A 112513-nucleotide genomic window follows, 5' to 3' on the forward strand; every position below is an offset into this window, starting at 1 on the left:
ATAGCTCGCCACCTGGCCGACATACATCTGGCGCCGCTGCCGGATCCGGCGTGCCAGGACCTCGGGTGCCGCTGCCTCGGTCGTCAAGGCGAGATCCGCGGCCTCAGCGGCATTCCTCTCGGGAAAGGACGTCGCAGCCGTGCTCATGGTCCCGCCAGTGGTGGATGTCAGCTCAAAAATCTACGTCGCAAGCCTTTAGGTTTGGTATCCTTCGAAACCGAATCCACGCTGTGCAGCGGGCAGCAGGGGACGTCGATCGCTCCAGGAATTTGCCGGCGATTAGGCATCGTGTGCGACGGGGTCGAGCCAAAGCAGGGCTTCGGAAGACATATGTCGTGCTAGGCTGCTAAGGTTCCATGCACGTCGGGCCGTCTCTACTGGGACGGCATTGCTCAGGAAAGTGCTTCATTACTATGTTACCGTTCTTGAGCGAGGCGCCCAGCTGCGGGTGGCAACAGGAAATTTCGCGTATGTGGGGTAGATCACACAGCCTCCCGTATGACTGCGGTAGGCTGAACAATTTTACCCCTCCCGTCGAACCGTCTGCCGCATCGACCCGACCAACCTTGCGAGACGGTCTTTGAGCGTGACACAAGCGGCTTCGGACGAGATCCTGATCGCCAGGATCGCTCAAGGTGACCGGCTCGCCATGCAGGTGCTGTACGGGCGGCACCATGTCAGGGTGTATCGGTTCGGCCTCCGGCTCGTGCGGGACGAGCAGGCGGCGGAAGACCTCATCAGCGAGGTGTTTCTCGACGTCTGGCGTCAAGCCGGCAAATTCGAGGGCCGATCCGCCGTTTCCACCTGGCTGCTGGCCATTACCCGATTCAAGGCCCTGTCTGCGCTTCGGCGCAGGAAGGATTTTGAGTTGGACGACGACGCCGCGAACGCGATCGAGGATACGTCCGACAATCCGGAAACGGCGGTGCAGAAGAAGGATACCAGTGAAGCGTTGCGGGAGTGTCTGACGGGCCTCTCGCCGGACCATCGGGAGATCGTCGATCTCGTCTACTACCACGAGAAATCCGTGGAAGAAGTGGCCGAAATCGTTGGCATCCCGGAGAACACTGTGAAGACGCGCTTGTTCTATGCGCGCAAGAAATTGGCCGAACTGCTGAAAGCAGCCGGCATTGAGCGAGGCTGGCCATGATGGCTTTGAGCAAGAAGATGCTGGAGCAAGAGCCCGGTGAAATTGAACTGCTGCTGCCGTGGCACGCCGCCGGCACGCTGAACCCGCGCGATGCGCGCCGCGTCGACGAGGCGCTGGCGCGCGATCCCGAGCTCGCGAAGCAATATGCCGCGATCCGCGGCGAGTATGAAGAGACCATCCATCTGAACGAGAGCCTGGGGGCTCCGTCGGCGCGTGCGATGCAGAAGCTGTTCGCCGCGATCGACGCTGAGCCTGCGCGGGCGGCCGGTTCGCTGCCGCTGTCGGCGCGCATCGCCACCTTCTTTGCGAGCCTGTCGCCGCGCACTCTGGCCTGGTCGGCGAGCCTTGGCGCCATCGCGCTCGTGCTGCAGGCCGGAATCATCGGCGCCGTGTTGACGAAGACCCAGACTGCGACCTTCCAGACTGCTTCGCTCTCGACCAGCGCTCCGATCACCCGCGACCTCGGCACGACCGTCCCGCCAGCGCGCGCGCTGGTACGCTTCACGCCCGAGGCGCGCGTCGCCGATATCACGGCATTGCTCGACGGCTACCAGGCTTCGATCATCGGTGATGCCAAGGGCGGTATGTTCCGCCTCCAGTTCGACAAGGCGATGAGCCGTGACGAACTCACCTCGCTGCTTGGCAAGATGCAGCGCGAGAAGTTCGTCAACCTCGCCGTCGCAGCGCCGTAAGGCGCTTCCAAACCAATGACGCGCAAGTTTGAAAGTAGAGTAAGAGCGGGGGCCTGCGCTTCGTCGGTCGCAGCCGCGCTTCTGCTCGCCGCCTGTCTCGGCGTCGAGGTTGCGCAGGCGCAGGCGATCATGCGCACGCCGACGATCAGCGTCCCCTCCCGAATGCCGACGATTTCTCCTGGCATCGCCGCACGCGTCAGTCCCGGTGTTGCCGCCAGAGCGGTGGCCGTCGGCCGCGGTCCCGGTCCGATTGTGACGACGAGGATTTCGGCGCGGACGGGGCCGACGCCGGTGCTGCCTTATGCGCGCTACTCCCCGAACCTCTATCCCGCCTGTACCGCGCCCGATCGCGACGCCGCCGGCGAATGCCTGGCGCAGCAGAACGCAGGCGGCGATGGCTCGGGCAAATCGGGCAAGAAGACCGCCGGAAAGGGCCGCGGCAACAACACGCCCGTCGCCGCGGATTTGCGCACCTTTGCCGGCGAATTTGTCGCCGAGATCGACGGCGGGCTGTCGTTGAGCCAAGCCGACGAGCTTGCGCGTCGCCATGGCCTGACGCGCGTGTCCTCCGAGAATTTTCCGCTGATCGGGGCGACGTTCGGACTGTTCCGCATCACCGACGGCCGGCCCTCCGCGACGGTGCGGCGTGAATTCGCGGCCGACGGCAGCGTGCGTTCGGTCCAGCCGAACTTCCGCTACCTGCTTCAGGACCAGAAATCGTCGGTGCCGACCGAGGGAGATCCCGCGCAATATGCGCTGGCGAAGCTCCGCCTGCCGCAGGCACATACTCTCGCGCATGGCGCCAATGTGACGGTCGCCGTGATCGACTCCGGCATCGACGTCCAACATCCGGAACTTGCCAATTCCATTGCCGACAATTTCGATGCGCTTGGCAGCGCCGAGGGCCCGCACATTCACGGCACCGGCATTGCCGGCGCCATCGTGGCCCATGCCAAGCTGATGGGCAGCGCGCCCGAGGCGCGCCTCATCGCGATCCGCGCCTTCGGCGGCACCACCGGCGGGGCCGAGAGCTCGTCCTACATCATCCTGCGCTCGCTGAACTATGCCGCCGAGCACGGGGCCCAGATCGTCAACATGAGCTTTGCCGGTCCGAAGGATGCGGTGATCGAGCGGGCCATCGCGGCGACCGCCGCGCGTGGCCTGGTGCTGATCGCGGCCGCCGGCAACGCAGGCGCGAAGTCTCCGCCGCTCTATCCGGCCGCCAATCCCAACGTGATAGCGGTCAGTGCGACCGACCAGCAGGACAGGCTGTTCACCGCCTCCAACCGCGGCAACTACATCGCGGTCGCGGCCCCCGGCGTCGATATCTTCCTGCCGGCGCCTGACGGCAAATACCAGATGACGTCGGGCACCTCGTTCTCGGCCGCCTATGTCTCCGGCGTCGCGGCGCTGCTGCTCGAGCGCAACTACGCGTTGAAGCCGGAAGCGCTGCGCACGACCCTGGCAAAGACGGCGCGTGACCTCGGTTCACCCGGGCGTGACGATCTGTTCGGCGATGGCGAGGCCGACGCGTTTGCCGCGGTCATGGCCGTTCCCGCCGCCGGCGCGACGCCGGTCGCGGCCGCGTCCGGTACAACAAAACGTGAAGATATCGAGAAGCGTCGCGACGGGCCTGGCATTCGCGCATTAGAGCAACCTTCGTTGTCGAGCACCGAGGATAAAGCCACGGTTTCTCAAGCGGATAAGCCGACGACGCGATAGCGGCTGCGACAACTTTGCGCGCGGCGCGAAGGTCGAAAAATCAAACGCCGCGTTGAACGTTCGGCCCGCTGCCACGACCAAATTATGTGGGAGCGGTTATCCCTCCCCATAAGTCATATTAGGCGCGAGCGCCCATCCACCCCAAGCGCCCATATGGCTCGACCCGTCCGGTTGTCCCCCCGGACGGGTCTTTTCTTTTTGGACGTCCAATTCCTCGAAGCCCTACGCGAGATCAGCTTCCGGTTGAGAGGTCGTAGCTCACTCAGCGCTACCGCTCCGCCGGCACGCCGCAAGCGCGCTATGCTTGTGCGAAGCTTGACTCCAAAACCCCTTGAATCTCCGCACGACTACGGAGTTTGGCGATGAAAACATCGTCGTTGCTGGACAAGTCAAAACTTTTCCACAAAATATTCACGTCGCGTCTAAATTGATTCGTGTGCGTTGCGTCGCGTCCGTATTTTCTCCTGACGGGCTGATTTATGACACATCGCCAAGAGGCTATTCGCGACGTTGCTATTGGCCGCGACGTTGCGGCACGCTGGTGCGCTCTCGCCGAGCAGCGGCTGGTGCATCTCTCCGAGATGTTCGAGACCGGGCGCTGGCGCCGCTATCATTCCGAGATCGCATTTCTCGAAAACATTCAGGAAGCGAAGCTCGCCGTCCAGACCTGGCGCGCGCTTGCCACCGGCGCTGATGTTGCCACGGCGGCCGCGAGCGTGTCGCCCGCATTCGGCTGGTCGCCGGCGACAATGCCCCGCATGTTTCCGCGCGAGCCCCAGGCGCAGACCGTGCAACCGAAGGCCGTGCACATCGCCCCGGAGACCGCCGTCCCGGTCAGGCTCGATCCGAAGCCGGGCGTTCTCGCCGAAATCACCGAAGCCCCGACCGCGTCGGTCGCCGCGCCTGCCCCGATGGCACCGCTCAGAGTGCCGGCTGCCATGGCGCCGCCCACCGCGCCCGTCACGATGACGGGGCCCAAGGTGCCGGCAGCGCCCAAGGCGCTGGCTGCGATGGCGGCGCTTCTGCCGCAGTTCTCTCCGCCGGCAGCCGAAATTGTCGCAGCCCCCGAACGTCTGGTTGAGTTCACCTTCAGCCTCGACGGCCTCGAAGCGAAGTACCCGCTGCTGCGGAACGCGTTCTAGCGTTCGAGCGCCAGAGGCGAGGAGCCGCAGCTACCGCCGCACCGCATTCCCACCGACCACCAATTGCGCAAAGCGCTGGGCGCCATCCGCCGACAGGTCGGACGTTACGGCTCGCGCGTGATCGAGCCCGACGACGGCGCCGCGCGGGGTTTCCGAGATCATGTTGTTATTGATGAGCGCGGTGCCGGCGCCGGGCACGACGGACACGCCGACGCCTGCCAGTGCCTTGCGGATCACGTTGCCCGTGATGGCGACGTCGCGGAGATATTTGCCCCAGCCGGCGACGATGCCGTAGGACGGCGCGTTCTCGATCACGTTGCCGGTGACCGATGAATCCGCCTCGATGTAGATGCCGATGCCGGCATCGTCATCCGGCGCGGTGCCGATCGGCCGCTTCGGGATCAAATTGCGGATGATGTTGCCCTGGACCACGCCGATGCGGCCGCCTTCGTTGAAATTGCAGACGGAGACGCCGACGGCGGCGCCGTCCACAATGTTGTTGGCGATCACCGCGGCCTCGAAAGCGAATTCCGAATAGAGCGCGACCTCGCGCACGTCGCTGACGCTGTTGCCGGTAATGTGGATGTTCGAGGCCGAGTTGCCGCGCACGGCGGAGTAATCGCAGTTCTTGATGCGATTGCCACGCACGATGACGTTGCCGGCGCGGAACGCGTTGATGGCGTTGCCGTACTGGCCGGAGCCGCCGGGGCCGGCCTTGATGTCCTCGATGCGGTTATCAGTGACCAGCGTGCCGTCATCGCCGATGGTCGAGCGCAGGATCTCGATGCCGTTGTCGTTGGTGCCGGTGATGGTGTTGTGGGAGACGCTGAGACCCCTGGCGTCGAACGACACCACTGCCGTCACCGCGATGTTGGTAAAGATGTTGCCCGAGATGTCGCCAGAGACCTGCTCGAGCCAGATGCCGCTGCCGCCGGAACCGGTGATCTCGCAATCGCTGATGCGGACGTCGCGCCCGCCGAGGACATGGATCAGCCCGCGCCGTGCCGGCAGCGGAATGCCGCCGCCGTCGAAGGTGATGCCGGTGAGGCCAATCGAATCGGAGCGGTCGCTCTGGATCGCCGAGGCCCCGCCGGTGAAGACGAATTTTGTCGCGCCGCGCACGCCGATCAGCTGCGCGCCATTTGGCAGGCGCAACAGTCCGGTGCGGTAGATGCCGGGGGGCAGCGCCAGCGGCATCTGCGCCCGGGCAGCCTCGTCGATCGCACGCTGCAGCGCGCGGGTCTGGTCCTCGCTGCTGCCGGGTCGCACACCATACTGCGTTGCATCGCGGCCGAGCAGCGACGTCAGCGGCGCCGCACGCGCGGCGTCGGCAGGCATCGCGAGCGCACCGGCGATGCCTGCGGTCGAAGCTCCGATGAGATGGCGACGATTGAGGTCCATGACGCGTCCTCCGGCGGACGCGGGGATCCGCGGCGGTTAGGTAGCGCAGGGCGGCCGGTCGCGTGAGGATAGTTCGCGGTAGGGTTAAATGTTTACCCAATGGGGCTCAACGGCAACGCTGTATTCTGGTATCAAGAATAGTCGCGATATGGATCCAGATATGCCGAAGGCCGATCCGCGGCTGGCGCCGCTCAGCCCGTTTCCTCTTGAAGATAATGAAGCTCTCTTCATCAAAGACACGGTACGACGCTTCTATGGCGCGGATGCGGTGGTGCGTAATTTTGGCCCCGAAAGAGATCGTTTGATGCTGCATGTGGAGGCCAGTCAGCTTCCTGAGGGGCATGGCTACTGGGACTGCTGCGGAATCATCAACGCGAAGATCGATCGAAGCCAAATCTCTCTCTGCGTCACCAAGAGAGGGCAACGCCTCCGAGGTGAAGCGAAGATCGCCTATAGACAAGGGACCGTGCTCTAGGACGAAGTGCGCCCCTTCCGTGCCAACTGCACCATTTCCATCAGCATCGCTTCCCCCGCGTCCACCAGTTCGTCCAGCGTGATCCGCGGCGCGCCCTTGCGGCGCACGGCGCCACTGCGCGCGAGCAGGGGAATATGAATGAACGCGGCGAGCTTTGGCCCGCCGGCCCTGACGTTTTCGATCGCGCGCCAGCTCAGGTAATTGCAGAGATAGGCGCCGGCATCGCGCGAGGGGCGCGCGTCGATGCCGGTGAGGCGGGCGGCGCGCAGCAGCCTTGCGGTGTGCGGGCCGAACGTTATCGCGTCCGCATTGGCGGCGATGCCGCGCTTGCTCGAGCGGGTGTTGGCGGCATCGGGCCAGAGCATGGTGACGGCGTTGCGCGCGCGGCTCTCGATGCGCAGATAGGGCGTGCGTGCGGCGAGGCCGAACATCAGCAGCGCGTCGGGCTTCTCTTTCGCGAGCACCTCCGGCAATTGCCGATCCACCGCGGCATAGGTGACCGGGAAGATGTGGCTGGAGATCGCGGCATCGTCGAGTGCGGGACGGCGCAATTGCGCCAGCCGGGCGACCAGCGGCTGGGTCGGATTGTAGGGCGCGCCGGGGAACGGGCCGAAGCCGGTGAGGAGAATGCGGAGCTTGTCGCTCATTGCAGCAGCTCCAAAATCTTCTCGGCGGCGATCGCCGGCGTGAGATGGCCGTCGGCGACCTCGGCCTCGATCTTCCTGACCTTGGTCCGCACTGACGCCTCGCTGCGCAACCGCGCCAGCATGCGTTGCTCCAGCATCGACCACATCCATTTCACCTGCTGCTCACGCCGCCGTGCGGCGAAGTCGCCGGATGCATTCATCGCCTTGCGGTGATCGAGGACTTTCTGCCAGATCTTCGCGATGCCATCCCCGGTCAGCGCCGAATAGGTCTCGACCGGCGGATGCCAGTGCTCGGAGCGTGGCGTCAGGATATGCAGCGCGCCGCGATAATCGGCGGCGGTGATGTTGGCGCGCTTGAGATTGTCGCCATCGGCCTTGTTGATCGCGATCATGTCGGCGAGCTCCACCAGGCCCTTCTTGATGCCCTGCAATTCGTCGCCGCCGCCCGGCAGCATCAGGGCGAGGAAGAAATCGGTCATGTCGCAGACCGCCGTTTCGGACTGGCCGATGCCGACCGTTTCCACCAGCACGACGTCGAAGCCGGCTGCTTCGCACAGCAGCATCGCCTCGCGCGTTTTCGCCGCGACGCCCCCAAGAGTGCCCGAAGACGGCGAGGGCCGGATGAAGGCGTGGTCGGAGGCCGAAAGCCGCGCCATCCGGGTCTTGTCGCCGAGGATCGAGCCGCCGCTGCGCGCCGAGGACGGATCGACCGCGAGCACGGCGACCTTGTGGCCCTGCTCGATCAGATGAGTGCCGAGCGCGTCGATGGTGGTGGATTTGCCGACGCCGGGCGAGCCGGTGATGCCGACGCGGACCGCCTTGCCGGTATTGGGCAAGAGCATCTGCACCAGTTCGCGCGCCAGCGCCTGATGGTCGCTGCGCCGGCTCTCGACCAGCGTGATCGCCCGCGCCAGCGCCGCGCGGCTGCCGGCGCGGAGGTCACGGGCGAGGGATTTGATGTCCAGTGAAGGCTTTTTCTCAACCATGCCCTGCTTTACAACGCCCCCGCGGGGCAGGCGAGGGCCGCCCGCCCGATATCACCGGGATGTCGCCGCCACCCCCGTCCGCACCGGTTTCACCTTCCGCCACGCCCAGACCATCACCGGCCACAGCAGCGCCCCGATCGCCATGGCGGCGAGGATCGCAGCGACCGGGCGTTCGAAAAACGGCAAAATGCTGCCGTCCGACTTGATCAGCGAGGTGACGAAAGCCTGCTCGACCATGGTGCCCATGACGATGCCGAGCACCATCGCCGCGACGGGATAGCCGTTCGCCTCCATCACATAGCCGATCACGCCGAAGGCGGCGACGGTGACGACGCCGAACATGTTGTTGCCGATCGCGAACGAGCCGACCGCGCAGCACAGCATGATGATCGGCATGATAGCGGAGCGCGGTGCCAGCAGGATGTAGGCGGCAACCCGGATCATGGCGATGCCGAGCGGGATCATCAAAATGTTTGCGATGATGAACATCAGATAGATCGCGTACATGCTCGACGCTTTCTCGGTGAACAGCGTCGGTCCGGGGTTCAGCCCCTTCATGTAGAGCACGCCGATCGCGATCGCGGCGATGGTGTCGCCGGGGATGCCGAACAGCAATGACGGCACCCAGCCCGAGGCGATGCTGGCATTGTTGCTGGCGCCGGCCTCGACCAGGCCCTCGACATGGCCGGTGCCGAACTTTTCCGGTTCCTTGGAGAAGCGCTTTGACATCGCGTAGGACACCCAAGCGGCCATGTCGGCGCCGGCGCCGGGCAGCACGCCGATGATGATGCCGACGATGTTTCCGCGCGTCATCTGCCAATGGTATTTCTTGGTCAGCTTCCACTGGCCGGCCATGATGCTTCCGAATTTGCGCCGCGGCAGCGGCGGAGGCTCGGGCGTCAGCATCGCGCGCATCACCTGGGCCACCGCGAACACGCCCACCAGCGCGGGGATCGGCTCGATGCCGCCGAACAGATCGGTGAGGCCGAAGGTGAAGCGCGGCACGCCGCCGGGATTCTCGATGCCGACGCAGGAGACCAGCAGGCCGAGGAACATGCCGGCGATTGCCTTTACCGGCGAGGAGCGCGCCACCAGCGTCGCGCACATCAGGCCGAGCAGCGCCAGCCAGAAATACTCGAAGGTCGAAAACGACAGCGCGATCTCGGCCAGCGGCGGCGCCAGGATCATCAGCGACAGCACGCCGGCGATGCCGCCGACGGCCGAGAACCACACGCCGGCCCCGAGCGCCAGCTCGGCCTGTCCCTTGCGGGTCATGGCGTAGGCCTCGTCTGCATAGGCGGCGGAGGCGGGCGTTCCCGGGATGCGCAGCAGCGCGCCGGGAATGTCGCCGGAGAAGATCGCCATCGAGGACGCGGCGACGATGGTCGCGATCGCCGCGATCGGCGAGAGGTAGAAGGTGACGGGGACGAGCAGGGCGGTTGCCATCGTCGCCGACAGGCCTGGCAGCGAGCCGATCACGAGTCCGTACACCGAGGCTGCGAACATCGCGATGATGACCTCCCAGGTGGAGATCAGTGCGAACGCTTCAATCAGGGTTTTCAGCATGGGATCACCAGGGCGTCGGCAACAGGCCGGCGGGAAGCGGCACGCGCAGCAGCTTGCCGAAGATCAGGTGGATGGCGAACGGCGCCAGCGCTGCGAGCGGCAGCGCTAGCTTCCACTTCGCCCCCAACGCGGTCGAGGTGACGTAGACCATGATCGCCGCGGTGACGATGAAGCCGAGGCGGTCGGCCGCGACCACGTAGAACAGAAGCAGCGCCGGGGGCAGCAGCGCGCGCAGGCCGTACAACTTTCCCTGCGGCGGCGGGGCAGCCGCTGCCTGGCCATCCTCGAGCGGGATCAGCTCTTCCGCCTCCTCGAAGGTGTGGCCGATCCCGAACACGATCGCGAGCCCGCACAGCGCAAGCCCAATGCCGATCACGAGCGGAAATACGTTGGGACCGACCGGCTGCCCGGGCACCGGCGGCAGCAGCCAGCCGCCATAGGCGGCTGCTGTGCCGAGCACGACGAGAAACGATCCCGTGACCGAGTCCGGAAGACGCATGGGAGAATCCTATGTGAGGTATTCTCTCTCTCCCCGCGCGGGAGGAGAGAGAGGCGATCAGCGCGTGTAGTCGGGAAATGATCCCAGGGTCACGCCTTGCTCAGACCCGCCGCCTTCATCGCTTCGCCCATCTGGGCGTCCCCCTTGTCCATGAAGCTTGCGAACTGGCCGGCATCGCCCCACACGGTGCCGAAGCCGCGATTGCTCATGAAGTCCTTGAATTCGGCGGAGTCGTAGACCTTCTGCAGCGCCGCGGTGAGCTTCGTTGCGATCTCCGGCGGCAGGTTCTTCGGCCCGGCGATGCCGCGCCAGGCGCCGGTCGCGTAGTCGATGCCCATCGCCTCCTTCAGCGTCGGCACGTCCTTGAAGATCGGATTGCGCGCCGGGGCCATGATGGCAAGGCTCCGGGCCTTGCCGGCCTCGATGATGGCGCGGGCTTCCGGCACCGAGCAGGTGGTCAGGTCGAGGCCGCCAGCGGCGAGGTCCTGCATCGCGGGGGCGGCGCCGTTCGACGGCACCCAGGCGACCTGGTTGGCGGGCAGGCCCATCGCCTGCATCCAGCCGACCAGCGCGAGATGCCAGATCCCGCCCTGGCCGGTGCCGGAGGCCTTGAACTTGCCGGGCGGGGCCGCCTTGATGGCTTCCGCGAGTTCCTTCACCGTCTTGTAAGGCGAGGAGGAGGAGACCTGGATGCCCGGGGGATCTTCGTTCATCAGTGCCAGCGGGGTGTAGCTCTTCGGCGCCAGCTCGGTCAGCCCTTGCCAGTGCATCATCGAGATTTCGACCGTGAGCATGCCGATGGTGTAGCCATCAGGCTGCGCGGTCGCGATCGCGGTATGGCCGACGACGCCGGAGCCGCCGGTGCGATTGACTACGTTGAACGGCTGGCCGAGATCCTTCTCCAGAAGCGCCGCGACAATGCGCGCAGTCGCGTCGGTACCGCCGCCCGCGCCCCAGGGCACGATCACGGTGACGGGCCGCGCCGGGTAGGCTTGCGCAAGTGCGGGTGTGAGGCCGAATGCGGCGGATGCCGCGACTGCGGCAGATGAAGCCGCAAAGGTGCGGCGCGTAATCTTGGACATCAATGCCTCCCAACGGCGCCCATGAGTCAGGCGCTCTTGTCAATGGCGACATTCTAGTCGGCTTTGCAGCGCGGCTGCAAGGCAGCGCTACCAGCGCTCTGCGAGCAAGCTGTCGCTGCTCAACATGATCACTGCGGCTCGTCCGCGTCGCTCTTCGGCCGCGCGCCGCCGAAGATGCGGGTGCCTTCCGCGGTGAGATAGGGCTTCAGCGCTTCCCACGGCACGAACGCGACATATTCGCCCTCGGCGTAAGGGCCGACTGCGTAGGGCGGATAGTGGAAGGTGAGCCCGGAACTCTTGCCCGCGTCGGTTGAGGGCGCGAGCGTCACCGCGCCGATCTTGAGCAGGCTCGGTGCGAGCTCCTTAAACCACTCGTCGGTCGCGGTCTCGCCGGCGCCGCGCTTCTTCTTCTCGATTTTCAGTGAGGCGATCACCGCCTGCACCATCGCCTTCATGGCCGGGCCGTTGTCGGCGGTCTCGGTGAAGAACGGGCGGATGGAGATGCGCTTGCCTTCGGCCTTGTCCCACACGACCGTGTTCACGTCGGAATTGGGATGGGCGCCGTGAGTGTCCATGTAGTCGTTGCGCAGGATGCTGACATAGCGGTCGGCGACGACGGAGCGGACCGCATATTTGCGCTCAAAGTCCCAGCCGCCTTCCTTGAAGAACTGCGGATCCTCTTTGCGCGAGGCGGCGGCTTCTGCTGCGTTCTTGTCGATCCACTTCCTGCCTTCGGCTAGGCAATTCGCCGCCAGCGTCGGGGCAGCCTTGATCTTGTCGTCGAGGAGGACACGCGCCTCGATGCTCTTGGTCTTGATGACCGCGTCGGGCTTGGGATCGGCGGCATGGGCGGTAGCCAACAACGCGCTGCAAGCTGCGACCACAGCTAGCGCGCGCATGAACGCCGGCGCGGAAAATATCACGCACTGTCCTTTCGAAGAGCGATGGCGACCTACTCCGCCGCCTCGCTATGTCCGAGCCGGGCGTTCAGCTTGCGGATCAGCTCTTCGGCCGCGTCCGCAATCACCGTGCCCGGTGGGAAGATCGCTTCCGCGCCGGCCGCGTAGAGCGCGTCGTAATCCTGTGGCGGCACCACGCCGCCGACGATGATCATGATGTCGTCGCGGCCTTGCTTCTTCAGCGCGGCTTTCAGTTCGGGCACGGCTGTGAGATGGGCGGCCGCAAGCGAGGAGACGCCGAGAATGTGGACGTCGTTCTCGACCGCCTGGCGCGCGGCTTCGTCGGCAGTCGCGAACAGCGGCCCGATGTCGACGTCGAAGCCGATATCGGCGAAGGCCGACGCGATCACCTTCTGGCCGCGGTCGTGACCGTCCTGACCGATTTTTGCGACCAGGATGCGCGGACGGCGGCCTTCCGCCTCCTCGAAGGCATCGATCAGCGCCTGAACTTTCTCGACCCGGTTACCCATGCTGGACGCCTCCCGCTTGTAGACGCCGGTGATGGATTTGATCTCGGCGCGGTGCCGGCCGAACACCTTCTCCATCGCGTCCGAGATTTCGCCGACGGTTGCCTTCGCGCGAGCGGCATCAATGGCGAGCGCGAGCAGATTGCCGTTGCCTTCGCCGGCCGAGCGCGTCAGCGCGGCGAGCGCGGCCTCGACGTCCTTCTGGTTGCGTTCGAACTTCAGCCGCGTCAGCTTGTCGATCTGGAGCCGGCGGACATTGGTATTGTCGACCTTGAGGATATCGATCGGAGCTTCGTCGGTCGGCTTGTATTTGTTGACGCCGATCACCGCCTGTTTGCCGGCATCGATGCGGGCCTGGGTCTTGGCCGAGGCTTCCTCGATGCGCAGCTTTGGTACGCCGGCCTCGATCGCCTTGGCCATGCCGCCGAGTTCCTCGACCTCCTGGATGTGGCCCCAGGCCTTGGCGGCGAGGTCGCGCGTGAGACGCTCGACATAATACGAGCCGCCCCAGGGATCGATGATGCGGGTGGTGCCGCTCTCCTGCTGCAGGAAGAGCTGGGTGTTGCGGGCAATGCGCGCCGAAAAGTCGGTCGGCAAAGCGAGCGCCTCGTCGAGCGCGTTGGTGTGCAGCGACTGGGTATGACCCTGCGTCGCCGCCATCGCTTCCACCGTCGTGCGCATGACGTTGTTGAAGACGTCCTGCGCGGTCAGCGACCAGCCGGATGTCTGGCAATGCGTGCGCAGTGACAGCGAGCGCGGATCCCTGGGGTTGAACGGCTTCAGCAGCTTCGCCCAGAGCAGCCGCGCGGCGCGCATCTTGGCCACTTCCATGAAGAAGTTCATGCCGGTCGCCCAGAAGAACGACAGGCGCGGCGCGAAGCGGTCGACATCGAGGCCCGCTGCAAGGCCGGCCCGCAGATATTCGACGCCGTCGGCCAGCGTATAGGCGAGCTCGAGGTCCTGCGTCGCCCCGGCCTCCTGCATGTGATAGCCGGAGATCGAGATCGAATTGTATTTCGGCATCTTCTGCGAGGTGTAGGCGAAGATGTCCGAGATGATCCGCATCGAAGGCGCGGGCGGATAGATATAGGTGTTGCGCACCATGAACTCTTTCAGAATGTCGTTCTGAATGGTCCCTGAGAGCTTCTCCGGCGGCACGCCCTGTTCCTCGGCGGCCGCAACGTAGAGCGCGAGGATCGGCAGCACCGCGCCGTTCATGGTCATGGACACGCTCATCTGGTCGAGCGGAATGCCCGCGAACAGCGTGCGCATGTCGTAGATGGAATCGATAGCGACGCCGGCCATGCCGACGTCGCCGCCGACGCGCGGATGGTCGCTGTCATAGCCGCGATGGGTGGCGAGATCGAACGCGACCGAGAGGCCCTTCTGTCCGGCCGCGAGGTTGCGGCGGTAGAACGCGTTGGAATCCTCCGCCGTGGAGAAGCCGGCATATTGCCTGACGGTCCAGGGCTGGTTGACGTACATGGTCGGGTAGGGGCCGCGCAGATAAGGCGCGATGCCCGGATAGGTCTCGAGGAAGTCGAGCCCGGCCAGGTCGGCCTCGCCATAAGCGGGCTTCACCAGAATGCCCTCGGGCGTCAGCCACGGCTCGGCGCTGCCTGATGGCGCGGCGCTTGTGGTGCGCTCGAAGGCGATGTCTGCGAAATCAGGAATGCGGCTCATGGTTTCAACCATATCATGGGCGCTCAATCATGGTCGGGATGCTGATGGCTGACGATGGTTGCCATCTTCTCCGGCCCGTAATTTTGCTGCGTGGTCTGGCTTGGTAGATTGGCGATCCCGACCACCCAGCCGAGACGGGACTCGGAACCGAACTGCCGCGTCGGCACCACGTGATCGGGGCGGTCGAACGCGCCGGTCATGATCTCGATCCGGTCGCCGTCGATGCGGCCAAAGCTTAGCGGCGTGCCGCAGGCGGCGCAAAAGCCGCGCTCGGCGATGGAGGAGGAGCGGAAGAACGACGGCTTGCCCTTGGTCCATGCAAAGTCCGTCTTGTTGATGTCGGCAAAGGAAGCGAACGGCGCCCCGCTCGCCTTCTGGCACATCCGGCAGTGACAGATCGAAACCCTGTTCGGCGCCGTCGTGACTCCAAAGCGCACTGCCCCGCATTGGCAGCCGCCGGTGAGAACTGGTTTGCTGGCTTCGGTCATGCCTGCTCCATCCGTCGATACGTGTCTTGCAATGTCGCAAACGCGTCGCCCCCGGCGAAGACAAAACCGGTGACGCCGGCTGCACGCAGCGCCGCCTCGGCATCGGTCGGGCGGCCTGCCAGATAGATAAGTCGGGCGCCGGCGGTTTGCAGGGCCTGCGCCGCGGCTTCGGCGTGTTCCGCATAGACCTTGTCGCTGGAACAAAGGCAGGCGAGCCCGGCACCGGAGGCCTTGAAGGCGGCAGCTAACTGGGCCGAATCGGCGAAGCCCTGGCTGTCGACGGCCTGGATGCCGCCGGTCTCGAACAAGCTCTTGGCAAAGGTCGCGCGCGCCGTGAAATCGGCGGGCGTGCCGAGATTGGCCAAGAACACTTTCGGCCGCGCGCCGTGTGCCTTCAAGGCCGCATCGGATTTGTCGCGCAGCGCCTCGAACGGTTCCGCAAGCCGGATCGGCGGCAGCGGGTCGAACTTGTATTTTTGCTCGCCATAAGGCGCCAGCGCGATCGGCGTCGCCTTCAGCACCATCGTCTTGTTCTCGTGCAGGTTCGGAAACTCGCTGGCGCCGGTCAGCACGTCGCGGCGTTTTGCGATGTTGGCGTCGCGGGCTTTTCGCGCGGCCGCGACCTTGCTCCGGAACAGGCCCTGCTGAAGCGCAGAGAAGGCGCCGCCGGCTTTCTCGCTCTCCTGGAATAGCGCCCAGGCGGCGTCGCAGAGCTGGCCCGTCAGAGTCTCGATGCCGCCTGCGCCTGCCGCGGGATCGCTGACCTTGGCGAGATTGCTCTCTTCCAGCAGCACGAGCTGCGTATTGCGCGCCACGCGCCGCGCGAACGGATCGGGCAGGCCGAGCGCGAGCGTATGCGGCAGCACGGTGATCGCGTTGGCGCCGGCAAGGCCGGCCGCAAACGTCGCCATGGTCGCGCGCAGCATGTTCACATAGGGATCGCGTTGCGTCAGCATGCGCCAGGCGGTATCGGCGGCGATGAACAGCGGTTTTGGCGCGAGCCCGCACGCCGTCTCGATACGCGCCCACAGCAGCCGCAAGGCGCGGAATTTTGCCATGGTGAGGAACTGATCTGCATCCGCGGCAAGCCGCGCATAGACCATGCCCTGCGCCTGCTCCAGCGGAACGCCCGCGCCCTCGATCGCGCGCAAATAGGCGATGCCGCAGGCGAGCACGAAGGCGAGCTCCTGCACCTCCGAGCCACCGGCATCGTGGACGACGCGTCCGTCGGCTGATGCGAACGGTCCCTTGAAGCCGAGCGCGGCGAGGCCCTTGATGCCGCCAGTGACGGCCGGAACGATCTCGTCCCAGGTATAGGGGCTGTGGCCCCACACCGCGCCGGCCGCAAGCGGGTCGAGCCCGAAGCGGATGTCGCAGGCCGCGGGATCGATGCCGTTGCTCTTCACATATTCCGCGACGTGGATCGCCGCCATCCGCGATTGCGGACCGATCTCGAGCTCCAGCCCGATGGCGGCGTCGAGATGGACGTCCTTCAAGATCTTCGCGATTGCGTCTGCGGTCGGTTCCAGCCCGAAACCGTGAGCGGCATTGCCGCCGGCGAACACCAGCGCAAGCCCTGTCGCGCCATTTTCGAGATCGGTCAGTGCCTGTGCATTCGCTGCACTTGCATCGGGATGGTCGATCCGCTGCATGATCTGCCAGGGTGCCGCCGCCGGCCGACCCACCACGGGCGCAACGCCTTTGGCGCGCGGATAGAGCGGATCGATCCTGATTCCGTCATAGGTCTTGCCGACCAGCTTCTCGAACGGCGCGCCCTTCAGCACGCCATCGACCAGCTTGCGCCAGTCGTCGACGGTCGCCTTGGGAAAATCCGCCGCCAGCGGCAGGTCGTCAGTCGCGGAGGTCATGCGGCGAAGGGCTCCCGAAAAATCTTGTTGTTCGCAGGCGAAATTGCCACGGCCGGCCGTCCCTGCAAACGGTTGTTTTTGGTTAACCGGTATCCGGAAGCCGCTCAATGCCTTGTGTCGAGACGCTGGCGAGACCGTCACGGACACGAATGCCTGCGATCACGCGGTCGGGCGCGATCTCGGCCAGCGGCACCAGCACAAAGGCGCGCTCGAACAGGCGCGGATGCGGCAGGGTCAGATCGGGCTTCTGCATCGACACATCGTCATAGGCGATCATGTCGAGATCGAGCGTGCGCGGGCCCCAGCGCCGCTCCTTATCGCGCGAGCGGCCGAATTTCTGCTCGACCTTCTGCATCACGAACAGCAGCGCATGCGGATCGAGATCGGTCTCGATCTCGATGCAGGCGTTGATGAAGGGAGCCTGGTCCTCGTCGCCCCAGGGCGGGGTCGTATAGTCCGACGAGCGCGCGATCAACGCAGCCTGCGCCATGCCGCAGATATGGGCGATCGCCTTCTGGAACGTCGCGCGGACATCGCCGACATTGCCGCCGAGTGCAATCAGGACGCTTGCCATGTCAGGGGTGCCGCGAACGCGTCAGCATGATTCCGACGTCGTCGAAGATCGCGGCGATCGGCGCATGCGGCTTGTGCACGGTGATCTTCACGGCGCGGATACGCGGAAAGTGCGACAGGATGGCATCGGCGACCGCGCCGGCCGCGCGCTCCAGCAGCTTGTAATTGGTGTTCTTGAAGGCCGCGGTGGTCGTCGCCACGACGTCGGCGTAAGACACGGTGTCGGCGAGCCGGTCGCTGCGCGACGGCTCCGACAGGTCGGTATAGAGCTCGAGGTCGATGACAAAACGCTGGCCGACCTCGGTCTCGTGCTCCATCACGCCGTGGCGGGCATGGATCGACAGGCCGCTCACGAAGATCGTATCGGTCATGGCTTGCTCTCGATTGCGTGCGCCACTCGCAGGGCCTGCAAGGTCTCGGCGACGTCGTGTGTCCGGATGATTTTCGCGCCGCGCTGCGCGGCGATCAGATGCGCGGCGATCGAGCCGGCGAGCCGCTCTGTCGGCTCCGACGGCGACACCGAAGCGATGAAGCGTTTTCGCGAGGCGCCAACGAGGATCGGCAGGCCAAACATGTCGAGCTCGCGAAGTCGCGCCAGCGCGGTCATGCTTTGTTCGGCCGTCTTGCCGAAGCCGATGCCGGGATCGAGCACGATCTTGTCGCGGGCGATGCCGGCTTTTGCCGCGATCTCCAGCGAACGCAGGAAAAACGCTTTCATGTCCACGACGATATCGATGGCGGGATCGACGCTGTCGCGGTTGTGCATGACGATGACGGGGGCGCTTCTCGCGCCAATCAGCGGCGCCATGGCGGCATCGCGCTGCAGGCCCCAGACGTCGTTTGCAATCGCCGCGCCCTGATCGAGCGCGAAGGCCACCACTTCCGCCTTCATGCTGTCGATCGAGACGGGCACACCGAGCGCCACGATCTCCGATAGCACCGGCCGCAGCCGCGCCAGCTCGTCTTGCGCCGTGACCGGCCGAGCGCCCTTGTAGGGCCGGGTGGACTCGGCACCGATATCGATGATGTCGACCCCGGCCTCGAACATCGCCCGTGCCCGCGCGAGCGCCTGCTCGGGCGCGATGAATTCGCCGCCGTCGGAGAATGAATCCGGAGTGACGTTGAGCACGCCCATCACCGCCGGGATCGGCCGCTCCAGCAGCGTCCGCAGCACGTCAGGCCCGACTGAACCGGCCGCCGGGACGGATGGAGAGGGCGAGGCATTCATGCGGCCCGCTTTAGCGGTCGGGGAGGGGGGATTCAAGGCGGGATTGGGGGGCGATCCAGTCGCCCAATGCACTCAGGGGCCAGTGAGGGCGCGATGCTCTTGCCACGCTCCGTCATTACGAGCGTAGCGAAGCAATCCAGGCTGCCGCTGCGGAGGGACTCTGGATTGCTTCGCTGCGCTCGCAATGACGACCGGGAAGGAGCGGTGCTCTATCTGCCCAGCCTTGTCCCTGGATCAATACGAGATCTTCGGCGGCAGCTTCTTCGCCTTGGCGATGATGTCGCCGACCGACTTTTCCGAGGGCAGGATGCGGAGGAGCTTTTTCTTCTCGTTGGCATCCCGCATGCTCTGGGCCAGCCTTGCCGGATTTCGGTAGGCGAGCTCGCGCACGGTGGTGACGCCCGCGGCGCGGACCAGGCCGACCTTGGCCCGGCCCATGCCGGGGATGCGCATGTAGTCGGAGACGTTGGCCCATTCCAGCAGCAACTGCTCGCTGATGCCGGTCTTGGCGGAGAGCGCCTTGCGGCCCTTCACGGTCGAAGCCGCCTCGAGCAACGCATCGGTGGTGCGGATACCCTGCGCCTTCAACTTGTTGGCGGCAAAGGCCGACAGGCCCTCAATCTCGGAGATCGGATATGTCATGATACTCGATGTGAAATGCGCAGGCGTCAGGCGAACTGGCTGAGGCCCGGGGTCCCCGCGATGATCTTGCCCATCTGATCCGCTCCGATTTTGTCTCGGCCGAAGCGAAAAAGTTCACGGGCGATGTTCTGAATCTCGGCCATGCCAACTCCCAGGCCCATCAGGCGCGTGCCGACCGCCATCAAGCCGCCGCCCATCAGCCGCGACAGTCCTCCGCCGCTGCGGGACGCCTCGATTGCCGCTTCTGCACCTGGAATCTGGTCGATGAGGACCTGGACGCTGTCGGAAGGACCCTCGTTGCGGAGGAAGCCCAGGATAATGCCGACGGTCTTTTCAGCGACAGCACCATCTATGCTGGCGTTTGTCGCCAGCCGCCCGATCAGCTCGTCCATATGGCCGCCCCTCAGCCGGTTCACATGCCGGAGTATTGCTTTCGAAAATGATCTTGAGCCGGCGTGATCTGAAATACAAGCGATGAACGCCATCAACGTTCCGATTCATTCTCGAACGCGCGAGAAGTGTTGCAGCGATGCAAGGGCGGAGATGAAATCGGCAGAAAAATGCCGCGATGCGAATGCGTCGTTCCTACTTTCGGCTGATGTCACTCGCATGTTTCCGACGATGTCGCATGCCCGGAGCGCGTTGAATGGTTTCAATCAGCGCGCGATATGCGTTAAACTACGGAACTGGTGCATTCGAGTTTCGATATGCGAAACAAGGCAGAGAGATCAGGGCATAATGACCGCACAGGACAGCAAGCTCGGTGATACCGACGACAAGATCTTCGTCGGTAAAGGAAGCGAGCAGGCATGGCTGACGCTGGCGTTCGCCAATCGCCACGGCCTCGTCACGGGTGCAACCGGAACCGGCAAGACGGTCTCGCTGCAAGTGATGGCAGAAGGATTTGCGCGCGCCGGTGTTCCAGTGTTCGCGGCCGACATCAAGGGCGACCTCTCCGGCATCTCCGAAGTCGGCGAAGCCAAAGATTTCATCGTCAAGCGCGCCACCGAGATGGGACTGACGTTCCAGCCCGACCAGTTCTCGACGGTGTTCTGGGACGTGTTCGGCGAGCAGGGCCACCCGGTGCGGGCGACCGTCACGGAAATGGGCCCGCTGCTGCTCGCACGTATGCTCGACCTGAACGATGTGCAGGAAGGCGTGCTCAATGTCGCCTTCCGCGTCGCCGACGACAACGGGCTGACGCTGATCGACATGAAGGATCTGCGCGCGCTGCTCGATGCCATCGTGCCCGACGCCGGCAAGAAGGGGGCGGATGCCGAGGAGAGTCCGCTTGCCGAGATCAAGAAGGCGGCGCAGGGTTTTGGTAACGTCACCAAGGCCACTGTCGGCACCATCCAGCGCCAGCTTCTGGTGCTGGAGAATCAGGGCGCCACCAAATTCTTCGGCGAGCCGGCGCTGACGCTGAAAGACTTCATGAAGACCGACCGCGACGGCCGCGGCATGGTCAACATCCTCGTCGCCGACAAGCTGCTGCAGAGCCCACGGCTTTACGCGACATTCCTGCTGTGGATGCTGTCGGAGCTGTTCGAAGAGCTGCCCGAGGCCGGTGACCTGCCCAAGCCGAAGCTGGTCTTCTTCTTCGACGAAGCGCATCTGCTGTTCAACGACGCGCCCAAGGCGCTGATGGACAAGATCGAGCAGGTGGTGCGCCTGATCCGCTCCAAAGGCGTCGGCGTTTATTTCGTCACGCAAAACCCGGTCGACGTGCCCGACCGCGTGCTCGGACAATTGGGCAACCGGGTGCAGCACGCGCTCCGCGCCTTCACCCCACGCGACCAGAAGGCGGTCGCCGCCGCGGCCCAGACCTTCCGGCCCAACCCGAAGCTCGACACTGCCAAGGTGATCATGGAGCTCGGCAAGGGCGAGGCGCTGGTGTCCTTTCTCGAAGGCAACGGCACGCCGGCGATGGTCGAGCGAGTGATGATCCGGCCGCCATCGGCCCGGATCGGACCGATCACGCCGGAAGAGCGCAAGGCGATCATGGATGCAAGCCCGGTGAAGGGCAAATACGACACCGCCGTCGATGCGGAGTCCGCCTACGAGATGATCCAGAAGCGCATTGCCGGCACTGCTGCGACTGCCGATCCAGGCGCGGCGGGCGGTGGAGGCGGCGGCATTCTCGGCCAGATCGGCTCGATCGTCGGCACCATCTTCGGCACCAACGTCAAGCGCGGCCGCCTGTCGACGGGCCAGGTCATCGCGCGCGACATGACCCGATCGGTGACCAACCAGGTGATCGGGGGGATGGCGGCCAATATCGGCAAGTCGGTCGCCGGCCAGCTCGGTGGCTCGATCGGCCGCACGCTGGTCCGCGGCGCGCTCGGCGGCTTGCTGCGTCGCTAGGCAGAAAGCCCTGTTTGAGGCAATTCGCCCGCAAACCCGCCGCTTGTGCGCGGCGGGTACAAATTCGGGTGAACAGGACTCTCCAACCTTCTATCGGTCTGCTAGGTGCTATGGCCCATGACTGGACCACACCGTGACCTCACCTGAATCTTTTACCAAACCCGGCGCACTCCGAACCCTGTCGCTGCGTGCGCCGCTCGACCTGCTCTTCCTGCTCTGCTGCTTCATCCTGGCCGCCGACGTCCTCGGTCCCGAGATCTTCGGGCACGGCAAGACCAAGGATTACGGGCTGTGGTACTGGGCTGGGCGGCAGGTCTTGCAGGGTGGGCCGCTCTATCCCGGCGACATCCATGAGTACTTCGAGTTCATCTACCCACCGCTGCCGGCAATCCTGCTGGCGATCCCGAGTTGGTTCGGCAAGGTCGCGCTCTACACCGTGCTGTCGATCCTTAATATTGTGGCGTGGTGGTACACGGGAATGTTTTCCAACGCCATGACTGGTTCGGGCCACAGGCCCGGCCCCTGGCTGGAGGCGCTGCCCGCTCTCGTCACCGTGACTTTTGTGTTCGACATGTTCGATCTCGGCCAGCCGAACCTCGTCCTGCTGGCGATGATGCTCTACGGCTTCTGGAGCTTGCAGCATCAGCGCTCCTGGCTTGCAGGCTTCATGTTCGCGCTCGCCACCGCCATCAAAGTGTTTCCCATTGCGGTGCTGCCCTATCTGGTCTGGCGTCGAAACTGGGGAGCCGCCGTCGCTACGGTCGCCTTCACCGGCATGCTTCTCTATATCGTGCCGGCCCCCATACGCGGCTTCGAGCGCAACGCCGCCGAGGTCAAGTCCTGGTATCAGGGCATGGTCGGGTCGAGCTCCGAAAAGGGATTTGGCCAGCGCGACGAGCAGAACTGGTCGTGGGTGAACCAGTCCCTCATTGCCGTCACGCACCGGCTGGTCCGGCCGATCAACTACAATCAGGAAGATGCCAACAAGCCGCCGCGCACGATGAATGTCATCGACGTCGATTACAGGACGGCGAACTGGATCGTGCTGGCGCTGTCGGCGTTGCTCGGACTCGCCTTCGTCGCGGTCATGCCACGGCAGGGGCAGCGTACGGCGCGGTCGGACGCCGAGGAGCTCGGCATCCTGTTCTGCCTGATGACGGTGGCATCGCCCCTGGCGCGGCAATACTACTTCATGTGGCTGTTCTTCCCGATGACGGTGCTGATGCATCGTGCCGCCTTCGACGAGCGGGCGAACGTGCGCCTGGGAACCTGGCTTTCCCTTGGCGCCGCCGGCATGCTCATGCTGCTGGCACTGCCGTGGTTTCCCAATGTCTTTCAGGCCTGGGGCAATAACCTGGTCGCCACAGCGGTCCTCGCAGCTAGTCTCGCATGGCACATCCGGCATCCGCCGGTTGCGGCTGGCCCCAACGCCGCGGCAGCGCTAAAAGCCGATAGTTCTTGAGAAGACAGCTTGAGCCCCGACGTCTTGGGATTCGAACGCAGGGAATACGACAATGGCAAATGCGCAGCTTCAATCCGTGCTCGACCACATCGACAAGGAGTTCGACAACAGCCTGGAGCGCCTGTTCTCGCTGTTGCGGATCAAGTCGATCTCCGCCGATCCGGCCTTCGCGGCCGATTGCAAGGCGGCGGCCGAGCATCTTGCCAGGGACATCGCGAGCCTCGGCGTTGCGACTGAAGTGAGGCCAACCGCCGGCCACCCCGCGGTCGTCGGCAAGAGCGTCGCGGGCGGCCGGCCGCATGTGCTGTTCTACGGCCACTATGATGTGCAGCCGGTCGATCCGATCGAGCTCTGGCACCGTCCGCCATTTGAGCCTGTTGTGACCGACCATGCCGACGGCCGCAAGATCATCGTGGCGCGCGGCGCCGAGGACGACAAGGGTCAGGTCATGACTTTCGTCGAGGCCTGCCGCGCCTGGAAGAAGGTGACGGGATCGCTGCCGATCGACGTCACTTTCCTGATCGAAGGCGAGGAAGAAGTCGGCTCGAAGAACTTCGTGCCCTTCATCGAAGCCAACAAGGACGAGTTTAAGGCTGACTACGTGCTGGTCTGCGACACCGGCATGTGGGACCGCAACACGCCTGCGATCACGACCTCGCTGCGCGGTCTGCTCTATGAGGAGCTCAAGATCACCGCCGCCAATCGCGACCTGCATTCCGGCGTGTTCGGCGGCAGCGCGATGAACCCGATCCGGGTGCTGACCAAAATTCTCGGCGGGCTGTTCGACGATGACAACCGTATCACCATTCCGGGTTTCTATGACGGGGTGAAGGACACGCCGCCGGACGTTCTCGCGCAGTGGAAGAAGCTCGATTTCACGCCGGACACGTTCCTCAAGCCCGTTGGGCTATCGATACCGGCCGGCGAGAAGGGCAGGCTCCCGGTCGAGCAGGCTTCCACGCGTCCGACCTGTGACGTCAACGGCATCTGGGGCGGTTATATCGGTGAGGGCTCGAAGACGGTGATCCCGTCGCACGCGTCGGCCAAGGTCTCGTTCCGGCTGGTCGGAGGCCAGGATCCCGCGAAGATCCGCAAGGCTTTCCGCGAGTACGTGACGGCGCGCATTCCGGGGGACTGCAAGGTCGAGTTCGGCGACCACTCTGCCGGGCCCGCGATTGCGCTCGACTGGAACATGAAGCCGCTCGCCGCGGCCAAGACCGCGCTGACCGAGGAATGGGGCAAGGAGACCGTGCTGATGGGCTCGGGCGCCTCGATCCCGATCGTCGCGGACTTCAAGCGCACGCTGGGGCTGGATTCGCTGCTTGTTGGTTTCGGCCTCGACGACGACAATATCCACTCGCCGAACGAGAAGTACGACCTCCGCAGCTTCCAGAAAGGCATCCGTTCCTGGGCGCGCATCCTCGCGGCGCTGGCGGAGGTGAAGTAGCGGGCGCTCTGTCCTCGTCATTCCGAGCGTAGCGAAGCAATCCAGAATCTCTCCGCGGAGACAGCCTGGATTGCTTCGTCGCTTCGCTCCTCGCAATGACGGGGCCAAATAAAAACGCCGCCCGGAATTGGGCGGCGTTTCATTCCGAAAATGTGTAGAGGGTGTTGAGACCTACCCTACACCAAATCCCGAAAATCTCAAGAGCGGTAGCCCGGAAGCTCGCGGTCCAGCTTGCGCAGCAGTGGCGGCCACACGAGGTTGGTGGCGCGCAACTCGGCGCGGTCGCGGTTGGCGAGCAGCTCGGTGTTCTTGTCGATGGCGACATCGTCGACCGGATAGACCGGCGTGCCCAGCGCGCGCGTACGTACCTGCATCGAGCAGGCCCGCTCAAGGTGATACATGCGCTCGAAGGCCGAGGCCACCGAACGGCCGACCGTCATCGTGCCGTGGTTGCGCAGCAGCATGTGGTTGTGGTCGCCGAGGTCCTTCTGCAGCCGCGGCCGCTCGTCGTGGTCGAGCGCGATGCCCTCGTAGTCGTGATAGGCGAGGTCGTGGGTGACGAGCTGGGCGGTCTGGTTCAGCGGCAGCAGGCCTTCGGCGCTGCTCGAGACCGCGGTGCCGTCGAGGGTGTGGAGATGCAGCACGCAGATGGCGTCCTCGCGCACCTCGTGGATCGCCGAATGGATGGTGAAGCCGGCGGGGTTGATGCTGTACTCGCTCTCGGAGAGCTGGTTGCCGTGCAGATCGACTTTGACGAGGCTCGACGCCGTGATCTCGTCGAACATCAGCCCGTAGGGATTGATGAGGAAATGATGGTCGGGGCCGGGCACGCGCGCGGAGATGTGGGTGTCGACCAAATCGTCCCAGCCGTAGAGCGAGACGAGGCGATAGCAGGCGGCGAGATTGACCCGTTGCTGCCACTCGGCCTCCGTCATGTTCGACGGCACTTCCTTCAGGCGCGCTTCCGCTGGCGACATGGTTGATCTCTCCGAACATCGTTGTTGCGGGGAGGTAGCGTAGTCCTGCCGCGAGCTGCCAGCAAGGCACACAAAGCGCGGCAGTCCAGCGTAGTCCGCATGAGCGAAGCGACATGCGGGGCTGCCTGATAGGCCCCGGATGTCGCCGCGCTCACCCGGGCTACGATCCGGAGAAATTTATTACGGTGCCGGGATCGAGAGCAGGCTGGAAATGCTGCTGCCGCGGATGTCGTAGACGCGGGCGAACACCACGTCGTCGCGCTTGATCTCGACCAGCACGGGCGCGGTGAGGCCCTTGCAGTAGAATTCACCGAGCGTCATGGCGAAGTCGGCGGCATTGGAATCCCAGCCGATGGTGAAGTCGGGGCCGAGCGCGACCTGGGCGGGGCGCTGCGGACCGCACACGGCGACCTTCCATTTGCGGTTGCGCGGCGGCACTTCCTGGCGTTCCACCAGTTGCTTGCGCAATTCGTCCGAGGCCTGCTTCAGCGCCAGGCCCCAATAATCCAGCATGAAGCGGTCGTCGGCGCCGCGCACGGTGCCGGCGATGTGGTTGAAGTGGGTGTATTGATAAGGATGCAGGCGGATCATCTCGGCGAGCGAAAGCGCCAAGCCAAAGCAGAAGGTGGCGAGCACGACCGGCTGCCAGGTGCGGTGATTGGCGCGCAGCCGCTGCATGGCCCAGCCAAAGGCGACGCCGCCGAGCACCGCCATCGGCGGGATCACGAAGACGAAATGGCGGATGCCGTTGTACAGCGCCGGCCGCTTCACCATCGCGATCGCCAGCGGCAGCGTCGCGGCGAGCGTGAGCATCAGCAGGATGGTCTTGCGGCGGGCGGGAACCTCGCGACGCGGCAGCAGTGCGAAGGTGCCGATCACGGCGCCGAACATCAGCACCAGCATCACCTCGGGCAACTGAAGCGCGAACAGCGTCGGCAGATAGGACCAGGGCATGTCGGGCACGGATACGATCGCGCCGTCGAACATCTCCTTCCAGGGTTTCTCGAAGAAGTGCGAGAAGTAGGTCAGCGCCTCGAAGGGATTGCCGGGCTCCATGATCGACCACGGCCAGATCAGCCCCATCACGAGGTAGCCAAGCACGAGGCCGGGCAGCAGCACGTAGACGACATAAGCGAAGCGGCGGACCGACTCGCGCAGGCCCTCGCTACGCAGTTCCTCCAGGAACAGCGGCATGAAGCCGATCACGGCATAGACCAGCGCAAGGCCGCCGAGGATGCGGGTGCCGAGCGAGAGGCCGGCACCAAGGCCGACGATCAGGATCGTGCGCGGCGAAGGCTGCGGATATTCCTCGGCGAGGCGGACGAGACCCAGCATCAGGATGATCATGGCCACCGCGAAGGGCGCATCCTTCGGGTTCATGAACATGTGGCCGTAGAAGATCGGGCAGAGCGCGAGCAGCAGGAGTGAGGCAAGTCCCGCAAGGGGGCCACCGACTCGGCGGCCGAGCCGCCACGTCACCGCAAGTCCGATCACGCCGACGACGGCGCCGACCAGACGGCGCGTCTCGAACAGCTCGAGCGGAATCACCTTGTGCAGGAGAGCCGCGACCATGTCGAAGCCGCCGCCATACATGTAAAGGTTGGCGAAGGAGAGTGCCGCGGTGTCCTTGAAACCGGAACCGAACATGCGCAGCAGCAGGTCAGCATATTCGGCGTGGGTGTAGTCGTCCCAGCCGAGCCCGTAGTCGCGGAAGGTCAAACCGGCAATGACGGCGACCGCAGCCAGCACCAGCATGGCGAGATCGTCGCAAGTCCGTTCAACCGAGCGCCGCAGAGGCGTGTCGATCGCCGAAGTCGTGATGGATGTCATGGCTATTGGTGACCCGGAATCCCCTCTTGGCCCTGCTGGTGCGCGCGGGCCTGCTCCCCGGAATCCCTATAGCGCAGTTCCATTACCAAGTAATTGGGCATTATGGCTAAATTCCTGATGCAACGCAGCAAATCCGACCACATCGAGAGCAGCTTAGAAGTAGCGAGCCGTAGCTGAAGGGAATGTGAATAAGTCCCTGATTTCCTTTCCTTTAGGAACGCAGGCTATAATTCGACGTTGGCGTGGAACACCGGATGACGGTATCGTTGCGTAACGAGTGTCGCGTGTGGCTGCGCGGCCGGGGGTGAGTTCGATGGCGTTGGCATTGTTGATCGCGGGGATTTTCGCCGTTTTGGCGGGCCTCCTTGCGATCCTGTTCGGCTTCACCGTCAGGGAATTCAGTCTCGGCAGTACCCTCATAATCTCCGGCACCATCGGCGTCTGCTCCGGAATGTTACTGGCCGGCCTCTACGTCGTGGTTGCGGAATTGAAGGGCATGGCCCGCCGGCTCGCTGGATCAATCGCACCATCCGACGTTCGGGTCCGGCCCGTACTGCCGGGTCTCGGGATGCCTGGAACGCCTGCCCCCTCGCGTGAGCCGGGCGCGGAGAAGATGGAGCCGGCGCCGCCATTGCCGGCCGCAGGCCCGCCGCCCTGGCAGAACGAAGCAGCCGCGCGCGAGCGACCGGGCGTCGAACCTCCGCCACCGCCGGAAGCTCCGAGCCCGCCTGAGGTTCCGGAGCCGCCGCGCCGGCGCAACTTGCTGTTCGCCTCGACCTCCCGCAAGGAGCGCGAGCGCGCGGAGGCGAAGACCGGCGAGGGCGTGCCGCCGCTGCCGCATGCCGAGCCGTCGGGGGAGCCTGCCGCCCCGGAGGCGCCGCCTGCGAGCTTTGACGACGCCTGGCCGAAGCCGGATCGCATGAGGCCTGCAGAGCCGCCGGCCGCCTCGCGGCGCCCGCCACCACGCTCACCGTCGACCTTCGCGGAGGCTGCTCCGCCACCTGCACCGGAGCCGACGGCCGCGGCCGAGCAGGCGCCCGTGACCGTGCTCAAATCCGGCATCGTCGACGGCATGGCCTATTCGCTCTACTCCGATGGCTCGATCGAAGCCCAGATGCCGGAGGGGATGATGCGCTTTGCCTCGATCGACGAACTGCGCTCCCACCTTGACCAGCGGGGCGCTTGAAGAGCGGGCGTAGGCAACTCTGGCGCAGCCAAGTAAAGCGCTGGCGTTCTTGTTGGTTCGTCAGTAAATCAGCCCATACTCCTCAGTCGTCCCATTTCAGCCAAACGTATTGTTGACACGGAATACTCTGACGTCGTCTCTCCGTGAGACGCAAGGTGGAGAAAGGCGGGGCGATGTCGGATGCCGGGGCTAAGAATTTCATTGAGCTGACGGCAGGCATCGTGTCGGCCTATCTCAGCAATAATCCGACGCCTGCGGCTGAGATTCCGAACCTGATCAGCCAGGTGCATGGCGCGCTGGTGCGCGTTTCGTCGGGCCGCACCGAGACGGTGCCGCTTGAGCCCGCGAAGCCGGCGGTCTCGCTGAAGAAGTCGATCGCGCCCGATTATCTGGTCTGCCTGGAAGACGGCAAGCGCTTCAAGTCGCTGAAGCGCCATCTGCGCACCCAATACAACATGACGCCGGAGCAATATCGCGAGAAATGGGGCCTGCCGGCCGACTATCCCATGGTCGCGCCAAACTATGCGGTGGCCCGCTCGCAGCTTGCGAAGCAGATGGGACTGGGACAGCAGCAGCGGAAGCGGAAATAGAATTTCTACGACGCTTCCGCGAGCGCCTCTTTCGCGTCGGTCTTGATGCGCTCGACCATCGAGCGCAGGCCGTTGGAACGCTGCGGCGTCAGATGATCGCGAAAGCCGAACTCGTCGAATACGGCAATGGCATCGGTTGCAAGAATCTCCTGAGGCGTGCGTCCGGAGTAAAGCGACAGCACGATTGCGACCAGCCCGCGCACGATGTGGGCGTCACTGTCGCCGCGATATGTCAGGACCGGCGGGCCGCCATCGCGATGATCGATCAGCTTCTGAAGCCAGACCTGGCTGACACAGCCATTGACCTTGTTCTCGGCCGAATGCTCAGCCTCGGACATCGGTTCCAGGGTGCGGCCGAGCTCGATGACGTACCGATAGCGGTCGTCCCACTCGTCCAGAATCTCGAAATTATCCCTGATTTCGTCGATCGTCGTCATGCTGGCCCAAAGTTCCCGTTCAGGCCAATATAGGGACGCAAAGCGCCGAAATCGATAGGGTTTGGGCGCTAATTCGCTGTCGCGGGCGCAGGGCCGCGCCATTCCAGCGCGAGGTCGTCCTGGGACAGGGTGTCGCGCGGCGCTTCGCTGGTTGCGGTATCGCCTTCGCCGGCCAGCGCGATCGAGCCGGTGTGGTCGGGCGCCTTCTTGTCGGGCTTCTCGAACTGCTCTTTCTTGTCGTTGATGATCTGGTAGATCTTCTTCGCACCGTCCTGCGCGCGCTGGCCGATGATGGTCGCGGCCTGTCCGCCGACCTCGCAGGCTGCGGGCTGGCGCTTGCAGAACTGGGTCATGTCGGAGACGGCCGCGGTCGCAGCCTGCACCGCGTCGGCAGCCCCGATCTGCGGCAGCTTGTCCGATTCGGGCGTCTTGTCCCGCGGCAGGAGCACCAGCACCAGCCCGAGCCAGAATGTGATGCGAAGCAGAAAGCGCATCTTGCGACCTGTATGTTAGACCCCGTCGCGGCGATCTCCGCGGATGTCGGACCTAGCAACTCTCGATAAATCGCAAGTGATTGCCTTCCGCTTAATTCGCGGAAAATTGACTCAAGAATCTTTGCAATCGACGGTGTCGTAAATTTTCGATTGACGTCCGTGCCGTGAGCTCTGCGGCCGCGCCCGTCCACCATTTCGAAACCATGCGGATCACGGGGAAACCCTGTGTTCACCATCCCCGCCGATGACGTCGTCAAATCGTCTAAAAAGCCCTGCGATGACGCGGTGTCCGGCGGCGCGCCGCGCTGCCTTAGTGTTCGTTTAAGGTCGCTCTGACACGGTGGCTCAACGATAAGGAGGCGTTCCGGCGCGTCTTCCCGACGAATGAGCCGAAGCGCGAGACCCGTGACAGTTTTGAGTATCATCCGCGATTGTCTCGATGCGCTGCTGCATCCCTCCGCGCGTTACGACGCGCTGACGCGAGCGCGCCATCGTGCCTTCATGGCCCCGCGGTTGCTCGGCAGCCTGGCCGCTTTTGCTGCATTCCCGGTCTATCTCGCCATGCGCGGCGCGCCGAGCGCGATCGAGGTCGCGGCCTTCGCCTGGCTGATTGCGCCGATCCTGTTGTCCTGGTTCCTGTCGCGCACCGGCCGTTACGAAGGCGCGCATGTGCTGTCGTCGCTGGCGCTGTCGGGCCTGATCATGGCGGTGGCGGTGACGACTGGCGGCATCGAATCCTTCGCCGCGATCTGGCTGGTCGTGGTCCCCCTCGAAGCTGCGCTGTCGGCCTCGCGCCGCGTCGCGGCCTTTGCATCGCTGCTGGCACTGTCCTGCGCCGGCATCCTGATCCTCGTCAGCCAGCTCGGCTGGCTGCCGATTGGCGACACCAGCGCCGCGGAACGCGGCGTGCTGATGGCGTTCGGCGTCGCCTCGGCGACGCTCTATGCCGCGGGCCTGGCCTTCGGTGCGGAATCGCTCGCGCGCACCAGCGTGGCGCTGCTGTCGCGGGAGGAGGAGCGTTACCGCCTCCTGGCGCGGAATATGAGCGACGTCATCTCGCGGCATCAGCGAAACGGCGCGGTGCAGTTCATTTCACCGGCAGTGGAAGCCATGCTCGGCGTGCCCGTCGCGCAACTGCTCGGCCACGGCCTGTTCGATCGGGTCCATGTCGCCGATCGGCCGGCGTATCTGACGGCGCTGTCCGATGCTGGGCGCGGCGACGTGCGCAGCGTCGAGTTCCGGTTGCGCCGGGAACGTGCCGGCTCGGAACGCGGCCAGGTTGACTTCATCTGGGTCGAGATGCGGTGCCGCCCGCTCGATCAGGATATGGGCCGTGATGCCACGCGCGAGGCCGATGTCGTCGCCGTGATGCGCGATGTCACCGACCGCAAGCTCGGAGAGCAGGCGTTCGACGAGGCACGCAGCGCTGCAGAGGCGGCCGACGCCGCCAAGACGCGCTTCCTCGCCACCATGAGCCATGAGCTGCGCACGCCGCTCAACGCCATCATCGGTTTCTCCGAGATGATCACGCAGGAGCAGACCTTGATGCTGGGCGCGGCCCAGCGGAGGGAATACGCCCAGCTCATCAACGATTCCGGCCAGCATCTGCTCTCGGTCGTCAACGGCATCCTGGACATGTCCAAGATGGAGTCGGGCAATTTCGAGATGGCGTCGGAACCGTTCGCGCCGCGTGCATCATTGATGCATTGCTGCAATCTGCTGGCGCTGAAGGCGCGGGAGAACGGCGTCGATCTCGTCACCGATGCGCCGCAGGACCTGCCTGTCATGACCGGCGATCCACGCGCCTTCAAGCAGATCGTGCTCAATCTCGTCGCCAACGCCGTCAAGTTCACCGAGCGCGGCGGTCAGGTCACCGTCACAGCCGCGGTCTCGGGCTCACAGCTTGCGCTGCGCGTCAGCGACACCGGTATAGGCATCGCGCCTGACGATCTCAAGCGCATCGGCGCGCCGTTCTTCCAGGCCGGCAAGACCTATCAGCGCCGTCACGAAGGCACCGGCCTCGGACTTTCGATCGTGAAGAGCCTGGTGGCGTTGCATCTCGGCGAATTGACGGTACAAAGCAGGCTCGGCGAGGGCACTGCCGTCACCGTCAAGCTGCCGCTGGTCTACACGCCGCAGGCCAAGACGTCTGATATGAAGACTTCTGATGGCAAGATGTCCGACAGCAAGGCGAGCGAGAGCAAGATCGCGACCTTGACGCCGGTGCTGCGCCAGGAACTTCAGGACCACGAACTTCACGACCATCCTCACGACCAGGTTCAGGACCAACCCGCTCTGGTGAAGAAAAGTGCCTAAGAAGTCTGCCAAGGACGAAGCCGCTCCGCGCCGCCGTGGCGCCAAGGCCGCGGTCATCGATGTCGAGACCGAGCGCAATCTTGTGCTGCGCGTGCTGCTGCATAGCCCCAAGGATACGCTGGCCGGTCTCGTCGCCGTTGCCGCCATCGGCGCGATCGTTGCCAATGCGCTGTTCCTGCAGACCGGCCGGCACCCGGCGCCGATGTTCGGTACCGTGATCAATCTTCCCGCACCGTCGTCCATGGCGCTGTCGAACCCCTTGCCCCGTCCGCGTCCCGTCGGCGCCGATACCTCTCCGCTCGAGCCGAGAGCGACGGAGTTTCGTGCCGAGCCCAAACCTGCAGACAAGCCGCCTGAGAGGCCCGTCGAGGCGACTGCATCGACGCCGCGCTCGGGCGATCCCATGACCAATCTGGTCAAGCAAACGATTTCGGCGCCGCCCTCCGTCTCACGTCCGCCGGCGCCAATCCCCGTGCAGCAGGGCCCGGCCGCGCGGCGCATCGTCGGCGTGCAGCGCGCGCTCTCCGAATACGGCTACGGGAATTTGAAGATCACGGGCGCGATGGGCGCCGAGACCCAGTCCGCGATCCAGAAATTCGAGCGCGAGCACAAGATGCAGGTCACCGGCCAGCTGTCCGACCGCCTGCTCCGCGAGCTCGGCGCCGCGATCGGCCACCCGGTCGAATAGTCGTGATGTTGTGCGAAGGCTGGTGCTGATTGCAGCGCTGTCCTATCGTGGCCTCCATGCGTTTGAAATCAAACATCTGGGTCTCAGCCTATCTGCGCCGGTGCCAGACCGAGGGCGTGTACGGCGCGGTGCGTCGTCGCGGCGCCGAGGAGGCGGGTGCGGTGTTCGTGAAGGTCTCGCTGCTCGACGGCAATGCGATGCTCTATGTGCCGGCGCCGCAGACCTCTTATGACGACGGTCGGCCGGTCGATCGCTTCTTCGTGCCGCTTGCGCCGCAGCCGATGCCGGAGTCCGCGGTGGAGGAGCGTCTGACCAAGGAGATCCGCTTCGACTCCGACATCTGGATCGTCGAGACCGAAGACCGCGCCGGGCGGCATTTCCTCGAGCTGGCGAAGACCTAACGATCCGATCCGTCAGTCCCTGTCCGCACCGCAGGCGCGGAGCCGGGCTGCACGCCTGGACGCGTCTGGCTTGCGCCCGCACGTGCGCGCTGGCGCTCGCTGTCGTGCAGCGACGGTTGGTACTTGGCCCGGGTGACGGCAAGCGTCGAGCCGCGCCAGGCGGCCAGCATCACCAGCGCCGCGCGGTCGCTGAGGCGATCGTAAAGCCGCGACAGTCGGTACACGTCGGTCACGGAGTTGCCGATCTCCGGCTTGAAGAACAGCAGAATGCGCTGGAACACCGGGCTTGGCATGTCGAGTGCGCGCGCGGCGACCGCGAGCGCTTCGCCGCTTGCATCGTCGACGATCTGGGCTGCGACGCGCGAGGGCAGGATCAGGCTGTCGCAAAGCTCGAAGATGAAATTCTCGACATCGCCCGCGATCGCCGCCATCTCGAGGATCTGGATCGCGCGCTTGGCGCGGACGGTCGGAATCCGCGGCGCGGCCTTCAGCGGCGTCTCCGCCAGATTGTGCAGGATCAGCGCGCGCTCGGTAGCGCCAGCGCGGAAGAACATGTCGTGGATATCGGCCGCGTCCTTTGGCTGCATCGCCATGTTCGAGGCCATGCGCAGCTCGGCGTCGCTAGGCGTGCGAACCGGCAAGGGGACAGGAGCGGGGGCAGGGACGGGCGCCGGGATTTCGCGCGCGAGCGGAACCCTGCGGCCCTCCTGCGCGGCCGACAGTCCGAGCTTCTGCATGATCGGCGCGGGCGTCGACGGATAGATCGCAAGCCGCGCCTTGACGGCCGCGCGCGTCGCGTCGTCGACCTGGTCGATTAGTCGTGTGGCGAGCTCGACGAACTGGCGCTGCTCGTCGTCGCTATGGGTGCTCGACTGGACATAGAGGTCGGTCAGCACGCGCAGCAGCGTCGGACGAACATCGACGCCTTCGCGACGGGAGAGGGTCATCAGCCCGTCGAATCCTGGAAACAACGACTTGGTCATGGAGAGATACGCGACCTGGAAGAGATACTCGCCGCCAGCCTATCGCGGGCTCCTTTAAAGGCTCGTTAAGGAAAACGAGGCGTGAAGCCGAACGGGCAATTTGAAGCGTTCTCGTGCCGCAACGGGACGGCCGGGTCCCGCCCGTGCGGTTACGGTCCCGCCGGCACGTTTACACCCCGTTAACCATGAACTGATCTTAATGAATGCATGTTGCAGAGGCGCGCCGGGTCGCGCGGCAATTGAAGAGAGCTGATATGGGGACCATCATCGAATTTCCGGCCGGTCGCCGGGTGAGCGCGTCGGGGGACGTGGCTCCGCGCGCGGACATGGGCACGATTTTGATCCTTCCCGTGATCCGCATCGAGCGCGAGAGCGACGAAACCAGCGGCGATCACGGGCCGGAGCAGGGCACAGCGCCGGGGCGCCGTCGTCGTCGCCGCTAGCCTTCGGCCTTGAAATGCCGGAGAACCTCCGCCAGATCCGGCCGGTCGTAACGGCCATCATGCTCGCAGTGCTGGGCGCGACGCTTGCCGCCTGTAGTGGTGGCGATTTCGGCCGGACCCGCGCCGACATGCGCAGCGACGACATGCATCGCTGGCTGGGCGCGGAAGTCACCTCCAGCGTCGGCCTCAAGCCATCCCAGTTCCAGCTCACCGACGAAGAGCGCCAGCTTCGCGACCTCGCTTATCCGCTGATCGAGCCGCCGCTGTCGCGGCCCGCCTGGAAGAGCGTGTTCGGCGACTACAAGGCGCTGCCCTCGCCCTGGCGGCAAAAGATCGTGTTCGACCGCACCATGTATGGTCGCACACTGATCGACGAGCCGCACCGTTCGCATTCTTCGCGCTACACGCAGCTGATGGAGGACGTGCGCAACGACATCACCCGCTTCGAGCCGTTCTTCGCCTCCGCGATCCGCGTCATCGACCTCGACAAGAAGCGCAATGCCAGCATGGCGCGTGTCTCCTCCCTCTCGTCGAAGGAGAAGGAGGACGCGGTCGAGCGCATGCAGGAGAATTCGCTGATCATCCAGTGGGTGCAGCAGTGCCTCGAGCAGCGCGTCTCGTCCTATCGCTGGGGGCTGGAGCGGCTGGTGATCCAGGCGCCCGACGGCATGGCCGCCGATGCCGACCGCCTGATCGGCGAACTCGCCGCCCAGACCGCCAACCCGCCGGTCGCGGCCCAGCCGCCCTACGGCCGCGCGGTCGTCTCGAAGGGCTAACCCAGTTAGTCGCACAAGGGCGATATGGTCGGCTGCACTGGAGCCGCGGCCTCGCTCGCCGACGCGCGTCCCCAGATCATCACGGCGACGATGTGAACGACGAGGAATGCGGCTGCGACCGCCAGGAGCCAACGCATTTCACTGCGCTGCGGAGACCGCACCGTCAATCCTGCCTCAGCTGTCCTGTTCGCAACGATCATTCTCGTTCTCCGGCATCATGTTTGAGTTCGTTGGTGAGCAAGTGCTCGTAATGGCGCAGGACGCGACCTGCCTGATGCCGTCGCGAGGCGTGCAGCGCCGACATGATGAAGGCGAAGATGCCTCGCGATTCCGGTTCGACGTGGCGGTTGGGAGCCTGAGAGGCCGCTCCGGACCAAACTGACATGATGCTCATGGTCGAACCCGATCGGTCAGAAGAACCCGGCGCTGAGATCCAACCCGTGAGTCAGCGACAGCAGCCATACGAAGAGGACGGCTCCGCAGCACAAAGTGAGCTGCTTGAGAACATGTGCCCGCAACGAAGACGCGGGGAATGCGCGAGCAAAAGCGCTCGCAATGGTGGCGGTTGCGAGGGCTCGCATGATGATCCAGACCGTGGGCTAATGGCCGGGCCTGACCGGCCGTTGCGCTTCGCGCGTGAACTCGTCGTACCGTTGCCGGCGCCGGCGGGCTTCCTCGATTTCCCAGAACGCCCAAACGAAACACGCGCCCAGGCAGGCTGAAATCAGCATGAGCAAAAGCGCTTGATCGCTCGCGGTTTGAGTCATGAGATGTCCAATGCAAATAAAAGCCAAATCGAAGCAAAGGGTGCGCCAACGCGGCCTCACTCAAGGAATGTTGATTGCCGGCAGTGGGCCGGTGGCAAGAATTGAGACGTCGCTGGCTTGCTTCTGCTCGAACATGGCCAGCAACATCAGCGCGATCAGAAAGACGTAAGACGCGAGACGCCATCGCTTTGGTTCGGGCCGATGGTCGTCCGTATCGAGGCAGCGCCCGCCAGTTGCCGTCCGCATCGTTGATCTCCTGATGTCGTGACGATGAGAAAATCAGTCATCCCGCATCGCCGCATCATCGGAACCAATGAAACGCAACCGTCGTCGACGAATTTTTTCGTGTCTGGAGATTTCGCCCGGCATGCGTAGCGCGGCGCAAGCCGGCGGCGCAGGCAAATGACGACGATTTAGGCGTATGTCAGATGACGAATTAGCCGACAGCGCCTTGTGCGGGCAGAAGCGGCGGCGTCGCGCTTTGCAGCAGGCGAAGCAGATCCGTTTGCCTCGTCGTGTTCGTCTTGGCAAAGATGCGCTGCAGGTGAGAGCGCACCGTTGACTCGCCGATGCCGAGCATGTCGGCCGCCTCTTTCGCGCCGAGACCTTGCGCGAGCGTCATCAGCACGCGAAGCTCGCCGCCCGTGAGCTTGTAGAGCCTCGCAAAAGCCTCGCCCGGCATCATCGGCACCTCGGCGGGGTCCTTCATGAAGACGGCTACCGATGCGGCAAACGGGGCGAGGATTCCGCTGCGCTGACCGCGATCGACAGGAAGCAGGGTGGCGATGTAGCCGGCGCCGTCGATATCGGGGATCGCGAGCGAGTGTCCGCTCAAATCCGCATCGTCGCGGGACGCTTCGTCGATGGCCTTGGACAGCGCGTCGCGGGCGGCGGCATCGGTCGGAAAGATCCGGTTGCCGAGAACACGAACGGCGTTGCCGGTCTTGATCTGCCGCTCGGCAGTCTCGTTCATGTAGACGACCCGGCCGTCGCGCGCCGTCAGGAAGACACCGACGGCAAGCATGTCGAATGTCCGCTCCAGCATCTCCGACCGCAGCGTCCTGAGGTCGAGTGCGTCGGAGATGGTGAGGGCGCGGCAGACATGAGGGGACAGCATCTTGAACAGGTTGATGTCCAGCTGCTGATAGCGATGCGTCTTCGCCGTCCGAGAGGCATGCATGGAGGCCATGCGCCCGCCGGTCCGCAGAGCTGGAAACCAGATGATGTCCTGCAATCCGTGAGGCTGGAGAATGTCCCGGTAGAACCGGCTTTCGAGCAGCTCATCGAGATCGTTCATCGAGAGCGCGCTGACATGACCGATGTCGGCGACGATATCCGCGGCCGCCATCGGGGTCTTCGCGTAGTTCTCGCCGAGCTTTTCCAGAAACGTCTGCTCGTAGCCGAACACGAACAGCTGGTCGTTCTGGACGTGCTTCATGTCGTGAACGCAGATGCCGCCCGCCGTGCTCTCGCAGAGATCGGCGATCTTCCGGCAGGTGGCCGCCCAAAGCTGCGGATTGAGGGCGCAGTCGTAGATGGCGCCGATGGTGTCGGATAACGCTTGGGCGGAAACCCCCTCCAAACCGATCATGACGCCTCTTTCATTCTTCTTTGATTAGTTTTTAGGCAAACAACCGGCGTAATATACATACCACATGATTTGATGGATTTACGAGCGCTACTTTGCGCTGCAATATGGATGCGCTAGCGCGGACGAGGCGATCTCTTCGCGTTCGCCACGGCCGCTCGGCCCCGTGGAGACTTGGCGCGCTGCTTTTGACACTGCGACGTCCGGATTGCCGCGCGCCACGCCTTCCGGGACAATGGCGATGCCGACCCCGGCAGCGACCAGCGCCATGGCCCAGTCTTCCGATTGCCGCTTTGCTCGCAATGGCAGCGGTCGATCAAGGGGACGCGGGCGAGATCGGCGGTGCGAAGCTTCTCCTTCAGCGCCAGCGGATGCGACGGCGGCGGCGCTGCGACATAACGCTCGCTCACATCGCGACGAAATGCTCGTCAGCGCGCAACATGGTCTTCGAGATGATCTGAACCACGGCGATCGCGTGAGCGTCGTCAACAGCCACGATCCCGCCGATTATGAGCGCTGCAGGTGCGACGCACATTGAGTGCGCTGCTCGGGCCGTCAGCGCTGTCCGTCGTGCGCGGAGATCGCGGATGCCGCGAGGCCTCCGATGCGCGCGTGAGGCCGGCCGCCGGTCGCCATCACGAGCCCGAATGCGATCTCGTCGCGCCGTGGTGAATCCCACAGCGTCATCTCCGCGGTGCCGAAATGGCTGCGGACATAGGCGGCGTGGATGTGCCCGAGCGGAACCATGAGCCGCGTGCCCGGACCGCCGATGGTCTTCGCCGCCGGAACGATCGCCTTAGGCTGACCGAGCACCTCGCGCATGCCCTGGCCGCCGGCCTCGTGCCAGACCGCGCCGTGCTCGAGCTCGCCGTCCTCGCCGACGATGATGCCCTTGCCATAGGCTTCGATCTGCGCGGCACCGCCGAGCTGCGCGATCAGCCGCGTTGCAAGCTCGCTCCCGAGCTCGCGCAAGGATGCCTGAAACGGCATCAGATCAGGTTCGAAGCGGCCCGCGAAGGGATTGCGGATCACCGCAATGGCCGTTCCGACCAGCAGAGGCTTCTCCAGCCGGGGACCGCGCTCGTGCCAGATGGTCTCGACGCTAAGGGCGGTCTTGCGGATGTCATGGGACACGTCTTGAGACGACATGCGCAGGCGCTATGCTTCGTCGACGACGGGATTGCGCAGCACGCCGATGTTCTCGATCTCGACCTCGACCACATCGCCGGGCTTGAGGAAAACAGGCGGCTTGCGGGTGAAGCCGACGCCAGCCGGCGTGCCGGTGGCGATGACGTCGCCGGGGACGAGGTCGAAGATGGTCGAGCTGTACTCGATCAGCCGCGGGATCGAGAAGATCAGCATCGAGGTGTCGGAGGATTGTACCACCGCGCCGTTGACGCGCGTCTCGAGCTTCAATTTGGTGGGATCGCCGATCTCATCCGGCGTCACCAGCCATGGTCCGAACGGGCCGGTGCCGACGAAGTTCTTGCCGGAGGCGATCTGCTGGGCGTGACGCTGCCAGTCGCGCACGCTGACGTCGTTGTAGATCGAGTAGCCCGCCACGTGATCCCAGGCGTTGGCCTGGCTGATGTGACGGCCGCCCTTGCCGATGACGACAGCCAGCTCGCCCTCCCAGTCGAAATTGTCCGAGACCTTCGGCCGGATCACCGGCGCGTTGTGCGCGACCTGGGAGCGCCAGACCCGGAGGAAGATCGGCGGAAACTCCGTGATCTCGCGCTTCATCCCGAACGCCACGGCTTCATTGTGGTGGTCGAGATAATTGCGCACGGCGCAGACGATCTTCTCCGGACGCGGGATCACCGGCAGATATTTGACGTCGCTCAGCGCCATCGTGGGCTTGTGTCCGGCGACGATGGCCTCGCGCCGCGCATAGTCGTCGCTGCCGAGGAAGTCCGCGAGAACAGGGTACTGGGGCAGGGCGCGGCCGAGATCCACGACGCCATTTTCGACAACGGCGCCCCAGCTTTCCCGATTTCCGTCCAAGAACGACAGCAGCTTCATGGTTACGCCCCAAAGGTTGGCATTTTCGATCTTGTATATTATTTTCGAAAATCCGGCGGGGCGCAAGCCCACGGCGGTAAAAAGCCGTTGCCGCCTATTCGATATCGAGCAGATGCGCGGCGTAGGTCGCGACGTTGTCGGCCGTCGTGCGGATATGCGTCTCGATCAGCTGAACCGCGAGATCCGGATTGCGCGAGATGGCGGCCTGCATGATCGCCTGGTGCTCGCCGGCCTTGTCGCGCGGCCGCGGCCGGAAATTGGCCGACAGATGCCGATAGCGCTCGGCGCGATCGAACAGGTCGGCGCGAATGGCAAGAAGGGTAGCGGAGCCGCAGGCGGACACCAGTGCCTGGTGGAATTGGCGGTGGGCGATCTTCCATTCGGGATCGCGCAGCGGATGTTCGGGATCGCGCTGCTCGATTCGCTTCAATCTATGCAGCGTCGAGATGACGGCGATTTCCCAATCGTCGTCGCCCCGCTCGATCGCCCGGCGGATCAATTCCACCTCGATCAGCACCCGGGCATCGGTGACTTCCACCAGGTCCTGGCGGCTGACCGGCGCCACCCGAAATCCGCGCTGCTCCTGCGCGTCGACCAGGCCTTCGGCGGTAAGCGCCGTCAGCGCCTCGCGCAGCGTCGTGAAACTTACGCCGAATCGTTCGCGCAGGACGTCGAATCGCAGCGGCTCGCCCGGCGCCAGGCCGCAGGCAATGATCTCCTCGCGCAGCCGATGGGTGATGTCGGCGGCAACGGTCTTGCCGAATTCCTTGCGGGGGCGAATGGCGCTTTCGGACATGGTTTCTGTCATTGAATCGATGGCTCAACATGCCGCGGTAACGAGCATCTTGCAATAATTTTCGTAAACGATATTATTTTCGAAAATATGGGCGGGAGATGAAATCATGAGGGCGGTGCTGGTGCGTCAGCCGGGTGGGCCGGATGCACTCGAACTGGTGGAGCGTCCGGTGCCTGTGCCCGGACCCGGCCATGTGCAAATCCGGGCCGAAGCGTTCGGGGTGGGACAGCCCGATGTGCTGATCCGGCGTGGCGTCTACAAATGGATGCCGCCGCTGCCGGCCAATCCCGGCAACGACGTCGCCGGCCGCATTGCCGCGCTCGGGTCCGGCGTAGAAGGGGTTGCGATCGGCCAGAAGGTGCTGCTGAGCGCGCGCGACCTGTCGCAGCGCGGCGGCTGCTACGCCGACTATGTGGTCGCGCCGGCGGACGCCATTCATCTGCTGCCCGACGATGTCGATATGCAAGCGGCCGTGTGCCTGTCGAACTACCAAGTGGCCTACGCGCTGCTGAACGAGTGCCGCCATCCGCGCGCACCGGCCAGCGTGCTGGTGATCGGGGCGGCGGGTGGTGTCGGCACCGCGCTGGTGCAGCTCGCCAAGCTCGCGCAGATGAATGTCATCGGCACGGTTTCCAACGAGGAGAAGGCCGCATTCGCGCGCGGCAACGGCGCCGATCACGTCATCTACTACCGCCGCGAAGACGTGGTGGCGCGGACCCGCGAGCTGACCAATGGCGAGGGCGTCGGCCTCGTGCTCGATCACGTCTGTGGGCCCGAGTTCACCGGCTATCTCGGCGCGCTCGGCAAATGGGGGACGCTGCTGTCGTACAACGCCTTCGCAGGATTGCTGGAAGAAAACCTGATGGCGGCGATGCGCGACCATCTCGACATGTGCCCGGCGATACGCTGCTTCTCCTTCCACATCTACGACCACGATCGCGACGGGCGTCGCGCGCTCATGCGCAACGTGATCGACGCGCTGAGCCGCAATGCGATCAAGCCGGCGATCTCGGCGGTCCTGAAGCTCGACGAGGTCAGGCAGGCCCACACGCTGCTCGAGCAAGGCTCGGCGCTCGGCAAGATCATCATGACGCCATGAGGGGGTGGATTGCACGATGACGACACAAGCACCCATTGCACGCTTCACCCGGCTCCGGCACGCGAGCTTTGCCTCGCCCGATCCCGAGCGGTTGCTCGACTATTACCGCGCCGTGATCGGTCTTGGCCTCGTCGGCCGCGACGGCAACCGCATCTTCCTTGCCAACGATTCCGAGCAGCTTTCGCTGGTGATCGAACCCGGCGACGCGGCGCTGACGAGCATCGCCTTCGAGATATCTCCTGATGTCCAGATCGAGGCGCTGGGCGCCGCGCTGAAGCAGGCCGATCTGCGGCCCGAGCTGCATAGCGATCCCCTGCCTGGCGTTTCCAAATCGCTGTCGTTCAGCGACCCCGAAGGCACGCGCTTCGAGTTGATCCAGGGCTGGACGCCGACGCCTGCGCAGGAGCGGATCGGTGCGCTTGCCGTCACCAAGCTCGGCCATGTCGCTCTTCGCACGCCCGATCCGCGCGCGGCCTCGGAGTTCTACGCGAACATGATGGGCCTGCGGGTTTCAGACTGGATCGAGGATCGCTTCGTGTTCATGCGCAGCGGCTTCGAGCATCACACGTTGAACTTCGCCCGCGCGCCCGTCCGTGGCCTGCATCATGTCGCGTTCGAGCTGCGTGGTGCCGCCCACATGCACGAGGCCTGCGATCATCTCGCGCGGCACAAGCTGCCGGTTCTCTGGGGGCCGGTTCGTCATGGCCCCGGGCACAACACCGCGATCTATCATCGCAATCCCGACGGGCATGTGGTCGAGCTGTTCTTCGATCTCGACCGCATGACCGACGAAGAGCTCGGCTACTTCGAGCCGCGTCCCTGGCATCGCGATCGACCGCAGCGGCCAAAAGTCTGGGTCGGTCTGCCGCGCGACGTCTGGGGCATGCCGCCATCGCCTGAATGCACGGAGTTCGCCCGCTAGCGGATTCAAACTCGACTTGAAGAACGCCGCCTCGTCGCGGCCAAAGATAGAACAGTCAAAGGGAGGACGCATCCATGCGAAGGATGAAGCGGCTTGCTGCGGCGATTTTTCTGTTTGGCGGCTTTTTAGCAGCCACTTCGGCGTCGGCGGACAATTATCCATCGCGCCCGATCCGGCTGCTGCATGGATTTGCCGCCGGCGGCGCGGCCGACACGTTGTCGCGCATCATCGCCGACGGGCTCTCGAAGAAGCTCGGCCAGCCGATCATCGTCGAGGCCAAGCCCGGCGCCGGCGGCAACATCGCCGCGGATGCCATCGCGAAAGCGGCGCCCGATGGCTACACGATCGGGCTCGTCACCGGCGCTCACGCGATTTCCGCCGCGACCTACAAGAGCCTCGCCTACCAGCCGGCCGAGAGTTTCGAGATGATCTCGACGCTGGTCTATTACGCGCTCGTCATCGCTGTGCGTAGCGATTATCCGGCAAAATCGCTGGGCGAGCTTGTCGCCATGGCAAAGCAGAAGCCGGGTGCGCTCTCCTTCGGATCGGTCGGTTTCGGCAGCACGCACCATCTTGCAGGAGAGCTGTTGAACGCAGCCGCCAGCGTCGAGATTGTGCACGTGCCCTATCGCGGCGACTCCCAATCCGTCACCGCGCTGCTCGGCGGAGAGGTTCCGGTGATCGTCGGCACGCCGGTCCTGCTCGCCCCGCAGATCCAGGCCGGTGCGATCCGCGGCCTGGCGGTGACCTCGCCGACGCGCACCGCATTGCTGCCCGATGTGCCGACGGTTCAGGAAGCCGGTATCAAGGGATACGACGTGCGCGCCTGGGCCGGCCTGCTGGCCCCGAAGGGAACGCCGCCCGCCATCATGGCCGCACTCAATGCGGCGACGCTCGACGCACTCAGGGATCCCGATCTCAAGCAGCGTCTGGAGACCGCCGTCGGCGGCGAGGTTCGCGGCAGTTCGCCCGAGGAGATGAAGGCCCTGATCGAGACCGAGATCAGCAAATGGACCGGCGTGGTGGAGCGGGCGAAGATCCCGAAGATCTGATCCCAATAGGACAGGGATCTCGTAAGCCTATCGCGCTTCGACCACCTCGCCATCCTCCTTCACGAAGCGGCCGACGGGACGGTCCAGGAGATCGATCACCGCTTCCGAGGGACGGCACAGGCGTGTGCCCTTGGGCGTCACCACGATCGGACGGTTGATCAGGATGGGGTGCGCGAGCATCTGGTCGATCAGCTCGTCGTCGGACCATTTCGGGTCGTCGAGGCCGAGCTCCTTGTAGGGCGTGCCTTTCTCCCGCAGCAGCGCGCGAACGGAGATGCCGAGGGCCTTGACGAGGTCGACCAGCTTTTCGCGGGATGGCGGCGTCTTCAGATATTCGATCACGTCCGGCTCGACGCCGCTCTGCCGGATCATCGCCAGCGTGTTGCGCGAGGTGCCGCAGGCGGGGTTGTGATAGATCGTGACGCTCATCGGGTGGTCTCCGCGATTGGGATGGGGCCGGCCGCGCGGGCGTCTGCGAGCAGCCAATTCATCAGCAGCGCGCCGGCGAACGCTCCGCAGAGCTCCGCGAGAATGAATCCGGGCAGGTCGGCGGGACGTATGCCCGTGAACGTGTTGGTCAGCGACCTCGCAATGGCCACGGCCGGATTGGCGAACGAGGTCGAGGCTGTGAACCAATAGGCCGCCGTGATGTAGAGACCGACCAGCCAGGGAACCGCAGTGCGCTGAAACCGGATGCCGGCCAGGATCGTTGCGACCAGACCGAAAGCGGCGACGGCTTCGGCGAACCATTGCGGTCCTCCGGTTCGCATCTTCTCAGAGAAATCGAGTAGCGGCAGTCCGAACATCAGATGCGCTGCCATCGTTCCCGCGATGCCGCCGGCGATCTGCGCGACGACGTAAAATGCGGCGTCGTTCACCGGCAGCTCCCGCTTGCCGGTGAAGACGAGGGTCACTGCCGGATTGAAGTGTCCGCCGGAGATCGGTCCGAGCACGGTAATCAGGACGACCAGAATGGCACCGGTCGGCAGGGTGTTGCAGAGCAACGCGAGCGCGACATCCCTGGTCAACGTTTCCGCCATGATGCCGGAGCCGACCACCGTGGCAACCAGAATGCCCGTGCCGAGCGCCTCGGCCGCGAGACGCCGCGGAAGATCGAATTGATCAGGCACGGCTTCGCTCTTTTCGTCTCGGCTTGCAGCACGCTTGCAGGGTTTCGACGACAGGTTCGCAGACTTCCGGCCGTCCGCCGCAGCAATCGCGCAGCAGGAAGACCGCGACGTCGCGGAATTCGGTGAGGTTGGCGCGGTAGACGATCGAGCGGCTGCGCCGCTCGGAGGTCACCAGCCGCGCGCGCGTCAAGATCGACAGATGCGCCGAGAGCGTGTTTTGAGGGACCTCCAACAGCCGTGCGAGATCGCCCGCAGCGAGACCGTCAGGCTCGTGCCTGACCAGTGCGCGGAAGGCCTCCAGACGGGTCGATTGGGCCAGGGCGGCGAGGGCGAGAACGGCTTCTTCGGTTTCCATATATCCAGACTTATGGAACTAATTGGAGCGCGTCAATCCGGAATTCTTGCCCGTTGGGCGGCCGAGCCGATATTTCGAAGATTCTAGAAATATGGTTTGACAATTTGGCATCCGCAGGCGCATCCTGGCGGCCATGAAGATCGACGACGCAGCAGCACGCCTGGAGGCTCTGGGAAACCGGACCAGGCTTCAGATCTATCGTGCCCTGGTGCGGGCAGGACACAAGGGCATGGCCGTCGGCCGCCTGCAGGACAAGCTGAAGATTCCGGCGTCGACGCTGTCGCATCACATCAAGACCCTGGTCTCGGTCGGGCTCGTCAGCCAGGTCCGGGAATCGACAAGCCTCGTATGTCACGCGAATTTCGAGGCCATGCGGGGCCTGGTCGATTTCCTGGCGGCGGAGTGCTGCGCAGACGAAGTCGGATGCAAGACGACGCAAACGGCGGCGTGATCATTTTTCAGGTCAAATTATTCGATGATTCTAGAATGATAGGAATAATGGCATGAGAGACGCAAAGACGGTCGCCATCATCGGGGCAGGGCCTGTCGGCCTCGCAGCAGCTGCACACGTCCTGGAGCGTGGCATGTCCCCCGTCATGCTGGAGGCAGGACCCGAAGCGGGGCACGCGGTTCGCCAGTGGCAGCACGTCCAGCTCTTCTCGCCGTGGGACTACAATATCGACAAGGCCGCCGCGCGCATGCTCGCGCCGACGGGATGGAATTCGCCGGACCCGGGCTCCTATCCGACCGGCGGCGAGCTGATCGACCGATATTTGACGCCGCTTGCGACGCGAACGACGTTGCGCGAGGTGATCCGGACATCCAGCCGTGTCACGGCCATCAGCCGCGTCGGCTTCGACAAGGCGAAGACGACGGGACGTGAGCAGGCGCCGTTCGAAATCCGCTACCAGAACGGCAAAGGTCCTGAAGTGCTGCGCGCGGATGCCGTGATCGATACATCCGGCACATGGTTCTCGCCCAATCCCGCCGGAGGTAATGGTCTGCCCGCGATCGGCGAGCGTGAATGCGCCGGCCACATCGCCTATGGCATGCCCGATGTCCGTGGTGTCGGCCGCGCCAGATATGCCGGGAAGACCGTCGCCGTGCTCGGCGCCGGCCACTCCGCGGTGGGCACGCTGATCGATCTGGTGCAGCTCGCAGGCGAGGTGCCGGGGACGCAAGCGATCTGGCTGTTGCGCGGCGCCGATCCCGCCAAGGCTTTTGGCGGCGGCCGGAATGACAAGCTCGCTGCGCGCGGAGAGCTCGGCAGCGCGTTCGCTGCGCTTGTTGCCTCCGGAAAGATCAGGGTCGAAACCGAATTCGGCGTCACGCATCTGTCGGAATCCGAGCGCGGCCTCGAGATCGCGGCCGGCTCGGGCTGCGGTGGACGGAGCGTGATCGTGGACGAGCTGATCGTCTCGACCGGCTTTCGTCCCGACTTTTCGTTTCTGTCCGAATTGCGCCTGCGGCTCGATCCCGCCATCGAAGCGCCGGTCGCCCTGGCGCCGCTCATCGATCCCAACGAGCACAGCTGCGGCACGGTGCGTCCGCACGGCGCGCGCGAGCTCTCGCACGACGAGCCGGGCTTCTACATGGCGGGCATGAAGTCGTATGGCCGCGCGCCGACCTTTCTCATGATGACGGGGTATGAGCAGGTGCGCTCGATTGCGGCCGATCTCGCCGGCGACAAGAAAGCCGCCGCAAGGGTGGAGCTCGTGCTGCCGGAGACCGGCGTCTGCACGCGCGGCGGCGTGGAAGCTGCAGGAGCTGGATCAGGATGTTGCGGGCCGGCGAAGCAGGAACCGACGGCCTGTTGCGCCGACGACGAAGCGGCGAAGAAGGCCGGCGCTTCCGGCTGCGGTTGTTCATGAATTTGGGTCTTGCAGGTGAAGCCGGAGAGTTGCCCATTGTGGTTGGTGCGCCGTGTCGGCCGGGGGGCGGGAGGACAGCATTCGTAATTTGAGCGGCCGGTCTCTGATCGCGGTGATGTGCATCGGCCAGGTCGGCAATCTGCTGCCGCATGTGACGTTGTCCGCGAATCTGGCGCAGCATCTGATGCCGGCGTGGGGCCTGTCGGCGGCCGAAGGCGGCTTGATGGCGAGCGGTTACGCGTTCGGCTACATGCTCGCGGTGCCCGTGCTGACGACGTTGACCGACCGGATTGACGCGCGCCTCGTTTTGCTCTGGGGTTCGATCGTCAGCGGACTGGCGACCGCAGCGTTCGGAATCTTCGCGCAAGGGTTCTGGTCCGCGACCGCGATCTGGTCCCTGGCAGGGCTCGGATTTGCCGGCGCCTACATGCCGGGCCTGAAGGCGCTGACGGACCGGCTTCCCCCCGGCGACACCTCGCGCGCCGTCACGCTGTACACGTCGAGCTTCTCGGTCGGCGTCGGCCTCTCGTTCCTGGTCGCGCAAGTGATCGCCGACCGCTGGGGATGGCGGACCGCTTTCCTTGTCACCGGCTTCGGTCCGATCGCAATGGTCGTCGCGTGCCTTCTGATGCAGGCGCAGCGGCCCGCGCCGAAGGCGGGACGGCTCTTGAACTTCGCGCCCGTCTTCGCCAACCGTGAGGCGCTCGGATACATCTTCGGCTACGGCGCCCATTGCTTCGAGCTCTACGGTATCCGCACCTGGCTGGTCGGGTTCTGGGCCTTCGTCGTCGCCCACCAAGGCGCGCCGTCGTGGTTGAGTCCCGTCGTGCTGAGCTTCTGCTTTGCGGTGATCTCGATGCCGGCGAGCATCCTCGGCAACGAGGCCGCGCTGAAGTTCGGCCGCCATCGCGCGATCACGGTCGTGATGATCGCGTCGGCCTTCGTGGCGCTGGTCATCGGCCTCAATGCGACAGCCCCGGCGTGGGTGCTTGCGCTGCTGCTGCTCGTCTATGGCTTGACCGTGCCGGCGGATTCGGGCGCGTTGACCGCCGGCATGTCCGCGGCGGCTGTGTCCGAACATCGCGGCGCGACCCTGGCCCTGCATTCGACGGTCGGCTTCGGCCTGTCGGCGGTCGGCGCCTGGGGGACCGGCGCCGCCCTCGACGCAGCCGGCGGCCCGCAGAGCGCGACCGGCTGGCTCTTGGCGTTCAGCGTCCTCGCGGTCGGGATTGCACTGGGGCCGCTGGCGCTGCTGTGGGCGCGGAAGGGCCAGTCTGTTCGGGCGCAGTCGATGTGAGGTCGCGCAATTCTACTCGGCGGTGGAAAATCGATCGAGGCGCAATCGATGCCGATGATCGGTGAGAAGGCGAGCGCCTCCCGTCACCGCGGCGAGCGTTCCCAATCCCGTGCCGCCGGCGATCAAGAACATGATCAGGAGTTGATACTTGACGGCGTCGATCGGTTCGACGCCTGCAAGGATTTGACCGGTCATCATCCCCGGCAAAGAGACAAGGCCGATCGCAGCCATGCTGTTCATGATTGGCGTGAAGCCGCTTCTCAATGCGTCTCGCAGCACCGGCAGCAACGCCTGATACCGGGTACCGCCAAGAGCAAGGCAAGCTTCGACGGCGGCCCGTTCGCGCACCAGGCTATTCGTCAGCACGTCCAGCCCCAGGCTTATCCCGGTCATGGTGTTGCCCAGGATCATGCCCAACAATGGCAGCGCATAGCGCGGATGATACCAGGGATCCGGGCGTAGCTCCGTCAGAAGCGCGAACATCGTGACGGTACCGGCCGCGAGCAGCATGCATCCCGCTCCTAAGCCATAGCTCCAGATACCCGGCAGGCGTCGCTTTTGCCGAGCGACGATTTCCCGTGATGCGAACAGAACCATGATGACGGCGGCGAGGGCGGTCCAGAGCGGCGAGACCGCGGCAAACAGGAACGTCAATACGTATCCGACGAGCACCAGCTGAACCACCATCCGCACGGTGGCGATGGCCAGCTGCTTTTCAAGCTTGAGGCGGAGAGCGAGCGAGAGAGCGCCGTCCATGACGACAAGGAGCGCGGGCAGAACCAAATCGCCGTATGCCAGGTGAATGTAACTCACGGCCGATTGTCCTCAATTCCGCCCTCGGCATTCATCACAAGGACCCTCGACCCGACGCGGCGGGCCTGGGCGTTGTCGTGAGTGCTCCAGACGACACTCGTTCCATTCGAAATGCGTTCGGCGATCAAGGATTCCACGGCCGCCGTCGATGCCGAATCGAGGGCCGAAGTCGGCTCGTCCAGGAGAAGAACCCGCGATCGCAGCATCAGCGCCCGCACCAGCCCCAGCCGTTGTCGCTCGCCGGTCGAAAGTCTCTGGACCGGCCAGGGACCGCAACTGCAGGGCAATCCCAGTCTCGTGACCAGTGGCAAGGCATCATCCCAGCCGCCGAAGTGATCTTGCACGATGTCTGTCCACCAGCCCGGCTCGGCAGCGAGGTAGGTCACTCGCTTGCGCCAGGCGGGGGCGGGCATCGCCTCCCTGAGCGTTCCGTCCAGTTTGACCATTCCTTCGTTGGGATCGAGATCCGCGATCGCGCGAAGGAGTTGGGTCTTCCCTACGCCCGAGGGCCCTTGCAGGGCGACGCATTCGCCGTCCTGCAAGTCGAATGAAACGGAGATGTGCAAGCGCTTGAGCGCGCGGACCGTCAGCATGTCTCAAAGCTTGCGCCGGAGCCGATCGGCAACTCGCCTCGCGATCTCCGCCGGCGCCTCGTCCGGATAAGGATGCACCGAGCTGACATTGATCTCACCGAGTACATAGCTGTCGGTCCCGTCGGTAAGGACCGGGCCAAGCATGAAGTCGGCGTCCCAAATCGCAGGCAGGTCGAGCCGCGGAATATCGAGCAACGACGTCAGCTGCGGCGTCCACTCGTCTTCCATCAAGCGACGCAGCCGCTGGAAGCGCGGGTCTGCGTTGGACGAATAGAGCCGTGGTCCGGCCTCGGCGCGTGCGGCTGGCGAATCAACCAGGGCTTTGACCTTGTGATGGCCGAAGCCGGCACAGCGATCGCCGGCCATGTAGCAACGTACGACGCCCTCGCCTAGGCGAGGCTGGAATGGTTGGTCGATCACGCTACCGTTCTCGAAGTACTCGGCGCAACGACGGAGAAAATCATCCAGCGTCAGTTCCTCGGGCGCGTCCCTGGTCGCGTCCAGCACCTTTATCATGGAGGAGGTCGGCAGACTCTCGACCTTCCAGACGCCTTGGCCGCCATTGCCCCGGTTCCGCTTGATCACGCGCGGACCAGCGGCGAGCCGTATCGGCAACTCGGCGCGCATCGCCGCTGCGGTTTCATATAGCGCCGTGTCGCTTCCCCAGCCCATCGCGCGGGTACGATACAGAACCTCCTTGGTGCCCATCTTGAGGATGACATCGGGATGGGCACTTACCCACACACCCTGCGCCGCGACGTCCCGCAGCAATGCGTCGAGACCAATGCGACTTCGACCGTCCTGAATGGGGTTAACCCAGACCAGCACGCCGTCCACCCCGAGCAATTGTTCACGGACGCCCTCGGCGAAGCCTTCATCATAGATCGCCGGCTGGGCTTCAATGCCGACGGCGGCGAGCGCTTCGAAAAGCTGCGCGAAGCGGCTGTTTTGCGCCGTCGCATCCCGCCGCGCGGCAGCGTCTCCGCGTGAGAGGATGGCGACGGTATGTTGGTGAGAAGGGTGTCGTTCGGTGTCCATGCGCAAGCTCCACAAATGGCGTGCTGCGCAGAGCTTGGACCGAGGCCTCACGGGGAGTCTGCTTTGTCCCCACGCAAAGGACAGTAGCGGGGCCGTCCGCCAGTTTCAAGACGTGGCCGGCGGGGTTCCGCGGAGCGGTGAACTCTTTGTGACGTTCGCCGGCGGCGTCGGTGCGCCGCCCAAAGCCTGGGCCCGTTGACAGCTGCCGCCCTCGGGTTTTTACTTGGGGCTCGGGGATGTGCGATCTCCCCGTGAGGCGACATGCCCAAGCATCGCGTCCTGATCACCAAGGGCGCAGCATGTCATCATACATCCCCGATTTCATCCGTCAGACCGGCTCGACTTTTCGGCACGGCGTCCGCGCCGGTCGCGTCGCTGTGCACATTAATGCCCGCGGCCTCTTGCGCCTTGTGGGTGTCGCGTAGGGGAAGATCGCGAAACGGACTTCACCTGGGGCAAGAAAACTTGAGGCAGGACAAGCCAGGAGAATGATCATGCGAACACGACCAATCTTCCGCACGATCCTGTTGCTTGCGATCGCGGGCGGGCTGTCGAGCGCGCACGCTCTGACGCAGGAGGAGCTCGTCGCCAGGATCCAGGCGGCCGGTTACACGCAAGTCAGCGATATCAAGTCGACGGCCGAAGGCATCACCGCCAAGGCGGTGAAGAACGGCAAGGCGGTGACGCTGGTCGTCGACAGCAGCGGCCAGGTCAAAGAGCGAAACTGAAGGTGAGGAGTAGCGCGATGAAAAGAATCATTTGGGCCGTGGTCGGCATTGGTGTCTGTCTTCTTGCATTTCGCTTCGGCCCCTTCATCCCGGCATATGCTCAGGATGCCGACTGGCAGAAGGTGGACGAGACCCTGGGTCGCAAGCCCGCCGTCTCGGACGACGTCCGCCGTTACGGCTTTCCCCGCAGCGATCTCTCCGTGACGTTGGATGGGGTTGCGATCAAGCCGGCGCTGGCGCTGGGCGGCTGGATCGCGTTCAAGCCTGCGCATGGCGGCGCCATGGTCATGGGCGATCTCGTGCTGCTCGAGACCGAGATCAATCCCGTGATGGCGAAAATGATCGCGAGCGGGCTCGAGATCACCGCCGTGCACAATCATCTGCTGCGTGCGAGCCCGACAACGTTCTACATGCATGTCGCCGGACACGGCGATCCCGTCAAACTGGCCTCGGCGATCCATGATGCGCTGGCCGAAAGCAAGACTCCGCTGACGGTCACGGCGCCGGCGAACCCGCCGCCCGCCATCGACCTCGACACCGCGAAGCTCGATCAGATCATTGGCGTCAAGGGGCAGGCGAACGGCGGCGTCTACCAGTTCAACGTGAAGCGGCGCGATCCCATCACGGAAGACGGCATGTTGTTGACGCCCGTCGGCGCGATGGGCGTCGCGATCGCCATCAATTTCCAGCCGACGGGCGCGGGTAGGGCGGCCATCACCGGCGACTTCGTGCTGACCAGCGACGAGGTAAACCCGGTCATCGTGGCGCTGCGGACGCACGGCATCGAGGTGACCGCGCTGCACAGTCACATGCTGGACGAACAGCCGCGGCTCTTCTTCATGCACTTCTGGGCCAACGACGATGCCGTCAAACTTGCAGAGGGTCTCCGTGCGGCGCTCGACAAGACGGCGAGCACGAAGGGCTGACGCATGGACAAGTACGTGGACAAGTACGTGGACAAGCTCATGGGCAAGCTTGCGCTGGCATCCATGCTGGCTTTGTTAGTGGGAGGGAACGCCATGGCCGAGACCTTGAATTTCGACAACGCTGCTGCCGGAACCTCGCCCGACGGATGGACTTTGACGATGACCGGCAAGGGACAGCCGAAATGGACCGTCGAAGCCGAGTCGACAGCGCCAAGCAAGCCGAACGTCCTCAAGCAATCCGGACGGGCGACGTTTCCCCTCGCCATCAAGCGCGATACGTCCATCCGTGACGGCTTCGTCGAGGTGAAATTCAAAGCCGTCGCCGGCTCCGAGGATCGCGCGGCGGGAGTTATCTGGCGTGCGAAGGATGCCGACAATTACTACGTGGTCCGGGCTAACGCGCTGGAGGACAATGTCGTGCTGTACAAGACGGCCAATGGCGTCCGAACATCACTTGAGATCGTGGGTCGCAGAGGCGGCTATGGCGTCAGCGCGCCGGTGCCGTCCGGACAATGGCACCTGCTGCGCTGCGACTTCGCAGGAAGTCGGTTCAAGGTGAGCTATGACGGAAAGCAATTGTTCGAGGTGGAAGACGCCACCATTCCGGACGCCGGCATGATCGGCCTTTGGACCAAGGCAGATAGCGTAACCCTGTTCGATGATCTGACATATGGTGGGATCAAATAGGCGTTTGGTCACCTTTGCCGGAGATTGCCATGAACGTTCGATGCCTGTCGGTCGCGACGGCCCTGCTGATTGCGTCCATCTGCCCGGTACGGGCGGAGGAAGGTCTGGTCGCCTACAAATCCCTCGGTCCGGAACTGGCGCTCGATCTTGCGCGCGCTGCGTTGGCGAACTGCCGCACCCGTGGATACCAGGTTGCAGTTGCCGTCGTCGATCGCTTCGGCGTCACGCAAGTGATGTTGCGCGACCGCTTTGCAGGTCCTCACACTGTCCCAACCGCAGCAGGCAAGGCGTGGACAGCTGCCTCGTTCAAGACCAGCACGACCGAGCTGAATGCGATCAGCCAGCCGGGCATGATGCAGGCGGGCATTCGCAACCTTCCCGGAACGGTCGTCATCGCCGGAGGACTGATCGTCGAAGCCGGCGGCTCCCTGGTCGGAGCGGTCGGCGTGTCCGGTGCGCCGGGCGGTGACGCGGACGAAGCCTGCGCGAAAGCCGGAATTGACGCCATACGAGACAAGCTGGACTTCTGAGGCGTAAAGATCGTGGTGGAAAAATCTTCAGACCTTTGCGAGCTTGGCGGCCGTCCGATCCGCAGAGACAAGCAGACGCGCCGCCTTCGCACGCGCAGGTGTCGGGCGCTCACCGACAGGAATCGACAATATCCGATTTATCACGCCAACCTGAGAAATAAGACCGTCGAGCTTCCCCAACGATTGTTCTCGATAAGCCGATGTCCGCGAGAAGCCGGTCGTCCAGTTCGAGAAGCTCGTCGTACTGGCGGCGCCGTGTGATGCCGTCCAGCAGCGCGAGCGTGAGTTTCCAGAACCATCCAGGGTTTGGAGAAGGAACGAAGGCTGCGTTGGATGTGCAGATTGAGCCAGTGGTGCTGTCGCAAGACATGTTTCACCTCCATAATGGAGCGAAACAACGCTTGGCTCGAAAGCTGGTCGGGCGGTTGTGTTTGACCCGATGGCGCTTGCTATCATGCTCGTCCTTGCCGCGCAAGCGACCCTGCCGACTTCGGCAAGTGACCCAAACCGGACGCCCGGCTCGCAATGGTGGGGCCAAGTTGCTACACTTAGTCCTGCCCGAATGCTGCCGAGCGCTCCTTCATTAGAGATTTGCGAAGTGCCGACCGATTGGATTGTCTATGGGATGATGGGACCAGCCGGTTTCTTGCTGGTTGGAATGGCACTTTTGCTCTCGCTTTTCGTCTGGTCCATGATCCTCGGCAGTACATCTACTCGGTTCGGCGTTGGGCCGTTGCTCATTGGATACGCATGCGGTGCATTCGGCCATTTAGCCAGTAATTTTCTCTGGTCATATAATGAATTCAGCAAGCGCGTTTCGACTGGTCTCCTTGAGGAGGCCCAACGTTGGTCAATCGTACCCGGCTGGACCGTCTATGCCTCAGTGCTGATCTTAATTTACCTGTTGCCGCCTGCCACGGTAGTTGGCGTGCCCCTCTCGGCCGTGCTGCTCAAGCATGGAAGGCTTACATACCTCAGCATCGCAGCGACGGCTGTTATGCTTTGGCTCAGTTTTGCGATCATTGCATGGGCTCTGCCGACCAATGAGTGGCACCGCACACATCGTCTGGCTTCGTTCAAAATGATCGTCACGGACCTCCTACCAAGCGTAGCGCTCACGGCGGTTCCGTTCCTCCTCGGCATCTATGTGACCTCGCGATCCGCTCGCCGTCGTACCGTTTGACCCGCCAGGCGTCCGGCTCAGCCGAGTGCCCCTGCTTTCGCGGAAACGATAGTCAGAAGCCCTGTTGGTAATGCGTCTCGTCATGGCCCTTATTGGCCCATACCAATCCGTAGCTTCTTTCCGACGTCACCCACTGTGCTTTGAGCGGCGGAGGAAAAAAGCACCTGCGAACCCAACCAAGACACATGTCCCAAGCACGTAACCCGCCGGATTTAGCAAACCTGATTTGTCGGCAAGAAAAATGAGCGCGATGGAGATAATCACTTGGGCAGCCCAAACAGGTGATGCCGCCCGTAGGGCTTGACTGAAGGTCATCCGGTTGAAAAGAAAAAGAACAATCCATGATGGTGCGAGTAGCACCGTTAGCAGCCCCAAGATTGCGACCACGGCAAACATTAATGGTCATCCCCCTTTGGCGGCCACTTTCATATCAAGCAAAGATTGCGATGTCGCCTCCTGGCCCATCGCTTCCGTTGGCGGGGTCTCGCTGCATGTCAGCTCACAGGGGCCGACCGGAAGTTTGCAGCCGGCTGTCACTTCGGCGGCTTGTGACCCAAAGCGGCCATAAAAGGCTGTTCGACTTGGCAGTGGGCAATGATGAGCTATCGCACCCAATGTTGCCAAGTGAGTACGCTCAATGAAGGTTGGAACCAAAATCCTAATGTCCGTTTTGGCGGTGTTACCATCGAGTATCGCGGCTCAGTCACCAGATCGCATGGCGGCGGACACATGGTCACTTCTCTGGCGTGACGGCTACGTCAACTGGCGGGGCAAGCTCATTAAGCCGCGCTGGCAGGTAATGACCGCCGACGACGGCACCGAATTCGCAATTGATCTAAGCACGAAGCCCGCCCACTCCGCCACTGCCTACATTATCGATGGAGATGCCTTTAACAAGAACAACCTCTTCGAGTTTCACTTTGACTGCGACGGCAAGTTCTCCGAGGTAATTAGCAACATGGACTTGAAGCGCAGTCAAATTGTAGCGCCGACAGTGCATCGACTGGTCTGTGACGACGCGCGGAAAGCCCCCTGAGTTTCTCTCGAGGAGTATCAGTAGTTGGCTTCGGCTTCTGGCCCGTTCCGGACCAACTGCGCCGGCTCCACCATGTCAGCTGTTCGGGCCGGACTGGAAGAGACAGTAGAGGTCTGCACCGACGCGATTGCCCCAGAAGAGACGTGTTGCGCATAGCTGCGATAGGTTCGCTGGGGTACGATCGGCCGAGACCTTGGGGTTCATAAATGCTGAGGCGACTTGCGATTGAAGACATGGATGCTGCGGCCGCTGTCCATCGTACGGCTTTCGACCAAGCTCTGCCAACTCTGGCCGGGCTCCACACTCCAGCGGAGGACCGTTGGTTCTTCAGAGAACGCACTTTTCCGGCCTGCCAACTCTGGGGCTGGTCCAGCGGCCAAGAGCTCGTTGGCTTTATAGCGTTTCGCGATGCATGGATCGACCAACTCTACGTGCTCCCAACGTGGCAAGGCCGTCAGATTGGCCTTACGCTGTTGAATGTTGCGAAGGATCGATTTGCGCACCTGAGCCTCTGGACCTTCCAGCGAAACCAAACTGCACGCAAGTTCTACGAGAAGCATGGTTTTCGGCTTGTCTCAAAGACAGATGGCGCACGCAACGAAGAGAAAGAACCCGATGTTCTGTACTCGTGGCGACGTGACCATCTCCACCAGGAATGACCGCTTGTGGCCCTTCGGCGAACTGGCAGCATCGCTCCACGAGGTCCGCTTATTGAGGCATGGCGGACAAAATTTGCTCAGGTCGAGTTCTTCGCATTTTGACCAAAACGGACATTAGCCCTTGGCAACGGGATTTATTCGGCTGCTGCCAAACCGCCTACGCGCAGCTCTCCGACGGCTTGGCGGATGACGATAGCAGCACCCTGAATAGCAAGCACGGCCATGATGGCGGCCACGATCACGTCGGGCCATCCTGTGCCGGTCCCGAACACGCCAGCGGCTGCCAATAAGACCGCGAGGTTCCCAAGCACATCGTTACGGGTGCAAATCCATGCAGATCGCATGTTGGCGTCACCATGACGGTACGCCCAAAGAAGACCAAATGAAGCGGCGTTGGCAGCCAAGGCCGCAACTCCAACGGTGCCCATAGCAAATGCGCTTGGGAGCGTTCCGTGGAGCGAATGCCAAACGACTGTTGCGATGACCCATGCACCGAAGGCGGCCATTGTAGCGCCCTTCGCAAGAGCAGCAGCAGCGCGATAGCGGAGTGCCATGCCAATTACGAGCAGGCTTATGGCATAGTTTGCAGCGTCACCTAAGAAGTCGAGCGCGTCTGCTTGTAACGACGCCGATCCAGCAGCGAGGCCCGCGACGACCTCAACCGCAAACATTGCGGCATTGATCGCGAGCACAGCCCAGAGCACCCGGCGGTAAGCGGCATCCCGCTTTTTGGTTCCGCCCAAGTTGAGGGGCGGCGGAGGACAACAGCAATCGTTCATGGGCGGAAGATAAGATGAATTGAGGCCAATCGCTAGTCGAGTTCGGTCGCCTTTTAGCCCATCGCTACCGTTGGAGCGGTGCCGCGACATGTCGGCTCAGAGGGGTAGACCGGAAGTTTCCAGCCCGGCGCCAATCGCCGCTTGTGACCCATTGCAGAGTTGGCCGCCCTTATTTCGGTCCCAAAAGCGAGCTTCAACTTTAGTCCGTTTCAATGTCTTGGAGCGTCCATTGAGAGCAGCTATTTTGATCTCGCTTCTCATATTATCGTCTCAGCTATCCGCTCAGACGCATCATGGAGAGCAGCCGTCTGTTTCCCGCTTTCGAGCTTGTGTTCGGTCGCACGCACCTGATGCTCAAGCGGCGGGCGTTCGGACAGCCGAGGACGCCGCGCGCTACGCCATGAAGGCGTGCATGCCGTTAGTCGGGTTGTTCTTAGATCCAAACGCCTCCCGGAATGCGGAAGTCATAGAGGAAGTGCTTCCTCCCGGAATCTCTCGTGCGGTTCTCAGGGAGGAGTGGGGCGATTTTGTTGAGCAGGGAAACAGACAATAAGGTTTAGCTCTCGCCGGCAGTTCTAGGAAGGTCGTCTCCTGGCCCTCAGCAGACATGCCACCAGCGCTTTTTCTGGAATCCGATAACCGCCCTTAACGGACTTCAGACCCCGACAGAGGTCATGCCATCCGAGGCTGGCACGGAGCAGCACTACGGAACAATAAAAAGACTTCGCGGTTAAACGGTTTCCCCCGACACCGGAGTCGACCATTTGCAAGCCCACCAGTCAAAACTTGACGGGATCGACGATACTGCGCGCCTTCAACTGCTCATCGACGCAATCGTTGATTACGCCATCTACATGATCGACCTCGACGGCACAGTCCGCAGCTGGAACTCCGGTGCCCAGCGGTTGAAGGGCTACTCGCCTGACGAAATCATCGGCAAGTCGTTCGCATCCTTCTATACGCCAGATGATCGCGCCAATGGGCTTCCAGAGCGCGCCTTGAGCGTCGCAGCACGAGAAGGCCGCTTCAGCGCCGAAGGATGGAGAGTCCGCAAGGACGGAAGCCGTTTCTGGGCATCGGTCATCATCGATGCCGTCCGCAATCAAGCCGGTGAAGTGATCGGCTTCGCCAAGGTCACGCGAGACGTTACCGAACGTCAGGAAGCCCATGAAGAGCTTCTCGATAGTGAGCGGCGCTATCGCCAGCTGGTCGAGGCCGTGGTCGATTACGCGATCTTTCAGCTCGACCCACTCGGCAACGTGACAACCTGGAATCCCGGAGCAGAGCGGATCAAGGGCTACGCGCCGCCGGAGATCATCGGTCGGCATTTCAGCGCTTTTTACACGCCTGAAGAGATAGAACTCGGTGTGCCCAAGCGTGCGCTTTCAGAGGCGGCGGAGCATGGTCGCTTCGAAGCGGAAGGCTGGCGCCTGCGAAAAGACGGCTCCCGCTTTTGGGCGTCGGTCATCATCGATCGCATCACGGACGAGGCCGGAAACATCGTCGGGTTCGCCAAAGTCACGCGCGACGTTACGGACCGGAAGCGCGCTGAGGACGAGCTCAAGCACGTTCAGGAGCAACTCGCCGCATCCCAAAAGCTGGAGGCGGTGGGGCAACTCAGCGGCGGGATCGCGCACGACTTCAACAATCTGCTCATGATCGTCCTTGGCAATCTCGAGACAGCTGAACGGCACGCCAAGGCGCCCGGAGCCAATCTGAACCGGGCGCTCGCAAACGCCAAACGAGGCGCGCAGAGAGCCGCGGCGTTGACCAGTCGCTTGTTGGCATTTTCGCGCCGACAAGCGCTTGATCCCAAACCAATCAACATAAACAACTACGTCAATAGCCTGCAGGAATTCCTTCAGCGCACGCTCGGAGAGCGCATCGAAGTCCAGACCGTCGGAAGTGCGGGTCTTTGGGAAATCGAAGCCGACGCCAATCATCTGGAGTCAGCCATCGTCAACCTGGCAATCAACGCTCGTGACGCCATGCCGGACGGTGGAAAGCTGACTTTGGAAGCGGCCAACATCTCCGCCGACGATGACTACTGCCGGCTCAATCCTGAATTGGCGCCCGGTCAGTACGTCGCCATTTGCGTGACTGACACCGGAGGCGGAATGTCGCGGGACGTTCTCAGTCACGCCTTTGAGCCCTTCTTTACGACAAAGGAGCCGGGCCACGGCACCGGCCTTGGCCTGAGCCAGGTCTACGGCTTCGTCAAGCAATCCGGAGGCCACGCAAAAATCTACAGCGAGGTGGGGCAAGGCACCACCATCAAGATGTACTTTCCGCGCTTTTCCGGAAGCACACCGCGCGAGGAAATCGCACCCGAAGAAATTGCCGAGGGTGAGCTATCCGAGACCGTTCTCGTCGTCGAGGACGATGAAGATCTGCGCGTCTATATCTCTGACGTCCTGCGGGAGCTCAACTATCGCGTCCTCTCGGCCCGCAGCGCCCAGGCCGCTCTGACCATTCTCCTGCAAGACGACTCGAAGGTGGACCTTCTTCTCACTGACGTGGTCATGCCGGGGATCAATGGTCGCGAACTCGGCAGGCGCGCGCATCAAATTAGACCTGGACTGAAGATCCTGTACATGACCGGCTATTCGCGCAATGCCGTGGTCCATCAGGGAAGGCTTGATGAAGGCGTCAACCTGCTGGAGAAGCCAATCTCGCAAGCAAAACTAGCGCTGAAGGTGCGAGAGATTCTGGATCAGTTTGAATGACCAAGGTCTAACCAGCGGTAGTATCCTGACCGCTGGCCGGCGGCGATCACTGTAGCACCGTCCGCTCTCTGGGCCTTAGCCGTCATCCCTCCCTGTCTGCCTGGTGCCTCAACGGGCACCAAGATTCCCGTACTGCGCTCACCCTGAGAGAGTGGATCGGTAGCCGGACTTTCCCCGCTTGACCTTTTTTCGCGCCGTGAGATTTTTACGGGTCGGAGAAAAGCCGGCGGCGGCGATGAAACTGTTGACCGAATACCTGGAGCGCGCCGTCAGTCTGGAGAAATTGGCGGCGGGCGAGCAGGATTCGACCTTCAAAACTCAGCTGTTGAACCAGGCGGCGGCTTACAGAAAGCTGGCGGCAAAGCGCGCCTTGGAATACGGACTGCCGCCACCAAGCCCGCCAGAAGAACCGCCGCAGCCCTGAGAGCGTGAAAAGATCGATCTCGATCTAGGCCGCCTGCGGCCGTGCGGCTGGTGTGATGTCAGGCGCGATAAGCCGCCGGCCAAGCCAAAAGTGAAAGTCCGCGAGGGCGACTAGGCCCGGCGGCGCATCCTCCACGAGCATGTCGCCGGCCTTCGCGAATTGATCGGGAAGTCGCGCAAGAAGCTGCACTCCTGAAGTCGAGCTGACATTCGTTGGGCGGGGGACCCTTGCTCGCTGTGTTCAAAATGGAACATAACTCTTTATCGCGAGTTCCTTCCCCGATCGCACAGCGGGGTGCGCAGGGGGACAGCATGCAAGGGGCGGGAGTTACTATCCTCGTCGTGGAAGACGAACAGCTTATCCGCGACATGGTGGCCGACGCATTGTCAGATGGCGGCTTTGAAGCCGAAGTCGCCGTCAGTGGGGAGGATGCAGTTAGTCTTCTGCAGGGCAACCGAACCAAGTATCGCGCACTCGTTACCGATATAAATTTGTTCGGAAAGCTCGATGGCTGGCAAGTCGGCCATCGCGCCAGGGAGCTAAATCCGGACATCTCTGTGATTTACATGACAGGCGCGGCGGCCGATCAATGGCCCGCCCACGGCGTGCCCAACAGCATTTTGCTGACCAAGCCATTTGCACCTGCGCAAATCGTGACCGCCGTAGCTCAACTTCTGAATACCGGAGCTCCGCCCGCTCAGTCCTGAGGGGAGTGGACGCAGCCTTCGCCGACCGAGGCAGCCTTAGTTCTTCGCCAAGGGCTTGGGCGGCTCTTCGGCCATGGCCTCGACATCGATGGCAGGAAGCTCGCCGGTGCCGTCTTTCAGGTCTGCGGCACGCTGTACGAAGCCAGCAGCGACCGTGGATCCTTTGTGGTTTTTGCCATGCGCAGCAATTCCGCTGCGGCCTCACGGGCGAACTGATTTAAGCGCGACACGGTTGGACATCCGACACTCAGCCGACGTGGAATGATTCAAGGGTCGAATGTTCGTTCCGAATTCAGGCGGGACAATCTCGAACGAGCCCCGCCATTCTAAGCGCAAGCTGCTCCGGCATAAAAAAAACCGCGGCGGATTGCTCCGCGCGGGTGAACTTTCGATGATGCCATTCTGCCAGTGTTTTGCCCGACGAGTCAAAGCCGAACAGCGCGACGGGCAGGGATGTATCGGTCCGGCAAACGCCTATTTGGTGCAACCAAAATGGCTAACGATTTCAACGCCCCCGCTACTGTGCATGCGGTTGTTTTTCGAGTTTTTGTTTTTGCGCTGCCAAAGCGGAGCCCTTCAGCGCCGGCCGCGCGGCGCCTCCGCCTTGGCCGGCGCCTCGGTCTGCGGGCCGCAACTCGCGGCCGCAAGCGAGCCTTGCGCCTGCGGCATCAGGCCGGGCTCGGGGGCGAGAGCCTTCATCACGATCAGGCCGGTGGTGCTGGGGGAATCGATGATCAGGCGGTCGGCGGCGGTGATCTCTTCGTCCTCCGGCAGTTCGTTGTGCTGCGGCTCGGTCATCAAATCGAGCTCGATCACCTTCTTGCCGGCCGAGCGGTCGTTGATGGCGTAATAGGCGATCTCGTTGCGGGTGTAGAACGACACCGAGGTGTAGGCCTGGCTGACGGGGACCGTCAGCTTAATCGGCCCGTTCGACAGATCGTAGCGGCAGATCGCCAGCGCAAAGGCCGGGTCCATGAACGGCATCGGCGAGGTGCTGGGATCGGCGAGCGGAAGCTGGGTGACGCCGTTGAGCTTCGTCATCGGCGTCAGCCGCGAATAGGCGTCCTGGGTCGCGATCCGCGGCAACGCCAGCACGCTGACGAGATGGACCACGAGGCCCAGCACCACGCCGGCAACGATTGTGAACAACAGCCGGATCATGAGCAGCCCGCCGTCGTGATGGTGGGCATCGGCGCGTCGCGCTGGGTGCGGGTGGCAACGCCGACCGGGGTGTCGTAGAGCCGCAGCATCAGCGCGTAACGCTCGATGCCGCCGGTCGGCAGCCAGTTGCCGGCGCGCGAGCGCGAGGCGATGCGGATCTCGAACGAGCCGTCGGACTGCCGCACGATCTCCTGGCTGGTGAAGCCGTAGCGCTGCAGCGAATTCGGGACGAGATGACCCTTGCGGTCATAAAGCGTCAGCGTCCAGAACCGTGCCGGCGGCGTCACGCCGGAGACCACGACGTCGCAGCGGCCGTCGAGCACCTTCTTCTTGTCGTCGGCGGTCGCGGTGAAGGCGACGCCGTCGCCGGTGCCGATCGGCAGCTCGCCGTTGCGCACGATGGTGGCGCGCGAATACGGATCGACATCGGCGGTGCCGGTGCGCGGACGCGCGGTCCAGGGGCCGATGGTCAGCGCGCCGATCTCGGTGCCGCGCGTCGTCGTCATCCAGGTAGCGCCGACGCCCACCACGGTTGCGAGCAGAAGAGCCGTCAATGTGATCAGGATCAGCCGCACTTGTTTCGATCAGTTCTTGCGCGGGGCGGATGCGTTCGCATTCTCTTCCGCATAGTTCTGCGGGAAGGCGAGCGCGCTCGTGGACGATGCCGGCTTGGCTTGCTTGGGATCGGTGGCCGCCGATTTGGTCGCGGTCCTGGCAGCGTCATCCAGCAGCTTCTCGACCCGCACCAACACGTCGGCGCCGCGCTTGGTCAATACCGGCGGCGGACCGGGCTTGGTCTCCAGCACCTTCGGCGCCGCATTGGCCTGCGCGTTGGCGATCCGCTCGGGCGGCAGCTTCTGGCCCATGCCGATGCCGGCGATTTCCCGGACCTCAACGCCCTGATGCGCCGCGAGCATGATGTCGTGCCAGGTCTGCGCCGGCAGCGAGCCGCCGGTCATGCGGTTGGTCGGCGAATAGTCGTCATTGCCGTACCAGACCGCGCAGGTGAAATTGCCGGTGTAGCCGACGAACCAGGCGTCGCGATAGGCATTGGTGGTGCCGGTCTTGCCCGCGGTCGGAATGCCGTCAAGGGCTGCGCGGCGCGCGGTGCCTTCGCTGACGACGTGGCTCATCATGCCGGCCATGTCGGCGGCCACCGAGGCGGGGATCGCCTGGCGCGGCTTCGGCCCGTCGCGGTCCCAGCGCCAGACCGGATCGCCTGCGCCGGTGCGCACTTCGAGCACGGAATGCGGCGTCACCGCCTTGCCGCGGTTGGGGAAGGTCGCATACGCCACCGCGTGCTCGAGCACGGTGACTTCGTCCGAGCCGATCGGCAGCGACGGCGTGTCGGGCAGCGGCGCCTTGAGGCCGAAGCGGCGCGCGACCTCGACGATCTTGGCGCGGCCGACCTTGGCCGGGTTCTGCGCTTTGGGCTCGTTCTTCTGGCCGATGGCGATCGACAGCTTGACGGGCACCACGTTGATCGAACGCGTGATCGCCTGCGTCAGCGTCACTGCGCCGGAATAGGAATGGCCATAGTTCTGCGGGCACCAATTGCCGATGCAGACCGGGCCGTCCACCACGATCGAATTCGGCGTGAAGCCGTTGAGGAGCGCGGTGGTGTAGACGTACGGCTTGAACGACGAGCCCGGCTGGCGGTAGGCGTCGGTGGCGCGGTTGAACTGGCTGGCGCCGTAGTCGCGGCCGCCGACCATGGCGCGAATGCCGCCGTCGAGATCGGAGACGACGGTCGCTGCCTGGGTCGCGTGATAGTCGCGGCCGAACTGGCGCAGCTGGTTCTCGACCGCGTCCTCCGCAGCCTTCTGCACATTGGTGTCGATCGCGAGCCGGACCACGAAGACGCGCTCGGTGTAGGATTTCGGGAAGGTGTCGACCAGCTTGCGCATCTCGTCGAAGGCGTAGTCGAGATAGTAATTCGGCGAGGCCTCGTAGCGGCGGTCGACCGCGAAGGCGGGATTGCGGCGGGCGCCGAACACCTGGCCCTCGGTCATGAAGCCGGCGTCGACGAGGTTGTCGAGCACGACGTTGGCGCGGGCGCGTGCGGCGGGCAGGTTGATGTGAGGCGCGTATTTGGTCGGCGCCTTGAACAGGCCGGCGAGCATCGCGGCTTCGGCGAGCGTCACGTCACGTGCCGACTTGTTGAAGTAGAAATGCGCGGCGCCGTCGACGCCGAAGGTGCCGCCGCCCATATAGGCGCGGTCGAGATACAGCTTGAGGATCTCGTTCTTGGTCAGGCGCCATTCCAGCCAGACCGCGAGGAAGGCTTCGTTGACCTTGCGTTCGATGGTGCGCTCGTTGCTCAGGAACAGGTTCTTGGCGAGCTGCTGGGTGATCGAGGAGCCGCCCTGGCGGACGCCGCCAGCCTGGGCGTTGGTGACGAGCGCGCGCGCGGTGCCGGCGATGTCGATGCCGAAATGCTCGTAGAAGCGGCGGTCCTCGGTCGCGAGGGTCGCCTTGATCAGCACGTCCGGAAAATCTTCCAGCGGGATAGAATCGTTGTGCTTGATGCCGCGGCTGCCGATCGGGTTGCCGTAGCGGTCGAGGAAGGTCACCGCGAGGTCGGACTTCTTCAGCCAGTCCTCGTCCGCGGTCTCGCGGAAGGCGGGGATGGCGAGGGTCAGCATCACAACCAGGCCGCCGAGGCCCAGCGTCGCAGCCTCCGACAGCGGCTCGATGAACACCCAGCGCTTCCAACGCCCGACATAGAAGCGGTCCATGAAGGTCGAGTAGCGCTCGTAGAGCTCGCGGATGCCCTTGGCCGAGGAGAACAGCGAGGAGTCGATGCGCGCATCGAGATCCAGGAAGAAATTCCGGATCCGGGCCTTCCAATGCGGTGGTATGATCTGGCGCACCTAGAACCCTTGCGGCTTGGTTCGAAAGCGTTCAAGCACCCGGCCGGGGCGGCATCGAGACGTCTTGCGGGAGTGTTGCGGCAAACCCAAGGCGCCCGGCCAGCGACGGTGGGGACTTGCTGTTCCTTCTAGCCGAGCAGGGCCTATAAACCAATGGTCACGCTTGCGATTTTGAACAACAGGCCTAATTGACCCCGGTTCATTACGGGCCTCACGCGGGCGTTGCTTGCAGCCCCGCGGCCGCACGCCCTAGATGGCACCAGCCGTAGCTCTTTCGAACTTTTGTTGAGGCGCATGACCGCAGCTCCCAAACGACCTTCAGGCCAGGAAGGATTCTTCTGGAAAACCAAGACCTTGGAAGAGATGTCGGGGCCCGAATGGGAAAGCCTGTGCGACGGCTGCGGCCGCTGCTGCCTGAACAAGCTCGAGGAAGATGGCACCGGTGACATCTATTTCACCCATGTCGGCTGCAAGCTGCTCGATGGGGTGACCTGCGGCTGCAAGGACTATGCGAATCGTTCCGACAAGGTTCCGGACTGCGTCCGCCTGACCCCGGCCAATGTCCGCACCCTGAACTGGCTGCCGCCGAGCTGCGGCTACAAGCTCGTCGCGGAAGGCCGCGACCTCTATTGGTGGCATCCGCTGGTGTCAGGCGATCCCGACACCGTGCATGAGGCCGGCGTTTCCGTACGCGGACGGGTCGAAGGCAGCGAGGTGGAGATCCCGGACGATGAGCTCGAGAACCACATCGTGCAGTGGCCGGCGCAGCTTCCGAAACGGGCCCGCCTGAAGCGACGTCCGAAGGACTGATCCGCCTGCGAGATCGACGTCGCGCCGGCGCGGACGCCCAGCCCCTGGCGCAGCATATTGATACAATCTGAGATTGTGATAGACTGGCGCCGTTTTACGGTGCCGTTTTTCTCTTGGCTTCTGTTTTCAGTCCCCACTTGGGGCGCAAATCTTTTGGAGAGCCATATGGCAAAGTCGCAAAAGCAGGCGAAGAAATCTCCCGCGGTCAAAGGTCAGGCCCGGCCATTTTGTCAGAACGGCCCAAGAGTCCTGCCGCAGCTCAGTCCGGCTGTCATGGCCGACACCCTTCGCGCACGTGCGATTATCTCGAGCCGATCCAAGTGGGTGAACGGCACGGTCCTGCACTACTGCTTTTTCACCTCGGGTCACTTTGAAGTTCCCAGGGCCCAGGCGGACGCGGTACGCAAGGCTTTCGCGAAATGGAAGGCGGTAGGCATCGGCCTCGAATTCCAGGAGGTCTCCCAACTCGCTGAAGCCGAAGTGCGAATTGGCTATTCAGTACCAGACGGATCGTCGGCCTCGCAGGTTGGCAGAGACGTGCTGCAGGTATCCCAGACCGAGCCGACCACCGTGTATGGTTGGGATCTGACCTCGCAATATGGCAGCGGCACTGCGCTGCACGAACTCGGACACGTGCTTGGCATGGAGCACGAGCATCAAAACCCCTTCGCCGGCATCAAGTGGCATGACGAGGCTGTTTACAAGTCGCTGGGCGCCCCGCCCAACAAGTGGAGCCGCTCGACGACGTTTCACAATATCCTGGAGAAGCTCACCCCGCAGCAGGTACAGGGTTCAACATGGGACCCGGATTCCATCATGGAATACGAGTTTGAGCCGGGGCTGATTGCGGAGCCGAAGCCTTACGAGGCCAATGGTCTGGTTCCTCCGGGGACGCTCTCCGCCGGAGACAAGCAGTGGATCCGCCGTTGGTATCCGCCGCTACAGCCGGCCTTGACGACGCTTCAGCCCTTCCATCCGGCCGTGGTCGATCTCGCCGCTGGTCAGCAGATGGACTATGCGATCAAACCCAGCGCCTCACGCAAATATACCATCGAGACCAAAGGGCCGTCTGACGCAACGCTGGTCCTGTTCGAGGAGGTGAACGGAACGCCGCGGTTTCTCGTGGGCGACGATGATAGCGGCGAGGATCGAAACGCGAGGATTTCCTACAAATTGTTCGCCGGCCGAAGCTATATCGCCCGGCTGCGACTGGTGCATCCAGGCCCCTCGGGCAAGACGGCACTGATGTTTTCCTAAAGGTGCCCTGGGACGTCGCAGGGCTGCCAGCAGCGACGGGGGTCCTGCGACTCTCACCTGGGTCCGTACGCCAATCGTCGCGATGGCCCGACTTTGGGATGCACCCATGCGCCGCGGTGCCTGCCTGGGAAGAACTTTGCTGTCTACATTGGACTGCATAGAACGAATCCTTCGCGGCGTTGCGCCGCCCCATGGCTTCCGGTCGAGATGAACAAGTTCGAGCGGCAGAGCAGTTCTGCCGACACCCAGACATTGCCCGACGACATCGCCGAGGAATTGTCCCGCCTTCCGAGCGAGGTCTTGAGCGTCGATGACGCTCCCTCGCTTGCGCCGCCGGCGCCGTTGTCGCAGGACGAGGTCCGCACCATCGTCATCAGCCTGATGCTGACGATGTTCCTGGCCGCACTGGACCAGACCATCGTTGCCACCGCGCTGCCGACCATCGGACGCCAGTTCCACGATGTCTCCAATCTCTCCTGGGTCATCACCGCCTATCTGCTCGCGTCGACCGCGGTCGCGCCGGTGTTCGGCACACTCAGCGACATCTACGGCCGCCGCATGATGATCATCATCTCGCTCAGCCTGTTCGTCGCGGGCTCGGTGCTGTGCGCGATCGCGCCGAACCTGCCGATGCTGATTCTCGCACGCGGTCTCCAGGGACTGGGCGGCGGCGGCATCATGCCTGTCGTGCAGACCGTGATTTCCGACGTCGTGAGCCCACGCGAGCGCGGCCAGTACCAGGCCTATTTCTCCAGCGTGTGGATGGTCGGCGGCATTCTCGGCCCGGTCATCGGCGGCGTGTTCGCCGAGCATCTGCACTGGTCGATGATCTTCTGGATCAATGTGCCGCTCGCGGCCGCGGCGATCGCGCTGCTGTTGCCCCGGATGAAAAAGATCCCGGTGTTCCACCGCAAGCGCAAGGTCGACTGGCTCGGCGGCGTGCTGCTGATGGCCTCCGCCGTCGTCTTCATGCTGGTGCTGACCTGGGGCGGCACGCGCTTCCCGTGGCTCTCGCCGACCGTACTTGCGATGGTGGGCGGCGCCGTCGCGCTCGCGGTCACTTTCGTGTGGCATGCGCGCCGCGCCGACGAGCCGTTCCTGCCGCTGCCGCTGCTCGGAGGATCGGTTGTGCCGTTCGGGCTGACGGCGGGCGGCTGCGCGCTCGGTGCGATCACGGGCCTCACGGTGCAGCTGCCGCTCTACTACGAGGCGGTCTATCACCTCAGCGCCAGCGAAGCGGGCCTCGCGCTGATTCCGCTCGCGGCGGTCTCGACCGTCGGCGCGGCCGTCGCCGGCCGCACCATGGCGCGCGCCAAGCACTACAAGCGGGTCGCCATCGTCGGAACGTCCTGGGCTGCGCTGTGCGGCCTCGGCCTGACGTTGACGACGTTGCCGCTCTGGGCACTGCTGACACTGATGGCCGCGTTTGCGCTTGGCCTCGGCACCACCTTTCCGGTCTGCGTGGTCTCGGTGCAGAATTCGGTCGCCCGTCCGCAGGTCGGCACCATCACCGGCGCCTTGAACTTCTTCCGCTCGCTGATGTCCTCGTTCACGGTCGCGGCGTTCGCGGCCATCCTGCTCATCGCCCTCGGTGCCGACGTTCCACTCGCCGGCGAGCATCACGGCGCCGTCAATGCGATCCCCGCCGAGGACATGCGGCATGCGTTCCGCTACGTGTTCGGCGCCGCCACCGCGCTGATGGCCGGCGCCGCGCTGTGCCTGATCATGATGGAGGAGCGGCCGCTGGCCGGTCCCTCCGTCACGCAGCAGGTGGAGATGGCGGAGTAAGGGTTAGCCACCGCGGTCGGGATCATCGTCGCCATTGCCCGCGCCCGTCTTCCGCGCTTTCGTCGCGAGCTGGTGCTTGAGCCGTGCGAGCGCTTCGGCAGACCAATCGCCGACATCTGTGACCGCGACCCAGCCATCGACGTAGTGTTCGGGTGCGTAGACATGGCCAAAACCCATCGGCGTGTTGGTTGCGACCGCCATGTCGAGAGCGAGCTGCAGCATCGTGACGATGGGGTACCATCGCAATTCCGACGATACGTCAGGCCCGCGCGGTGCGTCCATCCAGGCCGGCGCCTGATAGGCGTCGCCGTAGTCGAAGAATGTGATCGCGTCACTGGCATATTGCAGATAGACCACGCGCATCGGGCCCCAGGGCGTATCCGGCGGCACCGTCGGTCCGTTCTGGTTCATGAAGCGCACGAAGCGGCCGTCGCGGAATTTTGGTAGCCACGCCGGTGATCCTGGATTGCGGTTATCGGTAATCAAGCGCCAGATGCGGCTCTCGAATGGCGCTCCGCTCCATAATGCACCGGCGATGGGATCGCCGATTGTTTCGAACAATTCTGCGGATTTTTCCGAGTTCATGGCGCCGAGGCTGAGCCCGTGCAGATACAGCTTTGGCCGCTTGTCCTTGGGCAAGCTCGTCCAGTAGCCGTAGATTTCGGCGAACAGCGCACGCGACGCCTCCGCTCCGTATTCGGGCTGAAACAGCAGCGACAGCGGGCTGTTGAGATACGAATATTGCATCGCGACGCTCGCGACATCACCATGGTGGAGATATTCCACCGTATCCATCGCGGATGGATCGACCCAGCCGGTGCCGGTCGGCGTAATGACGATCAGGACCTTGCGTTGAAAACCGTGCTGGCGCTTGAGCTCCTCGAGCGCAAGCTTGGCGCGCGCCTGGGCCGTGTCGCGGCTGCCGAGACCGACATAGACGCGCACGGGATCCTGCGCGGGCTGTCCCGTAACGGCGCTGATCTCTGTCGCGTTCGGGCCCGAGGCAATGAACCGGCGCCCCATGCGCCCGAGTTCCTGCCACTTCACCAGCGACGCAGAACTCCCGGTTCGATCGGGGGCGGCCGGTTGCGGCCGCTCGGGCTCTTGCAGGGCGTCGAGTTCGCGGAAGGAGGAGTCGAGCGCGTTGAACGCGGTCCGGACCAGGACGTTGCTGGCGATCGACCAGAACAGCAAGCCTGCGATCAGCACACCGAGGACATTGGCGAGCTTCCGCGGAATCACGCGCTTTGTGCGTACGGCGAGGAAGCGGGCGACAAACGCGAACAGCCGCCCGAGCACCAGCAGAACGGCGAACGTGATCAGGGCGATGACGCAGACCTTGAGCGGATGCGCGGTCTCGACCGGCGTCATCTCCATCACTGTGCGGATCGAATTCTGCCATTCGGCGGTTCGCCGCAGGAAGATAACGACGACCAGCAGGCAACCGGCCGTGACCAGCGCATTCGCAATCGATCTCGCCCGCGGCGAAGGTTCGGGCAATTCGAGATAGTGCCATAGCCGGCGCCACAGCACGCCGGCGAAATAGCCGATCGCAAAACAGCCGCCGGCAAGCGCGCCTTGCGTGAGATAGCTCCGCGGAATCAGCGTCGGCGTCAGCGCGGCAGCAAAGAACAGAGCGCCCAGCATGAGGCCGACACCGGACAGCGAGAGCAATTGCCGTCGAACGAGCCAAGCCAGATTCGTCACGGCATCCTCCGGGCGAGTCTATCTCTTGTTCTGGTCTGAAAAGCTGCTCTGTCGCGGCAGCCGGATCGTGAATTCCGTGAACTTGCCCGGCTCCGTCGCGACGTCGATGGTGCCGCCGTGCTGCTTCACGACGATGTCGTGGCTCATCGACAATCCGAGACCGGTGCCTTCGCCGGCCGGCTTGGTGGTGAAGAACGGATCGAACATCTTTTCCTTCACCTCGTGCGGAATGCCGGTGCCATTGTCGCGGATGCTGATCTCGATGCTCTCGCCCCGGTCGCGTGTCGCGGCGATCACCACCGGCTCGTAATCGGCGGCGGCGCCATCCGACTTGCGCTTGGCGACCGCGTGGAAGCCATTCGAGATCAGGTTCAGCAGCACCCGGGTGATCTCCTGCGGAAACACTTCCGCTTGCCCGGCCGCCGGATCGAGCTCGCGCTTCAGCGTCACGTCGAACTGTGGCTTCTCGGCGCGGGCGCCGTGAAAGGCAAGGTTGAGGCTCTCCTCGACCAGCGCGTTGATGTCGCTCAGCCGATGCTCGCCGCCGCCCTCGCGGGAATGCAGCAGCATGTTCTTGACGATGGAGTCGGCGCGCCTGCCATGCTGCACGATTTTCGCGAGATTGTCCTTCAACAGTCCAGTCAGCTCGTCGACCTCGCTGCGGACGTCGTCCGCGAGCGGGACAGGCGCGAGCGCCTCGTTCAGTTCGTCCGTCAGTTCGGCGGACACGGATGCAAAATTGTTGACGAAGTTGAGCGGATTCTTAATCTCGTGCGCGATGCCGGCCGTGAGCTGGCCGAGCGACGCCAGCTTCTCGGTCTGGACCAGCCGGTCCTGGGCTGCGCGCAAATCGTCGAGCGATTTGGCGAGGTCCCGGGTGCGATCCTGCACCTCGTTGAACAGGCGCGTGTTCTCGATGGCGATCACGGCCTGGTCGGCAAAGGTCTTGAGCAGGGCGATCGCCTTGTCCGGGAAAGGACCGGCCTCGGGCCGCGTCACGCCGATGGTGCCGATCGCGACGCCGTCGCGCAGCATCGGGATCACGAGGATGCTGCGATAACCTCGCGTCCGCGCCAGCTCTCTCATGGCGTCCGTGAGGTCGGGCTCGTTCTGCATGTCGCTGCGGGATGCGAACTCTCCGCTTCTTGCCACCCGGCTGTGAATGCCGGATGCCGACAGCGGCGCCGGGAACGAGCTGAGCAGCTCTTCATTGCCGGCTTCGTTGTCGGTGCTGAAGGCGGCCAGGTGCAGCAGGCCGTCGATGACGCGCGTGACGGTGGAGGAATGGCCGCCGACCAGGGACTTGGCGCTATCGGAGATCGCCTGGAACACCGGCGTCACATCCGCGGGCGAGGCCGCGATCACCTTGAGAATGTCGGCGGTCGCGGTCTGCCGTTCCAGCGCTTCCCTCGTGGTGTTGAACAGGCTGACATTCTTGATCGCGATCACCGCCTGGTCGGCGAAGGTCTGCAGCAGCCGCACTTGATGCTCGCCGAACGCGCCGGTCGCGCGTCGCGTGGCGACGATGACGCCGATGGCCTCACCGTCGCTCATCAAGGGCGCGAACAGCATGCTGCGGTAGCCGCGGGCGCGCGCGATGTCGCGGGCCGCCGGTTCGACCTCGGTGTCGGGCAATTGCGCCGCCACCCCATCGGCCACGAGCCGGTAGGGCGGAAACTGCGCGAATGGCACCGGGAACGAGGACTGCAGCACGCGATCACCGGCCGGATCGGTCGGCGTGAACGCCGCAAGGTGCGCGGCGCTGCCGATGTAGCGCAGCACCGCCGTGGAGAAGCCGCCGATCAGCCGGTTGGCGTTGGCGGCGATGGCGTCGAACACCGGCTGTACGTCGGACGGTGAAGCGGCCATCACTTTCAGGATGTCGGCGGTGGCGGTCTGGCGCTCCAGCGTCTCGCGCGTCTCGTTGAACAGCCGCGCATTCTCGATCGCGATCACCGCCTGATCGGCAAAGGTCTGGAGCAGCTGGACGAGGTCGGTTGCGAACGCGCCGGGCTCGGCGCGCGTGACGCTGATCATGCCGACTGGCGTCCCCCGGTTCATCAACGGCATGAACAGCACGCTGCGGAAGCCGCGCAGCCGCGCAAGGTTCCGGTTCAGCTCCGGGACCTCCGCAGCTTCGCTATCTGGAAACTGGATCGTCTCGCCGCCACGCACCAGCGCGAAGGTCGGAAAGTCGGCAATCTTGCGCGGGAACGACGCCTTGAGCCCTTCGTCCGCCTCGGGGCTGGTTGGTGTGAACGCCACGAGGTGGAGCTCGTCCTCGATGAACTGAAGCACAGTGGCGGAGAAGCCGCCGAGCAAGCGCCTGGAGCTGGACGCGATCGCCTCGAAGACCGGCCGGGCATCGGACGGAGAGGCCGCGATGGTGCGCAGAATCCCGGCGCTGGCGTTCTGACGATCGCGCGCAATCGCGAGTTCGCTGCGAAGCTGCGCGTTCTCGGCCGTGGCCGCCTGTAACAGGCGCTTGAGTTCCGCGATGTCGTTGGAAGGGGCGGTCATTCGCAATCCGGCTTGATGCTGCGACAAGCGCGGCACCAGGGCGGATTATCACATCTCCTGCGGCCGGAGCCAGCGTCCGCGACAGCGAGTTTTGCTGCCGGAATCCAGCCCGCTTTATGTGCCCGGCCGAGACACCTCGGTCTCCTTGCTGGTGATGAACTCCAGCAGCACGGGAACGCCTTCCTGCGTCTTCTGGATGCCGCGCCTGATCGCGGGGATGATGTCCTCAGGTCGCGTCACCCGCTCGCCATAGCCGCCGAAGGCGCGCGCCATCGCGGCGTAGTCGCCGGAAATGTCGGTCGACCGATATTTCTCGGTCGACACCGGCATCACCTTCAATTCGATCGCCATTGAGAAATTGTTCAGCAGGATCGACATGATCGGGATGCGCTCGCGCACCGCGGTCTCGAAATCCATCCCGGTGAAGCCGATCGCGGCGTCGCCCCAGACATTGATGCAGAGCTTGTCGGGCTTTGCGAGCTTGGCGCCCATGGCCAGCCCAAGGCCGTAGCCGAGCTGCGTCGTCTTGCCCCAGCCGAGATAGGTGAGGGGCTCGACCGACTTCCAGAACGGCGAGAGCTGGTCTCGCGGGCTGCCGGCATCGTGGGTGATGATGGTGTTGCCGATGTCGACGGTGTGCTGTAGGTCCCACAGCACGCGATAGGGACTCAAGGGCGCGTCATTGCTGGTGAGCTTCGGCATCCATTTCGCCAGCCACTCCTTGTGCGAGGCCGCGATCTCGGCCGCGACCACTGAGGCGTCGCGATCCGCGGTGACGGTCTTGCCGATCTCCTCCAGCAGCGCATCGAGCACGAGCCCGGCATCGCCGACGAGGCCGATCCTGGCTTCGACGTCCTTGTTGAGATGGTTCGGATCGAGTGTGGAGTGGATGATGGTTTTGTCTTTCGGCATCGCGATGCCGAAGCTTGTTTCGGTGAAGGAGCAGCCGATGCCGAAAATGACGTCGGCCTCGGCCAGGAACTTCGGCACCGCGCGCGGCACCGCAAGGCCGCCGGAGCCAAGCGAGAGCGGATGTGTCTCCGGGAAGGACGATTTGCCCCCAAGGCTGGTGGTGACGGGAATGGCGAGCCGTTCGGCCAGCCGTTTCAGTTGTGGCCACGCCTGCGCGTAATGCACGCCCTGGCCGGCATAGATCACCGCGCGCTTGGCGTTGACGAGCAGGTGGGCGGCCTCCTTCACATGAACAGGATCCGCCCCATAGCGGGTGCGCAGCACAGGCGTGTAGTTCAGCGGCTCCGGTACATCTTCGTTCCACATGTCCGCGGGGATCTCGACGATGACAGGCCCGCCTCGGCCGTTCTTCAGCTTGGTGAAGGCGCGGCGAAAAATGTTGGCGACCTCGGCGGCAAGGATGATCGGTTCGGACGATTTCGAAAACGCCTTCATCGCCTCGCTGGAATTGAAGTTCGGCTCGATATGCGCAAGCCTGCGCTGATAACCCATCGGCAGCACCAGCACGGGAACCGATTCGCCGTAGCATTGCGCGACGCCGCCCATCGCGTTCTCCGCGCCGGGCCCATGCTGCATGCAGAACGCGCCAATCGAGCGTCCCGACGTCACCCGCGAGATCGCATCCGCCATGTGGATGCCGACGCGCTCCTGCCGCACCATCACCGGCCTGATATCGGCCTTGGCCGCATGTTCGATCAGATGGTTGACCGGATAGCCGCAGAGGATCTCGATTCCCTCGCGCTTCATGATTTCCGCAATCGCGGTGCCGAGCTTCATGGCGTCTCTCTCCCTGGGCAGGCCGGTTGGTCCGGCTGATTAGGGGAGAGAGGATCAGGAAATTGGCGGAGGGTAAAGCGTGAGCGCGTGAGAGCTGCGGTAGGCCAGCTATGCAGCGAGCTGCCGTAGCCCGGATGGACGCAGCGCAATCCGGGGCCGTGCCACCGGATATCCCCGCGACGAATTTCGCCGCGCTCCATCCGCTACGACCCCTACTTGCAGCTTTGGCAGATCCTCAGCTTGCGTTTCAACGCCTCGTCTTCTTGATCGATCAATTGCTCAGCGGCGCCTTTATCACCTGGGTCGGCCTTGGAGCTCTTCGCAGTGCGTGACCTCACAGGCGGGACCACCTGATGCGATGTGTCGTTGTCGTCGCCAGTGCCTACGCTGAAGCCATCGTAGTCGGCGGCTGGGTTCGGCGCCGATGGAAGCCCGCCGATCACAGGCGGCGAAGCTTCTCTGATGGATGCTGCCGGCGGAGGTCTGGGATTTTTGGCGCCCGCATGCAGCGGCGATCCATTGGGCGGAGAAAGCGAAACCGGCGGTGCGGCCGAAGTCTGTCCTCTCGCGCCGTCCTGCGACCAGACGCCGACAAAGACGAGGCTGAAAGCCAGGAGCATCACGCTTCTCATCCGCATCCTTGCAGTTGTGGTTGGTCGATTGACAGTATGAAGGGTATCAGGACCCGCATGGTCGTCAAAGCGCCGCAGCCCGGATTTCGCAGCCGGGAGTATGGTTCACAAAGGGTGACCGGCCCGCCGCGCACTCCCCAGCCGCCGTGAACGTCAAAGAGGAATTTAACGCTTGGGCCCTAACTTGCGCTCGCCATGAGTGAACAGGCCGTCCACAGCGAGGTTCAACCGTTTTCGGCGCGCGCGGCGCTCCCCTGGCTGGTGAGCCTTGGCGTCTATGTCCTGCTGCTGATCCTAGGACCGCGGCTGCTCAATGATCCCGACACCTATTCGCACATCGAGGTCGGGCGCTGGATCATCGCGCACGGCACGCTGCCGGCGAGCGACCCATTTTCTTTTTCGAGGCACGGCGCCCCCTGGATCACCTTCGAATGGCTCTCGGAGATCATCTACGCCGGAGCCTACGCGCTTGCCGGCTGGCAGGGCGTCCTCGTCGTCGGCGCCGCGGCGATAGCGCTCGCCTTCGGCCTGTTCACGTTCTTCCTGCTGCGCGAGCTTTCGCCGGCCCAGACGCTGCTCATGGTGATCGCGGCCGTGATCCTGTTGGCGCCGCATATGCTGGCGCGGCCACACGTGCTGGTGCTGCCGCTGATGGTGACCTGGGCGGCTGCCCTGGTACGCTGCATGGATCGTGGAGGGCCCCCGCCGTATTGGGCCCTTCCGCTGCTGGTCGTGTGGGCCAATCTGCACGGCAGTGTGGTGCTGGCGCTTGGGCTGATCGGCCCCGGGGGGCTCGAGGCGCTGCTGCGCGAGAAGCGCAGCGAATGGCCGCGCGTATTCCTGCGTTGGCTTCCATTCACCGCGCTTGCAGTCGCTGCGTCCTGCCTGACGCCCTACGGGCCGGATCCGCTGCTGATGCCCCTGACCACGCTCGGCCTCGGCCCCGCGCTCGGTTGGATCGCGGAATGGCGGCCGCAGGATTTCAGCCACATAGGCTTCTTCGAGTTGCTGCTGCTGGCCGGCATCTTCGCGCTCTCGCGTGGCGTGACGCTGCCGGTCGTGCGGGCCTTGGTCGTGATCGGCTTGCTGCATTTCGCGCTGGCCCAGATCCGCAATGCGGATCTGCTGGCCGTGCTGGCGCCGCTCTATCTGGCGGCTCCGCTGGGGCGGAAGTTCGGCGGACCGATTGCGGAAGATGCTGCCGGCTCGTCGCGCGGCCTGAACCTGGCCACACTGGGTGTGTTGATCGTGGTGAGCGCGGCGACGCTGGCCCGTGATATACGGCCGGCTCCGGCCATTACCCCTCAGGCTGCCATCGCTGAAGCCAAGCTCGCCACGACGGGGCACGTGCTCAACGACTATTCCTTCGGCGGCTATTTGATCTTTGCCGGCATTCCCACCTTTATCGACGGTCGCGGTGAACTGTACGGGGGAGCGTTCATCAACCGCTACAATCGCGCCCTGGCGCTGGTCGATCTCGGCGACTTTCTCAAGTTGCTCGACGAATACAACATCGGCGCGACGCTGCTCGCGCCGGGGACGCCGGCGATAGCGATGCTGGACCGGCTGCCCCAATGGCAGCGCGTCTACAGCGATGACGTGGCGGTCGTGCACAAGCGGCGAGATATGCCGCAAAGATAGATCAAGCGGTCCCGAAGGCGGCGTATTGGCCGCCGAGCGGCACCCTTCTCAGGGTCGCTTCGAGGCGCCGCGCGGGCTTGGTGTCCCAGGGCAGCAGCAGGAAATGGCGCGCACCGATCTCGCGCAAGCCGCCGGCAGCCATCAATTTTCGGGCTTTGCCCGCCCCGAGCAAGACCGCGTCCCGGTCGAACTCACAACGCGCGACGGCAAGGCGCGTCAGCGGGTTGTATGGATTGTGCTCGATGACGCAGACGAGTCCCCCGCGGCGGGTCACGCGCCGCATCTCCGCGATGAATTGCGCCCATTCAGCCGGCACGACGTGGTGCATCACGCAGACGGCCGTGACCAGATCGAAGCTGGCATCGTCGAATGGAAAGGTGCGGCCGTCAAACTCACGGTAGTCGACCCTGCCATTGTCAGCGCGTGCCTGCGCCAGGCTGGCCGAAGAAACGTCGATACCGCTCAAGTGGCCGACCATGCCGTGCAGCAGGGGATGAAGGCTGCCTACGCCGCAGCCGACGTCCAGCATGTCGGGCCTCTCCGTGTCGAGCCGCTGCGCGATCAGATTGCCCAGCAGATCGGCCTTGGCGCGCATGAAGAAATGATGCGGCAAACCGGAGAAGTCGATCGAGGATTGGACCACGTCACGGTAGTTGTCGTGATAACCGTCGAAGAGCTCGGTCATGCGCTGGGTCACTCGTTGACGGCGTGGACCGCGGGCGCGGCCGCCGCCTCGTTGCGCTCGAAGCCGGCGCGTGTCTGCACCACATAGAGCGGACGCCGTTTCACCTCGGCATGGATGCGGCCGACGTAAAGCCCCACGATGCCCGTCATCAGCATGTTCATTCCACACAGCAGGGACACGACGACCATCGTCGAGGACCAGCCGGTCACGAGATGACTATCGTTGCTGAGCCACAACAGGATCACCCAGCCGCCATAGAGCAGTGCCAGACCCGAGACCGTCAATCCGCACCAGATTGCGAGCCGCAAGGGCAGATCGGAAAAGCCGAGCGCGGCGTTCGTCGCGAGCCGCACCATCTTGAACAGCGGATATTTGGTCTCGCCCGCTGCACGCTCGAGGCGGTGAAAGGTGACCTCGGCCTGCCGGAAACCGAGCCACGCGATCATGCCGCGTACGAAGCGGTCCTGCTCCGGCATCTCCCGAAGCGCGTCGAGCACCTTGCGATCGATCAGGCGGAAGTCGCCGACATCGGCGGGGATGCCGACCGAGGACATCCTGCCGAGAAGCCGGTAGAACAGATGCGCGGTCGCGCGCTTGAATCGGCTTTCGCCGTCGCGCGACAGGCGGCGGGCGTGGACGATGTCGTTGCCTTCCTGCCATTTTGCGATCAATTGCTCGATCACTTCGGGCGGATCCTGCAAATCGGCATCCATGACGATGATCGCTTCACCCTGCGCGGCGTCCATGCCGGCGGTGATGGCGATCTGATGCCCGAAATTTCGCGACAGGCCGATATAGCGAAAGCGCGGGTCGCGCGTGGCGAGTGCCTGTAGCACGATCGAGCTGGAATCACTGCTGCCGTCGTCGACGAAGATTGCTTCTGCCGGCCCGTCGAGCCGGGACAAGACCAGGTCGAGCCTGCGCAGCAGCACCGGCAACACGGCTTCCTCGTTGAACACGGGGATGACGAGGCTGTAGCGGATCGACTGGAAATTGGCCGCCATGCGAGAGAGTCCAACTCGTTGCAGGAGCGGAAGTCTATGCCGGTGGTGGTTAAGGTCGCCTTGCCACAACCATTAAGGATATGGGGCGCCGTGGCGGCTTCCAATGAGGCGGGTGCGGATGGTGATACCCGATTAACCACGCTGGGCAGCGCTTCGGCCTAGGACTTCGGCCTAGGACTTGCGGCGGATCTTGTAGAGAACAAATCGCTCCGAGGTGTCCAGCGCTTCCAGTAGATCCGGCAGCGGGTTTGCGACCTTCGGCCCGAGGACGTAGAGATAGTCGTAATCCTGGTGCCAGGTGCTGACGAACGGCGGAACGCCAGCCGGCGGCCGGCTTGCCGCAATCGCGGTAAGCACGCCGAGCGGCACCGGCCCCCCGTAGGGAATGGCAAGACGGCGCACGTCCTCGCGGGGCCGTACGGGCTGCTTGCCCGCTTCCGTGAATAGATTGGGCACGAACGCGTTGGCATAGTGCACGGCCAGCGTCGGCGCATAATACATCGGATACGAGGTGAGGTCGGCGAAGGGCGGGTCTCCATTGTCGTCCGTGCTGGCGACGAGGATGCGCGAACCGCGATCGATCTTGTAGAACGATGCGACGATGGCCGCATAGTCGGTGCGGTAAGGCAGCCAGACCGCGAGCACGACAGCGAGATTGATCAGTATGACGCTACTGACCGCGGCGAGCGCTGCCATTCCCCATACCCGGCTGGGCAGCGTCAGCGAGCAGAAAGCCGGCAGGATCAGAGCCGCAGCGGGGATCACGCGCAGGTCGACGAACGAGGTTCCGAACAGCTTCGACGGAATGACGACATAGAGCAGCGCGAAGCCGATCGCGAGCCAGCTTCCGGCTGCTTCGAGCTTGAGGACGCCGCGCCTTGCGGCGAAGAACAGCGAGATCATCAGCGTCAGTCCGGTCGCCGCCGCGACCGTCAAATTGTAGCCGTTCATGATGCGCAACGGCCAGATCGGTTTGAATCCGAAGAACCAGTTCGTTCCTTCGCTTCCGATCGATCCCGCGGTCATGCGCATGATCCCAAACAGGGCAAGCGCCGGTATGGCCAACGCAGCGAGCCGCGCGGCGGCGACACCGTAAGATATTCGCCCATGGCGGATGCGCGAGAGCTCGTAAAGGCCGAGCGTCGCGCCGTAGATGCCGAGGGAGAAGAAATGCGCCGCAAACAGCGCTGCAACGAAGACCATGTTGACGACGAAACGCAGTGGCCATGGGCGTTCCGCGAGCATCAGATAGAGCGCGATGCCGCAGAGAGCGAGGCCCAGTCCGAACTCGAAATTCACGAAGCCCCAGCTGAACGGCAGACAGTAAAGGAAAGCGAGCGCCGCAAAGCCGGCGAGATGGACCCATCCCTTCCGGGCCCATTCGAGCAAAAGCGCGCCTCCGACGATCAGCAATTGGCTCAGGAGCAGAAACAGCCGCGTGGCGTTCTCGACGCTGATCAGCCGCGCCATTTGCGGGACCAGCAGATCCATTCCAAGGTTGGGATAGAATGCCCAGGCCACTTCGTAATACGGATTGGCATTGGGAGTGCCGTTCTGGCTCAAAATGTACATCCGGGCGAGGTGATTGGGATAGTCGACCATCGCGGGGATAGGGGTCAGCAGCACCGGAAGAAACGACAGGGCCGCCAGGACAGCAAGAACGGTGATCGCCACCGACTGGTCCGAGCCAAGACGAGCCCGGATTGTCGAGGTCGGCTTGTCGGAAGGAATCATGTCATAGGGCCGCTGGAGTTTGAGCTTACGCTCTACGACGGCGCAACCGCACGACACAACGCCATAATGTGAACTTCGCGAAAATCAAGCTGGGGTCGCCGCCGCATCGGAAGGAGGAGCCCGTCATCCGGCGCGCTGCACGCGGACTCGTGCTGATGAGATTGCGGCGCGCCGGCTATGCCGGCTACTTCACCGCCGCGCTGATCGAGTTGAATTTGCCGCTCAGGAGTGCACCGCCCGTGTTGTTCACGGCCGTGATGATCGCGAGCGCGATGCCCGTGGCGATCAGACAATACTCGATGGCGGTGGCACCATTTTCGTCGGCAAGAAATGACTTGAGCAAAGTCATCGTCAACTCCTGTTCATCCGTCCAACCTAGGCTGGTGCCGTTTTCGGAATGGTAAATTGATTCACTAATTTTTCGCGGGCGCGTCAAAACGCAGGTGGATGGTCCTCACCTGCCGTTTGATATGGTGTCATCGATTGACTTAAGGTTTCGTCACCCAATTCGGACGCATTTGGCGATGTCGTCGTGGTGTCTCAGGACGATATTTGGCGTTTCGGCGCGGCCTTGCCGGGGCGTTTCAGCACTATCGCCAGACGTCCGACCAGATAGCTGACCACGGACGGCTGCGCCCGCGCGGAGCTGCCGGCGAGGCTTTCTTCCTCGGCCGCGTCGTTGACGATGCCGATGTAGTTCTTTCTGGCGTCCTGCTGCTGCACGAGCCTGCAACCCCGAGTTCAATCGAGGGCGACCATGCTGCGCTGAGCGGGAAGCGTCGGTTAATTTTGTCTTCCGTAGGATTACGTGCCGCCCCCCGCGACTGCGGGCAGACGCTGAAAGCGCGGGCTTGGCTTAACGGATTGTTGAGCCTGTTCTCGACCGGGGTGCAAAGCTCAGTCGCGCCGAGCGTCCGCATTCAGCGCCCGCAACACCGCGATGCGGGCGAACATCATCCAGCCGCCGCCGGTCTCGGCCGCGTTGATCAGGGTTTCGATCGCGGTCTGCCAGTGGCTCGCATGCTGCGTATCCTCGGGCAGTCGCATGATGTGATCGGCAGCTTCTTGCAGCGTCCGAAGCTTGCGCCCGCCACGTAACGAAATGGGGTCGTCGAACGCGGTCGACCAGGGCATGTCAGGTCGACCGATCGACGAGGGGAGGTATCACGGCGTCGTCGCTGTGCGATGCTGCTAGCCGGCCTTCTTCGCCCGCGCCGGCGCGCGCGCTGGCTTGTCGGCCTTCTTGGGAGCGGCTTTCGCAGCGTCCTTGCCGCCCTTGCCGGCGATCGGCAGCAGCATCTCGCGCTGGCCTTCGTCGCGCTTCTTCGGCTTCTTGCCCTTGATGGCGTCCTTGGCAACCTTCGCCGTGGGGCTTGCGTCCTTCTCGTTCGCGATGCTCTTCTTCAGCGCGTCCATGAGGTTGATAACGTTGCCGCCGGTCTTGGGCGCCGCCTTTGCTGCGATGGGCGCGCCGCTACGCTTCTTGTTGATGAGGTCGATCAGCGCGGTCTCGTAATGGTCCTCGAACAGCTCGGGCTCGAACGCGCCGGACTTCTTCTCGACGATGTGCTTAGCAAGGTCGAGCATGTCCTTGGTCAGCTTCACGTCCTGGATGTCGTCGAAATAGTCCTTCTCGCCGCGCACCTCATAGGGGTAGCGCAGCAGCGTCCCCATCAGGCCGCTCCCGAGCGGCTCCAGCGCGATGATATGCTCGCGGTTGGTCAGCACCACGCGGCCGATCGCGACCTTGTCCATGCTCCGGATCGTCTCGCGGATCACCGCAAAGGCGTCATGGCCGACCTTGCCATCGGGCACGAGATAATAGGGGCGGATCAGATAGCGGCTGTCGATGTCGGTCTTCGGTACGAACTCGTCGATCTCGATCGTGTGGGTGGAGTCCAGCGCAATGTCGTCGAGCTCGTCCTTGGTGACCTCGATATAGGTGTCGGTGTCGACCTTGTAGCCCTTGACGATGTCATCCGAGGTCACCTCGTCACCGGTCTCGGCGTCGACCTTGAGGTACTTGATCCGGTGGCCGGTCTTGCGGTTGATCTGGTTGAACGAGACCTTCTCGGTATCCGAAGTGGCTGGATAGAGCGCGACCGGGCAGGTCACGAGCGACAAACGCAGAAAACCCTTCCAATTGGCGCGGGGGGCCATGGGCTACTCCAAACGCAACGGGGACAGAAGACGAAGATACCATCGGGGAACAACGAATCATAGCAAGGCGGATTGCTGAATCTTGCAACTGCGTTAACCGGCCGCCGGTGCGCGGGTGCAACCTGATCAGGCCGCAAAGGCCGGAACATCATATCCCATCATGCGTTGCCACGAGACATTCCGCCGCGAGCAGTCGCGGCCATCCGACGCGACAGCCAGAATTGAGGTCACCATGGCAACCACGCGAGACCAACGTCAGATCGTGGAAACTCCGACCGAGGCGCGCCAGGGCGAGCCTGGGCCGTCGGTGGCGGCGCTGCTCGCCATATCCACCGGGCTTGCGATCCTGATCCTCGCGGTCATCTGGTTCGTGTTCTTCCGGACCTGATCGGCAGATCGACCGGACGGTTCGCACCTTCCGACTCGCCGCATAACGCGGCACATTGCGCCCGCCAGGCCGTCGGTTCGTCCGGTGGCTTGGCGGGCGCAATGCGTTTAGCGCGAACAGGTCGGATATGACCAAAAAGTAACGCGGCCGGTTCCCCGCGTTCATATTCAGTTCACGCCGGAATTGCTCATCTGTGCGGGTGTTCATGCGGCCTAATTCTGGAGAGAAGCGTGCGCCTGCTCGTCGTTGAGGACGACCCCGATCTCAATCGCCAGCTCACCAAGGCGCTGACCGACGCCGGCTATGTCGTCGATCGCGCCTTCGACGGGGAGGAGGGGCATTATCTCGGTGACAACGAGCCCTACGATGCCGTGGTGCTCGACATCGGCCTGCCGAAGAAGGACGGCATCTCGGTGCTGGAAGCCTGGCGGCGCAACGGCCGCACCATGCCGGTCCTAATCCTCACCGCGCGCGATCGCTGGAGCGACAAGGTCCAGGGCTTCGATGCCGGCGCCGACGACTACGTCGCAAAGCCGTTCCATCTGGAGGAGGTGCTGGCGCGCATCCGCGCGCTGCTGCGCCGCTCCACTGGCCACGCCCAAAGCGAGCTGAGCTGCGGCCCCGTCACGCTCGATACCAGGACCGGCCGGGTCAGCGTATCAGGCAATCCCATCAAGATGACGTCGCACGAATATCGGCTTCTGGCCTACCTGATGCATCATTCGGGGCGCGTCGTGTCCCGCACCGAGCTGGTCGAGCATCTCTACGACCAGGACTTCGACCGCGACTCCAATACCATCGAGGTCTTCGTCGGCCGCATCCGCAAGAAGCTCGACGTCGACATCATCCAGACTGTCCGCGGCCTCGGCTATCTCCTGACCCCGCCGCCCCCCGGCGCTTGAACCGTGGTGTCTCGAACGATCTTGTCTAGACGTATCTTGGCTTGACGGGCGGCCCGGCAGAGGCCTTGTTCGGGTCATGAGTTCCGACGCCATGCCTCCCCGCGCCTCCGGGATCATTCCGATGCCCGCCAGCTCGCTCGCGAACCGCCTGTTCCTGTCGGCGACCGCGTGGCTCGTGGTGATCCTGGCCATCACCGGCGTGGTGCTGTCGTCGGTCTACAAGAACGCCACCGAGCGCGCCTTCGACCGCCGGCTCAATCTCTATCTCCGCACACTGATCGCCGAGGTCGCCACCCCCGACGAGCCGCCGGACCGCCAGTTCCAGTCGCTCGGCGAGCCTCTGTTCGAGCTGCCGTTGTCCGGCTGGTACTGGCAGATCACGCGGACCGACCCCGAAAAGCCGGAGGTGCGCTCGTCGCGCTCGCTCTGGGACAAGAAGCTGCCGAAGCTTGAAGAGCAGGGCACCGAGCTTACCGCCGCCGGCATCCGGATCGCTTATGTCGACGGTCCGGAGGGACAGAACCTGCGCATGGTGGAGCGGCCGGTCGATCTCGGCGCGGACGGCAAATTTCTCGTCAGTGTCGCCGGCGACGACACCGAGATTTTCGACGAGACGCGCAGTTTCGACTACTATCTCGGCGGCACCTTCACCGCGCTCGGCATCGTGTTGCTGCTGACCACCGTGTTCCAGGTCCGCTTCGGTCTCGCGCCGCTCAAGCGCATCTCCGAATCCATCGCCGACATCCGGTCCGGGCGGGCGGAGCGGCTCGAGGGCGAGTTCCCGGTCGAGATCGCGCCGCTGGCGCGCGAGACCAACGCGCTGATCGACGCCAATCGCGAGATCGTCGAGCGCGCCCGCACCCATGTCGGAAACCTCGCTCACGCCATCAAGACGCCGCTCTCGGTCATCGTGAACGAGGCCGGCGCGCATCCCGCCGATCCGTTCGCGGCCAAGGTGATGGAGCAGGCGGACGTGATGCGCGACCAGGTCGCCCATCATCTCGAGCGCGCGCGCATCGCGGCGCGGGTCTCGGTCGTCGCGACGGTGACGGAGGTTGCACCGGCCATCGAGGCGTTGCGGCGGACGATGGAGAAGATACACCGCGGCCGCGGCATCGTGGTCGAGGCCGAGGCTGATCCGTCGGCGAAATTTCGCGGCGAGCGGCAGGATCTGGAGGAGATGGTCGGCAATCTCGTCGACAACGCCTGCAAATGGGCGGCCTCGCGGGTCTTCATCGAAGTTCTGGTGGAGGCGCCGCATCAGGCGAGCGCCGGTCCGCGGCTGCATATCATCGTCGACGACGACGGCCGCGGCCTGTCGGAGGCCGAGCGTACCCAGGTCTCACGGCGCGGCCAACGGCTCGACGAGTCCAAGCCCGGATCGGGGCTGGGGCTGTCGATCGTGACCGAGCTCGCTGCGCTCTACGGCGGCAGCCTCTCACTCGGTCGCGCGCCGACCGGGGGCTTGCGGGCGGAGCTGGTCCTCCCCGGAATATAATCCCTTGTTCCGACGCGACTATTTGACCTGCAGAAGCACACCGATCCGGAAGAAACCAGGGGTATTCGGAGCGACTTCCTAAACGGCTTCTTAAGCGGGCCCACCTATGATCGAGCAGGACGGATCCCACGTTCGCCATTTACCGTTCATTACCCGGGCGCATGAGCCAGACATCGATCGAGCGGCTGAGGGAATATCTCGCGCAGCTCCCGCCGCAGGCGCAGGCACTGCTGATGCGGGAGTTCGAGCGCGCGCTCGAGCGCGGCCAGGACACGGCCGTGGCGACCCTCGTGCTCGACCAGCTGCGCAAGATTGTCCGCAAGACGGAAGCCGAGGAAGCAACGCCGCCGCGCACGGACGATCTGTCGCGGCTACTGTTCCAGGTACTGGAACCATTCCTGGTCGAAACAGGCGCCCCGATCCGGGCCGGGCAGATCCGCCGCTCTTCCCTGGCTCCGATCTGGCAATGGCTCGGCCGCGACGGTGCTCCGGCCAAGCTAAGCGAATTCGAGGCGGCGCTGGCGCGCATGCCGGCCGACAGTGCAGGGCAGGTCGAAGCGCTGGCCTCGAAGCTCCAGGCGGTCGCCGCGGATGCCATCTTCGAGCTGACGGGGCCGGGCGGGGGTGACAAATCGCGTGCGCTCGCCCGCGTCGGTCCGCCCAACGTGATCGAGGATCTCTATTCGACCGGGGCGGTCCTCGCGGTCCGCGAGGCTATCGGCACCCTGAACGAGAAGCTGCCGCGCTCTTTGCGCGCCTTCGGCGATGCCCAGATCGCCTCGGTGACTGCCGCGCTCAACATTCCCGTCCTCCAGACGCCGCAGATGCTGCCCTTCGCGCTCTCGATGGTCGTGCAACGGATGACCGCGCCGTGGCAGATCATCCGCCTCGCCATCAAGATTGCCGCGTCCGACGACGAGATCCGTGTCGCGGCAACGCCCTATGGAGTCGCCGTCACAATGGCGCTGCATGATCTGTCCTGCGTGGCCGCCGTCCTGCGCATGGACATCAAGCGCGGCCATTTCGACAATGTCGCCGGCAATCTCAAGACGCTGCACGACGGCGTCCGGGGCCTGCGTACCGAACTCGACCTGCGCAACGATTCCGCCTGGGGCAAGCAGTTGACCTCGATCCGGGCCGACATCTCCAACGCGCTGCAATCCGAGATCGACAGTGTTCCCGGCCGCGTCCGCCGCATCCTGCGCCAGCGCGCCGAGAAGGACATTCCGCCGGGCGCGCGGATCGACAGCACCGAGGTCGAGGAAACCGTGGCGCTGATCGATTTCGTCGCGACCTGTCGCAACTATGCGAGCGAGCTTGCGATCAACGAGGTGACACTGCGCACCTATTCCGACCTGCAGCAATATGTCGAGCGTTCAACCGAGCAGCTGGTGCAGTCGCTGCGCGGCGCCGATCACAAGGTCCGCACCTATCGGCAGCAGCAGGTGCAGGCCGCGATCCGCTTCTGCCAGGTGTTGTTCGGCGATGATTATGCTTCGCTGATGAGCCGCGCCGCGGAGAACGCGGCCACGGGCGAGCGCAAATCGTCGCGCGCGAGCTGATCCAGGCGCATATTTCAGTAGTCACAATTTCAGGTTGACGATGCCGATGTCGGGCCCTACGGTCGCCGTGCAAATTTTGATATTTCTATCTGTGGGCGCATGAAATCCGTTATCAGTTCCATCGAAATCGAGAATCGCGTCGTCGTTGCCAAATATCAAAGGCTGATGGTCGGCGCGAAGGTGGTGCTGGTCGAGAAGGCAAGCGGTCGGCAGCTTCCTGAGACGGTCACCAGGGTTGCATCGCCCGTTCCGGTCGGGGCGTTGCGCATCAGATTGCCCGACGCTATCGAGCCGGGAACATACTTCCTGAAGGCCTTCAACGGGCATGGCGAGGACGCCGCTCAAAGCGCGGACTTCGAGATCGGCTAAGCCGTTGGATTTTCACCATTTCGGGACTGTGCGCGGTCGCGCCGAATTGACAATTGTCAATTGCCGCATCGTCCGGCCGTGGTGTAAAGCCACCTGTGGGCGCGGCTTGCGCGCTGCCGGAAGCTTGCCAGATGATGCTATGGTTCGTGTTCGCGCTGATGACGGTCGCGGCGATCTTCGCCGTGCTTTTGCCGCTCGGCCGTAGCGGACGCGCGCAAAATCAGGGCAGCGAGGTCGCGGTCTACAAGGACCAACTCGCCGAGATCGAGCGTGATCTTGCCGCAGGGCTGATCGCTGCGCCCGAAGCCGAGGCCGCGCGCGTCGAGGTCAGCCGCAGGCTGCTCGCCGCAGCCGGCAGCGAGCCCGCAACGGCGCCGAAATCCAGCCTCAAATGGCGCCGCGCGGCGGCCGTGCTGGCGCTTGCCGGCCTGCCGCTGGTTGCGATCAGCGTCTATGTGCCGCTCGGCTCGCCCAGGCTTCAGGACTTTCCACTGGCGCAGCGGGAGCGCGGATCCGGGTCCGGCATGGCGCAGTCGCTCGAGAATCTGGTCGTCCAGGTCGAGCAACATCTGGAAAAGAATCCGACCGACGGGCGCGGCTGGAACGTGATCGCGCCCGTGCTGGAGCGGCTTGGCCGCTTCGATGACGCCGTGCGCGCCTATCGCAACTCGCTCACCTACAATGGCGAGAGCGCGGAACGCCGGTCCGATCTCGGCGAAGCGATCTCGGCCGCCGCCGGCGGCGTCGTGACCGCCGAGGCCAAGACCGAGTTCGAGCGCGCGCGGGCGCTCAGCGCTGACGACCCCAAGGCGAACTATTTTCTCGGTCTCGCCGCCGAGCAGGACGGCCGCAAGGACGATGCCGCCAACATCTGGCGCGCGCTGCTGGCGAAAGCGCCGGCGGATGCGCCGTGGCGCCCTCTGGTGCAGACCTCGCTCGCCCGGGTCGGCGGCGGTGGCGCTACGATGCCGGCGCTGTCGGATGAAACCCTTGCAGCTTCCAAGGACATGAAAGAGGGCGATCGCAACGCGATGGTTCGCGGCATGGTCGAACGGCTCGCCACGCGCCTCAAGCAGAACGGCGACGACGTCGAGGGTTGGCTGCGCCTGGTGCGCGCCTATCTCGTGATGGGTGATCGCGACAAGGCGGTGGGGGCATCGACCGATGCCCGCCAGGCGGTTGCCAACGATGCAGCGCGGTTGCGCCAGCTCGATGAAGGCCTCAAGACACTCGGGCTCGACGGATGACGATGTCAGGACGAGACGGGCAGGGAATGGATACGCCATGACGCGCAAGCAGCGACGTATGACCATCATCGGCGGCTCGCTTGCCGTGCTCGCGCTCGCCGCCGCGCTGGTGCTCAACGCATTGCGCGACTCCATCGTGTTCTTCTCGACGCCGACCATGGTCGCCGAGAAGCACGTTGCGCCCGGCAAGCGGTTTCGCCTCGGCGGCCTGGTGCAGCCCGGCTCGCTCCAGCGCGGCGACAATCTCGCAGTGACCTTCGAGGTCGCCGACGGCGGCGCAAAGCTTCCGGTCGCCTTCAAGGGCATTTTGCCCGATCTGTTCCGGGAAGGGCAGGGCGTCGTCGCCGAAGGCGCGCTCGACGCCGATGGCGTGTTCAAGGCCGACACCGTGCTCGCCAAGCACGACGAAACCTACATGCCCAAGGACGTCGCCGATGCCCTGAAGAAGCAGGGGCACTGGAAGGATGACTACGGCGCCAAGGCTTATGATGGCGTCAAGGCTTCCGATAGCGTCAAGCCCGCGGCCACGACAGCGCAGGGCAATCCGCAGGGAGCAGTGCGGTGATCGCGGAGTCAGGACATTACGCGCTGGTGCTGGCGCTCGGATTGGCACTGATCCAATCCATCGTGCCCCTGATCGGTGCGCGGCTGCGCGATGATGCGCTGATGAATGTGGCGCGCTCCACTGCGCTGGCGCAGCTTCTGTTCGTCGGTGCGTCGTTCATCGCATTGGTGATGCTGCACGTAGAGTCGGATTTCTCGGTCGCGAACGTCTACGAGAATTCCCACTCCATGAAGCCGCTGCTCTACAAGATCACCGGCGTGTGGGGAAACCATGAAGGTTCGATGCTCTTGTGGGTGTCGATCCTCGCGCTGTTCGGCGGATTGGTCGCGGCCTTCGGCAACAATCTGCCGCTGTCGCTGCGCGCGCATGTGCTGGCCGTACAGGCGTGGATCGCCAGCGCCTTCTATCTCTTCATCCTGGTGACTTCCAACCCGTTCCTGCGCATCGCCAACCCGCCGATCGAGGGACGCGATCTCAATCCGGTGCTTCAGGACATCGGTCTCGCCGTGCATCCGCCAATGCTCTATCTCGGCTATGTCGGCTTCTCGATCTCGTTCTCCTTCGCGATCGCGGCGTTGCTGGAGGGGCGGATCGACGCCGCGTGGGCGCGCTGGGTGCGGCCGTGGACGCTGGTCGCCTGGATCTTCCTGACCCTCGGTATCGCCATGGGCTCGTACTGGGCCTACTACGAACTGGGTTGGGGCGGCTGGTGGTTCTGGGACCCGGTCGAGAACGCCTCGTTGATGCCGTGGCTTGCCGGAACAGCGCTGCTGCATTCGGCTCTGGTGATGGAGAAGCGCAACGCGCTGAAGGTCTGGACCATCCTCTTGTCGATCCTGACCTTCTCGCTGTCGCTGCTCGGCACCTTCCTGGTGCGCTCGGGGGTCATCACCTCGGTGCATGCCTTCGCGACCGATCCAACCCGCGGCGTGTTCATTCTCCTGATTCTCTGCCTGTTCATCGGGGGCAGCCTGTCGCTGTTCGCGGGGCGCGCGACCTCGTTGAAGCAAGGCGGCCTGTTTGCGCCGATCTCGCGCGAGGGTGCGCTGGTGCTGAACAATTTGCTGCTCACGGTCGCCTGCGCGGTGGTGCTGTTCGGCACGCTTTATCCGCTGGCGATGGAGATGCTCGCCGATTTCAAGATGTCGGTCGGTGCTCCCTTCTACAATCTGACCTTCGCCCCGCTGTTCACGCTGTTGCTGCTCGCCGTGCCGTTCGGGCCGATGCTGGCATGGAAACGCGGCGATCTGCTTGGCGTCACCCAACGTCTGCTCGCGGCCGGCGTTGCCGGGCTTGTCGCCGTTGCCATGGTTTGGGGCTGGGCGCTCGGCGGCAGCGCGCTGGCGCCATTGGCAATCGGACTTGGCGTCTTCGTCATTGCCGGCGCTGCGACGGATCTGGCCGAACGAACCGGCTTGTTCCGCCTGCCGTTCGCGACGACGCTGCATCGTGCCCGCGGTCTGCCGCGCTCGGCCTGGGGCTCGGTATTCGCGCATGCCGGCCTCGGCGTCGCGCTGATCGGAATCGTCTGCGAGACCACCTGGAACAGCGAATATATCGCCACGATGAAGCAGAACGACGTCGCCCATGTCGCCGGCTATGACGTCAAGCTGGACGGCCTGTTTCAGCGCCAAGGGCCGAACTTCCACGAGATGATCGCCGAATTCAACGTCAGCCACGACGGCGAGAAGCTCAGCGTGATGACGCCGTCCAAGCGCAGCTTCACCACCCGCGGCTCCTCGACCACCGAGGCCGCGCTGCTGACGCGTGGCGCCAGCCAGCTCTACATCTCGCTCGGCGACGCCACTGCCGAGGGCGCCATTGCCGTGCGCATCTATCACAAGCCGCTGGTGCTGCTGATCTGGTGGGGGCCGGTGCTGATGGCGTTCGGCGGCGTGCTGTCGCTGTCGGACCGGCGCCTGCGGGTCGGTGCGCCAAAACCGGCGCGGGCAAAGCAGCGCCTGCAGCCGGCGGAGTGATCTGATGCGCCGAATGATGGTCGCGTTCGTCGCACTGATGCTGCTGGCCTTGCCTGCGGCGCATGCCGTGCAGCCCGATGAGATCATGTCGGACCCTGTGAAGGAGTCGCGTGCACGCGACTTGTCGCGCGAGCTGCGCTGCATGGTCTGCCAGAACCAGTCGATCGACGATTCCGATGCGCCGCTCGCGCGCGATTTGCGGCTCCTGGTGCGCGAGCGCATCGCGGCCGGCGACAGCAATTCGCAAGTACTCGATTTCCTGGTCGCGCGCTACGGCGAGTTCGTGCTGCTCAAGCCGCGCTTCGAGCGCCAGAACATGCTGCTGTGGCTGCTCGCGCCGCTGCTGCTGCTTGGCGGCGGCCTGGCGCTATGGCTTCAAATCCGCCGGCGCTCGCGAAATGGTGCAGACCTACCGGCTCCGCCGCTCACGCCCGACGAGGAAGCGCGGCTCGCCGCATTGATGGCGGATGAAGCCAAATCGCGCTAGCTACGTTGCTGCACATCGAGCCGGCACTGCGCGGGCGTTCCTGGAACCTCGTTAAGTTCCTGCCGGTTCAACACTTTCGGCCGCGATAAACTGCCGCATCCGCATCCGCGTTCATTACAAAAGTTTAACCCCGCCGCCAGCGCACGGTAAGGCGGCAGCCCCCATCTTCAGGTTCGTAAGGCGCCGCCGTCAGGCGCCAAATGGATTTCAAGGCCCTGGAGATCTCTGCATGACCGACCGTTCCGACCTCTCGCACCTTCCGTCCTACCGGCAGCCCCGCCGATCCGTTTTCTCGGCCCGCAAGATCGCGCTGATGGCCTCGGTCGTCGCCGGCCTCGGCGCCGCCGTCTACGGCTTCGGCACGTCGACCTCGCCGGCCGACCTGTTCTCGAGCCCGGCGCATGCACAGGTCAACAACGAGGTCCGCAAGGTCGAACGCCCGATCGGTTTCGCCGACATCGTCGAGCGCGTGAAGCCGTCGGTGATCTCGGTGAAGGTCAACATCAAGGAAAAGACCGCGAGCAATGATGATGGCGATGACGCGCAGTCGCCGTTCCAGCCGGGCTCGCCGATGGAGCGGTTCTTCCGCCGCTTCGGCGGTCCGGATGGCATGCCGGGCCTGAAGGGTGGTGGCGGTCGTGGCCGCGTCGTGCAGGGCCAGGGCTCCGGCTTCTTCATCTCGGCTGATGGCTTCGCCGTGACCAACAACCACGTGGTCGACGGCGCCGACAAGGTCGAGGTCACGACCGACGACGGCAAGACCTACACCGCCAAGGTGATCGGTACCGATCAGCGCACCGACCTCGCCTTGATCAAGGTCGAGGGCAGCTCGAACTTCCCGTTCGCGAAGCTTGCCGACGGCAAGCCGCGGATCGGTGACTGGGTGCTCGCGGTCGGCAACCCGTTCGGCCTCGGCGGCACCGTGACTGCCGGCATCGTTTCGGCCAGCGGCCGCGACATCGGCAACGGCCCCTACGACGATTTCATCCAGATCGACGCGCCCGTGAACAAGGGCAATTCCGGCGGTCCGGCCTTCGACACCAACGGTGAGGTGATGGGCGTCAACACCGCGATCTACTCGCCCTCCGGCGGCAGCGTCGGCATCGCGTTCTCGATTCCCGCGAGCACAGTGAAGAGCGTGGTGGCGCAGCTCAAGGACAAGGGCTCGGTCAGCCGCGGCTGGATCGGCGTGCAGATTCAGCCGGTGACATCCGACATCGCCGACAGCCTCGGCATGAAGAAGGCCGAAGGCGCGCTGGTTGCCGAGCCGCAGGCGAATGGTCCGGCGGCCAAGGCCGGCATCGAGTCCGGTGACGTGATCACGTCGGTCAACGGCGAATCGGTCAAGGACGCCCGCGAGCTCGCCCGTACCATTGGCGGCCTGGCGCCCGGCGCGACCGTGAAGCTCAACGTGCTGCACAAGGGCCAGGACAAGGTGGTGAACCTCACCCTCGGCCAGCTGCCGAACACGATCGAGGCCAAGGCCGACATCGACAAGGACAGCGGCAAGGGCGCGAGCCGCGGCACCGACGTGCCCAAGCTCGGCATGACCGTGGCGCCCGCCGATTCCGTGGCCGGCGCCGGCAAGGAAGGCGTCGTGATCACCGAGGTCGATCCGAAGAGCGCGGCTGCCGAACGCGGCTTCAAGGAAGGCGACGTGATTCTCGAAGTCGGCGGCAAGAGCGTGAGCACCGCCGGCGAAGTCCGCGACGCCATCAACACGGCGCGGACCGACAACAAGAACAGCGTCCTGATGCGAGTGAAGAGCGGCGGCCAGTCGCGCTTCGTCGCCGTGCCCATCGCCAAGGGGTAACGAAGGGCCCGGCCTCAGGACCTCCGAGATGAAGGGTGTCGCCGGCATCAGTCGCCCCCGCCGACGGCGCCCTTCGGGGGAGCAGCGAAGTTTGCTTCCCCTGTCTACCTTCCGGTGGAATACGCCCCCCTCCGTCGGAAGGCCTAGGGCGGTGAAGTCCCCCCAGCTTCACCGCCCGCCTTTTTCTTCAGGCCAGAGTCTCTCACTCGGCTTGCATGCGATTGCGGCTCGCGCCATGTTTAGAGAAGGTTCACTCCCTTGACCGTTGCCGAACGCACGATGCGCCTCCTCATCATCGAAGACGACCGCGAATCCGCCGACTACCTCGTGAAGGCGTTTCGCGAGGTCGGGCACATTGCCGACCACGCCGGCGACGGCGAGGAAGGCCTCGCCATGGCCGAGAACGGCGACTACGACGTGCTGGTGGTCGACCGCATGCTGCCCAAGCGCGACGGCCTGTCGGTGATCGGCGCGCTTCGCGACAAGGATGATTCGACACCGGTGCTGATTCTCTCCGCGCTCGGCCAGGTCGACGACCGCATCAAGGGCCTGCGCGCCGGCGGCGACGACTATCTGCCGAAACCCTATTCCTTCGCCGAGCTGTTGGCCCGGGTCGAGGTGCTGTCGCGCCGCCGCGGAGGTCCGGCCGAGGACACGCTGTACCGGGTCGGCGATCTCGAGCTCGACCGGCTCTCCCACCGCGTCGCGCGCGGCAAGGACGAGCTGACGCTGCAGCCGCGCGAATTCCGCCTGCTCGAATATTTGATGAAGCATGCGGGCCAGGTGGTGACCCGCACCATGCTGCTGGAGAACGTCTGGGACTATCATTTCGATCCGCAGACCAACGTGATCGACGTGCACATTTCACGGTTGCGTTCCAAGATCGACAAGGGTTTTGAGCGGCCGCTGCTGCACACGATCCGCGGCGCGGGATACATGATCCGTGACGGCATTCGGTAAACTCGTCCGCACCACGGCATTCCGGCTGACGCTGGTCTATTTGCTGTTGTTCGCGATGTTCGCGGCCTCGCTGCTGGCCTATTTCGCCTGGAATACGCGGCGGCTGATCACCGAGGAAATCACGCAGACGGTCAATGCCGAGACGTCTGAGATCAACGAGATCTACGGCCGCCGCGGCTTGCGCGCTCTCGTGCTCGCGATCGAGTACCGCGCGCTGCGGCCGGGCGCCAACCTCTATCTGGTGACGACGCCGACCGGCCAGTCGATCGCCGGCAATGTCGGCTCGCTCGCGCCCGGCGTGATGGCGACGCGCGGCTGGTCCGAGACCGCCTACCGGCGGATCGAGGATGCCGACGATCGGGACCATCTTGCGCTCGTCCGCGTCACCGAATTGGAAAACGGCTTCCGGCTTCTGATCGGACGCGATCTGGCCGAGCGGCGACGGCTGTTCGGCATCGTGGCGAAGGCCGCGCAGTGGTCGATCCTGATCGTCGTGGTGCTCGGCCTTGGCGGCGGCATCTTCGTGGCGCGCAGGGTGCTCAGGCGCATCGACGCGATGAGCGGCACCGCCCATCGCATCATGACGGGCGATCTCAGCGAACGCCTGCCTGTGGGGCGCAGCGGCGACGAGCTCGACCGCCTCGCCGAAAACCTCAACGCGATGCTGGAGCGGATCGAGGCGCTGATGGCGGGGCTGAAGGAGGTCTCCGACAACATCGCCCACGACCTCAAGACGCCGCTGACGCGCCTGCGCAACCGCGCCGAGGAGGCGCTGGCGAAATCCGGCGGCGAGGCCGACTACCGCGCCGCGCTGGAGCGGACCATCGAGGAATCGGACGGGCTGATCCGCACCTTCAACGCGCTGCTGATGATCGCGCGCGCCGAGTCCGGGCAGGCGCGCGGCAACATGGATGATTTCGACGCGGCCGACGTCGCCAACGGCATTCACGAGCTCTACGAGCCGCTGGCCGAAGACGATGGCATGACCTTGAAGGTCAGGTGCGAGCCGACCCCGGTCCACGCCAACCGCGAATTGATCAGCCAGGCCCTCGCCAATCTTGTCGAGAATGCGATCAAATACGGCAAGCCGGCCGCGCAGCCGGCGGGAACTGTGGTCAGCATGGAGGGCAGGCAGATCACGATCGAATCGAGGCGCGAGGGCGATCAAGTGCTGCTCAGCGTCACCGATCGCGGTCCCGGCATCCCCGAAGCCGACCGCAAGCATGTGGTGGAACGATTCGTGCGGCTGGAAGCCAGCCGCACGTTGCCTGGATCCGGCCTCGGCCTCAGTCTCGCCTCCGCGGTCGCGACATTGCATGGCGGTGAGTTGAGGTTGGGTGACGCCCAGCCCGGTCTTGTCGCCACGCTGGTGCTGCCGGCGCGCGCGGGGGCTGGCGACAGGGTTGCTCCGCCAATGCAGGATGTGCCACAGAAGGTGGCATGAACCATTCCGCGCCGGGAAACGCGGACAAGCATGGTGAGAGACTTGCCGCGCGCTTTGCGGAGGCTCCCCATATTGCCGCTTCCGTCACCGACCAAGGACGTTTTGAAAGCTGGCTGGCCGAGCTCGAGCCCGCGCAATTCACTCGTCTTGAAGCGCTGCTGGCTCACCGCTTCGCGCGGGACATCCTGGCCGGCATCGCGGAATTCTCGCCTTATCTGTTTGAGCTGCTGCGCGCCGATCCGCAGCGTCTGATCCGGCTGCTGGAATGCGATCCGGATGCGCATCTCGCCACGCTGGTCGCGGAGGCGAACGGCGCGGTGCTCGCGGCATCCGACGAAGCCGAGGTGATGCGGCTGCTGCGCCGCATGAAGGCGGAGGCCGCGCTCCTGATCGCACTGTGCGACATCGGCGGGGTCTGGCCGGTGATGCGGGTGACCGCAGCGCTCACCGATGTCGCAGTGTCCTCGGTGCGGGCGGCGCTTCAATACCTGCTGCGGCAGGAAGCCGCACGCGGCAAGCTCTCGCCGCCCAATCCCGAGGCGCCGGAGGAGGGCTGCGGGCTGATCGTGCTTGCGATGGGCAAGATGGGCGCAGGCGAGCTGAACTATTCCAGCGACATTGATCTCATCGTGTTTTTCGATCCCGACAATACGACGCTCGCCGCCGATATCGAACCCCAGCCATTCTTCGTGAGGGTGACGCAGGGGATGGCACGCATTCTCCAGCAGCGCACCTATGACGGTTACGTCTTCCGCGTCGATCTGCGCCTGCGTCCCGATCCATCCTCGACGCAGGTGGCGATTTCGCGCGACGCCGCGCTGAATTATTACGAGCGGGAAGGGCGCACCTGGGAGCGCGCCGCGATGATCAAGGCGCGCGCCTGCGCCGGCGATCCCAGGGCGGGCGAGGCGCTGCTCGCGGAGATCGCGCCCTTCGTCTGGCGCAAGCATCTCGACTTCGCCGCGCTTGCCGACGTTCACGACATGAAGCGGCAGATGCAGACCTATCGCGGCCAGAGCGAGGTCGCGGTCGAAGGCCATAACGTGAAGGTCGGGCGCGGCGGAATCCGCGAGATCGAGTTCTTCGCCCAGACCCAGCAATTGATCGCCGGCGGCCGGCATCCCGAACTGCGAGTGCGGCCGACGCTCGCCGCACTCGGCGTGCTTGCTTCCAGCAACTGGATCACGATTGCGGCGCGTGACGAGCTGACTACGGCGTACCAATTCCTGCGCCGGGTCGAGCATCGCCTCCAGATGATCGCAGACGAGCAGACCCACACACTGCCCGAGGACAAGGAGGCGGTCGAGCGTTTCGCCTGGTTCTTCGGCTATCCGGATCGCGAGGCCTTTGCCCGCGACCTTTTGCGCCAGCTCGAGATCGTCCAGGGCCACTACGAAAAACTGTTCGAGGGCGACGATCCGACCGGCACGGCCAAGCTGCCGGCGCTCGACTACGGTGCGGGTCCCGACGATCCGCGGCTGCTTCAGTATCTGGCCACGCTCGGCTTCAAGAAGCCTGCCGCCGTCGCGCAGACCGTGCGTGACTGGATCACCGGCGAGTACCGCGTGTTCCGCGTTGAGGCGACGCGAAACGCATTCGTCGAATTCGTGCCGGCCCTGATCGACGGTCTCGCTCATGCCGAGGAGCCGGATCGAGCCGTCGTGGCGTTCGACCATTTCCTTGGAGCGCTTCAGCGCGGCGGCCGGCTGATCACGCTGCTCGGCCAGAATCGCGATCTCGTTGCGCTCGTGGCCCTGGTGCTGGGCGCGGCGCCCCGGCTCGGCGAGATGCTGGCGCGGCAGCCGCAGCTCATGGACGGCCTGATCGATCCGCGCTTCTTCGGCGCCATGCCCGACCGGCAGGAGTTGTCGGGGCGGCTCGCGACCACCGTGCAGGATGCCGGCTCTTACGAAGAGTTCCTCGACCGCCTGCGCCTGTTCGGGCAGGAGAGCCTGTTCCTGATCGGCACGCGCATTCTCTCCGGCACCGTCTCGGCGCAGCAGGCGAGCACGGCCTTTGCCGACGTCGCCGAGGGCATCGTCCATACCGTGCATGGTCTCGTCGCCGACCGCTTCGCCGCCCAGCATGGCCGGATCGAGGGGCAGGAGAGCGCAATCATCGCGATGGGCCGGCTCGGCAGCCGCGAGATGACCGCGTCATCCGATCTCGACCTGATCCTGCTGTACGATTTCGACAGCGACAATCCGGACTCCGACGGTGCGAAGTCACTGCAAGGTGCGCATTACTTCGCCCGCTTCACCCAGCGCCTGATCAGCGCGTTCACGACGCGCACCAATTACGGGGTGCTTTACGAAATCGACATGCGGCTGCGCCCCTCGGGGCGTGCCGGCCCTGTGGCCTCGAGCCTCGTCTCGTTCGCGGACTACCAGGCCAACGAGGCCTGGACCTGGGAGCACATGGCGCTGACGCGCGCGCGCGTCGTGTCGGCTTCGCCCGAATTCCGGGAGCGGATCGAACACGTCATCCGCGATGTCCTGACCCGTCGCCGCGATCCCGCAATCATCGCCAACGACGTTGCCGACATGCGGCGTGCGATTGCCCAGGAGAAGGGCGAGGCCGATTGCTGGGATCTCAAATATGCAGCCGGCGGCATGGTCGACATCGACTTCATCGCGCAATATCTCCAGCTCGTGCATGCTCACGAGAAACCGGAGATTCTCGACGTCGGCACCACGCAGGTGCTGGACAATGCATGCAGGCTCGGCGTGCTCGCGCAATCGGAGACCGAGATATTGCGTGCCGCGGCGCGGCTCTATCACGACCTGACGCAGATCCTGCGGCTCTGCGTCAGCGACCGGTTCAAGCCGGAAACCGCCGGCACCGACCTCTTGCGCGTGATGGCACGCGCCGGCGACGCGCCGCATTTCTCCTCGCTGGAGGCGCGCGTGAAGGAGACGCAGAGCGAGGTGCGGCGTGTCTTCAGGGCGCTGCTGGAAGGGACGTCGTCGGCTTCAGCGAGGTGAGCGCCTCCCGCACATTCGGCTCCAGGCCCGCGCCGCCGGCGTCGAGATGGGCGAAGATCGCGCGCTTCATCCGCGGATCCCAGAACTTCTTGATGTGGTCGGCGATCCCCGGCACGGCCCTGTCGTGGCCCTGGCTCCGAAAGAACGTGCCGATCTGGTTGGCCATGTAGATCACGCGGTCAGGCGACATCGGCAACCTCCGTGGCATGACAGGCGACAACCCGGCCGCCATGCGAAAACACTTCGAACCCGTCCTGGCGGGCAATGGCAATCAGCGTGATGCCGGCGGCCTCCGCGGTGCGCACCGCAAGCGCGGTCGGCGCAGAGATGGCGACCATCACCGGCGCGCCGATGGCGGCGGTCTTCTGCACCATCTCGATCGAGACGCGGCTCGTCAGCAGCACGATGCCGCCGCTTGCAGCCGTGCGGCTGCGCGCCAGCGAACCGGCGAGCTTGTCGAGCGCGTTGTGGCGGCCGACATCCTCGCGCAGCGCGACGATACCGCCGGCAGGCGTCCAGAACGCGGCGGCGTGAACGGCGCGGGTTTGCAAATTTATTGATTGCAGCGGTGCGATGGTCTGCATCGCCGCCATCACCTGCTCGGGCGTAAACATCTGTCCCTGCGGCACGACGGCCGCAGGCCGCACAGCTTCGGCAATCGAGTCGATGCCGCAAATGCCGCAACCGGTCGGGCCGGCGATGTGGCGGCGGCGCTCGCTGATTCGCGCGGCATTTTCCGGTGCCAGCCACATGCGCAGCTCGATGCCGTCGTCGAGGCGGACTATTTCGAGCGACTTGACGTCATCGACGGATCTGATGATGCCTTCGTCCAGGCTGAAGCCGACCGCGAAATCTTCGAGGTTCTGCGGCGTCCCCATCATGACGGCGTAGGTGCCGCCATTGTAGGTCAGCGCCAGCGGCGTCTCCTCCGGAATCAGCCGCGCTCCTTCGGACGCGACACCGTTGCGCCAGATCTCGCGGTCGATGGCCTGGACCGGTACGTGCATGCCGCTACTCCGCGGCCTCGGCCGGCGCGATACGGCGGGAATGCCGCGCCTGTGCGTCGTAGGCCTTCTGCCAGTCGGACGGGCCGTTCGACGGCGAGATCTGCACCGCCGTGACCTTGTATTCGGGGCAGTTGGTTGCCCAGTCCGAAAAGTCGGTCGTGATGACGTTGGCCTGCGTGTCCGGATGGTGGAAGGTGGTGTAGACGACGCCCGGCGCGACGCGATCGGTGATCTCCGCACGCAGCGTGGTCTCGCCGGCGCGGCTCTTCAGCCGCACCCAGTCCCCGTCGCGCACGCCGCGCTGTTCGGCATCGTGCGGATGGATCTCCAGCCGATCCTCGGCATGCCAGACTACGTTCTCGGTGCGCCGGGTTTGCGCGCCGACATTATACTGGCTGAGGATGCGGCCTGTGGTGAGCAGCAGCGGATAGCGCGGGCCGGTGCGTTCGTCGGTCGCGACATATTCGGTCACGACGAACTTGCCCTTGCCGCGGACGAAGCCGTCGATATGCATCACCGGCGTGCCCTCGGGCGCCTTGTCGTTGCAGGGCCACTGCACCGAGCCGAGCTCGTCGAGCTTGGCATAGGAGACGCCGGCGAAGGTCGGGGTCAGCGCCGCGATCTCGTCCATGATCTCGGAAGGATGGCTGTAGGTCATCTCGAAGCCCATGGCCCTGGCGAGGCCGATGGTGACCTCCCAGTCGGCAAGCCCGTTCTTCGGCGTCATCACCTTGCGGACCCGCTGGATGCGGCGCTCGGCGTTCGTGAAGGTGCCGTCCTTCTCGAGGAAGCTCGAGCCCGGCAGGAACACGTGGGCGTAGTTCGCGGTCTCGTTCAGGAAGAGGTCGTGGACGATGACGCATTCCATCGCCGAGAGTGCTGCCACCACATGCTTGGTGTTGGGATCGGATTGCAGGATGTCCTCGCCCTGCACGTAAATCCCCATGAACGTGCCTTCGACCGCGGCGTCGAACATGTTGGGAATGCGCAGGCCCGGCTCGGGGTTGAGCTTGACGTTCCACAGCGCTTCGAACTGGTCCCGCACGGCGTCGCCCGAGATGTGGCGATAGCCGGGCAGCTCGTGCGGGAACGAGCCCATGTCGCAGGAGCCCTGCACGTTGTTCTGGCCGCGCAGCGGGTTCACGCCGACACCCGGACGGCCGATATTGCCCGTGGCCATCGCAAGGTTGGCGATCGCGATCACGGTGGTCGAACCCTGGCTGTGCTCGGTCACGCCGAGACCGTAATAGATCGCGCCGTTGCCGCCGGTGGCGTAGACGCGCGCTGCTTCGCGCAGATCCTTCGGATCGACGCCGGTGAGGATGGCAGTGGCTTCCGGGCTGTTGTTCGGCTGGGCGACGAACGCCGCCCATTCCTCGAACTCGCTCCAGTCGCAGCGTTCGCGCACGAAGGTTTCGTCGACGAGGCCTTCGGTGACGATCACATGCGCCAGTGCCGTCATCACCGCAACGTTGGTGCCGGGCATCAGCGGCAGGTGCAGCGCCTTCACATGCGGCGATTCCACCATCTCGGTACGGCGCGGATCGATCACGACCAGCTTGGCGCCCTGGCGCAGCCGCTTCTTCAGGCGGGAGGCGAACACCGGATGGGCCGAAGCGGGGTTGGCACCGATGATGACGACGACGTCGGTGTCCTCGACCGAGTCGAAATCCTGCGTGCCGGCAGAGGTACCGAACGTGGTCGAGAGGCCATAGCCGGTCGGGGAGTGGCAGACGCGGGCGCAAGTGTCGACATTGTTGTTGCCGAAGCCGGCGCGGATCAGCTTCTGCACCAGATAGGTTTCTTCATTTGTGCAGCGGGACGATGTGATGCCGCCGATGGCGTCGCGGCCGTATTTCTTCTGGATGCCGCGCATCCTGTCGGCGGCAAACGAGAAGGCCTCGTCCCACGACACTTCGCGCCAGGGATCCTCGATCCGCTCGCGGATCATCGGGTTGAGGATGCGTTCCTTGTGGTTGGTGTAGCCCCAGGCGAAGCGGCCCTTGACGCAGGAATGGCCGCGATTGGCCTTGCCGTCCTTGTACGGCACCATGCGGACGAGTTCCTCGCCGCGCATCTCGGCCTTGAAGGCGCAGCCGACGCCGCAATAGGCGCAGGTGGTGACGACCGAATGTTCGGGCTGGCCGATCTCGATCACGGATTTCTCGGTCAGCGTCGCTGTCGGGCAGGCCTGCACGCAGGCGCCGCAGGAGACGCATTCGGAGCCGAGGAAGCTCTCGCTCATGCCCGGCGACACGCGGCTGTCGAGGCCGCGGCCGGAGATCGTGAGCGCGAAGGTGCCTTGCACCTCCTCGCAGGCGCGGACGCAGCGCGAGCAGACGATGCACTTGGAGGGATCGTAGGTGAAGTACGGGTTGGACTCGTCCTTTGGCATCCAGGCGGCGTTGATCTCGCCGTGGGATTTCGCGAAGACGTGGTTCTCCCCCTCGTAGCCGTAACGCACGTCGCGAAGGCCCACGGCGCCGGCCATGTCCTGCAACTCGCAATCACCATTGGCACCGCAGGTGAGGCAGTCGAGCGGATGGTCGGAGATGTAGAGCTCCATCACGCCCTTGCGCAGCTTCTTGAGCCGTTCGCTCTGGGTGTGCACGATCAGGCCGGACATGACAGGCGTGGTACAGGACGCCGGCGTGCCGGCGCGGCCTTCGATCTCGACGACGCAAAGGCGGCACGAGCCGAACGCGTCGACCATGTCGGTCGCGCAGAGTTTCGGGATCTGATGGCCGGCGTCCATCGCCGCCCGCATGATCGAGGTGCCCTCGGGCACCGTGACCTGGTTGCCGTCGATGGTCAGCGTCACCATCGTTTCCGATTTCGAGCGCGGCGTACCGAAGTCGATTTCTTCGATCAGAGACATTGTCGTTCTCCTATTCCGCGGCCTGAAGCGTGGTCGGGGCCGGGACGAAATCCTCCCGGAAGTGCCTCAGTGCGCTGAGCACGGGGTAGGGCGTGAAGCCGCCGAGCGCGCAGAGCGAGCCGAATTTCATGGTGTTGCAGAGGTCTTCGACGAGTGCGAGGTTTTCGCTCACGCGCTCGCCCTTGATGATCTTCTCGATGGTCTCGACGCCGCGGGTCGAGCCGATCCGGCACGGCGTGCACTTGCCGCAGGATTCGATGGCGCAGAATTCCATGGCGAAACGCGCCTGCTTGCGCATGTCGACGCTGTCGTCGAACACGACGATACCGCCGTGGCCGATCAGGCCGTCGCGCGCGGCGAAGGCCTCGTAGTCGAACGGCGTGTCGAACAGCGCGCGAGGGAAGTAGGCGCCCAGGGGGCCTCCGACCTGTACCGCGCGGATCGGGCGTCCCGTGAACGTGCCGCCGCCGATGTCGTCGACGAGCTCGCCGAGCGTCACGCCGAAGGCAGTCTCGAACAGCCCGCCGTGGCGGATGTTGCCGGCGAGCTGGATCGGCATCGTACCGCGCGAGCGACCCATGCCGAAATCGGCATAGGCCTTGGCGCCTTCGGCCAGGATGAAGGGGATGGCGGCGAACGACAGCACGTTGTTGATGACGGTCGGCTTGCCGAACAGGCCGTGATGCGCGGGCAGTGGCGGCTTTGCGCGCACGATGCCACGACGGCCTTCTAGGCTTTCCAGCAGCGAGGTCTCTTCGCCGCAAACGTAAGCGCCGGCGCCGACGCGCACCTCGAGATCGAAGCTGTGCGCGGAACCACCGATGTTCGCGCCGAGATAGCCGCCGCGCTTCGCAGCCTGGATGGCCGCGTTCATCGCCTCGACCGCGTGCGGATATTCGCTGCGGATGTAGATGTAACCCTTGGTCGCGCCGACGGTGATGCCGGCGGTCGTCATGCCCTCGATGACGAGGAAGGGATCGCCTTCCATGATCATGCGGTCGGCGAAGGTGCCGCTGTCGCCTTCGTCGGCGTTGCAGACGATGAACTTGCGATCCGCTTTCGCCTGCGCGACCGTCTTCCACTTTATGCCGGTCGGGAAGCCTGCGCCGCCGCGGCCGCGCAGGCCGGACGCCGTCACTTCATTGAGGATGGCTTCCGAGCCGAGCGACAGCGCGCGTTCGAGGCCCTTGTAGCCGCCATGGGCGCGGTAGTCATCGAGCGAGCGCGGGTCGATCACGCCGCAGCGCGCGAAGGTGAGGCGGGTCTGGCGCTTGAGCCAGGGGATCTCGTCGGTGGCCCCGAGCCGCAGTAGATGCGGCGTGTTGCTCGCGAGCGCGTCGAGCAGGGAGGGCACATCGGTCTCGGTCACGGGGCCGAACGCGATCCGGCCCTGCGGTGTCGCGACCTCGACCAGCGGCTCGAGCCAGTACAGGCCGCGCGAGCCGGTCCTGACGATCTCGACGGCAACGCCACGCTTAGCAGCAGCCTGCTCCAGCGCCAGCGCGACCTCGCCGGCGCCGACCGCAAGCGCGCCCGCGTCGCGAGAGACATATAGACGGATGCTCATCGCTGCGCCTCCGCAACGAGCGCATCGATACGCTTTTCATCGAGTCGGCCGATGAGTCGGCCGTCGAGCATCGCGGATGGCGCGGTCGCGCACAATCCGAGGCAGTAGATCGGCTCCAGCGTGACGCGATCATCGGCCGTGGTGCCGCCCAGCAACACGCCGAGCTTCGCCTCGACACGCGTCGCCAGCGCATCGCCACCCGCCGCCTGGCAGGCCTCCGCGCGGCAGAGCTTCAGCACATGGCGGCCGGCCGGCTTGTGGCGGAAGTCATGATAGAACGTGAACACGCCATGCACTTCGGCGCGGGACAAATTGAGCGCCTGCGCCACCATGGGAATGGCTGCCTCCGGCACGTAGCCGAACGCCTCCTGGAGCGCGTGCAGGATCACCAGCGTCGCGCCTTCCTGCTCGCTGTGTTCGGCGATGATCTCGGCGCCGCGCGTCTCGTCCCAAGGTTCAAAAACCGCTGTCATTCTTCGTTCTCAACCAGAGCGTCTGCTGATCTCAAACTATTTGGAATCGTTCGAAGATCAATAAAGCTGTCTCATGCTGCGATTGCGGATTCAGATCGATTTGCGACGGCAATCACTCGATTTGAATTTGCGATTGGAGCCGTCCGCCGGGCGGTTTTTGCGTGTTGGGAGGGGGCGGGCATGCTAGCTTTTATGCCACCACACAATCCGAGGGGATGACCGGTTGCTCGACAAGCTTGAACTGCTGCTGGCGCTGGCGAAGGAGCGGCATTTCGGCCGGGCCGCCGAAATGTGCGGCGTGACGCAACCGACGATGTCGACCGGGCTGAAGCAGCTCGAGGAGATCCTCGGCGTGATGCTGGTCCAGCGCGGCTCCCGCTTCCAGGGTTTTACGCCGGAAGGCGAGCGGGCGTTGGATTGGGCGCGGCGGATCGTCGGCGATGCCCGCGCGATGCGTGACGAGATCAACGGGCTGAAGCATCAGCTCTCCGGCGAGATCCGTATTGCCGCGATCCCCACCGTGCTCGGCATGGTCGCTGCGCTGACGACGCCGTTCCGCGCCAGGCACCCCGAGGTGCGCTTCAGTATCCGCTCCACCACCTCGTCCGAGGTGCTGGGGTTGCTCGAGAATCTCGAGGTGGATGCAGGGCTGACCTATATCGAGAACGAGCCGATCGGCAAGGTGCGCACCATCCCGCTCTACAGCGAGAGCTATCGTCTGCTCACCGCGCCGGATGGAATGTTCGGCGATCGCGAGACGGTGACGTGGAAAGAGGTCGGGCAGGTGCCGCTGTGCCTGCTGACGCCCGACATGCAGAACCGCCGCATCATCGACCGCGCGTTACGTTCGGTCGGCGCCGAGGCGACGCCGACCTTGACGTCGAATTCGCTGCTCGTGCTGTTCACGCATGTGAAGACGGGGCGCTGGGCCAGCGTGATGCCGGCCAAGCTCGCCGAGACGCTCGGCCTGTCCGATACGGTGCGCTCGATCCCGATCACCGATCCCGATGTCAATTACAGCATCGGCATGGTGATCCCGCAGCGTGATCCGATGACGCCGCTGATCGCGGCGCTGGTCAATGTCGCGCGGGAAGTCGCGCCGTCGCTGCAATCGTAGCAATCAGGCCGCGGCCGATATTCCTGACGCCGACTTGATCGCGTCGCGGGGCAGGGTGACGCGCACGACGGTGCCGACCTCCAGCTTGGAGCGCAGCCGCATCGAGCCGCCATGGAGCTGCGCGAGCGAGCGGGCGATCGCCAGCCCCAGTCCCGAGCCATGATAGGTCTTGGTGAGCTGGCTCTCGACCTGCTCGAAGGGGCGGCCGAGCCGCGCCAGTGAATGCGGCGCGATGCCGATGCCGGTGTCGGCAATCATCAGCACGATCCTGTCGTCGAGCTGCCGGCTGCGCACCACGATGCGTCCGCCGTCAGGCGTGAACTTCACGGCGTTGGAGAGCAAATTGACGATGATCTGTTTGGTGGCGCGGCGGTCGGCGACGACGGAGATGGATTTCGCGATGTCGGCGTCGAGCGTCAGGTGCTTGTCCTGCGCGCGGCCGGTGACGACCCGCAGGGATTCCGCCAGAGTCTGCGCGAGGTCGAGCTCTTCCATGTCAAGTTTCATGCGGCCGGCCTCGATCTTGGACATGTCGAGGATGTCGTTGATGACTTCGAGCAGGTAATGCCCGCTGGTCAGGATGTCGTGGCAGTATTCCTGGTACTTCTCCGAGCCGAGCTCGCCGAACATGCCCGAGCCCATGATCTCGGAGAAGCCGATGATCGCGTTCAGCGGCGTGCGCAGCTCGTGGCTCATATTGGCAAGGAATTTCGACTTGGTCTGGTTGGCTTCCTCGGCGCGGGTCTTCTCGCGCTGATATTTCTCGGCGAGATCGGCGAGTTCGCCCGCCTGGCGCTCCAGGGCTGCCTGCGAGCGCTTGAGGTCGATGACGGTGGCGCGCAGGCGTAGATCGTTGTCGACCAGCTTCTGCTCGTGCTCCTTGATGCGGGTGATGTCGGTGCCGACCGAGACGTAGCCGCCGTCCTTGGTGCGGCGCTCGCTGATGTGCAACCAGCTGCCGTCGTCGAGCTGCGCCTCGAAGGTGCGCGCGCCGGGGCCCTGGCTCGCCGTCTCGTTGTGTCGGGTGCGGACTTCGGGCATGCGGCCGACCTCGAGCACGGTCTCGTAGGAGGTGCCGGGGATGACGGCGCTGTCGGGCAGCTTGTGCAGGCGCTGGAAGTGCGAATTGCAGAGCACCAGGCGGTCGCTGGCGTCCCACAGCACGAAGGCTTCGGGAATGGTCTCGATCGCGTCGCGCAGGCGCAAATCGGCTTCGACAGTTCGCTCGGCGAGGCTCTTCTGCTCGGTGATGTCGACGGCGATCCCGATCAGGTGAACGCTGGAGTCCGTCGCGCCGCTGGTCTTTTCGCAGCGGACGCGCAGCCAGATCCAGTGGCCGTCGACATGCTGCATGCGGAAGGTCTGGTCGATGTGGTCGATCTTCTCGGAGATGAGCTGGTCGGCGATCTCGAACAGGTCGATGTCGTCGGACTTCACCAGCGCGTTGACCTCGCCGAAGGTGAGGAGCTCGTTGCGGCCGTCGAGGCCGAGCATGGAAAACATCGACTGTGACCAGAAGATGCGGCCGCGCGACAGGTCCCAGTCCCACAGCCCGCAGCGGCCGCGGTTGAGCGCGGTGTCGATCCGGCCGCGCACGGCGTCGTTGATCAGGTCGCCCTCGCGGGCACGGGTGGACTGCCAGTGGAAGGCGAAGCCGAGGATCAGGACGACGAAGCCGGTGGTGGCCGACAGCGTGACCGACAGCGCGGCGTCCGAGCCCCAGATCGGCTCGTTGCGCTCCTGGATCACGGTGACGAAGCCGGGCAGCGACTTGATCTGCCGCGAGGTCGCCATCGCGGCGTTGCCATTCGGCAGCGTCATGTCGGAGATGTTGCCGTCGCGCGGCGGCGCCGCCAGCAGTTGCGCCGTCGTGATTGCGTCGAGCAGGCGGTCGTTGCCCGAGGGATCGCTGTCGACCGGGATGCGGGCGAGGATGCGGCGGTCGAGTCCGGCCGAGGTGACGATGACGTGCCGGCCCGAGGCGGTGCCCCAGGATGGAATGAGGTCAGGCAGCAGCGCCGGCAGGCTCTCGATGTTCTTCAGCCGCTCCTGTCGCGCGGAGGTGAGGCGGTCGATGCGCTCGGCGAGCAGGTCGGCGAGCGCCGAGATGTCGTGGCGGATCACCAGACGCTTCTGGCGCGTCTGGTCGACGACCTGCACGAACGCGCCGAGGCAGATCGTGATCAGGAACGCGATGATGAGCGTCGGCACGGCACGGCGCAGCGCAGGCTCCGCGATCAGGAGCCGATGATAGGCAGGTTTCGCGATCGATTGCGCCAATCCTTTGATCGAATCGGATTGGACGCACGCGTTCGCGGCGTCTGCACGCGACATGCCTAAAGCCCCCTGGAACCTGCTTGCAACTTGATTTTGGAAGCAGCCCCACATCGCTTCCGAATCATGGTCGATTTGAATCCAGATTTCGCGGGCTGTCGAGAGTCAACGAATCGTTAACGCGAATTTATTCTTATCCAACGCGCAGTTTGTGCGTCGCGCGTCCGCAAACTTACGTGCGCGGCGAGTCCGAAACGAGAACGTGTGACTCCTCGCACATTCTCTGTCACGCACGCGGCGGTTCGGCATGACTGATGACGCGCTTCACGCTCGGGAACGCGCGCCGCAACGCGCGCTCGATCGCGTCGACATGTTCGTGCACCCTGATCACGCTCATCGACGGCTCGGCGCGGCAGTGGAAGTTGACGATTTCGCCGGCGTCGGTGTTGCGGACGCGGACATTGTGGATGTCGTGGATCTCGCCGCCGGCGGCATACTCTGTCAGGGCGGCGGCGATGGCCTGCACCCGTTCCGACGCGGCATCGACCCCGAACGGCAGTTCCGGTTCCAGCGGCTCGATGTGGACGTCGACTTCGACGTCCGCGCCGAACTCTTCCTGGATGTTGCGTTCCAGCGTGTTGGCGACCTCATGGGCGGCGTCGAGCTGCATCCCGGCGTCGACCTCGAGGTCGATGCTGACGATCAGCTTGGCGCCGAGATCGTGCACGGTGACGTGGTGGATGGCGAGGCCCGAATTGTGGGCGATGACCATGATGCGGTCGCGCACGGTCTCGTTGTCGCGCGCCACGGGGACTGCGGTGAAGGTGAGGTCAGTATCGCCGAAGGCCTTCTCGACGGCTGCTTGCGCGTTGCGCTTGATGTCCTCGACCCGGTCGATGGGGTAAGTCCGCGGCACCTTTGCGATCGTGTCGATAAACGTGGTGGCACCGACCATGCGCACGCGGAGCCGCTCGATGTCGATCACACCCGGTACGCTGCGGATCGCCGCCGTGGCCGTCTCATGCGCGCCTTCCGGGGCGCGGTCCACCAGCGTCTGCACGGTCGAGCCGGCCATGCGTAGGCCGAGCAGGGCGATCATCACGGCCACCGCGGCGGCGGCAGCCGCGTCGCCCCACCAGAAGCCGAGACCGGCGAGGATCAGGCCCACGATCACGGCGAACGAACCCATCACGTCGGAGGCGAAATGCAGCGCATCGGCGGCGAGCGCCTGGCTCCTGGTCTCCCGTGCGGCACGGTGCAGGGCACGGGCGCGCCAGAAATTGACGGCGATGTCGATCACCAGCACGACGAAAGGGACGGCGGAGATCGTCGGCGGCGCAACTCCCTCTCGGAGATGGCTGTAGGACTGGACCAGGATTCCGCCGGCGAGCACGTAGAGCAGGGCGGTCACGCCCAATGCCGAGACACTTTCGAGTTTGCCGTGGCCGTAATGATGCTCTTCATCCGCCGGCTTGTCGGACACCCGCACCACCGCCCAGGTGATGATGGTGGCGACCAGGTCGATCGAGGAATGCAGCGCCTCGGAAATCAGCGCTAGCGAGCCGATCGCGATCCCGACCGCAAACTTCGCCGCCGCCATGCCGCCACTGGCGAAGATCGAGATCGCTGCGACCGAGGTCTTGTTGTGTTGGGAGCTCATGGCGGGGGATTTAGCAGGCCACAGGTGAACATCAAGCGACGATCCACAGGCGTAGACGCTAGTGAGTTGCAGGAGCGGGATCCCCCGGTTTGGTAGGGTGGGCAACGGCGCGGAGCGCCGCGCCCACCATCTTTCGGGGACGCTGACGCATGGTGGGCACGCTTCGCTTTGCCCACCCTACTAGACCTAGGTCTTTGGCCTCAGGAATGTTACGGCACCGTCACGACGATCTTGCCGAGATGCTTGTTGGCCTCCATGTGCTCGAATGCCTTGTCGATGTCGTCGAAGGCAAACACCTTGTCGATCGACAGCTGCAGTTTTCGCGACTCGACCGCGCCCCAGATGTCCTTCTTGACCTCGTCGAAGATCTCGCGGACCTCCTCGATGGTGCGGGTGCGGAAGGTGACGCCGACATAGTCGATGCGGCGGGCCGCGTGCAGGTCGAAGTTGAAATCGGCATGGGTGCCGCCGAGCCGGCCGACATTGACGATTCGACCCTTGACCTTGGTCGCCGCGAGGTTCTGGTTGGCGACCTTGCCCGAGACCTGGTCGACGATGAGGTCGACACCTTCGCCGTTCGTCGCCTTCAGCACCTCGTCGATCCATGAGGGGTCGGAGGAGTCGACCGCGAGGTCGGCGCCATACTCCTTCAGTCGGCCGCGGCGGGCGGCATCGGTCGAGGAGCCGATCACGAGTCTCCCGCCCTTGAGCTTCGCAATCTGCATCGCCATCAGGCCGACGCCGGAGCTTGCGCCCTGGATCAGCACGGCCTGCCCGGGCTGCACGCCGCCGATGGTGACGACGGCGTTGTGCATGGTCGCGAGCGCGACGGGCAGGGTGGCGGCTTCCTCGAAGTTCATGTTCGAGGGCGCGCGGAACAGCCGGCCGTGATCGGCCAGCGTATATTCGGCAAACGCCGCGCCGCCCGAGCCCATGATGCGGTCGCCGACCTTGACGCCCTTGGCATCCGGTCCGAGTGCGGCGACCTCGCCGGCCCATTCCATGCCGAGCACGGTGCCGGCGCCGCCGGCCGCGCCATGGGCGTGGCCCTTGCGCATGCCGGTGTCGGCGCGATTGAGTCCACAGGCGCGGACCCGGACCAGCACCTGCGTGCCTTCAGGCTTTGGTTGAGCGACGTCGGAAATTGTAGCGCCGCCAGGGCCGTAGACATAAGCCTTCATGTATTGCTCTCGCTTCTTGCAGTGATTATTCCGCAGCCTGCGCTGTAGGATGAACGATCATGCCTTCGAGCCGGCTGCGGATGATGGCCTCGGCTTCGCGCACGATGCGGGAGATCAGCTCGGCGCAGGTCGGGATGTCCTGGATCAGGCCCTGGACCTGGCCCGCTGACCAGATGCCTTCATCCGAGTTGCCGGTCGCGTAGACCATCTTGCCGCGGGCGCCCGCGACGAGCTCGCGGATATCCTCGAACTTGGCGCCTTCCTTCTCCATCGCAACGACCTTGGTCGAGATCTCGTTCCTGGCGACGCGGGAGGTGTTGCGCATGGTGCGGAAGATCAGCTCGGTCTCGCGCTCGTCATTGGCGACGATCTTCTCCTTGATGAGCTGATGAATGGGGCTCTCTTTGGTCGCCATGAAGCGCGTGCCCATGTTGATGCCTTCGGCGCCCAGCGCCAGTGCGGCGACGAGGCCGCGGGCGTCGGCAAAGCCGCCGGAGGCGATCATCGGGATCTTGATCTTGTTGGCGGCGGCCGGGATCAGGATCAGGCCGGGGGTGTCGTCCTCGCCTGGATGACCGGCGCATTCGAACCCGTCGATCGAGATGGCGTCGACGCCCATACGCTCGGCCGAGAGCCCGTGACGGACGCTGGTGCATTTGTGCACGACCTTGACGCCGTGCTTCCTGAACTCGTCGACGTGCTCCTGCGGCTTGTTGCCGGCAGTTTCGACCACCTTGATGCCGCTCTCGATGATAGCGGCGCGATATTCGGCATAAGGCGGCGGCTTGATCGCGGGCAGGATGGTGAGGTTGACGCCAAACGGCTTGTCGGTGAGATCGCGGCAGCGGGCGATCTCCTTCCTGAGGTCCTCCGGTGTCGGCTGGGTCAGCGCCGTGATGAAGCCGAGCGCTCCGGCATTGGCGACGGCGGCGACCAGCTCGGCGCGCCCGACCCATTGCATGCCGCCCTGGACGATCGGGTGCTCGACACCGACGAGCTTGGTGAACCGTGTCTGCAGCATGGTCTGTTTCCTCCGCCTGTGTGG

110 protein-coding genes and 1 pseudogene (1 of these 111 cut by a window edge) are annotated in these 112513 nt (G+C 64.3%); 49 read left to right on the forward strand and 62 right to left on the reverse strand.

The genetic code is table 11. The annotated features are described in order from the left end of the window. On the reverse strand, positions 1–147 hold the beginning of the coding sequence (locus tag N551_RS0123900) for a GGDEF domain-containing protein (protein ID WP_027569040.1). Its footprint begins 1011 nt before the window's first position; the window shows 147 of its 1158 coding nt (coding positions 1–147); the start codon lies at positions 145–147; its stop codon lies off the left edge, out of view. Positions 148–580: 433 nt separating this feature from the next. Here N551_RS0123900 and N551_RS0123905 point away from each other — a divergent pair, with 433 nt between their 5' ends. The 4 genes from N551_RS0123905 (at position 581) to N551_RS0123920 (ending at position 4706) form a co-directional block, all read left to right on the forward strand. Continuing rightward, the gene (locus tag N551_RS0123905) at positions 581–1150 is read left to right on the forward strand and encodes a sigma-70 family RNA polymerase sigma factor (protein WP_007593582.1); all 570 of its coding nucleotides are present in this window, start codon (positions 581–583) and stop codon (positions 1148–1150) included. Next, positions 1147–1842 carry a hypothetical protein gene (locus N551_RS0123910; protein WP_027569041.1) on the forward strand — a complete coding sequence of 232 codons (696 nt, stop codon included), beginning with the start codon at positions 1147–1149 and terminating at the stop codon, positions 1840–1842. The genes N551_RS0123905 and N551_RS0123910 overlap by 4 nt, the downstream gene beginning before the upstream one ends. Before the next feature lie 15 nt (positions 1843–1857). Next, positions 1858–3564: a S8 family serine peptidase gene (locus N551_RS0123915; protein WP_027569042.1), complete on the forward strand. Its 1707-nt coding sequence runs from the start codon at positions 1858–1860 to the stop codon at positions 3562–3564. Between the two features lie 479 nt (positions 3565–4043). Further along, on the forward strand, positions 4044–4706 hold the full coding sequence (locus N551_RS0123920; protein WP_027569043.1) for a TIGR03809 family protein: 663 nt from the start codon (positions 4044–4046) through the stop codon (positions 4704–4706). Between the two features lie 30 nt (positions 4707–4736). On the opposite strand, the gene N551_RS0123925 is transcribed toward N551_RS0123920, so the two are convergent. Next, a complete protein-coding gene (locus N551_RS0123925; protein WP_027569044.1) occupies positions 4737–6107 on the reverse strand; it encodes a TIGR03808 family TAT-translocated repetitive protein in 1371 nt (456 codons plus the stop codon). Positions 6108–6195: 88 nt separating this feature from the next. Between N551_RS0123925 and N551_RS38345 the strand changes: the two genes are divergently transcribed. Further along, positions 6196–6582: a hypothetical protein gene (locus N551_RS38345; protein ID WP_155809911.1), complete on the forward strand. Its 387-nt coding sequence runs from the start codon at positions 6196–6198 to the stop codon at positions 6580–6582. Here N551_RS38345 and N551_RS0123935 read toward each other — a convergent pair. The 14 genes from N551_RS0123935 to N551_RS0124000 form a co-directional block, all read right to left on the reverse strand. Further along, on the reverse strand, positions 6579–7229 hold the full coding sequence (locus tag N551_RS0123935) for a pyroglutamyl-peptidase I (RefSeq protein ID WP_027569046.1): 651 nt from the start codon (positions 7227–7229) through the stop codon (positions 6579–6581). The genes N551_RS38345 and N551_RS0123935 overlap by 4 nt on opposite strands. Next, entirely contained in the window at positions 7226–8215 is a 990-nt protein-coding gene (meaB, locus tag N551_RS0123940) for a methylmalonyl Co-A mutase-associated GTPase MeaB (protein ID WP_027569047.1), read from the reverse strand. The genes N551_RS0123935 and meaB overlap by 4 nt, the downstream gene beginning before the upstream one ends. Positions 8216–8266: 51 nt before the next feature. Beyond that, positions 8267–9781, reverse strand: coding sequence for a tripartite tricarboxylate transporter permease (locus N551_RS0123945; protein ID WP_027569048.1), 1515 nt, complete (start codon positions 9779–9781; stop codon positions 8267–8269). Between the two features lie 4 nt (positions 9782–9785). After that, positions 9786–10280 (reverse strand): tripartite tricarboxylate transporter TctB family protein, encoded by a 495-nt coding sequence (locus tag N551_RS0123950; protein ID WP_027569049.1) that lies wholly within the window; start codon positions 10278–10280, stop codon positions 9786–9788. Between the two features lie 89 nt (positions 10281–10369). Then, complete coding sequence (locus N551_RS0123955; RefSeq protein ID WP_027569050.1) at positions 10370–11362, reverse strand: tripartite tricarboxylate transporter substrate binding protein; 993 nt, start codon at positions 11360–11362, stop codon at positions 10370–10372. 128 nt (positions 11363–11490) lie between these two features. Then, a complete protein-coding gene (locus tag N551_RS0123960; protein ID WP_155809993.1) occupies positions 11491–12261 on the reverse strand; it encodes an RsiV family protein in 771 nt (256 codons plus the stop codon). Positions 12262–12314: 53 nt separating this feature from the next. Next, positions 12315–14471: a methylmalonyl-CoA mutase gene (gene scpA / locus N551_RS0123965; RefSeq protein ID WP_027569052.1), complete on the reverse strand. Its 2157-nt coding sequence runs from the start codon at positions 14469–14471 to the stop codon at positions 12315–12317. A gap of 23 nt (positions 14472–14494) precedes the next feature. Then, positions 14495–14959, reverse strand: coding sequence for a GFA family protein (locus N551_RS0123970; RefSeq protein ID WP_027569053.1), 465 nt, complete (start codon positions 14957–14959; stop codon positions 14495–14497). Further along, a complete protein-coding gene (locus tag N551_RS0123975) occupies positions 14956–16827 on the reverse strand; it encodes a methylmalonyl-CoA mutase subunit beta (RefSeq protein ID WP_027569054.1) in 1872 nt (623 codons plus the stop codon). Before N551_RS0123975 ends, N551_RS0123970 begins: the two co-directional genes overlap by 4 nt. Positions 16828–16909: 82 nt before the next feature. Further along, complete coding sequence (folK, locus tag N551_RS0123980; protein ID WP_027569055.1) at positions 16910–17401, reverse strand: 2-amino-4-hydroxy-6-hydroxymethyldihydropteridine diphosphokinase; 492 nt, start codon at positions 17399–17401, stop codon at positions 16910–16912. Between the two features lies 1 nt (position 17402). Then, positions 17403–17771 (reverse strand): dihydroneopterin aldolase, encoded by a 369-nt coding sequence (folB, locus tag N551_RS0123985; RefSeq protein WP_027516901.1) that lies wholly within the window; start codon positions 17769–17771, stop codon positions 17403–17405. After that, the gene (gene folP, locus N551_RS0123990) at positions 17768–18628 is read right to left on the reverse strand and encodes a dihydropteroate synthase (protein ID WP_027569056.1); all 861 of its coding nucleotides are present in this window, start codon (positions 18626–18628) and stop codon (positions 17768–17770) included. Before folP ends, folB begins: the two co-directional genes overlap by 4 nt. Before the next feature lie 234 nt (positions 18629–18862). Continuing rightward, complete coding sequence (locus N551_RS0123995; RefSeq protein WP_007608193.1) at positions 18863–19270, reverse strand: DUF4332 domain-containing protein; 408 nt, start codon at positions 19268–19270, stop codon at positions 18863–18865. Between the two features lie 26 nt (positions 19271–19296). After that, positions 19297–19662 (reverse strand): hypothetical protein, encoded by a 366-nt coding sequence (locus N551_RS0124000; protein ID WP_027569057.1) that lies wholly within the window; start codon positions 19660–19662, stop codon positions 19297–19299. Positions 19663–20008: 346 nt separating this feature from the next. Here N551_RS0124000 and N551_RS0124005 point away from each other — a divergent pair, with 346 nt between their 5' ends. The 3 genes from N551_RS0124005 (at position 20009) to N551_RS0124015 (ending at position 24543) form a co-directional block, all read left to right on the forward strand. Next, complete coding sequence (locus tag N551_RS0124005; protein ID WP_027569058.1) at positions 20009–21634, forward strand: helicase HerA-like domain-containing protein; 1626 nt, start codon at positions 20009–20011, stop codon at positions 21632–21634. 133 nt (positions 21635–21767) lie between these two features. Beyond that, positions 21768–23096, forward strand: a complete 1329-nt coding sequence (locus tag N551_RS0124010; protein WP_027569059.1) for a glycosyltransferase family 87 protein — start codon at positions 21768–21770, stop codon at positions 23094–23096. A gap of 52 nt (positions 23097–23148) precedes the next feature. Continuing rightward, entirely contained in the window at positions 23149–24543 is a 1395-nt protein-coding gene (locus N551_RS0124015; protein WP_027569060.1) for a M20/M25/M40 family metallo-hydrolase, read from the forward strand. A 197-nt stretch (positions 24544–24740) separates the two neighbouring features. On the opposite strand, the gene N551_RS0124020 is transcribed toward N551_RS0124015, so the two are convergent. Next, complete coding sequence (locus N551_RS0124020; protein ID WP_007593534.1) at positions 24741–25520, reverse strand: class II aldolase/adducin family protein; 780 nt, start codon at positions 25518–25520, stop codon at positions 24741–24743. A gap of 180 nt (positions 25521–25700) precedes the next feature. After that, a complete protein-coding gene (locus N551_RS0124025; RefSeq protein ID WP_027569061.1) occupies positions 25701–27350 on the reverse strand; it encodes a glycosyltransferase family 39 protein in 1650 nt (549 codons plus the stop codon). 313 nt (positions 27351–27663) lie between these two features. Between N551_RS0124025 and N551_RS0124030 the strand changes: the two genes are divergently transcribed. Both N551_RS0124030 and N551_RS0124035 read left to right on the forward strand, forming a co-directional pair. Then, on the forward strand, positions 27664–28536 hold the full coding sequence (locus N551_RS0124030; RefSeq protein ID WP_027569062.1) for a hypothetical protein: 873 nt from the start codon (positions 27664–27666) through the stop codon (positions 28534–28536). 173 nt (positions 28537–28709) lie between these two features. Then, positions 28710–29126, forward strand: a complete 417-nt coding sequence (locus tag N551_RS0124035) for a MucR family transcriptional regulator (protein ID WP_027569063.1) — start codon at positions 28710–28712, stop codon at positions 29124–29126. Between the two features lie 5 nt (positions 29127–29131). Here the strand turns inward: N551_RS0124035 and N551_RS0124040 are convergent, their stop codons facing one another. Beyond that, positions 29132–29563, reverse strand: a complete 432-nt coding sequence (locus N551_RS0124040; RefSeq protein WP_027569064.1) for a SufE family protein — start codon at positions 29561–29563, stop codon at positions 29132–29134. Positions 29564–29631: 68 nt separating this feature from the next. Continuing rightward, complete coding sequence (locus N551_RS0124045; RefSeq protein WP_027569065.1) at positions 29632–30057, reverse strand: DUF5330 domain-containing protein; 426 nt, start codon at positions 30055–30057, stop codon at positions 29632–29634. 384 nt (positions 30058–30441) lie between these two features. On the opposite strand from N551_RS0124045, the gene N551_RS0124050 reads away from it, so the two are divergent. The 3 genes from N551_RS0124050 to N551_RS0124060 are packed head-to-tail and all read left to right on the forward strand — an operon-like array spanning position 30442 to position 33462. Continuing rightward, positions 30442–32373 carry a PAS domain-containing sensor histidine kinase gene (locus tag N551_RS0124050; protein ID WP_155809914.1) on the forward strand — a complete coding sequence of 644 codons (1932 nt, stop codon included), beginning with the start codon at positions 30442–30444 and terminating at the stop codon, positions 32371–32373. Then, the gene (locus N551_RS0124055; RefSeq protein WP_027569067.1) at positions 32366–33061 is read left to right on the forward strand and encodes a peptidoglycan-binding domain-containing protein; all 696 of its coding nucleotides are present in this window, start codon (positions 32366–32368) and stop codon (positions 33059–33061) included. Before N551_RS0124050 ends, N551_RS0124055 begins: the two co-directional genes overlap by 8 nt. Positions 33062–33117: 56 nt before the next feature. Further along, the gene (locus tag N551_RS0124060) at positions 33118–33462 is read left to right on the forward strand and encodes a DUF1491 family protein (protein ID WP_027569068.1); all 345 of its coding nucleotides are present in this window, start codon (positions 33118–33120) and stop codon (positions 33460–33462) included. Here N551_RS0124060 and N551_RS0124065 read toward each other — a convergent pair. Then, positions 33459–34445: a DUF2336 domain-containing protein gene (locus tag N551_RS0124065; RefSeq protein ID WP_027569069.1), complete on the reverse strand. Its 987-nt coding sequence runs from the start codon at positions 34443–34445 to the stop codon at positions 33459–33461. The genes N551_RS0124060 and N551_RS0124065 overlap by 4 nt on opposite strands. Before the next feature lie 254 nt (positions 34446–34699). Here N551_RS0124065 and N551_RS0124070 point away from each other — a divergent pair, with 254 nt between their 5' ends. Both N551_RS0124070 and N551_RS0124075 read left to right on the forward strand, forming a co-directional pair. Continuing rightward, on the forward strand, positions 34700–34888 hold the full coding sequence (locus tag N551_RS0124070) for a hypothetical protein (RefSeq protein ID WP_027516916.1): 189 nt from the start codon (positions 34700–34702) through the stop codon (positions 34886–34888). Between the two features lie 14 nt (positions 34889–34902). Beyond that, positions 34903–35664: a hypothetical protein gene (locus N551_RS0124075; RefSeq protein WP_027569070.1), complete on the forward strand. Its 762-nt coding sequence runs from the start codon at positions 34903–34905 to the stop codon at positions 35662–35664. 5 nt (positions 35665–35669) lie between these two features. Here N551_RS0124075 and N551_RS39590 read toward each other — a convergent pair whose 3' ends face one another. The 9 genes and pseudogenes from N551_RS39590 to N551_RS0124125 form a co-directional block, all read right to left on the reverse strand. Then, complete coding sequence (locus N551_RS39590; RefSeq protein ID WP_256379048.1) at positions 35670–35801, reverse strand: hypothetical protein; 132 nt, start codon at positions 35799–35801, stop codon at positions 35670–35672. 59 nt (positions 35802–35860) lie between these two features. Continuing rightward, positions 35861–36058 carry a hypothetical protein gene (locus tag N551_RS36205; protein WP_035961901.1) on the reverse strand — a complete coding sequence of 66 codons (198 nt, stop codon included), beginning with the start codon at positions 36056–36058 and terminating at the stop codon, positions 35861–35863. A 205-nt stretch (positions 36059–36263) separates the two neighbouring features. After that, the gene (locus N551_RS38980; RefSeq protein WP_197031185.1) at positions 36264–36431 is read right to left on the reverse strand and encodes a hypothetical protein; all 168 of its coding nucleotides are present in this window, start codon (positions 36429–36431) and stop codon (positions 36264–36266) included. A gap of 60 nt (positions 36432–36491) precedes the next feature. Beyond that, positions 36492–36677, reverse strand: a complete 186-nt coding sequence (locus tag N551_RS0124095) for a hypothetical protein (protein ID WP_027569072.1) — start codon at positions 36675–36677, stop codon at positions 36492–36494. A gap of 190 nt (positions 36678–36867) precedes the next feature. Next, a complete protein-coding gene (locus N551_RS0124100; protein ID WP_027569073.1) occupies positions 36868–38022 on the reverse strand; it encodes a helix-turn-helix transcriptional regulator in 1155 nt (384 codons plus the stop codon). A 189-nt stretch (positions 38023–38211) separates the two neighbouring features. Further along, positions 38212–38488 (reverse strand): annotated as a pseudogene (locus tag N551_RS37385) (LysR family transcriptional regulator); the annotation flags it as partial. An 86-nt stretch (positions 38489–38574) separates the two neighbouring features. Beyond that, a complete protein-coding gene (locus N551_RS0124115) occupies positions 38575–39168 on the reverse strand; it encodes an amino acid synthesis family protein (RefSeq protein ID WP_027569075.1) in 594 nt (197 codons plus the stop codon). A gap of 9 nt (positions 39169–39177) precedes the next feature. Continuing rightward, positions 39178–40041, reverse strand: coding sequence for a fumarylacetoacetate hydrolase family protein (locus tag N551_RS0124120; protein WP_027569076.1), 864 nt, complete (start codon positions 40039–40041; stop codon positions 39178–39180). A gap of 94 nt (positions 40042–40135) precedes the next feature. Further along, positions 40136–40837 (reverse strand): GntR family transcriptional regulator, encoded by a 702-nt coding sequence (locus N551_RS0124125; protein ID WP_027569077.1) that lies wholly within the window; start codon positions 40835–40837, stop codon positions 40136–40138. Positions 40838–40943: 106 nt separating this feature from the next. Between N551_RS0124125 and N551_RS0124130 the strand changes: the two genes are divergently transcribed. From N551_RS0124130 to N551_RS0124140, 3 genes are all read left to right on the forward strand, one after another. After that, a complete protein-coding gene (locus tag N551_RS0124130; RefSeq protein WP_027569078.1) occupies positions 40944–41936 on the forward strand; it encodes a zinc-dependent alcohol dehydrogenase family protein in 993 nt (330 codons plus the stop codon). A 16-nt stretch (positions 41937–41952) separates the two neighbouring features. Next, the gene (locus N551_RS0124135) at positions 41953–42858 is read left to right on the forward strand and encodes a VOC family protein (protein WP_027569079.1); all 906 of its coding nucleotides are present in this window, start codon (positions 41953–41955) and stop codon (positions 42856–42858) included. Positions 42859–42932: 74 nt separating this feature from the next. Next, the gene (locus tag N551_RS0124140; RefSeq protein WP_027569080.1) at positions 42933–43910 is read left to right on the forward strand and encodes a tripartite tricarboxylate transporter substrate binding protein; all 978 of its coding nucleotides are present in this window, start codon (positions 42933–42935) and stop codon (positions 43908–43910) included. 27 nt (positions 43911–43937) lie between these two features. On the opposite strand, the gene arsC is transcribed toward N551_RS0124140, so the two are convergent. Genes arsC through N551_RS0124155 form a run of 3 tightly spaced genes read right to left on the reverse strand, consistent with a single transcriptional unit; the run spans position 43938 to position 45395 of the window. Then, positions 43938–44339 carry an arsenate reductase (glutaredoxin) gene (gene arsC, locus N551_RS0124145; protein ID WP_027569081.1) on the reverse strand — a complete coding sequence of 134 codons (402 nt, stop codon included), beginning with the start codon at positions 44337–44339 and terminating at the stop codon, positions 43938–43940. Then, a complete protein-coding gene (locus N551_RS0124150; RefSeq protein WP_027569082.1) occupies positions 44336–45040 on the reverse strand; it encodes an MIP/aquaporin family protein in 705 nt (234 codons plus the stop codon). Before N551_RS0124150 ends, arsC begins: the two co-directional genes overlap by 4 nt. Next, positions 45033–45395 carry a helix-turn-helix transcriptional regulator gene (locus N551_RS0124155; protein WP_027569083.1) on the reverse strand — a complete coding sequence of 121 codons (363 nt, stop codon included), beginning with the start codon at positions 45393–45395 and terminating at the stop codon, positions 45033–45035. The genes N551_RS0124150 and N551_RS0124155 overlap by 8 nt, the downstream gene beginning before the upstream one ends. A gap of 133 nt (positions 45396–45528) precedes the next feature. Between N551_RS0124155 and N551_RS0124160 the strand changes: the two genes are divergently transcribed. The 3 genes from N551_RS0124160 (at position 45529) to N551_RS0124170 (ending at position 48563) form a co-directional block, all read left to right on the forward strand. Next, a complete protein-coding gene (locus N551_RS0124160; protein ID WP_027569084.1) occupies positions 45529–45846 on the forward strand; it encodes a helix-turn-helix transcriptional regulator in 318 nt (105 codons plus the stop codon). A 52-nt stretch (positions 45847–45898) separates the two neighbouring features. Continuing rightward, positions 45899–47266, forward strand: coding sequence for an NAD(P)-binding domain-containing protein (locus N551_RS0124165; RefSeq protein WP_027569085.1), 1368 nt, complete (start codon positions 45899–45901; stop codon positions 47264–47266). 115 nt (positions 47267–47381) lie between these two features. Then, on the forward strand, positions 47382–48563 hold the full coding sequence (locus N551_RS0124170) for an MFS transporter (RefSeq protein WP_035961962.1): 1182 nt from the start codon (positions 47382–47384) through the stop codon (positions 48561–48563). A 12-nt stretch (positions 48564–48575) separates the two neighbouring features. Here the strand turns inward: N551_RS0124170 and fetB are convergent, their stop codons facing one another. The 3 genes from fetB to N551_RS0124185 are packed head-to-tail and all read right to left on the reverse strand — an operon-like array spanning position 48576 to position 51007. Continuing rightward, on the reverse strand, positions 48576–49376 hold the full coding sequence (fetB, locus tag N551_RS0124175) for an iron export ABC transporter permease subunit FetB (protein WP_027569087.1): 801 nt from the start codon (positions 49374–49376) through the stop codon (positions 48576–48578). Further along, positions 49373–49969 carry an ATP-binding cassette domain-containing protein gene (locus tag N551_RS0124180; RefSeq protein WP_027569088.1) on the reverse strand — a complete coding sequence of 199 codons (597 nt, stop codon included), beginning with the start codon at positions 49967–49969 and terminating at the stop codon, positions 49373–49375. Before N551_RS0124180 ends, fetB begins: the two co-directional genes overlap by 4 nt. A 3-nt stretch (positions 49970–49972) precedes the next feature. Further along, on the reverse strand, positions 49973–51007 hold the full coding sequence (locus N551_RS0124185) for a Cj0069 family protein (RefSeq protein ID WP_027569089.1): 1035 nt from the start codon (positions 51005–51007) through the stop codon (positions 49973–49975). A 494-nt stretch (positions 51008–51501) separates the two neighbouring features. Between N551_RS0124185 and N551_RS0124190 the strand changes: the two genes are divergently transcribed. Genes N551_RS0124190 through N551_RS0124205 form a run of 4 tightly spaced genes read left to right on the forward strand, consistent with a single transcriptional unit; the run spans position 51502 to position 53878 of the window. After that, a complete protein-coding gene (locus N551_RS0124190; RefSeq protein WP_027569090.1) occupies positions 51502–51735 on the forward strand; it encodes a hypothetical protein in 234 nt (77 codons plus the stop codon). A 17-nt stretch (positions 51736–51752) separates the two neighbouring features. Beyond that, complete coding sequence (locus N551_RS0124195; RefSeq protein WP_027569091.1) at positions 51753–52661, forward strand: DUF1259 domain-containing protein; 909 nt, start codon at positions 51753–51755, stop codon at positions 52659–52661. 3 nt (positions 52662–52664) lie between these two features. After that, positions 52665–53348: a family 16 glycoside hydrolase gene (locus N551_RS0124200; RefSeq protein ID WP_245287842.1), complete on the forward strand. Its 684-nt coding sequence runs from the start codon at positions 52665–52667 to the stop codon at positions 53346–53348. Positions 53349–53377: 29 nt separating this feature from the next. Then, positions 53378–53878 carry a heme-binding protein gene (locus N551_RS0124205; RefSeq protein WP_027569093.1) on the forward strand — a complete coding sequence of 167 codons (501 nt, stop codon included), beginning with the start codon at positions 53378–53380 and terminating at the stop codon, positions 53876–53878. A gap of 109 nt (positions 53879–53987) precedes the next feature. On the opposite strand, the gene N551_RS37390 is transcribed toward N551_RS0124205, so the two are convergent. Further along, the gene (locus N551_RS37390) at positions 53988–54248 is read right to left on the reverse strand and encodes a DUF1127 domain-containing protein (RefSeq protein ID WP_081747940.1); all 261 of its coding nucleotides are present in this window, start codon (positions 54246–54248) and stop codon (positions 53988–53990) included. Between the two features lie 84 nt (positions 54249–54332). Here N551_RS37390 and N551_RS0124210 point away from each other — a divergent pair, with 84 nt between their 5' ends. After that, positions 54333–55061, forward strand: a complete 729-nt coding sequence (locus N551_RS0124210) for a hypothetical protein (protein ID WP_155809915.1) — start codon at positions 54333–54335, stop codon at positions 55059–55061. 126 nt (positions 55062–55187) lie between these two features. Here N551_RS0124210 and N551_RS38350 read toward each other — a convergent pair whose 3' ends face one another. Further along, complete coding sequence (locus N551_RS38350) at positions 55188–55457, reverse strand: hypothetical protein (RefSeq protein ID WP_155809916.1); 270 nt, start codon at positions 55455–55457, stop codon at positions 55188–55190. Positions 55458–55698: 241 nt separating this feature from the next. Here N551_RS38350 and N551_RS0124215 point away from each other — a divergent pair, with 241 nt between their 5' ends. Beyond that, a complete protein-coding gene (locus N551_RS0124215) occupies positions 55699–56097 on the forward strand; it encodes a hypothetical protein (RefSeq protein ID WP_155809917.1) in 399 nt (132 codons plus the stop codon). 206 nt (positions 56098–56303) lie between these two features. Then, positions 56304–56756, forward strand: coding sequence for a GNAT family N-acetyltransferase (locus N551_RS0124220; RefSeq protein WP_027569096.1), 453 nt, complete (start codon positions 56304–56306; stop codon positions 56754–56756). 134 nt (positions 56757–56890) lie between these two features. Here N551_RS0124220 and N551_RS0124225 read toward each other — a convergent pair whose 3' ends face one another. Further along, complete coding sequence (locus N551_RS0124225) at positions 56891–57535, reverse strand: cation transporter (RefSeq protein ID WP_027569097.1); 645 nt, start codon at positions 57533–57535, stop codon at positions 56891–56893. A 764-nt stretch (positions 57536–58299) separates the two neighbouring features. Here N551_RS0124225 and N551_RS0124230 point away from each other — a divergent pair. The 3 genes from N551_RS0124230 to N551_RS0124245 all read left to right on the forward strand — a co-directional run bounded on the left by N551_RS0124230 (position 58300) and on the right by N551_RS0124245 (position 61392). Next, a complete protein-coding gene (locus tag N551_RS0124230) occupies positions 58300–60261 on the forward strand; it encodes a PAS domain-containing sensor histidine kinase (protein WP_027569098.1) in 1962 nt (653 codons plus the stop codon). A 178-nt stretch (positions 60262–60439) separates the two neighbouring features. After that, positions 60440–60685, forward strand: a complete 246-nt coding sequence (locus N551_RS0124235) for a hypothetical protein (protein WP_245287843.1) — start codon at positions 60440–60442, stop codon at positions 60683–60685. 311 nt (positions 60686–60996) lie between these two features. Then, positions 60997–61392, forward strand: coding sequence for a response regulator (locus tag N551_RS0124245; protein WP_027569100.1), 396 nt, complete (start codon positions 60997–60999; stop codon positions 61390–61392). Positions 61393–61968: 576 nt separating this feature from the next. Here N551_RS0124245 and N551_RS0124250 read toward each other — a convergent pair. Genes N551_RS0124250 through N551_RS0124260 form a run of 3 tightly spaced genes read right to left on the reverse strand, consistent with a single transcriptional unit; the run spans position 61969 to position 65426 of the window. Further along, positions 61969–62553: a DUF1254 domain-containing protein gene (locus N551_RS0124250; protein WP_027569101.1), complete on the reverse strand. Its 585-nt coding sequence runs from the start codon at positions 62551–62553 to the stop codon at positions 61969–61971. After that, positions 62550–63128, reverse strand: coding sequence for a DUF1214 domain-containing protein (locus N551_RS0124255; protein ID WP_007593444.1), 579 nt, complete (start codon positions 63126–63128; stop codon positions 62550–62552). The genes N551_RS0124250 and N551_RS0124255 overlap by 4 nt, the downstream gene beginning before the upstream one ends. A 9-nt stretch (positions 63129–63137) precedes the next feature. Continuing rightward, positions 63138–65426 carry a transglycosylase domain-containing protein gene (locus tag N551_RS0124260; protein WP_027569102.1) on the reverse strand — a complete coding sequence of 763 codons (2289 nt, stop codon included), beginning with the start codon at positions 65424–65426 and terminating at the stop codon, positions 63138–63140. 294 nt (positions 65427–65720) lie between these two features. Here N551_RS0124260 and N551_RS0124265 point away from each other — a divergent pair, with 294 nt between their 5' ends. From N551_RS0124265 to N551_RS0124275, 3 genes are all read left to right on the forward strand, one after another. Beyond that, positions 65721–66236 (forward strand): YcgN family cysteine cluster protein, encoded by a 516-nt coding sequence (locus N551_RS0124265; protein WP_027569103.1) that lies wholly within the window; start codon positions 65721–65723, stop codon positions 66234–66236. Positions 66237–66401: 165 nt separating this feature from the next. Then, positions 66402–67493 carry a M12 family metallopeptidase gene (locus tag N551_RS0124270; protein ID WP_027569104.1) on the forward strand — a complete coding sequence of 364 codons (1092 nt, stop codon included), beginning with the start codon at positions 66402–66404 and terminating at the stop codon, positions 67491–67493. Positions 67494–67700: 207 nt separating this feature from the next. Next, complete coding sequence (locus N551_RS0124275) at positions 67701–69281, forward strand: MDR family MFS transporter (RefSeq protein ID WP_027569105.1); 1581 nt, start codon at positions 67701–67703, stop codon at positions 69279–69281. A gap of 3 nt (positions 69282–69284) precedes the next feature. Here N551_RS0124275 and N551_RS0124280 read toward each other — a convergent pair whose 3' ends face one another. The 4 genes from N551_RS0124280 to N551_RS0124295 all read right to left on the reverse strand — a co-directional run bounded on the left by N551_RS0124280 (position 69285) and on the right by N551_RS0124295 (position 75889). Continuing rightward, positions 69285–70928, reverse strand: coding sequence for an alpha/beta-hydrolase family protein (locus tag N551_RS0124280; protein WP_051462958.1), 1644 nt, complete (start codon positions 70926–70928; stop codon positions 69285–69287). 78 nt (positions 70929–71006) lie between these two features. Continuing rightward, positions 71007–73508 carry a GAF domain-containing protein gene (locus N551_RS0124285; protein WP_027569107.1) on the reverse strand — a complete coding sequence of 834 codons (2502 nt, stop codon included), beginning with the start codon at positions 73506–73508 and terminating at the stop codon, positions 71007–71009. Positions 73509–73622: 114 nt separating this feature from the next. Further along, positions 73623–75278, reverse strand: coding sequence for a thiamine pyrophosphate-requiring protein (locus N551_RS0124290; protein ID WP_256379062.1), 1656 nt, complete (start codon positions 75276–75278; stop codon positions 73623–73625). A 191-nt stretch (positions 75279–75469) separates the two neighbouring features. Further along, positions 75470–75889: a hypothetical protein gene (locus N551_RS0124295; protein ID WP_027569109.1), complete on the reverse strand. Its 420-nt coding sequence runs from the start codon at positions 75887–75889 to the stop codon at positions 75470–75472. A 195-nt stretch (positions 75890–76084) separates the two neighbouring features. On the opposite strand from N551_RS0124295, the gene N551_RS0124300 reads away from it, so the two are divergent. Next, positions 76085–77530: a hypothetical protein gene (locus tag N551_RS0124300; RefSeq protein ID WP_027569110.1), complete on the forward strand. Its 1446-nt coding sequence runs from the start codon at positions 76085–76087 to the stop codon at positions 77528–77530. 1 nt (position 77531) lies between these two features. On the opposite strand, the gene N551_RS0124305 is transcribed toward N551_RS0124300, so the two are convergent. The 7 genes from N551_RS0124305 to N551_RS0124335 form a co-directional block, all read right to left on the reverse strand. Next, complete coding sequence (locus N551_RS0124305; RefSeq protein WP_027569111.1) at positions 77532–78215, reverse strand: class I SAM-dependent methyltransferase; 684 nt, start codon at positions 78213–78215, stop codon at positions 77532–77534. 8 nt (positions 78216–78223) lie between these two features. Beyond that, a complete protein-coding gene (locus tag N551_RS0124310) occupies positions 78224–79219 on the reverse strand; it encodes a glycosyltransferase family 2 protein (RefSeq protein WP_027569112.1) in 996 nt (331 codons plus the stop codon). Positions 79220–79390: 171 nt separating this feature from the next. After that, a complete protein-coding gene (locus N551_RS0124315; protein WP_051462897.1) occupies positions 79391–80953 on the reverse strand; it encodes a hypothetical protein in 1563 nt (520 codons plus the stop codon). A 184-nt stretch (positions 80954–81137) separates the two neighbouring features. Beyond that, positions 81138–81302 (reverse strand): Flp family type IVb pilin, encoded by a 165-nt coding sequence (locus tag N551_RS0124320; RefSeq protein WP_027516964.1) that lies wholly within the window; start codon positions 81300–81302, stop codon positions 81138–81140. A gap of 191 nt (positions 81303–81493) precedes the next feature. Beyond that, on the reverse strand, positions 81494–81676 hold the full coding sequence (locus N551_RS0124325) for a hypothetical protein (protein WP_027569114.1): 183 nt from the start codon (positions 81674–81676) through the stop codon (positions 81494–81496). Positions 81677–81850: 174 nt separating this feature from the next. Beyond that, positions 81851–82087 carry a hypothetical protein gene (locus tag N551_RS0124330; protein WP_027569115.1) on the reverse strand — a complete coding sequence of 79 codons (237 nt, stop codon included), beginning with the start codon at positions 82085–82087 and terminating at the stop codon, positions 81851–81853. 57 nt (positions 82088–82144) lie between these two features. Beyond that, the gene (locus tag N551_RS0124335) at positions 82145–83113 is read right to left on the reverse strand and encodes a Ku protein (RefSeq protein WP_027569116.1); all 969 of its coding nucleotides are present in this window, start codon (positions 83111–83113) and stop codon (positions 82145–82147) included. A gap of 232 nt (positions 83114–83345) precedes the next feature. Between N551_RS0124335 and N551_RS38985 the strand changes: the two genes are divergently transcribed. The 13 genes from N551_RS38985 to N551_RS0124400 all read left to right on the forward strand — a co-directional run bounded on the left by N551_RS38985 (position 83346) and on the right by N551_RS0124400 (position 99311). Beyond that, positions 83346–83501, forward strand: a complete 156-nt coding sequence (locus N551_RS38985; protein ID WP_007593402.1) for a hypothetical protein — start codon at positions 83346–83348, stop codon at positions 83499–83501. A gap of 230 nt (positions 83502–83731) precedes the next feature. Further along, positions 83732–84403: a response regulator transcription factor gene (locus N551_RS0124345; RefSeq protein WP_027569117.1), complete on the forward strand. Its 672-nt coding sequence runs from the start codon at positions 83732–83734 to the stop codon at positions 84401–84403. A gap of 121 nt (positions 84404–84524) precedes the next feature. Further along, complete coding sequence (locus N551_RS0124350; RefSeq protein ID WP_027569118.1) at positions 84525–85901, forward strand: sensor histidine kinase; 1377 nt, start codon at positions 84525–84527, stop codon at positions 85899–85901. A 161-nt stretch (positions 85902–86062) separates the two neighbouring features. Then, positions 86063–87463, forward strand: a complete 1401-nt coding sequence (locus N551_RS0124355) for a hypothetical protein (protein ID WP_027569119.1) — start codon at positions 86063–86065, stop codon at positions 87461–87463. A gap of 99 nt (positions 87464–87562) precedes the next feature. Continuing rightward, positions 87563–87832, forward strand: a complete 270-nt coding sequence (locus tag N551_RS0124360; RefSeq protein ID WP_007593394.1) for a hypothetical protein — start codon at positions 87563–87565, stop codon at positions 87830–87832. 131 nt (positions 87833–87963) lie between these two features. Continuing rightward, positions 87964–89079 (forward strand): c-type cytochrome biogenesis protein CcmI, encoded by a 1116-nt coding sequence (gene ccmI / locus N551_RS0124365; RefSeq protein ID WP_027569120.1) that lies wholly within the window; start codon positions 87964–87966, stop codon positions 89077–89079. Between the two features lie 37 nt (positions 89080–89116). Then, positions 89117–89644: a cytochrome c maturation protein CcmE gene (ccmE, locus tag N551_RS0124370; RefSeq protein ID WP_027569121.1), complete on the forward strand. Its 528-nt coding sequence runs from the start codon at positions 89117–89119 to the stop codon at positions 89642–89644. Next, positions 89641–91623 (forward strand): heme lyase CcmF/NrfE family subunit, encoded by a 1983-nt coding sequence (locus N551_RS0124375; protein ID WP_027569122.1) that lies wholly within the window; start codon positions 89641–89643, stop codon positions 91621–91623. Before ccmE ends, N551_RS0124375 begins: the two co-directional genes overlap by 4 nt. 4 nt (positions 91624–91627) lie before the next feature. Then, positions 91628–92110: a cytochrome c-type biogenesis protein gene (locus N551_RS0124380; RefSeq protein ID WP_027569123.1), complete on the forward strand. Its 483-nt coding sequence runs from the start codon at positions 91628–91630 to the stop codon at positions 92108–92110. Positions 92111–92339: 229 nt separating this feature from the next. Then, entirely contained in the window at positions 92340–93923 is a 1584-nt protein-coding gene (locus N551_RS0124385; protein WP_027569124.1) for a Do family serine endopeptidase, read from the forward strand. Positions 93924–94202: 279 nt separating this feature from the next. Next, on the forward strand, positions 94203–94883 hold the full coding sequence (locus N551_RS0124390; protein ID WP_035963061.1) for a response regulator transcription factor: 681 nt from the start codon (positions 94203–94205) through the stop codon (positions 94881–94883). Then, entirely contained in the window at positions 94867–96327 is a 1461-nt protein-coding gene (locus tag N551_RS0124395; protein WP_027569126.1) for an ATP-binding protein, read from the forward strand. Before N551_RS0124390 ends, N551_RS0124395 begins: the two co-directional genes overlap by 17 nt. Further along, positions 96324–99311, forward strand: a complete 2988-nt coding sequence (locus N551_RS0124400) for a bifunctional [glutamine synthetase] adenylyltransferase/[glutamine synthetase]-adenylyl-L-tyrosine phosphorylase (protein ID WP_027569127.1) — start codon at positions 96324–96326, stop codon at positions 99309–99311. The genes N551_RS0124395 and N551_RS0124400 overlap by 4 nt, the downstream gene beginning before the upstream one ends. Here the strand turns inward: N551_RS0124400 and N551_RS0124405 are convergent. Genes N551_RS0124405 through N551_RS0124425 form a run of 5 tightly spaced genes read right to left on the reverse strand, consistent with a single transcriptional unit; the run spans position 99268 to position 105236 of the window. Next, entirely contained in the window at positions 99268–99501 is a 234-nt protein-coding gene (locus N551_RS0124405) for a formate dehydrogenase subunit delta (protein WP_027569128.1), read from the reverse strand. The two genes, N551_RS0124400 and N551_RS0124405, sit on opposite strands and share 44 nt — an antisense overlap. After that, positions 99491–100318 (reverse strand): formate dehydrogenase accessory sulfurtransferase FdhD, encoded by an 828-nt coding sequence (gene fdhD, locus N551_RS0124410; RefSeq protein ID WP_027569129.1) that lies wholly within the window; start codon positions 100316–100318, stop codon positions 99491–99493. The genes N551_RS0124405 and fdhD overlap by 11 nt, the downstream gene beginning before the upstream one ends. Positions 100319–100322: 4 nt before the next feature. Next, positions 100323–103196 (reverse strand): formate dehydrogenase subunit alpha, encoded by a 2874-nt coding sequence (gene fdhF, locus N551_RS0124415; protein WP_027569130.1) that lies wholly within the window; start codon positions 103194–103196, stop codon positions 100323–100325. A 10-nt stretch (positions 103197–103206) separates the two neighbouring features. Beyond that, entirely contained in the window at positions 103207–104763 is a 1557-nt protein-coding gene (locus N551_RS0124420; RefSeq protein WP_027569131.1) for an NADH-quinone oxidoreductase subunit NuoF, read from the reverse strand. Continuing rightward, the gene (locus tag N551_RS0124425) at positions 104760–105236 is read right to left on the reverse strand and encodes a formate dehydrogenase subunit gamma (protein WP_027569132.1); all 477 of its coding nucleotides are present in this window, start codon (positions 105234–105236) and stop codon (positions 104760–104762) included. Before N551_RS0124425 ends, N551_RS0124420 begins: the two co-directional genes overlap by 4 nt. A 223-nt stretch (positions 105237–105459) precedes the next feature. On the opposite strand from N551_RS0124425, the gene N551_RS0124430 reads away from it, so the two are divergent. Next, positions 105460–106353, forward strand: coding sequence for a LysR family transcriptional regulator (locus tag N551_RS0124430; RefSeq protein WP_027569133.1), 894 nt, complete (start codon positions 105460–105462; stop codon positions 106351–106353). Positions 106354–106356: 3 nt separating this feature from the next. Here the strand turns inward: N551_RS0124430 and N551_RS0124435 are convergent, their stop codons facing one another. The 4 genes from N551_RS0124435 to N551_RS0124450 form a co-directional block, all read right to left on the reverse strand. Then, positions 106357–108687: a PAS domain-containing sensor histidine kinase gene (locus N551_RS0124435; RefSeq protein ID WP_027569134.1), complete on the reverse strand. Its 2331-nt coding sequence runs from the start codon at positions 108685–108687 to the stop codon at positions 106357–106359. Positions 108688–108913: 226 nt separating this feature from the next. Further along, a complete protein-coding gene (locus N551_RS0124440; protein WP_027569135.1) occupies positions 108914–110287 on the reverse strand; it encodes a cation-efflux pump in 1374 nt (457 codons plus the stop codon). A gap of 209 nt (positions 110288–110496) precedes the next feature. Further along, positions 110497–111468 carry a zinc-binding dehydrogenase gene (locus tag N551_RS0124445; RefSeq protein ID WP_027569136.1) on the reverse strand — a complete coding sequence of 324 codons (972 nt, stop codon included), beginning with the start codon at positions 111466–111468 and terminating at the stop codon, positions 110497–110499. A 25-nt stretch (positions 111469–111493) separates the two neighbouring features. Continuing rightward, positions 111494–112489, reverse strand: a complete 996-nt coding sequence (locus N551_RS0124450; RefSeq protein ID WP_007593350.1) for a nitronate monooxygenase family protein — start codon at positions 112487–112489, stop codon at positions 111494–111496. Positions 112490–112513: the final 24 nt, after the last annotated feature.

Source organism: Bradyrhizobium sp. URHA0013 (assembly GCF_000518345.1).
GTDB lineage: Bacteria > Pseudomonadota > Alphaproteobacteria > Rhizobiales > Xanthobacteraceae > Bradyrhizobium.

Bases quoted from the DNA above. Each gene is read 5' to 3' on its own strand.
- N551_RS0123910 (WP_027569041.1), top strand. From the start codon at position 1,147: ATGATGGCTTTGAGCAAGAAGATGCTGGAGCAAGAGCCCGGTGAAATT.
- N551_RS0124450 (WP_007593350.1), bottom strand. From the start codon at position 112,489: ATGCTGCAGACACGGTTCACCAAGCTCGTCGGTGTCGAGCACCCGATC.
- N551_RS0124225 (WP_027569097.1), bottom strand. From the start codon at position 57,535: ATGAACGATTGCTGTTGTCCTCCGCCGCCCCTCAACTTGGGCGGAACC.
- N551_RS0124125 (WP_027569077.1), bottom strand. From the start codon at position 40,837: ATGTCCGAAAGCGCCATTCGCCCCCGCAAGGAATTCGGCAAGACCGTT.
- arsC (WP_027569081.1), bottom strand. From the start codon at position 44,339: ATGAGCGTCACGATCTATCACAACCCCGCCTGCGGCACCTCGCGCAAC.
- N551_RS0124120 (WP_027569076.1), bottom strand. From the start codon at position 40,041: ATGAAGCTGCTGTCGTTCTTGGACGGAAATCGGGAAAGCTGGGGCGCC.
- folP (WP_027569056.1), bottom strand. From the start codon at position 18,628: ATGAATGCCTCGCCCTCTCCATCCGTCCCGGCGGCCGGTTCAGTCGGG.
- N551_RS0124320 (WP_027516964.1), bottom strand. From the start codon at position 81,302: ATGACTTTGCTCAAGTCATTTCTTGCCGACGAAAATGGTGCCACCGCC.
- N551_RS0124405 (WP_027569128.1), bottom strand. From the start codon at position 99,501: ATGTCGCCTGACCGCGTGATCTACATGGCCAACCAGATCGGCACGTTC.
- N551_RS0123970 (WP_027569053.1), bottom strand. From the start codon at position 14,959: ATGACCGAAGCCAGCAAACCAGTTCTCACCGGCGGCTGCCAATGCGGG.
- N551_RS38980 (WP_197031185.1), bottom strand. From the start codon at position 36,431: ATGACTCAAACCGCGAGCGATCAAGCGCTTTTGCTCATGCTGATTTCA.
- N551_RS0124330 (WP_027569115.1), bottom strand. From the start codon at position 82,087: ATGCCCTGGTCGACCGCGTTCGACGACCCCATTTCGTTACGTGGCGGG.
- N551_RS0124190 (WP_027569090.1), top strand. From the start codon at position 51,502: ATGCGAACACGACCAATCTTCCGCACGATCCTGTTGCTTGCGATCGCG.
- N551_RS0124165 (WP_027569085.1), top strand. From the start codon at position 45,899: ATGAGAGACGCAAAGACGGTCGCCATCATCGGGGCAGGGCCTGTCGGC.
- N551_RS0124180 (WP_027569088.1), bottom strand. From the start codon at position 49,969: ATGCTGACGGTCCGCGCGCTCAAGCGCTTGCACATCTCCGTTTCATTC.
- N551_RS0124210 (WP_155809915.1), top strand. From the start codon at position 54,333: ATGCTCGTCCTTGCCGCGCAAGCGACCCTGCCGACTTCGGCAAGTGAC.
- N551_RS0124000 (WP_027569057.1), bottom strand. From the start codon at position 19,662: ATGGACGAGCTGATCGGGCGGCTGGCGACAAACGCCAGCATAGATGGT.
- N551_RS0124250 (WP_027569101.1), bottom strand. From the start codon at position 62,553: ATGATCCGGCTGTTGTTCACAATCGTTGCCGGCGTGGTGCTGGGCCTC.
- N551_RS0124220 (WP_027569096.1), top strand. From the start codon at position 56,304: ATGCTGAGGCGACTTGCGATTGAAGACATGGATGCTGCGGCCGCTGTC.
- N551_RS0124075 (WP_027569070.1), top strand. From the start codon at position 34,903: ATGCCGGAGAACCTCCGCCAGATCCGGCCGGTCGTAACGGCCATCATG.
- N551_RS0124015 (WP_027569060.1), top strand. From the start codon at position 23,149: ATGGCAAATGCGCAGCTTCAATCCGTGCTCGACCACATCGACAAGGAG.
- N551_RS0124350 (WP_027569118.1), top strand. From the start codon at position 84,525: ATGCCCGCCAGCTCGCTCGCGAACCGCCTGTTCCTGTCGGCGACCGCG.
- fdhD (WP_027569129.1), bottom strand. From the start codon at position 100,318: ATGCACGTACCGGTCCAGGCCATCGACCGCGAGATCTGGCGCAACGGT.
- N551_RS38985 (WP_007593402.1), top strand. From the start codon at position 83,346: ATGGCAACCACGCGAGACCAACGTCAGATCGTGGAAACTCCGACCGAG.
- N551_RS0124445 (WP_027569136.1), bottom strand. From the start codon at position 111,468: ATGAAGGCTTATGTCTACGGCCCTGGCGGCGCTACAATTTCCGACGTC.
- N551_RS0124185 (WP_027569089.1), bottom strand. From the start codon at position 51,007: ATGGACACCGAACGACACCCTTCTCACCAACATACCGTCGCCATCCTC.
- N551_RS0124155 (WP_027569083.1), bottom strand. From the start codon at position 45,395: ATGGAAACCGAAGAAGCCGTTCTCGCCCTCGCCGCCCTGGCCCAATCG.
- N551_RS0124045 (WP_027569065.1), bottom strand. From the start codon at position 30,057: ATGCGCTTTCTGCTTCGCATCACATTCTGGCTCGGGCTGGTGCTGGTG.
- N551_RS0124060 (WP_027569068.1), top strand. From the start codon at position 33,118: ATGCGTTTGAAATCAAACATCTGGGTCTCAGCCTATCTGCGCCGGTGC.
- N551_RS0123975 (WP_027569054.1), bottom strand. From the start codon at position 16,827: ATGACCTCCGCGACTGACGACCTGCCGCTGGCGGCGGATTTTCCCAAG.
- N551_RS0124200 (WP_245287842.1), top strand. From the start codon at position 52,665: ATGGACAAGTACGTGGACAAGTACGTGGACAAGCTCATGGGCAAGCTT.
- N551_RS0124400 (WP_027569127.1), top strand. From the start codon at position 96,324: ATGAACCATTCCGCGCCGGGAAACGCGGACAAGCATGGTGAGAGACTT.
- N551_RS39590 (WP_256379048.1), bottom strand. From the start codon at position 35,801: ATGCGTTGGCTCCTGGCGGTCGCAGCCGCATTCCTCGTCGTTCACATC.
- folK (WP_027569055.1), bottom strand. From the start codon at position 17,401: ATGGCAAGCGTCCTGATTGCACTCGGCGGCAATGTCGGCGATGTCCGC.
- N551_RS38350 (WP_155809916.1), bottom strand. From the start codon at position 55,457: ATGTTTGCCGTGGTCGCAATCTTGGGGCTGCTAACGGTGCTACTCGCA.
- N551_RS0124065 (WP_027569069.1), bottom strand. From the start codon at position 34,445: ATGACCAAGTCGTTGTTTCCAGGATTCGACGGGCTGATGACCCTCTCC.
- N551_RS0124030 (WP_027569062.1), top strand. From the start codon at position 27,664: ATGGCGTTGGCATTGTTGATCGCGGGGATTTTCGCCGTTTTGGCGGGC.
- N551_RS0124420 (WP_027569131.1), bottom strand. From the start codon at position 104,763: ATGAGCATCCGTCTATATGTCTCTCGCGACGCGGGCGCGCTTGCGGTC.
- N551_RS0123955 (WP_027569050.1), bottom strand. From the start codon at position 11,362: ATGTCCAAGATTACGCGCCGCACCTTTGCGGCTTCATCTGCCGCAGTC.
- N551_RS0124130 (WP_027569078.1), top strand. From the start codon at position 40,944: ATGAGGGCGGTGCTGGTGCGTCAGCCGGGTGGGCCGGATGCACTCGAA.
- meaB (WP_027569047.1), bottom strand. From the start codon at position 8,215: ATGGTTGAGAAAAAGCCTTCACTGGACATCAAATCCCTCGCCCGTGAC.
- N551_RS0124360 (WP_007593394.1), top strand. From the start codon at position 87,563: ATGAAATCCGTTATCAGTTCCATCGAAATCGAGAATCGCGTCGTCGTT.
- N551_RS0124215 (WP_155809917.1), top strand. From the start codon at position 55,699: ATGAAGGTTGGAACCAAAATCCTAATGTCCGTTTTGGCGGTGTTACCA.
- N551_RS0124390 (WP_035963061.1), top strand. From the start codon at position 94,203: ATGCGCCTCCTCATCATCGAAGACGACCGCGAATCCGCCGACTACCTC.
- N551_RS0124335 (WP_027569116.1), bottom strand. From the start codon at position 83,113: ATGGCCCCCCGCGCCAATTGGAAGGGTTTTCTGCGTTTGTCGCTCGTG.
- N551_RS0124050 (WP_155809914.1), top strand. From the start codon at position 30,442: ATGAGCCGAAGCGCGAGACCCGTGACAGTTTTGAGTATCATCCGCGAT.
- N551_RS0123950 (WP_027569049.1), bottom strand. From the start codon at position 10,280: ATGCGTCTTCCGGACTCGGTCACGGGATCGTTTCTCGTCGTGCTCGGC.
- N551_RS0124035 (WP_027569063.1), top strand. From the start codon at position 28,710: ATGTCGGATGCCGGGGCTAAGAATTTCATTGAGCTGACGGCAGGCATC.
- N551_RS38345 (WP_155809911.1), top strand. From the start codon at position 6,196: ATGTTTACCCAATGGGGCTCAACGGCAACGCTGTATTCTGGTATCAAG.
- N551_RS0124005 (WP_027569058.1), top strand. From the start codon at position 20,009: ATGACCGCACAGGACAGCAAGCTCGGTGATACCGACGACAAGATCTTC.
- N551_RS0123945 (WP_027569048.1), bottom strand. From the start codon at position 9,781: ATGCTGAAAACCCTGATTGAAGCGTTCGCACTGATCTCCACCTGGGAG.
- N551_RS0124425 (WP_027569132.1), bottom strand. From the start codon at position 105,236: ATGACAGCGGTTTTTGAACCTTGGGACGAGACGCGCGGCGCCGAGATC.
- N551_RS0124135 (WP_027569079.1), top strand. From the start codon at position 41,953: ATGACGACACAAGCACCCATTGCACGCTTCACCCGGCTCCGGCACGCG.
- N551_RS0124295 (WP_027569109.1), bottom strand. From the start codon at position 75,889: ATGAGAAGCGTGATGCTCCTGGCTTTCAGCCTCGTCTTTGTCGGCGTC.
- N551_RS0123915 (WP_027569042.1), top strand. From the start codon at position 1,858: ATGACGCGCAAGTTTGAAAGTAGAGTAAGAGCGGGGGCCTGCGCTTCG.
- ccmE (WP_027569121.1), top strand. From the start codon at position 89,117: ATGACGCGCAAGCAGCGACGTATGACCATCATCGGCGGCTCGCTTGCC.
- N551_RS0124025 (WP_027569061.1), bottom strand. From the start codon at position 27,350: ATGACATCCATCACGACTTCGGCGATCGACACGCCTCTGCGGCGCTCG.
- scpA (WP_027569052.1), bottom strand. From the start codon at position 14,471: ATGAGCCGCATTCCTGATTTCGCAGACATCGCCTTCGAGCGCACCACA.
- N551_RS0124100 (WP_027569073.1), bottom strand. From the start codon at position 38,022: ATGATCGGTTTGGAGGGGGTTTCCGCCCAAGCGTTATCCGACACCATC.
- N551_RS0124440 (WP_027569135.1), bottom strand. From the start codon at position 110,287: ATGAGCTCCCAACACAACAAGACCTCGGTCGCAGCGATCTCGATCTTC.
- N551_RS0124040 (WP_027569064.1), bottom strand. From the start codon at position 29,563: ATGACGACGATCGACGAAATCAGGGATAATTTCGAGATTCTGGACGAG.
- N551_RS0124275 (WP_027569105.1), top strand. From the start codon at position 67,701: ATGAACAAGTTCGAGCGGCAGAGCAGTTCTGCCGACACCCAGACATTG.
- N551_RS0124170 (WP_035961962.1), top strand. From the start codon at position 47,382: ATGTGCATCGGCCAGGTCGGCAATCTGCTGCCGCATGTGACGTTGTCC.
- N551_RS0124265 (WP_027569103.1), top strand. From the start codon at position 65,721: ATGACCGCAGCTCCCAAACGACCTTCAGGCCAGGAAGGATTCTTCTGG.
- fdhF (WP_027569130.1), bottom strand. From the start codon at position 103,196: ATGTCTCTGATCGAAGAAATCGACTTCGGTACGCCGCGCTCGAAATCG.
- N551_RS0124385 (WP_027569124.1), top strand. From the start codon at position 92,340: ATGACCGACCGTTCCGACCTCTCGCACCTTCCGTCCTACCGGCAGCCC.
- N551_RS0124315 (WP_051462897.1), bottom strand. From the start codon at position 80,953: ATGATTCCTTCCGACAAGCCGACCTCGACAATCCGGGCTCGTCTTGGC.
- N551_RS0123995 (WP_007608193.1), bottom strand. From the start codon at position 19,270: ATGACATATCCGATCTCCGAGATTGAGGGCCTGTCGGCCTTTGCCGCC.
- folB (WP_027516901.1), bottom strand. From the start codon at position 17,771: ATGACCGATACGATCTTCGTGAGCGGCCTGTCGATCCATGCCCGCCAC.
- N551_RS0123935 (WP_027569046.1), bottom strand. From the start codon at position 7,229: ATGAGCGACAAGCTCCGCATTCTCCTCACCGGCTTCGGCCCGTTCCCC.
- N551_RS0124115 (WP_027569075.1), bottom strand. From the start codon at position 39,168: ATGTCGTCTCAAGACGTGTCCCATGACATCCGCAAGACCGCCCTTAGC.
- N551_RS0124300 (WP_027569110.1), top strand. From the start codon at position 76,085: ATGAGTGAACAGGCCGTCCACAGCGAGGTTCAACCGTTTTCGGCGCGC.
- N551_RS0124095 (WP_027569072.1), bottom strand. From the start codon at position 36,677: ATGCGGACGGCAACTGGCGGGCGCTGCCTCGATACGGACGACCATCGG.
- N551_RS0124380 (WP_027569123.1), top strand. From the start codon at position 91,628: ATGCGCCGAATGATGGTCGCGTTCGTCGCACTGATGCTGCTGGCCTTG.
- ccmI (WP_027569120.1), top strand. From the start codon at position 87,964: ATGATGCTATGGTTCGTGTTCGCGCTGATGACGGTCGCGGCGATCTTC.
- N551_RS0124280 (WP_051462958.1), bottom strand. From the start codon at position 70,928: ATGCTGGGCGCTCTGTTCTTTGCTGCCGCGCTGACGCCGACGCTGATT.
- N551_RS0124245 (WP_027569100.1), top strand. From the start codon at position 60,997: ATGCAAGGGGCGGGAGTTACTATCCTCGTCGTGGAAGACGAACAGCTT.
- N551_RS0124020 (WP_007593534.1), bottom strand. From the start codon at position 25,520: ATGTCGCCAGCGGAAGCGCGCCTGAAGGAAGTGCCGTCGAACATGACG.
- N551_RS0123920 (WP_027569043.1), top strand. From the start codon at position 4,044: ATGACACATCGCCAAGAGGCTATTCGCGACGTTGCTATTGGCCGCGAC.
- N551_RS0124305 (WP_027569111.1), bottom strand. From the start codon at position 78,215: ATGACCGAGCTCTTCGACGGTTATCACGACAACTACCGTGACGTGGTC.
- N551_RS0124270 (WP_027569104.1), top strand. From the start codon at position 66,402: ATGGCAAAGTCGCAAAAGCAGGCGAAGAAATCTCCCGCGGTCAAAGGT.
- N551_RS0124435 (WP_027569134.1), bottom strand. From the start codon at position 108,687: ATGTCGCGTGCAGACGCCGCGAACGCGTGCGTCCAATCCGATTCGATC.
- N551_RS0124195 (WP_027569091.1), top strand. From the start codon at position 51,753: ATGAAAAGAATCATTTGGGCCGTGGTCGGCATTGGTGTCTGTCTTCTT.
- N551_RS0124285 (WP_027569107.1), bottom strand. From the start codon at position 73,508: ATGACCGCCCCTTCCAACGACATCGCGGAACTCAAGCGCCTGTTACAG.
- N551_RS0124160 (WP_027569084.1), top strand. From the start codon at position 45,529: ATGAAGATCGACGACGCAGCAGCACGCCTGGAGGCTCTGGGAAACCGG.
- N551_RS0124355 (WP_027569119.1), top strand. From the start codon at position 86,063: ATGAGCCAGACATCGATCGAGCGGCTGAGGGAATATCTCGCGCAGCTC.
- N551_RS0124310 (WP_027569112.1), bottom strand. From the start codon at position 79,219: ATGGCGGCCAATTTCCAGTCGATCCGCTACAGCCTCGTCATCCCCGTG.
- N551_RS0123925 (WP_027569044.1), bottom strand. From the start codon at position 6,107: ATGGACCTCAATCGTCGCCATCTCATCGGAGCTTCGACCGCAGGCATC.
- N551_RS37390 (WP_081747940.1), bottom strand. From the start codon at position 54,248: ATGTCTTGCGACAGCACCACTGGCTCAATCTGCACATCCAACGCAGCC.
- N551_RS0124070 (WP_027516916.1), top strand. From the start codon at position 34,700: ATGGGGACCATCATCGAATTTCCGGCCGGTCGCCGGGTGAGCGCGTCG.
- N551_RS0123960 (WP_155809993.1), bottom strand. From the start codon at position 12,261: ATGCGCGCGCTAGCTGTGGTCGCAGCTTGCAGCGCGTTGTTGGCTACC.
- N551_RS0124140 (WP_027569080.1), top strand. From the start codon at position 42,933: ATGCGAAGGATGAAGCGGCTTGCTGCGGCGATTTTTCTGTTTGGCGGC.
- N551_RS0124205 (WP_027569093.1), top strand. From the start codon at position 53,378: ATGAACGTTCGATGCCTGTCGGTCGCGACGGCCCTGCTGATTGCGTCC.
- N551_RS36205 (WP_035961901.1), bottom strand. From the start codon at position 36,058: ATGAGCATCATGTCAGTTTGGTCCGGAGCGGCCTCTCAGGCTCCCAAC.